This window comes from Collinsella tanakaei (assembly GCF_016900375.1).
GTDB lineage: Bacteria > Actinomycetota > Coriobacteriia > Coriobacteriales > Coriobacteriaceae > Collinsella.
In genome coordinates this window covers 1-115,343 of the sequence record NZ_JACJKB010000004.1, presented here as the reverse complement: position 1 = coordinate 115,343, position 115,343 = coordinate 1, and the positions used below count along the sequence as shown (strand labels likewise).

The 115,343-nt window shown below is 64.7% G+C and carries 92 protein-coding genes, 4 tRNA genes, 1 other RNA gene and 1 pseudogene (1 of these 98 running past the window's edge); 69 read left to right on the top strand and 29 right to left on the bottom strand.

Going from position 1 to position 115,343, the window contains the following annotated elements; genetic code table 11:
• A protein-coding gene (locus H6A16_RS04070; protein ID WP_204616366.1) for a TIGR00730 family Rossman fold protein crosses the window boundary here: on the top strand, positions 1-334 show its 3' portion. 479 nt of this gene lie to the left of the window's left edge; the window shows 334 of its 813 coding nt (coding positions 480-813); its start codon lies beyond the left edge, outside the window; it ends in the stop codon at positions 332-334.
• Between the two features lie 548 nt (positions 335-882).
• Here H6A16_RS04070 and H6A16_RS04065 read toward each other — a convergent pair.
• Positions 883-958: transfer RNA gene (locus H6A16_RS04065), tRNA-Ala, on the bottom strand.
• Between the two features lie 282 nt (positions 959-1,240).
• Here H6A16_RS04065 and H6A16_RS10980 point away from each other — a divergent pair.
• From H6A16_RS10980 to proB, 5 genes and pseudogenes are all read left to right on the top strand, one after another.
• Positions 1,241-1,774, top strand: a pseudogene (locus H6A16_RS10980) (N-acetyltransferase family protein); the annotation flags it as partial.
• Between the two features lie 123 nt (positions 1,775-1,897).
• Positions 1,898-2,872, top strand: coding sequence for a radical SAM protein (locus H6A16_RS10745; protein ID WP_239458200.1), 975 nt, complete (start codon positions 1,898-1,900; stop codon positions 2,870-2,872).
• 105 nt (positions 2,873-2,977) lie between these two features.
• Positions 2,978-3,379 (top strand): hypothetical protein, encoded by a 402-nt coding sequence (locus H6A16_RS04055; RefSeq protein WP_204616362.1) that lies wholly within the window; start codon positions 2,978-2,980, stop codon positions 3,377-3,379.
• Positions 3,380-3,451: 72 nt separating this feature from the next.
• Positions 3,452-4,963 carry a nicotinate phosphoribosyltransferase gene (locus H6A16_RS04050; protein WP_204616361.1) on the top strand — a complete coding sequence of 504 codons (1,512 nt, stop codon included), beginning with the start codon at positions 3,452-3,454 and terminating at the stop codon, positions 4,961-4,963.
• Positions 4,964-5,638: 675 nt separating this feature from the next.
• Complete coding sequence (proB, locus tag H6A16_RS04045) at positions 5,639-6,763, top strand: glutamate 5-kinase (protein ID WP_204616360.1); 1,125 nt, start codon at positions 5,639-5,641, stop codon at positions 6,761-6,763.
• An 18-nt stretch (positions 6,764-6,781) separates the two neighbouring features.
• Here the strand turns inward: proB and H6A16_RS04040 are convergent, their stop codons facing one another.
• Positions 6,782-8,191 carry an alpha/beta fold hydrolase gene (locus H6A16_RS04040; RefSeq protein WP_204616359.1) on the bottom strand — a complete coding sequence of 470 codons (1,410 nt, stop codon included), beginning with the start codon at positions 8,189-8,191 and terminating at the stop codon, positions 6,782-6,784.
• 188 nt (positions 8,192-8,379) lie between these two features.
• On the opposite strand from H6A16_RS04040, the gene H6A16_RS04035 reads away from it, so the two are divergent.
• Positions 8,380-9,666 (top strand): glutamate-5-semialdehyde dehydrogenase, encoded by a 1,287-nt coding sequence (locus H6A16_RS04035; protein ID WP_204616358.1) that lies wholly within the window; start codon positions 8,380-8,382, stop codon positions 9,664-9,666.
• Positions 9,667-9,926: 260 nt separating this feature from the next.
• Entirely contained in the window at positions 9,927-10,880 is a 954-nt protein-coding gene (locus H6A16_RS04030; RefSeq protein ID WP_204616357.1) for a carbohydrate kinase family protein, read from the top strand.
• A gap of 102 nt (positions 10,881-10,982) precedes the next feature.
• Here the strand turns inward: H6A16_RS04030 and H6A16_RS04025 are convergent, their stop codons facing one another.
• Together H6A16_RS04025 and H6A16_RS04020 are read right to left on the bottom strand one after the other, a co-directional pair.
• Positions 10,983-11,585, bottom strand: coding sequence for an HD domain-containing protein (locus H6A16_RS04025; RefSeq protein ID WP_204616356.1), 603 nt, complete (start codon positions 11,583-11,585; stop codon positions 10,983-10,985).
• Between the two features lie 215 nt (positions 11,586-11,800).
• On the bottom strand, positions 11,801-12,304 hold the full coding sequence (locus H6A16_RS04020; RefSeq protein WP_204616355.1) for a CarD family transcriptional regulator: 504 nt from the start codon (positions 12,302-12,304) through the stop codon (positions 11,801-11,803).
• Positions 12,305-12,727: 423 nt separating this feature from the next.
• On the opposite strand from H6A16_RS04020, the gene argS reads away from it, so the two are divergent.
• The 6 genes from argS to rho all read left to right on the top strand — a co-directional run bounded on the left by argS (position 12,728) and on the right by rho (position 19,938).
• Positions 12,728-14,572, top strand: coding sequence for an arginine--tRNA ligase (gene argS / locus H6A16_RS04015; protein WP_204616348.1), 1,845 nt, complete (start codon positions 12,728-12,730; stop codon positions 14,570-14,572).
• Positions 14,573-14,845: 273 nt separating this feature from the next.
• Positions 14,846-15,043: a hypothetical protein gene (locus tag H6A16_RS04010; RefSeq protein WP_204616346.1), complete on the top strand. Its 198-nt coding sequence runs from the start codon at positions 14,846-14,848 to the stop codon at positions 15,041-15,043.
• Positions 15,044-15,055: 12 nt separating this feature from the next.
• Positions 15,056-16,132 (top strand): SpaA isopeptide-forming pilin-related protein, encoded by a 1,077-nt coding sequence (locus H6A16_RS10975; protein WP_204616344.1) that lies wholly within the window; start codon positions 15,056-15,058, stop codon positions 16,130-16,132.
• Complete coding sequence (locus H6A16_RS04000) at positions 16,129-16,575, top strand: hypothetical protein (protein ID WP_204616341.1); 447 nt, start codon at positions 16,129-16,131, stop codon at positions 16,573-16,575. Before H6A16_RS10975 ends, H6A16_RS04000 begins: the two co-directional genes overlap by 4 nt.
• Positions 16,576-16,909: 334 nt before the next feature.
• On the top strand, positions 16,910-17,593 hold the full coding sequence (locus tag H6A16_RS03995; RefSeq protein WP_204616340.1) for a transaldolase family protein: 684 nt from the start codon (positions 16,910-16,912) through the stop codon (positions 17,591-17,593).
• Complete coding sequence (gene rho, locus H6A16_RS03990; protein WP_342589711.1) at positions 17,593-19,938, top strand: transcription termination factor Rho; 2,346 nt, start codon at positions 17,593-17,595, stop codon at positions 19,936-19,938. Before H6A16_RS03995 ends, rho begins: the two co-directional genes overlap by 1 nt.
• A 93-nt stretch (positions 19,939-20,031) precedes the next feature.
• On the opposite strand, the gene H6A16_RS03985 is transcribed toward rho, so the two are convergent.
• Complete coding sequence (locus H6A16_RS03985; RefSeq protein ID WP_204616339.1) at positions 20,032-20,808, bottom strand: SDR family NAD(P)-dependent oxidoreductase; 777 nt, start codon at positions 20,806-20,808, stop codon at positions 20,032-20,034.
• Positions 20,809-21,147: 339 nt separating this feature from the next.
• Between H6A16_RS03985 and H6A16_RS03980 the strand changes: the two genes are divergently transcribed.
• The 5 genes from H6A16_RS03980 to H6A16_RS03960 all read left to right on the top strand — a co-directional run bounded on the left by H6A16_RS03980 (position 21,148) and on the right by H6A16_RS03960 (position 23,471).
• The gene (locus tag H6A16_RS03980) at positions 21,148-22,596 is read left to right on the top strand and encodes a hypothetical protein (RefSeq protein ID WP_204616338.1); all 1,449 of its coding nucleotides are present in this window, start codon (positions 21,148-21,150) and stop codon (positions 22,594-22,596) included.
• A gap of 6 nt (positions 22,597-22,602) precedes the next feature.
• Complete coding sequence (locus tag H6A16_RS03975) at positions 22,603-23,085, top strand: VanZ family protein (protein ID WP_239458183.1); 483 nt, start codon at positions 22,603-22,605, stop codon at positions 23,083-23,085.
• A 100-nt stretch (positions 23,086-23,185) separates the two neighbouring features.
• A tRNA-His gene (locus H6A16_RS03970) sits at positions 23,186-23,262 on the top strand.
• Positions 23,263-23,289: 27 nt separating this feature from the next.
• A tRNA-Lys gene (locus tag H6A16_RS03965) sits at positions 23,290-23,366 on the top strand.
• Between the two features lie 31 nt (positions 23,367-23,397).
• Positions 23,398-23,471, top strand: a tRNA-Lys gene (locus H6A16_RS03960).
• Positions 23,472-23,770: 299 nt separating this feature from the next.
• Here the strand turns inward: H6A16_RS03960 and H6A16_RS03955 are convergent.
• A complete protein-coding gene (locus tag H6A16_RS03955) occupies positions 23,771-25,327 on the bottom strand; it encodes an FAD-dependent oxidoreductase (protein WP_204616337.1) in 1,557 nt (518 codons plus the stop codon).
• 322 nt (positions 25,328-25,649) lie between these two features.
• On the opposite strand from H6A16_RS03955, the gene H6A16_RS03950 reads away from it, so the two are divergent.
• The 4 genes from H6A16_RS03950 to H6A16_RS03935 all read left to right on the top strand — a co-directional run bounded on the left by H6A16_RS03950 (position 25,650) and on the right by H6A16_RS03935 (position 29,603).
• Complete coding sequence (locus H6A16_RS03950; protein ID WP_204616335.1) at positions 25,650-26,384, top strand: iron-sulfur cluster assembly scaffold protein; 735 nt, start codon at positions 25,650-25,652, stop codon at positions 26,382-26,384.
• Between the two features lie 18 nt (positions 26,385-26,402).
• Positions 26,403-27,407, top strand: a complete 1,005-nt coding sequence (locus H6A16_RS03945; protein WP_204616333.1) for a GGGtGRT protein — start codon at positions 26,403-26,405, stop codon at positions 27,405-27,407.
• Positions 27,408-27,703: 296 nt separating this feature from the next.
• A complete protein-coding gene (locus tag H6A16_RS03940) occupies positions 27,704-28,465 on the top strand; it encodes an REP-associated tyrosine transposase (RefSeq protein ID WP_204616330.1) in 762 nt (253 codons plus the stop codon).
• 97 nt (positions 28,466-28,562) lie between these two features.
• Complete coding sequence (locus H6A16_RS03935) at positions 28,563-29,603, top strand: helix-turn-helix domain-containing protein (protein ID WP_204616329.1); 1,041 nt, start codon at positions 28,563-28,565, stop codon at positions 29,601-29,603.
• 85 nt (positions 29,604-29,688) lie between these two features.
• On the opposite strand, the gene sufU is transcribed toward H6A16_RS03935, so the two are convergent.
• The 5 genes from sufU to sufC are packed head-to-tail and all read right to left on the bottom strand — an operon-like array spanning position 29,689 to position 34,883.
• Complete coding sequence (gene sufU, locus H6A16_RS03930) at positions 29,689-30,105, bottom strand: Fe-S cluster assembly sulfur transfer protein SufU (RefSeq protein ID WP_204616328.1); 417 nt, start codon at positions 30,103-30,105, stop codon at positions 29,689-29,691.
• A 51-nt stretch (positions 30,106-30,156) separates the two neighbouring features.
• The gene (locus tag H6A16_RS03925; RefSeq protein ID WP_204616327.1) at positions 30,157-31,407 is read right to left on the bottom strand and encodes an aminotransferase class V-fold PLP-dependent enzyme; all 1,251 of its coding nucleotides are present in this window, start codon (positions 31,405-31,407) and stop codon (positions 30,157-30,159) included.
• Positions 31,404-32,678 (bottom strand): SufB/SufD family protein, encoded by a 1,275-nt coding sequence (locus H6A16_RS03920; protein WP_204616326.1) that lies wholly within the window; start codon positions 32,676-32,678, stop codon positions 31,404-31,406. The genes H6A16_RS03925 and H6A16_RS03920 overlap by 4 nt, the downstream gene beginning before the upstream one ends.
• Positions 32,679-34,091, bottom strand: a complete 1,413-nt coding sequence (gene sufB / locus H6A16_RS03915) for a Fe-S cluster assembly protein SufB (protein WP_204616324.1) — start codon at positions 34,089-34,091, stop codon at positions 32,679-32,681. It lies immediately after the preceding gene.
• 12 nt (positions 34,092-34,103) lie between these two features.
• On the bottom strand, positions 34,104-34,883 hold the full coding sequence (gene sufC, locus H6A16_RS03910; RefSeq protein WP_204616322.1) for a Fe-S cluster assembly ATPase SufC: 780 nt from the start codon (positions 34,881-34,883) through the stop codon (positions 34,104-34,106).
• A 255-nt stretch (positions 34,884-35,138) separates the two neighbouring features.
• Here sufC and H6A16_RS03905 point away from each other — a divergent pair, with 255 nt between their 5' ends.
• Both H6A16_RS03905 and H6A16_RS03900 read left to right on the top strand, forming a co-directional pair.
• Positions 35,139-35,612, top strand: coding sequence for an RrF2 family transcriptional regulator (locus H6A16_RS03905; RefSeq protein WP_204616319.1), 474 nt, complete (start codon positions 35,139-35,141; stop codon positions 35,610-35,612).
• A 76-nt stretch (positions 35,613-35,688) separates the two neighbouring features.
• Positions 35,689-36,576, top strand: a complete 888-nt coding sequence (locus H6A16_RS03900; protein WP_204616317.1) for a DegV family protein — start codon at positions 35,689-35,691, stop codon at positions 36,574-36,576.
• Positions 36,577-36,822: 246 nt separating this feature from the next.
• Here the strand turns inward: H6A16_RS03900 and H6A16_RS03895 are convergent, their stop codons facing one another.
• A complete protein-coding gene (locus tag H6A16_RS03895; protein ID WP_239458182.1) occupies positions 36,823-37,869 on the bottom strand; it encodes a hypothetical protein in 1,047 nt (348 codons plus the stop codon).
• 340 nt (positions 37,870-38,209) lie between these two features.
• Between H6A16_RS03895 and H6A16_RS03890 the strand changes: the two genes are divergently transcribed.
• Complete coding sequence (locus H6A16_RS03890; protein WP_204616315.1) at positions 38,210-38,386, top strand: hypothetical protein; 177 nt, start codon at positions 38,210-38,212, stop codon at positions 38,384-38,386.
• Positions 38,387-38,493: 107 nt separating this feature from the next.
• Here H6A16_RS03890 and H6A16_RS03885 read toward each other — a convergent pair whose 3' ends face one another.
• From H6A16_RS03885 to H6A16_RS03865, 5 genes are all read right to left on the bottom strand, one after another.
• Positions 38,494-39,435, bottom strand: coding sequence for an RsmB/NOP family class I SAM-dependent RNA methyltransferase (locus H6A16_RS03885; protein ID WP_204616312.1), 942 nt, complete (start codon positions 39,433-39,435; stop codon positions 38,494-38,496).
• 115 nt (positions 39,436-39,550) lie between these two features.
• The gene (locus H6A16_RS03880; RefSeq protein WP_204616310.1) at positions 39,551-40,297 is read right to left on the bottom strand and encodes a CbiQ family ECF transporter T component; all 747 of its coding nucleotides are present in this window, start codon (positions 40,295-40,297) and stop codon (positions 39,551-39,553) included.
• Positions 40,290-42,047, bottom strand: coding sequence for an ABC transporter ATP-binding protein (locus H6A16_RS03875; RefSeq protein ID WP_204616308.1), 1,758 nt, complete (start codon positions 42,045-42,047; stop codon positions 40,290-40,292). The genes H6A16_RS03880 and H6A16_RS03875 overlap by 8 nt, the downstream gene beginning before the upstream one ends.
• Positions 42,048-42,182: 135 nt before the next feature.
• Positions 42,183-42,755, bottom strand: coding sequence for a hypothetical protein (locus H6A16_RS03870; RefSeq protein WP_204616306.1), 573 nt, complete (start codon positions 42,753-42,755; stop codon positions 42,183-42,185).
• A gap of 529 nt (positions 42,756-43,284) precedes the next feature.
• A complete protein-coding gene (locus H6A16_RS03865) occupies positions 43,285-44,202 on the bottom strand; it encodes a diacylglycerol/lipid kinase family protein (protein ID WP_204616304.1) in 918 nt (305 codons plus the stop codon).
• Positions 44,203-44,291: 89 nt separating this feature from the next.
• On the opposite strand from H6A16_RS03865, the gene rnd reads away from it, so the two are divergent.
• The 9 genes from rnd to malQ all read left to right on the top strand — a co-directional run bounded on the left by rnd (position 44,292) and on the right by malQ (position 52,751).
• Positions 44,292-45,428, top strand: a complete 1,137-nt coding sequence (gene rnd / locus H6A16_RS03860; protein WP_204616301.1) for a ribonuclease D — start codon at positions 44,292-44,294, stop codon at positions 45,426-45,428.
• Positions 45,429-45,605: 177 nt separating this feature from the next.
• Complete coding sequence (locus tag H6A16_RS03855; protein WP_204616299.1) at positions 45,606-46,313, top strand: zinc metallopeptidase; 708 nt, start codon at positions 45,606-45,608, stop codon at positions 46,311-46,313.
• A 207-nt stretch (positions 46,314-46,520) separates the two neighbouring features.
• A complete protein-coding gene (gene xseA, locus H6A16_RS03850; RefSeq protein ID WP_204616297.1) occupies positions 46,521-47,990 on the top strand; it encodes an exodeoxyribonuclease VII large subunit in 1,470 nt (489 codons plus the stop codon).
• Positions 47,991-48,002: 12 nt separating this feature from the next.
• The gene (gene xseB, locus H6A16_RS03845; protein ID WP_204616294.1) at positions 48,003-48,269 is read left to right on the top strand and encodes an exodeoxyribonuclease VII small subunit; all 267 of its coding nucleotides are present in this window, start codon (positions 48,003-48,005) and stop codon (positions 48,267-48,269) included.
• Between the two features lie 434 nt (positions 48,270-48,703).
• Positions 48,704-49,039 (top strand): histidine triad nucleotide-binding protein, encoded by a 336-nt coding sequence (locus H6A16_RS03840; RefSeq protein WP_204616292.1) that lies wholly within the window; start codon positions 48,704-48,706, stop codon positions 49,037-49,039.
• Between the two features lie 189 nt (positions 49,040-49,228).
• The gene (locus H6A16_RS03835; RefSeq protein WP_204616290.1) at positions 49,229-50,398 is read left to right on the top strand and encodes an acetate/propionate family kinase; all 1,170 of its coding nucleotides are present in this window, start codon (positions 49,229-49,231) and stop codon (positions 50,396-50,398) included.
• 187 nt (positions 50,399-50,585) lie between these two features.
• Positions 50,586-50,849: a type II toxin-antitoxin system prevent-host-death family antitoxin gene (locus tag H6A16_RS03830; protein ID WP_204616288.1), complete on the top strand. Its 264-nt coding sequence runs from the start codon at positions 50,586-50,588 to the stop codon at positions 50,847-50,849.
• Positions 50,846-51,163 (top strand): type II toxin-antitoxin system RelE/ParE family toxin, encoded by a 318-nt coding sequence (locus tag H6A16_RS03825; RefSeq protein ID WP_204616287.1) that lies wholly within the window; start codon positions 50,846-50,848, stop codon positions 51,161-51,163. The genes H6A16_RS03830 and H6A16_RS03825 overlap by 4 nt, the downstream gene beginning before the upstream one ends.
• Positions 51,164-51,257: 94 nt before the next feature.
• Positions 51,258-52,751: a 4-alpha-glucanotransferase gene (gene malQ, locus H6A16_RS03820; RefSeq protein WP_204616286.1), complete on the top strand. Its 1,494-nt coding sequence runs from the start codon at positions 51,258-51,260 to the stop codon at positions 52,749-52,751.
• Positions 52,752-53,005: 254 nt separating this feature from the next.
• Here the strand turns inward: malQ and pta are convergent, their stop codons facing one another.
• Positions 53,006-53,992, bottom strand: coding sequence for a phosphate acetyltransferase (gene pta / locus H6A16_RS03815; protein WP_204616285.1), 987 nt, complete (start codon positions 53,990-53,992; stop codon positions 53,006-53,008).
• 158 nt (positions 53,993-54,150) lie between these two features.
• On the opposite strand from pta, the gene glf reads away from it, so the two are divergent.
• From glf to H6A16_RS03795, 4 genes are all read left to right on the top strand, one after another.
• Positions 54,151-55,353 (top strand): UDP-galactopyranose mutase, encoded by a 1,203-nt coding sequence (glf, locus tag H6A16_RS03810; RefSeq protein ID WP_204616284.1) that lies wholly within the window; start codon positions 54,151-54,153, stop codon positions 55,351-55,353.
• Entirely contained in the window at positions 55,346-56,392 is a 1,047-nt protein-coding gene (locus tag H6A16_RS03805) for a glycosyltransferase family 2 protein (protein ID WP_204616283.1), read from the top strand. Before glf ends, H6A16_RS03805 begins: the two co-directional genes overlap by 8 nt.
• Before the next feature lie 466 nt (positions 56,393-56,858).
• Positions 56,859-59,042, top strand: coding sequence for a circularly permuted type 2 ATP-grasp protein (locus tag H6A16_RS03800; protein ID WP_204616281.1), 2,184 nt, complete (start codon positions 56,859-56,861; stop codon positions 59,040-59,042).
• A gap of 63 nt (positions 59,043-59,105) precedes the next feature.
• Positions 59,106-59,903, top strand: coding sequence for a transglutaminase domain-containing protein (locus H6A16_RS03795; protein ID WP_204616279.1), 798 nt, complete (start codon positions 59,106-59,108; stop codon positions 59,901-59,903).
• Between the two features lie 270 nt (positions 59,904-60,173).
• Here H6A16_RS03795 and H6A16_RS03790 read toward each other — a convergent pair whose 3' ends face one another.
• The 7 genes from H6A16_RS03790 to ppk1 form a co-directional block, all read right to left on the bottom strand.
• Positions 60,174-61,562, bottom strand: a complete 1,389-nt coding sequence (locus tag H6A16_RS03790; RefSeq protein WP_204616277.1) for a serpin family protein — start codon at positions 61,560-61,562, stop codon at positions 60,174-60,176.
• 91 nt (positions 61,563-61,653) lie between these two features.
• Complete coding sequence (locus H6A16_RS03785) at positions 61,654-63,117, bottom strand: basic amino acid/polyamine antiporter (protein WP_204616275.1); 1,464 nt, start codon at positions 63,115-63,117, stop codon at positions 61,654-61,656.
• Between the two features lie 93 nt (positions 63,118-63,210).
• A complete protein-coding gene (locus H6A16_RS03780; protein ID WP_204616273.1) occupies positions 63,211-64,206 on the bottom strand; it encodes a P1 family peptidase in 996 nt (331 codons plus the stop codon).
• Between the two features lie 80 nt (positions 64,207-64,286).
• Complete coding sequence (locus H6A16_RS03775) at positions 64,287-64,877, bottom strand: Maf family protein (protein ID WP_204616272.1); 591 nt, start codon at positions 64,875-64,877, stop codon at positions 64,287-64,289.
• A gap of 10 nt (positions 64,878-64,887) precedes the next feature.
• A complete protein-coding gene (locus tag H6A16_RS03770; RefSeq protein WP_204616271.1) occupies positions 64,888-65,433 on the bottom strand; it encodes a DJ-1 family glyoxalase III in 546 nt (181 codons plus the stop codon).
• A gap of 103 nt (positions 65,434-65,536) precedes the next feature.
• Positions 65,537-66,850: a 23S rRNA (uracil(1939)-C(5))-methyltransferase RlmD gene (gene rlmD / locus H6A16_RS03765; RefSeq protein ID WP_204616270.1), complete on the bottom strand. Its 1,314-nt coding sequence runs from the start codon at positions 66,848-66,850 to the stop codon at positions 65,537-65,539.
• Between the two features lie 186 nt (positions 66,851-67,036).
• On the bottom strand, positions 67,037-69,538 hold the full coding sequence (gene ppk1 / locus H6A16_RS03760; RefSeq protein WP_204616269.1) for a polyphosphate kinase 1: 2,502 nt from the start codon (positions 69,536-69,538) through the stop codon (positions 67,037-67,039).
• Between the two features lie 585 nt (positions 69,539-70,123).
• Here ppk1 and arcA point away from each other — a divergent pair.
• The 6 genes from arcA to H6A16_RS03730 all read left to right on the top strand — a co-directional run bounded on the left by arcA (position 70,124) and on the right by H6A16_RS03730 (position 80,376).
• The gene (arcA, locus tag H6A16_RS03755) at positions 70,124-71,365 is read left to right on the top strand and encodes an arginine deiminase (RefSeq protein WP_204616268.1); all 1,242 of its coding nucleotides are present in this window, start codon (positions 70,124-70,126) and stop codon (positions 71,363-71,365) included.
• Positions 71,366-71,470: 105 nt separating this feature from the next.
• A complete protein-coding gene (gene argF, locus H6A16_RS03750; RefSeq protein WP_204616267.1) occupies positions 71,471-72,466 on the top strand; it encodes an ornithine carbamoyltransferase in 996 nt (331 codons plus the stop codon).
• A gap of 166 nt (positions 72,467-72,632) precedes the next feature.
• Positions 72,633-74,210, top strand: coding sequence for a YfcC family protein (locus H6A16_RS03745; RefSeq protein WP_204616265.1), 1,578 nt, complete (start codon positions 72,633-72,635; stop codon positions 74,208-74,210).
• 316 nt (positions 74,211-74,526) lie between these two features.
• Positions 74,527-75,651, top strand: coding sequence for an aminotransferase (locus H6A16_RS03740; protein WP_204616262.1), 1,125 nt, complete (start codon positions 74,527-74,529; stop codon positions 75,649-75,651).
• 468 nt (positions 75,652-76,119) lie between these two features.
• Positions 76,120-77,601: a DUF1846 domain-containing protein gene (locus tag H6A16_RS03735; protein WP_204616260.1), complete on the top strand. Its 1,482-nt coding sequence runs from the start codon at positions 76,120-76,122 to the stop codon at positions 77,599-77,601.
• Between the two features lie 252 nt (positions 77,602-77,853).
• Entirely contained in the window at positions 77,854-80,376 is a 2,523-nt protein-coding gene (locus tag H6A16_RS03730) for an S-layer homology domain-containing protein (RefSeq protein WP_204616258.1), read from the top strand.
• A 236-nt stretch (positions 80,377-80,612) separates the two neighbouring features.
• On the opposite strand, the gene H6A16_RS03725 is transcribed toward H6A16_RS03730, so the two are convergent.
• Entirely contained in the window at positions 80,613-80,900 is a 288-nt protein-coding gene (locus H6A16_RS03725) for a hypothetical protein (RefSeq protein WP_204616256.1), read from the bottom strand.
• A gap of 681 nt (positions 80,901-81,581) precedes the next feature.
• Here H6A16_RS03725 and H6A16_RS03720 point away from each other — a divergent pair.
• Entirely contained in the window at positions 81,582-84,665 is a 3,084-nt protein-coding gene (locus H6A16_RS03720; protein ID WP_342589713.1) for an S-layer homology domain-containing protein, read from the top strand.
• A 133-nt stretch (positions 84,666-84,798) separates the two neighbouring features.
• On the opposite strand, the gene H6A16_RS03715 is transcribed toward H6A16_RS03720, so the two are convergent.
• Both H6A16_RS03715 and H6A16_RS03710 read right to left on the bottom strand, forming a co-directional pair.
• Positions 84,799-86,859 carry a protein kinase domain-containing protein gene (locus tag H6A16_RS03715; protein ID WP_204616251.1) on the bottom strand — a complete coding sequence of 687 codons (2,061 nt, stop codon included), beginning with the start codon at positions 86,857-86,859 and terminating at the stop codon, positions 84,799-84,801.
• A 93-nt stretch (positions 86,860-86,952) separates the two neighbouring features.
• A complete protein-coding gene (locus H6A16_RS03710) occupies positions 86,953-87,861 on the bottom strand; it encodes an FHA domain-containing protein (RefSeq protein ID WP_204616249.1) in 909 nt (302 codons plus the stop codon).
• A 544-nt stretch (positions 87,862-88,405) separates the two neighbouring features.
• Between H6A16_RS03710 and H6A16_RS03705 the strand changes: the two genes are divergently transcribed.
• From H6A16_RS03705 to H6A16_RS03605, 21 genes are all read left to right on the top strand, one after another.
• Positions 88,406-90,067, top strand: a complete 1,662-nt coding sequence (locus H6A16_RS03705; protein WP_204616246.1) for a CTP synthase — start codon at positions 88,406-88,408, stop codon at positions 90,065-90,067.
• Positions 90,068-90,080: 13 nt separating this feature from the next.
• Positions 90,081-90,983, top strand: a complete 903-nt coding sequence (xerD, locus tag H6A16_RS03700) for a site-specific tyrosine recombinase XerD (protein WP_204616480.1) — start codon at positions 90,081-90,083, stop codon at positions 90,981-90,983.
• 600 nt (positions 90,984-91,583) lie between these two features.
• Entirely contained in the window at positions 91,584-92,018 is a 435-nt protein-coding gene (locus H6A16_RS03695) for a division/cell wall cluster transcriptional repressor MraZ (RefSeq protein WP_204616244.1), read from the top strand.
• A 9-nt stretch (positions 92,019-92,027) separates the two neighbouring features.
• Positions 92,028-93,008, top strand: a complete 981-nt coding sequence (gene rsmH, locus H6A16_RS03690; protein WP_204616242.1) for a 16S rRNA (cytosine(1402)-N(4))-methyltransferase RsmH — start codon at positions 92,028-92,030, stop codon at positions 93,006-93,008.
• A gap of 138 nt (positions 93,009-93,146) precedes the next feature.
• On the top strand, positions 93,147-93,587 hold the full coding sequence (locus tag H6A16_RS03685; RefSeq protein ID WP_239458180.1) for a hypothetical protein: 441 nt from the start codon (positions 93,147-93,149) through the stop codon (positions 93,585-93,587).
• 14 nt (positions 93,588-93,601) lie between these two features.
• Entirely contained in the window at positions 93,602-95,410 is a 1,809-nt protein-coding gene (locus tag H6A16_RS03680; RefSeq protein WP_239458179.1) for a peptidoglycan D,D-transpeptidase FtsI family protein, read from the top strand.
• A gap of 112 nt (positions 95,411-95,522) precedes the next feature.
• Positions 95,523-96,962 (top strand): UDP-N-acetylmuramoyl-tripeptide--D-alanyl-D-alanine ligase, encoded by a 1,440-nt coding sequence (locus H6A16_RS03675; protein WP_204616238.1) that lies wholly within the window; start codon positions 95,523-95,525, stop codon positions 96,960-96,962.
• A 3-nt stretch (positions 96,963-96,965) separates the two neighbouring features.
• A complete protein-coding gene (mraY, locus tag H6A16_RS03670; protein ID WP_204616236.1) occupies positions 96,966-97,997 on the top strand; it encodes a phospho-N-acetylmuramoyl-pentapeptide-transferase in 1,032 nt (343 codons plus the stop codon).
• Positions 97,998-98,006: 9 nt separating this feature from the next.
• Positions 98,007-99,407: a UDP-N-acetylmuramoyl-L-alanine--D-glutamate ligase gene (gene murD, locus H6A16_RS03665; RefSeq protein WP_204616234.1), complete on the top strand. Its 1,401-nt coding sequence runs from the start codon at positions 98,007-98,009 to the stop codon at positions 99,405-99,407.
• An 18-nt stretch (positions 99,408-99,425) separates the two neighbouring features.
• A complete protein-coding gene (gene ftsW, locus H6A16_RS03660) occupies positions 99,426-100,973 on the top strand; it encodes a putative lipid II flippase FtsW (RefSeq protein WP_204616231.1) in 1,548 nt (515 codons plus the stop codon).
• Positions 100,963-102,090, top strand: a complete 1,128-nt coding sequence (murG, locus tag H6A16_RS03655; protein WP_204616229.1) for an undecaprenyldiphospho-muramoylpentapeptide beta-N-acetylglucosaminyltransferase — start codon at positions 100,963-100,965, stop codon at positions 102,088-102,090. Before ftsW ends, murG begins: the two co-directional genes overlap by 11 nt.
• A 252-nt stretch (positions 102,091-102,342) precedes the next feature.
• A complete protein-coding gene (gene murC / locus H6A16_RS03650) occupies positions 102,343-103,770 on the top strand; it encodes a UDP-N-acetylmuramate--L-alanine ligase (RefSeq protein WP_204616227.1) in 1,428 nt (475 codons plus the stop codon).
• A 3-nt stretch (positions 103,771-103,773) separates the two neighbouring features.
• A complete protein-coding gene (gene murB, locus H6A16_RS03645) occupies positions 103,774-104,685 on the top strand; it encodes a UDP-N-acetylmuramate dehydrogenase (protein ID WP_204616225.1) in 912 nt (303 codons plus the stop codon).
• Positions 104,642-106,162: an FtsQ-type POTRA domain-containing protein gene (locus H6A16_RS03640; RefSeq protein WP_204616223.1), complete on the top strand. Its 1,521-nt coding sequence runs from the start codon at positions 104,642-104,644 to the stop codon at positions 106,160-106,162. The genes murB and H6A16_RS03640 overlap by 44 nt, the downstream gene beginning before the upstream one ends.
• 212 nt (positions 106,163-106,374) lie before the next feature.
• The gene (gene ftsZ, locus H6A16_RS03635; protein WP_204616221.1) at positions 106,375-107,514 is read left to right on the top strand and encodes a cell division protein FtsZ; all 1,140 of its coding nucleotides are present in this window, start codon (positions 106,375-106,377) and stop codon (positions 107,512-107,514) included.
• A 166-nt stretch (positions 107,515-107,680) separates the two neighbouring features.
• Complete coding sequence (locus H6A16_RS03630; RefSeq protein ID WP_204616220.1) at positions 107,681-108,463, top strand: polyphenol oxidase family protein; 783 nt, start codon at positions 107,681-107,683, stop codon at positions 108,461-108,463.
• 544 nt (positions 108,464-109,007) lie between these two features.
• Complete coding sequence (locus tag H6A16_RS03625; RefSeq protein WP_204616219.1) at positions 109,008-109,865, top strand: phosphate signaling complex PhoU family protein; 858 nt, start codon at positions 109,008-109,010, stop codon at positions 109,863-109,865.
• Between the two features lie 145 nt (positions 109,866-110,010).
• Positions 110,011-110,745 (top strand): YggS family pyridoxal phosphate-dependent enzyme, encoded by a 735-nt coding sequence (locus H6A16_RS03620; protein ID WP_428830076.1) that lies wholly within the window; start codon positions 110,011-110,013, stop codon positions 110,743-110,745.
• Positions 110,746-110,816: 71 nt separating this feature from the next.
• Positions 110,817-111,542 (top strand): cell division protein SepF, encoded by a 726-nt coding sequence (gene sepF, locus H6A16_RS03615; protein ID WP_204616217.1) that lies wholly within the window; start codon positions 110,817-110,819, stop codon positions 111,540-111,542.
• Between the two features lie 51 nt (positions 111,543-111,593).
• The gene (locus tag H6A16_RS03610) at positions 111,594-111,824 is read left to right on the top strand and encodes a YggT family protein (RefSeq protein WP_342589710.1); all 231 of its coding nucleotides are present in this window, start codon (positions 111,594-111,596) and stop codon (positions 111,822-111,824) included.
• 64 nt (positions 111,825-111,888) lie between these two features.
• Complete coding sequence (locus H6A16_RS03605) at positions 111,889-112,545, top strand: DivIVA domain-containing protein (protein WP_204616216.1); 657 nt, start codon at positions 111,889-111,891, stop codon at positions 112,543-112,545.
• A gap of 136 nt (positions 112,546-112,681) precedes the next feature.
• Here the strand turns inward: H6A16_RS03605 and rnpB are convergent.
• Positions 112,682-113,040, bottom strand: an RNA gene (rnpB, locus tag H6A16_RS03600) — RNase P RNA component class A.
• A gap of 376 nt (positions 113,041-113,416) precedes the next feature.
• Here rnpB and H6A16_RS03595 point away from each other — a divergent pair.
• Together H6A16_RS03595 and H6A16_RS03590 are read left to right on the top strand one after the other, a co-directional pair.
• Positions 113,417-114,454 (top strand): inorganic phosphate transporter, encoded by a 1,038-nt coding sequence (locus tag H6A16_RS03595; protein ID WP_239458178.1) that lies wholly within the window; start codon positions 113,417-113,419, stop codon positions 114,452-114,454.
• A gap of 87 nt (positions 114,455-114,541) precedes the next feature.
• On the top strand, positions 114,542-115,165 hold the full coding sequence (locus tag H6A16_RS03590) for a DUF47 family protein (RefSeq protein ID WP_204616211.1): 624 nt from the start codon (positions 114,542-114,544) through the stop codon (positions 115,163-115,165).
• The last annotated feature ends 178 nt before the right edge of the window (positions 115,166-115,343 follow it).

Here is a 115,343-nt window from a genome sequence, read left to right as displayed (position 1 = left end):
GAATGCTTGGGTCAATTTGGGCATGACGTTCAGGTACTTCTTCGTGCGCAAGACGATGTTCGTCAAGTACTCATCGGGTGCCATCGTGTTCCCCGGCGGCTTCGGGACGCTCGACGAGCTGTTCGAGCTGCTGACGCTCGTCCAGACGCATAAGGTCAAGCGCATGCCCGTGGCGCTTATGGGGAGCGACTACTGGCAGGGGCTGTTCGACTGGGTGGGGAGCACGGTTCTCGACAGCGGCAACATCTCGCCACTCGATCCGGCGCTCGTGCAGATTACCGACGACGTAGAGGAAGCCGTCGCCGTGGCGCTTTCGGGTATTGTGCGCCGGTAGGTCGATCTGCGCTGACGCGCTCAGAATTGTGTCCGTGGGTTTGGTCCGCTTGCAGACCGCCAAGCGTGCCAAACCCACGGACACAATGGGGGAGTTCGACGAGTTCGATTCCCCGCGCTTATAACGAAAAAGGGTATCTACCGAGGTAGATACCCTTATCAGTTCCTGTGGTGGAGACGAAGGGAATCCGCAGGAGGCTGGCGCCTCCTGCGTGGGCTGCGGGCGGCTGCGCCGCCCTTGCCCGCTCGCTGGGAAACGCTTGGCGCGTTTCCGCAGCCTCGCGCCCCGAACGGGGTTCGATTCCCCGCATGGTTAACAAAAAGGGTATCTACCGAGGTAGATACCCTTATCAAATCCTGTGGTGGAGACGAAGGGAAGTCCCCGGCCGCCTGCGGCGTCCGGGGTCGCTTCGGAGGCCTGCGGCCTCCTCGCGCGCTTCGCTGGGAAATGCTCAACGCATTTCCTCAGCTTCGCGCCCTGCGGGTTCGATTCCCCGCACTGATAACAAAAAGGGTATCTACCGAGGTAGATACCCTTATCAAATCCTGTGGTGGAGACGAAGGGAATCGAACCCTCGGCCTCTGCCATGCGACGGCAGCGCTCTCCCAGCTGAGCTACGTCCCCAGGACAAGTGATTATGATAGCAAGCTTACGCGTGCTGTCAACGAAAAACTTGTCAAAAATGGGCCGCCCCACGCTTCACGAAAATGAACCCACCTCAACAAGGTGGGTGCCCTCATCGTCCTCTCCAGCGTCCTTAACAACGAAGGATACCTGTACCAGGATCGACTGTGTGGGCTCCCTAAATAAACGCGACGGTTCACCCAGTTGCTCCGCGTGGGGCGGAACACCTTCATCATACGGCACGCCGTTTGCATTACCAGTCTTGACTTGTGCAAAAGTGTGATGGAAGATGGAGGCACACGCCTGTCGTTTGTAAGGTTTTTGAGCGCCCTACCGGCGCTTTTTTCATATGAAGAGGGTGTCCGCATGATTGTCCGTCCCGCCTTGGAGGCAGATTTCGAACGGATCGTAACCCTATACGAACACGTCGTCGATGCCATGCAGGGCTCGCCCTACGATGCGCACTGGGACATGGGCTACCACCCGACCGAGCAAGCGCTTCGCGCGTCGCTCGCATCGGGCGATCTGTTCGCCGTGTTCGACCATGCGGACAGCGCTCAACCTCTGGGTGCGTTCGTGCTCGATGCCGAGCAATGTGCCGGGTACGAACAGGCCGCATGGCGCGTCGACGCTGCCGCCAGCGAGATAGCCGTCGTCCACCTTCTCGCGGTGGATCCCGAAGCGCGGGGGAGGGGCGTGGGCGACGCACTCGTCGCGGGCGCGGTAGCCGCTGCGCGGTCGCGCGGCGTGCGCTCCCTCAGACTTGACGTGCTGGCGGAAAACGCTCCTGCAATCGCCCTGTACCGCCGGGGCGGCTTCACCGATTTCGGCACCTTTCCCTTGATCTACGACGGGGATTTCGCCGTTACGGCACATCTGATGGAGTACGACCTTGCCGGTTCGGAAGAGCCTGCAGCTCCCGCGGAACAGCCTGCCGCGTTGGAAATCCCGCATCTCCACCCCTTGCTCGACCCGGCATCGCTTGACGCCTGCGAGCTCTGTCCTCGCCGCTGTCGCGCCGCGCGCGCCAAGGGCGAGGCGGGCGTGTGCGGGGCTGCCGATGAGCTTAAGCTCGCGCGCGCGGCGCTCCACATGTGGGAGGAGCCTCCCATCTCGGGCGACGCGGGGTCGGGGACGATCTTCTTCAGCGGATGCCCGCTCAAATGCGTCTACTGCCAGAACCACGAGATCTCGACCGGTAACTTCGGTATCGAGGTTCCGCCTGAGCGCCTGGTCGAGATCATGCTCGAGCTGCAGGACCAGGGCGCTCTGAACATCAATCTCGTCACCGCGACGCACTATGCGTACCTGCTTCCGCACGCGGTTGCCGAGGCGCGCCGCCTGGGCCTGAAGATCCCCATCGTGTACAACACGAGCGGCTACGAGCGCGTGAGCGCCGTGCGCGAGCTCGATGGTATCGTCGATATCTGGCTTACGGACTTCAAGTATGCCGATGCGGGTCTTGCGCGCGGGTTATCGCACGTGCCGGATTATCCCGAGCGTGCCGCACGCGCCCTGGCGCAGATGGTGCGCCAGGTCGACGCACGCGGAGGCATCGAATGCGACGATGGGGGCATCATGCAACAGGGCCTGATCGTGCGGCATCTGGTGCTGCCCGGCCACGCGGACGACTCGTGTCGCGTGCTCGATGCCATCTGGCAGGTGGCGGGAGACGTGCCTATCTCGGTCATGAACCAGTACACGCCCAACGACGCCATGCGCGCCGCGGGCGGCGAGCTTTCGCGCCCGGTGACCGACGAGGAGTACGAGCTCGTGCTCGACCATGCCGACGAGCTCGGTTTTTCGCAGATGTTCTGGCAGGAGGGCGGCGCCGTCAGCGAGAGCTTCACGCCGGCGTTCGACACGTCGGGCGTGCTGCGCGCCGCCGAGGGCCCCATCGCGCCTCGCAAGTAACGAAACGGTTCCGTGCCCGTATCCCGCGGTTAAACGGGTATACTGCTGCACATATGAAATCGACACCCGCCGGGTTCACCCGGCGCGATAGATCGGAGGTCCGCGATGGCCGATCAGGAGGCCACGCCGCTCACGGATGAGGAGCGTGCCGAGCTCGAGGCCCTGCGTGCCGAGAAGGCCGCTCGCGAGGAGGCCGAGCGTGCGCGCAAGGAGCGCGCCGAGCTCGAGGCCCTGCGCGCTGAGTCCAAGGCGGCACAGGAGCCGAAGAAGGCCTCCGCGTCGCCGGCGCAGGCCCCCGCTGCCCGCCGTCGCGTCGACGACCGCCCGCCGGTTGTCGACCCGGACAACCTCACGTTCGGCCAGCGCATGGTCATGACGCCCGAGACGGACGACCCCGATGACATCCCCGGGATGCCCCCGGCGCAGAAGATCATCATCGCCGTCCTGCTGGTGGTCGTGATCGCGGGCGGCGCGTGGATCGCCCTCTCAAATGCCGGAATCGTATAGTTCCGGTCTATCAATAGGAAGTGCGGCGCCGGCATCATGCCCGGCGCCTTGTTCATTCGGTAAGGAGCAACCATGGCTTTGACAGATGTCTCGCGCCCGACCGATATCGCCATGCTCACGGACCTGTACGAGCTGACGATGGCCCAGGGCCTGTGGGAGAACGGCAAGCAGGACGATCAGGCGTGCTTCACGGCGTTCTACCGCGATCACCCCTTCGGAAGCGAGTACGCCGTCATGTGCGGCAGCGCCGAGCTTCCCGAACTGGTGGAGAACCTTCGCTTTACCGACGAGGACATCGACTACCTGGCGAGCCTGTCTGCGCCTGCCGGCGGCAAGATGTTTAACCCCGACTTCCTCGAGTACCTGCGCGAGTTCCGCCCGCATGTGGATATCGACGCCGTGCCCGAGGGCGAGCTTGTGTTCCCGCGCGAGCCCATGGTGCGCGTGACGGGCTCCATCCTCGAGTGCCAGCTGCTCGAGACGGCCCTGCTCAACGCTATCGGCTTCGAGACGCTTGTGGCTACCAAGACGGCACGTGTCGTGGCGGCCGCCAAGGGGCGTCCGGTGGCGGAGTTCGGCCTGCGCCGTGCGCAGGGTCCCGACGGCGGTATGGCGGTGGCGCGCGCGAGCTACGTTGCGGGCTGCGCCTCGACGTCCAATGTGCTCGCCGGTCGCAAGTACGGCATTCCCGTGTCGGGTACGCACGCCCACAGCTGGGTCATGTCGTTCGACTCCGAGCTTGAGGCCTTCCGCGCCTTTGCCCAGAGCAGCCCCAAGAACTGCGTGCTGCTCATCGATACGTACGACGTGCGCGAGGGCGTCGAGAACGCCATCATCGTGGCGAAGGAGATGGAGGAGCGCGGTGAGCGCCTGGCGGGCATCCGCATCGACTCCGGCGACCTTGCCAAGCTGTCGACCTACGTGCGCGGTCGCTTCGATGAGGAGGGGCTCGACTACGTGAAGATCGTCGTGTCGAACGATCTCGACGAGTACACCATCCAGTCGCTGCTCAACCAGGGGGCTCCCGTCGACAGCTTCGGCGTCGGCACGAAGCTCGCTACCTGCTACGACCAGCCGGCGCTCGGCTGCGTGTACAAGCTTGCTGCGCATCGCGCGTCGGCCGACGAGGCCTGGACTCCCGTGCTCAAGCTGTCCGAGCAGCCCTACAAGCGCACGATTCCGGGCATCCAGAAGGTGCGTCGCTACATGAACGAGGCCGGCAGCCCGGTGTGCGACATGATCTACGACGAGACCTATCTCGAGGGCGAGGGCGCAAGCCGCGGTACGACGCTCGTTGCCGTGAACGATGCGGCGCTCGTTGCCAGCGTTGCCGGTCTTGAGTACCGAGAGCTGCTCGCGCCCGTCGTGCGCGACGGCAAGGCCTGTGCGCCGCGCGAGACGATCGAGGCCGCGCGCGATCGCTGCTCGGCGGCGCTTGCGGCGCTCGATTCCGCCTACAAGCGCTTCCTGTACCCGCAGACCTATATGGTCGGCATGGAGATCGGCCTTTCCCGCGTGCGCGACGAGCTCGTGCGCGAGCGCATGGCGCAGGCAAGCTCCGCTATCCCCTGGAAGCGGATCTAAAGCTTCGGTTCGAAGCGCAGTTTGATCATTTGCGGGGCGTCCGTATGCCACGGAGTAGATTCCGAGGCGTGCGGGCGCCTTATCGCACCTAGCGCACTCCATTTCGGAGGGCTCTCCAAGTTATGAAGGCCGTTTTCAGCGAATCTCGTTGCATGCCCCGAGTAGACCGCATGCGTGCGAGCCGCTCAACTGGGCTTTTGTCGGCGGCAGAACGCTTTTCGGATGCATCTACTCAGGGAGCCGCGAAAGATTCGCTGAAAACGGCCTTCATAACTTGAGGGCGGGTAGTGTTTCGGCGTTGCAACCCCTGGCCTGCCTTGATTGCCGGCCGTATGAAGTCGGTTTTCGGTGTATCTCGACGAGGGGCCTCGGTATGCCGAATCGATGACCGTCTCCTAACTGGGCTTTTGTTGTGGGCGAAGGGCCGTTTTCGTGCTTCTACTCGACGGGTCGGAAAAGATACACCGAAAACCGACTTCATAATCTGCCAGCTTGACTGAAAAAGGCCGGAGCGCGGTGCCCAGCAGCCGAAAACAGCTCATCGCGCAGGAATATGCTCGGGCGCGGACGCGCTTTTGCTGCCTCGACGGCGCGGTAGCGATTTGCGTGCTACGATATGCGGGCTGTGACGTGCTCGACGCAGCTGCTCATGGATACCAGCAAGAAAGGCAAACGATGGCCACCGCGTACAAAACCATGGTCGTGAAGATCGGCTCCTCGACGCTCGTGGGACCCGATCGCGCGCTGAGGCGCGACTTCATCGCCGGCCTCGCCGACCAGGCCGCCCGTTTGCGCGAGCTGGGCTGGCGTCTCGTGGTCGTGAGCTCGGGCGCCATCGCGTGCGGCGCGCCGGTGCTCGGGTTCGACGCGCGCCCGACCGACATGCCAAGCCTTCAGGCCTGCGCATCGGTGGGACAGTGCGTGCTCTCGGCCGCCTACGACGAGGAGTTTCGCGCTCGCGACCTGCTGACCTCGCTCGTCCTGCTCACGCGTCACGACACGGCGCGCCGGAATTCCTATCTGCACGCGCGCGATACGCTCACGCGCCTCGTCGAGCTCGGCGTGGTCCCCATCGTCAACGAGAACGACACGGTTACCGTCGACGAGATCCGCTTCGGCGATAACGACACGCTCGCCGCGCTGGTGAGCTGCCTTGTTGCGGCCGACCTGTGCGTCACGCTGTCGGATATCGACGGCCTGTACACGGCAAACCCCATGGAGGACCCGAGCGCGCAGTTCATCCCGCGCGTCGAGAAGATCGATGCCACCATCATCGCCTCGGCGGGCGATTCGTCGTCGTCGGTTGGCACGGGCGGCATGATCACCAAGATCCGGGCGAGCCGCATCCTCATGACGGCGGGCATCGCGAGCGTGATCTGCAGCGGCGCTGAGGGCGATGCGCTCGTGCGCTTGGCGAAGGGCGAGCCGGTGGGCACGCTGTTCGTTCCTCCGACGGGCCGTTGCGAGATCGCGCCGCGAAAGCTCTGGATCGCGCTGGGCGATTCGGCCCATGGCGCGGTGACGGTGGACGCAGGCGCGGCCGACGCGCTCGTGCGCCGCGGATCGTCGCTGCTGCCGGTCGGCATCACGCAGGTCGAGGGGGATTTTGACGCCGGCGCCACGCTCGATGTGCGCAACCAGGACGGCCTGACCATTGCCCGCGGCCTCGCGCAGGCGGGCTCCGACGAGCTCAAGCTCGCCGCCGGTCGCCATCAGGATGAGATCGCGGCGAACCGCCTGCTTGCCGCCCTTGCCGGCAAGCCCGCGATCCACCGCGACGAGCTCATCGTTTTTGCCTGATCTTTCCCAGGCGAGCCGCTACGCGTTGCCCAGCGAGCGTGCCTCTTCAAACAGATGGCGGAACACGGTGCCGCCGTGGACGCCGTCGTGCTCGAACTCGTTCGTGATCCAGGGGTGCGCGTTGCCCACGTGTGAGAGCGTGTCGAGCTGCAGGCCGGAGTCGACATACATATCGTCGAAATACACCGCCGCGTAGAGCGGAACCTCGTTTGCCGCCAGGCGGACCGGGTCGTACACGCGGTCGAAATCCGTGTCCTCCATGAGGAGGGAGACGGCGTCGGCGAAGGGCACAAGCTCGGGCATCTGCTCGAACATCCAGGGGAAGCACGCCTCGCCGGTGAGCATGAGCGGCCGCGCAAGGCTGTCGAATTCGGGTCGATGCGCCTTCTCGTTCGCTGCGGCCCAGCCGATGGGGGTGCAATGGCCATCGGCGTAGATGAATTCCTGAAGCGTCCAGTACAGCGGGTTCGCGCGCGTGGTCGTGCGCTCGAGGACGCCCATGAGGAAGGCATCGCTCAGGATCGGCTCGTCGCCGGCAAGCGCGCCGTTGCCGTCCTCGAAGGCGGTGTCGAGCAGCCAGTGCATGCGCTCGAAGCTCGGCTTCATGCCGAAGTCGCTGCCCAGCAGCTGCAGGCGCTCGACGGTGAGCGGGCTGCCGTCGGGCAGGACGATGCCGCCCGCATCGGCAAGATCGGCGATGGCGGCGACGCGCTCGACGTCGCCCGGGTAGCGCTCGTAGAACTGGCGGGTCTTGCGCTCCATGCGCGGGAAGGTGTGCGCGTAGACCTCCGAGGCGCTTGCGGGAACATGGGGGATGCCGCCGCAGGTAAAGCTCGTGCTGATCGCCTCGGGGAACAGCGAGAGGTAGGCGAGGGTGATGAAGCCGCCGTAGCTTTGCCCGAGTGTGGTCCAGGGCTTACCTTCGAATTGCGTGAGGCGCAGGTACTCGAAGTCGCGCACGATCGAGGGGGCGAGCAGGCGCTTGAGGAAGTCCGCTTGCGCCCGAACAGGATCGGCTCCCGCTGCCTGGGCGCGGACTCCAAGTTCGGAGATGGTGCGACCGCTCACGCGCGAGCTGCGGCCGACGCCGCGCTGGTCGGGCAGGATGACGCGGTAGTGCTTCACGGCCTCGGCGATCCAGCCATCGCTTGTCGGCGAGAGCGGGCGCGGGCAGGCGCCGCCGGGGCCACCCTGGTAATAGACGAGCAACGGCAGGTCGTCATCTGCATGCTCGGGCGCGCAGACCACGCGGTAGAACAGCTTGATCGACTCGGGTGCCCCGGCGATGGGGTCGGGAAACGCCCCGGCGCGCATGGTGAGGCCCATGGCGAGCAGCGCGGGCTCGAGGCCGCGCCAGTCGAGCGGAACGTCGATGCTGTGGTCCTCGACGTACAGTCCGGGGACATGGTAGCTTGCGAGCTTGGTCATGGCTGCTCCTTTGCGATCTTTGCGCTGCGCGGCTTTCGTATGACAACAGAGTAGCGACAAGTTTGCCAGGTACAAACTTGTCGCTGCCGGAAGATTGCCGAACGGCAACGTCGCGCAGCGCGGGACATGCGGCGGACATTATCGGGTAGCATGGGATAACGAACGCAATTCCCGCAAGGAGGTGCCCGATGGCGCAGGATATCAAGACATACGTGGAGCAGCTGGCGATTGCCGCTAAGGAGGCGTCGCGCCCTCTCGGTTTCGCTGACGATGCGACCAGGCAGGCTGCCGTGCGCGCCATGGCGGCTGCCCTGCGCGACCGCACGGAGGATATCCTCGCCGCCAACGGGCAGGACATGGACGCCGCGCGCGCGGCGGGGACGAATGCCGGCCTGCTCGATCGCCTGCTGCTTACCCCGGAGCGCATCGAGGGCATGGCCGCCGGTCTGGAAAAGCTCGCCGACCTGCCCGATCCGGTCGGGCGCGTGCTGGAGCATCGCACCATCGACCAGGGCCTCGACCTCAAGAAGGTCAGCGTGCCGCTCGGCCTTGTGGCCATGGTCTACGAGGCGCGCCCGAACGTGACCGCCGACGCCGCGGGCATCTGCATCCGCACCGGCAACGCCTGCATCCTGCGCGGCGGCTCGCTTGCCCAGCGCTCCTGCGTGGCCATCGCGCATGCGCTCGCCGACGCGGTGGAGGCCTCCGGCTTCCCGCGCGAGGCGGTGACCATCATCGAGACGACCGACCGCGAGGCCACGGGCGCCCTCATGAGCCTACGCGGCATCGTGGATGTTCTCATCCCGCGCGGCGGTGCCGGCCTCATCCAGCGCTGCGTGCGCGAGTCGCTCGTGCCGGTGATCGAGACGGGCACGGGCAACTGCCATATCTACGTGCACGAGAGCGCGGACTTTGCCAAGGCGCGCCCCATCATCATGAACGCCAAGACCCAGCGCGTGGGCGTGTGCAACGCCTGCGAGTCGCTGCTCGTCGACAGTGCCGTCGCCGCGGCTTTCCTGCCCGATATGCTGCGCGAGCTCGCGGACGCCGGCGTGCTCATCCATGGCGACGAGACGTCCTGCGGCATCTGCCGCGAGCTCGGTCTGGCGGAGGGCGATGCCTTCGTGCCCGCGACGGATGAGGACTGGGGCCGCGAGTATTTGGCCATGGAGATCTCCGTGAAGTGCGTGAGCGGCCTCGACGAGGCGATCGCGCACATCAACCGCTACGGCACCATGCATTCCGAGGCGATCGTCGCCGAGGACGAGCGGGCGTGCGAGCGCTTCCTGCGCGAGGTCGACGCGAGCTCGGTCTACGCCAATGCGAGCACGCGCTTTACCGATGGCGGTGAGTTCGGCTTGGGCGCCGAGATCGGCATCTCCACCCAAAAGCTGCACGCGCGCGGACCGTTTGCCGCCGAGGCGCTCACCACCTACAAGTACGAGATCCGCGGCACCGGCCAGGTGCGTCCGTAGGGTACAGCACGATAGGGCGCGGCGCGGCTTCTGCTGTCGCGCCGCCTTCATGCGTCCATCCAGTACCAGATGACCGGAATGCGCCCTCTTTCGGGGGCACAGGCGGCCATTCGGTACTGGATGGACGCTTTTCGTACGCTCGCGGGCGCGCGCTCGCCGTGTTCAACCTGAGAGATGTCGCATCCTCGCATATCTGTTTCCTATCCGGAAGGCTAAGATAGTGGTATCGATACCACATCACCGTTTCGGGAGGCGGCGCCATGTTTGACGTGACGGCATTGGGAGAGGTTCTTATCGATTTCACCGAGGCCGGTACCTCGGCAAACGGCATGTCGCTGTTCGAGCGCAACCCCGGTGGCGCTCCGGCGAACGTGCTGGTCGCCCTTGAGCACCTGGGGCATCCGACGGCGTTTCTGGGCAAGGTCGGCACCGACATGCACGGCGATTTCCTGCGCGGCGTGCTCGAGGCGGAGGGCATCGACTGCACCGGTCTCATCAGCGACCCGAACTTCTTCACCACGCTGGCCTTCGTGGCGCTGGCTCCCACGGGCGAGCGCGCGTTCTCGTTTGCCCGCAAACCCGGTGCCGATACCCAGCTTGCACCTGCGGACCTTGCGGGCGATGTGATCGCGAACTCCAAGGTGTTCCATGTGGGATCGCTGTCTCTGACGGACGAGCCCGCGCGCTCGGCGACCCTTGCTGCCCTCGAAGCCGCGCGTGCAGCGGGCTGCGCCCTGTCGTATGACCCCAACTACCGCGCGAACCTCTGGGCGTCTGCCGAGGTTGCCTCCGAGCACATGCGCTCCATCGTGGGGAGTATGGACCTCATGAAGATCTCCGACGAGGAGTGCGAGCTCATGACCGGCCATGCGGATCCGGCCGAGGCCGCCGCTGCGCTGCTCGCCCAGGGGCCGAAGGTCGTCGCCGTGACCCTGGGAGGTTCGGGCGCGCTCGTGGCCTGCGCCGACGGCATGCAGGAGGTTCCCGGGTTCCCGGCGGACGTCGTGGACACCACGGGCGCTGGCGACTCGTTCTGGGGCGGCTTCCTCGCGGCGTTCGTGGAGAGCGGTCTTGCGCCCGATGCCGTGACGGCTGCGGATGCCGCCGGCTTTGCCCGCATGGGCAACGCTGTGGCGTCGCTGTGCGTGCGCGGTCGCGGTGGCATCCCGTCGATGCCCACGCGCGAGGCGGTCATGGAGCTGCTCGGGGCGTAGCGTCCGGCTACACAAGTCTGCTGAATAGACGAGGGCCCGCGACAACCGGATGCTGTCGCGGGCCCTCGATGATTGCACGGACGCAGGCGTATGCGCCCCTCGTTACTCCTTGCCGAAGGTGTCGCGGTCGGGGGCGAAGCTCTGCATGGCCTCGATGGTGCGGGCGAACAGCTCGTCGAGCTCCCAGCCGAGCATCTCGGCGCCGGAGCGGATCACGTCGCGGCTCACGCCGGCGGCGAAGCGCTTATCTTTGAATTTCTTTTTGAGCGACTTCACGTTGAAGTCCATGACGCTCTTGGAGGGGCGCATGACGATGGCTGCGCCGATGAGGCCCGTGAGCTCCTCGGTGGCAAAGAGGATCTTCTCCATCATGAGCTCGGGGCGGGGAAGAGCGGTGTTGAAGTCGCTCGTGTGGCTCTGGATGGCGCGGATGAGCTCGGGCGTGCCGCCCGCGGCCTCGATGTCCTTGGCGGCGTAGATGGTGTGGTTCATCGGGTCGTCGTCGTGCTCCTCCCAGTCGAGGTCGTGCAGCAGGCCGACGATGCCCCAGAACTCCTCGTTGTCGGGGTCGTACTCGCGCGCGAAGTAGCGCATGGTCTGCTCGACGGTCTCGCCATGCTCGATATGGAAGGGGTCCTTGTTGTGCTCGCAGAGCAGCGCATAGGCCTGCTCGCGGGTGAGTCCTGCCGAAAGCGTCTGTGCCATGGTTCCTCCAAACCGTTGCTGAACACCGGCCCGCACACGAGCCGAGTATGCAAAAAGGTGCCCGTGATCCCTCCCTTATAGCGCATGCGCGCCGTACCTACGGTTGGGACCGGGCACCTTTGATCCCCCATCCGGTGAAGGGGGAGGCTTAACACCTCGTACTGTACCACAAGGCGGGTTGCAAGACGGCCCACGCAGGGCCGCCCGAAGACGCGTCAGTTTTCCGAGAGTTCGCCGGCGGCAACGGCCGCTGCGTGCAGGCGCGCGTCGACGTCTTCCTCGCTCACATCGAGTGCGACGGCGATCTCCTCGATGGAGCGGCGCTTCGCCTCCTTGAGGATGCGCAGGTAGTAGCTGCTCGGCTTCTTGGAGCGCGACTCCGCGTCGTTGATGCGGCGGCGCATGGTTTTGGCTACGCGCAGCGTCTCGGGTGCGCCGAGCTTGATCTGCGCCTTGAAGTAGCTCTCCTCAAGCGAGCTGTTGCGCTCGGTGAAGGGATCGCACTCAAGGGTGTCGTAGCGCTCGATAAGCGCCTCGGCTTCCTCTTTGGAGATGATGGTGTGCAGGCGATCGGCCTGCGCGACGGGATAGAGAAGACGGGTCTTGGCGTGCCCCGATTTGGCTTCCAAGACGATCATCGGCGCGGGGGCATCCTCATAGTCGACGACGGTGCAGACGCCCTGGCCGGGGTGGACTACGTGCTCTCCGATACGAAACATGCTTCCTCCAACTCATAAGCTACAGCTCGTATAAGAATAGCACGTCTACGTGCGGTTTTGCTGCACCTCAACACAATATGAGCACAATTGAGCTGGTTATTGTCCACCCTGTCAGCTTCAGTGTTGGATTCGGTTGGAAAACGGGTATCAATTATAATTTTTCCCGACGGCGGCCACCGTTTTGCGACGTTACGGGCGGCATCGCACTCAGAGCGTGCATCCGGGGTGCCGCGCCATATCGCACGCGCGACATATCGATCTTACGCCAAAGCGGACAGTACGGCCGCTCCCAGCAGCACAATCTGCGCAGATTGACGTGCAGATTGCGGGGACTCCAATGCGGTGTGCTAGAGTATTGGGCACGTTTAAGCCTATAGCTCGCTGCGATACGAGCGCGGCGAGGCCCTACATGGAGGAGGACCCATGCCTGAGAAGATCGAAGAGCTGGTGCGCGCCGCCCTCGCTGCGGCGATCGAGGCGGGCGACGTTCCCGCGTTCGAGCTGGACGATTGCGGCATCGAGCGACCGGCGGACACTTCTCACGGTGAGTGGACGTCCACCATGGCGCTGAAGTCTGCCAAGCTTGCCCACTGCGCGCCGCGCAAGATCGCCGACGCCGTGGCGGCTCACCTGCCCGCCGATCCCGTGATCGAGAAGGTCGAGATCGCCGGCCCCGGCTTCATCAACTTCTATCTGTCCGTCGCCGCCAAGAACGCCGTGTTCGCCGAGGCGCGCGAGCAGGGCATGGACTTCGCCAAGTCCAACGTCGGCAAGGGCATCAAGACCCAGGTCGAGTTCGTGTCCGCGAACCCCGTCGGCCCCATGCACGTGGGCCATGGCCGCTGGGCCGCGCTCGGCGACTCCATGTGCCGCGTGATGGAGCATGCCGGCTACAACATCGAGCGTGAGTTCTGGATCAACGACTACGGCAACCAGATGAACACCTTCGGCAACTCCATCTCTAAGCGCTATATGCAGCTTGCCGACATCATGGAGAAGCAGGGCTGCGACATCGACGCCGCTCGCGACTTTTTGGCTCAGGACCGCGACAACTACGTGCAGGACGAGGCCGACGAGCACCTCGACAGCCATCCCTATATGGATGAGTTCACTGCCGATCTGGGCAAGGACTCCTACGGCGGAACCTACATCATCGACGAGGCCGCTGCCTTCTGGAAGAGCGATGGCGACAAGTGGGTGAACGCCGATCCGCAGGAGCGCATGCTCAGCTTCCGTGAGCGCGGCTACCAGAAGATGCTCAAGGACATGAAGGAGACCTGCCACGACGTGCGCTGCGACTTCGACGTGTGGATGAGCGAGCGCACCATGTATCAGAAGGACTGGACGGGCACCAGCCCGGTCGAGCGCGCCTACGCCAAGCTCGACGAGATGGGCTACCTCTACACCACCGATGACGGTGCGCTGTGGTTCAAGTCCACCGCCTTCGGCGACGACAAGGACCGCGTCATCAAGAAGTCCAACGGCGACTACACTTACTTCTCGTCCGACATCGCCTACCACTGGAACAAGTTCCAGCGCGTCGACCTGGTCCTCGACATCTGGGGTGCCGACCATCACGGCTACATCGCCCGCGTCAAGGCCGTCTGCGACGCTCTGGGCTACCCCAACCAGTTCGAGGTGCCGCTGGGCCAGTTCGTGAACCTGCTGCGCTCCGGCAAGCCGGTCCGTATGTCCAAGCGCAAGGGCACGATGATCACCTTCCGCGAGCTCATCGACGAGGTCGGCGCCGACGCCGCCCGCTACACGCTCGTGTCCCGTTCCTCCAACCAGACCATCGACTTCGACATCGATGCCGTCAAGGAGAAGAGCCAGTCCAACCCCGTGTACTACGTGCAGTACGCGCACGCCCGCATCTGCTCCATCCTGCGCAAGGCCGCCGGTGTCACGCCGGAGCAGGCTGACCTCATGGGTATGGAGAACGTGGCCGTCAAGGCCATCTACGGCGACGTCAACTACGCGTTGCTCTCCGACCCGACCGAGCTCGCACTGTCCCGCAAGCTCTCCGAGCTGCAGGACCTCATCGCCGGCGCTGCCCGAGATCGTGCTCCGTTCCGCATCACGCACTACGTCGAGGAGCTCGCCTCTGCGTTCCACAGCTTCTACGCTGCCTGCCAGGTGCTGCCGAGCGAGGGCCATCCGGTCGATCCCGAGCTCGTCCGCGCGCGTCTTGCCGCGTGCGACGCCGTGCGCTCGGTCATCGCGCTGTGCCTGTCGCTGATCGGTGTTTCCGCTCCGACGCGCATGTAGTTCTGAGCGACATAGCGAATGTTTTGGGGACCCCGCGGTTTGCGGGGTCCTTTTTTCTTGAAAAGTACCTGTGCGGCGATGGCATATCAGGGTGTCAAACGATGTATGTAATTACCGTGTTTGCGCAGGTAGTGGTATCAATCAGTGTCTGAATCCATTGTGGGCGTCTTCGTTGGATGCTACGGTAATTTGGAATGCCGCTGTCCGTTATGGCGGCTGTTCTATGCGTAGTCAAACTGATGGGGCGCAAGCCCGATATCGGGGGAAATAGCTATGGGATGGATTCAGGACGAGAACCGTGGCCGCACGCTGCGCGATGCGCTTGCGGAGTCGGTCGAGACGGCGAAAAGCGGCGTTGCCGCGCACTGGCGCCGCGCGGTCAGCGTGGTGCTGACGGCGACGCTCTGCAGCCAGGCGCTGCTGGGTAGCGGCGTGAGCGTCGCGTTCGCGCAGACGGTGGAGGAGACGTAGCCGAAGGCGATCGTGACCCCGCTTGTCGAGGGCGATGCGGCTACTTCGACGCTGCCTTCGACCGATGGCGATGACCAGAATACCGAGGAGAGCGGCTCGGGGGAAGGTGCGGAGGATTCCACGCTTCCGTACGACTGGACGGGCGATGTCGAGAGCCTGGTGCTGACGAGCCATGGGCTCGAGATCGATATGGATGCGCTTGCGGTTCTTGTTGCCGAGCATGATGGTGCTACGGGCGAAGAGGCAGAGCCGGGTGCCGACGCTGAGGTCGATGCGTTTGCAGCTTCTGACTCCGATACCGAGGCGGGGGAGAGCGAGAGCGCGGCGGAGCGTCTTGCTGGCATGCTGCCCGAGGCGGTTGATGGCGAGCTTGAGCTTGAGTTCACGCTCGATCCTGCTGCCGGTGACGAGGGCGATGACCGTTTGGCCATCGAGCCGGGTGATTACTTTACCGTCGACATGCCGGAGGGCGTTGCGCTTGCAGAGGGCGAGGCGCTCGACGTGTTCCAGGCGGATGGCGAAACCGGCAAGGTCGCTATCGTCCCGAGCATCCTCATTGCCGGTAATACGTACGAGTTGACCGAACACGCCGCGCCCGCCGGCTACGAGCTGGCTGGAACGGTGAAGTTCAAGATCGAAATGGATGGCTCCATCAGCATCGTTGACGCTCCCGAAGACGGCTCCGCTACTCTGGGCGAGGGCGGAAGCGGCTCGTATCTGGTGGTTGATGACAATCCGGGCGTCATCTCGATCGTTGTGACCGATACTCCTATCGAGCTCTCTCTTGATAAGGTGAACCTGCGCGGCGAGAAGCTGGCTGGTGCGACGTTCGAGATCACGGGCGTATTCGCTGATGGCTCGACTGAGTCGACCAAGACCGTCGAGGTCGGAGACGACGGCACGATCAGCCTGCCGCGCATGAAGGCGGGGGAGACCTACGAAATCTCCGAGCTCGAGGCGCCCAGTGGCTACAAGCTCATTCAGGGAAGCTTCACGTTTACGGTGAATGCCGATGGAACGATTTCTGCGTCGATAACACGACGACCCAGAATGCGAGCGGCACGTGGCTCTCTGCAGGATATGCCGTGATCGGTGATGGCGACGAACTTGTTGCGGTGGACGCGCCGGTGCCGTCGCCTACTCCGGGCGGCGATCCGGATGACCCCGACATGCCTGAGGATCCTGACGATCCCGACACGCCGGATACTCCCGAAGAGCCGGAGGATCCCGAGGACCCGGACACTCCGGATCCCGACGAGCCTGATACGTCGGAGAATCCTGACACACCTGAGGGTCCGGACACTCCGGACACGCCTGGCACGCCGGATGACTCCGTCACTCCCGATGCCGGCGCCGACGCCGACCGTCCCGGCGCTGCGGGCGATTCCTCGGCCGGCAGCACCAACCGCAACGACCTGCCCCAGTCCGGAGACCAGTCCTGGCAGGTAGCCTGCATCGCGGCGTGCGGCACGGCGGTTCTCGCGGCTAGCCTCGCTGTCGGGGCCAAGCGCAAGCGCTCGAACATGCGCTAGCCTTTGCCCAGGGCGGTCAGCCAGCCTGGTAAGCCCGGCGTGGCCTCACATCTATAAGCCAAGCGGCGGCGGTTCCCCAAGTGGAATCGCCGCCGCTTTCCGTTTGAGCGGTTCGCCCTGCGCGCTGAGTGATATCTACCAACTCGCAATTCGCACAAAAGATTGTCTGTGGTATAGTGGCCTTGCTGCTACCGAGCACATCCAGTTTTCAAAATGCACGTTTCCTTAGTCGCCGATGTCTTCAGGCGACGTGCGTCGGGTATAGATTGCCTGACGTTATCTCTCCAATCATGGGTACATGCCGCATTGCGGCAACATATAAGGAGGTTTGGGAATGAAGTTCTTCATCGACACCGCTGACCTAGACGAGATCGCCGAGGCCAAGAGTTGGGGCTGCCTCGCCGGCGTGACCACCAACCCGTCGCTGTACGCCCGCACGGGTGGCAAGCTCGCCGACTTCGAGCCGCATATGCTCAAGATCGCCGAGCTCTGCGAGGGTCTGCCCGTCTCCGCCGAGTCCACCGCGACCACGGCTGAGGGCATGATCGAGGAGGGCCGCCGCCTTGCTGGCCTCGCTCCCAACATCGTCGTGAAGCTCCCCGTGTGCGAGGCCGGCCTCGCCGCCTGCCGCGCGCTGGCCGACGAGGGCGTCCGCATCAACATGACGCTCGTCTTCTCCGCCCCGCAGGCGCTGCTGGCCGCTAACGCCGGTGCCCGCTACATCTCCCCGTTCGTCGGCCGCTTCGACGACATCGGAGACGACGGCATCTCGCAGCTCGCCAATGTCGTCGCTTGCATCCAGAACTACGACTGGCACGGCAAGAACGTCGACAACAAGGTCGAGATCATCACCGCCTCGGTGCGTACCCCCAACCACGTGACCCAGGCCGCGCTGCTGGGCGCCGACATCGCCACGGTGCCGTTCGCGGCCCTCAAGAAGTGCGTCAAGCACCCTCTGACCGATCAGGGTCTCGCCAGCTTCGAGGCCGACTGGAAGAAAGTAGTTGAGCAGGCATAGTGGCAGACGATCACAACGAGACGATTTCGAACGAGACGGTTTCCCAGGCTCCTGCGACAGAGCCTGCGGAAACCGAGGTGAAGCGCCGGAAGACCGCTGAGGCCCCGGCGCCTGCCGAAGCGTCCGCAGAGGCGGAAAAGCCCCGCCGTCGCGGTCGCAAGCCGAAGGCGGAGGCGGATGATGCCGCCTCCGCTTCGGCGGACCCTGCGGCCGAAAAGCCGCGCCGCACCCGCACGCGCCGCACGACGAAGAGCGATGCGGCAAAGGAGGCGGCAGCCGAGGAGGTATCCGCCGAGGTCGCCCAGGCCCGCGCCCTGGCCCAGGTGTCGCAGGCCAAGCTGGTGCGCCAGCAGCGCCGCGAGGCAGAAGCCGCGGCAGAGCTGCTCGGGGCGGCGCCGTCTGCCGAGCAGGATGCGGAAGCCAAGCCCGAAAAGCCCAAGCGCGGGCGTCCCCGCAAGAAGCGCGATGCCGAGGAGGCTCCCGCCACGGAAGCCGCGGCTACCGCACCGGCTGGTATGCCCGAGGGCGTGACGCCCGAGATGATGGCTGCGATCCAGGTCGACCCGGCCCTTCGCCCGCACCGCCGTGGGCGCAAGCCGAAGGCCTATGTGGAGGCCGAGCGCGCCGCTGCCGCCGCTGCGGCGGCGCTGCTTGCCCAGCAGCAGGCTGCATCTGCCGGAGAAGGCAATGCCCCGCAGGCGAGTGCTCCCGAAGCCGGTACCGCTCAGGCTCAGGACCAGGCAGCTCCGGCCGCCGAGGCTACGGACGTCCGTCCCGGCCGCGGCCGTCGCAAGAAGCAGCAGGATGCTTCCGGCGAGGCTCAGGCCGCGCCTTCTAAGGCGGAGGGCGAGCGCGCTGAGGCTGCAGACCAGCAGCAGGCGCCGCAGGCGGAGGGCACTCAGCACGAGCGCCGCAGCCATACGCAGCGCCGCGAGGGCGAACACGCCGACCGCTCCGACCGCAACGGCCGCAAGGACCGCGGCGATCGCAACGACCGTCGCAACAACCGTGCCGACCGCAACGAGCGCCGCAACAACAAGCGCAAGGACCGCTACAACGCTCCGACCGAGCCGAGCCTTTCGCGCGACGAGCTCTCTGCCATGAAGGTGGCCGAGCTTCGCGACAAGGCGCGCTCGCTCGACATCGACGTGACCGGCAAGAAGAAGGCCGAGCTCGTCGAGGAGGTCTACACCGTCGCCGCCCGCGCCGAGGGCTTCCGCGATATCGAGGGCATCCTCGACATCACCAACGAGGGCTTCGGCTACATCCGCGCCCATGGGTACATGCCCAGCCGCGACGACGCCTTCGTTCCCGCGAACCTCATCCGTGCCGCGCGCCTGCGCGCGGGCGACCTCATCGCGGGCACCTTGCGTCCCAGCCGCGCCAACGACAAGTTCCCCGGTCTGGCGAAGATTCACACCGTCAACGGCGTGGATCCCGAGCAGATGCGCACCCGACCCAAGTTCGCCGAGCTCACGCCGATCTATCCCAACGAGCGCCTCAAGATGGAGCATGGCCGCGACTCGATCACCGGTCGCGCCATCGACATCGTCTCGCCGATCGGCAAGGGTCAGCGCGGCCTTATCGTCTCGCCGCCCAAGGCGGGCAAGACGACGGTCCTGAAGCATATCTGCCAGTCCATCGCCGTCAACAACCCCGAGGTACATCTGATCTGCCTGCTGGTGGACGAGCGCCCCGAGGAGGTTACCGACATGGAGCGCTCCATCAAGGGCGACGTCGTGGCGTCGACCTTCGATATGCCGGCGGACAACCACACGCGCGTCTCCGAGCTCGTGATCGAGCGCGCCAAGCGCATCGTCGAGATGGGTGGGGACGTCGTGGTCGTGCTCGATTCGATCACGCGCCTGGCGCGCGCCTACAACCTGGCCGCGCCCGCCTCGGGCCGCATCCTGTCGGGTGGCGTCGACTCCGCTGCGCTCTATCCGCCCAAGCGCTTCCTGGGCGCCGCGCGCAATATCGAGAACGGTGGCTCGCTCACCATCCTCGCGTCCGCGCTCATCGACACCGGCTCCAAGATGGACGAGGTGATCTTCGAGGAGTTCAAGGGCACCGGCAACATGGAGCTCAAGCTCGACCGCGATCTTGCCGACCGCCGTATCTTCCCGGCTATCGACCCGGTCGCCTCGGGCACGCGCAACGAGGACCTGCTCATCCCCGAGAACATGCGTCCCTTCGTGTGGGGCATCCGCCGCGTGCTCGCCGGCATGAACAATACCGAGCGCGCCGCCGCGTCGTTCATCAAGGGCCTCAAGGGCACGAACTCCAACGAGGAGTTCCTGATTCGCACGGCCAAGAAGGCTGCGGACTACCCGGAGGCCATGTAGGCGCCCTTGCGCTTTTCATCACGCCAAAAAGGGGCCGGCACCTCGCATTCGCTGTGAGGTGCCGGCCCCTTTGCGTTGCGTGCGGTATCCGCGCTACAGGATGCCGATCGCGCGCTCGATGGCGAGCGCGGTGCGATAGGGCACGACGCGGGTGAGGGCGTAGAGCGCCTTCATATCCGCCGAGGGGATGCACAGGCTGCGGCCCGCCTTCGCGGCGCGCAGGGCAGCCTGGGCCACCTGCTCCACGCTCTCGAATCCGATGCGCGTCATGCGCTGCGCGGCGCCGGCATCGCCCGGTGCGTCGAGGAATTCGGTTTTCATGAACTTGGGGCACACGGCCGTCACATGGATGTCGATATCGCCGAGCTCGGCGTCGAGCGAGCGCGAGAGGTCGAGTATGAAGCGCTTGGCAGCTGAGTACACGGCCAGGCGCGGCTGGGGGAGGAACGCGGCGACGCTCGCGATGTTGATGATGCGCGACCCGGGCCGCATGAAGGGCAGCGTGCGGTAGATGAGCTCGACCGGTGCGCGCATGAGCAGGGAGATCATGTTCTCCGTCTCCTCGCGCGGGATGCCCGCGAAGTCGCCGAACGATCCTGCGCCCGCGTTGTTGACGAGCAGCGCCACGCGCGCAGCCGGAGTCTCGAGCAGGGCGGACTCCAGCATGGCGTAGGAATCGGGATCGGTGAGGTCGAGGCAGAAGGGGCGCACGGTCTTCGAGCAGGTGCGCACGAGGGCGTCGAGCCGCTCGGGACGGCGCGCCACCACCCAGATCTCGTCGATCGCACCCGCATCGCCATGGTCGATGCGGCGGACGAGTTCCCTGCCGAGGCCCGAGGAGGCGCCGGTGACGATGGCGATAGTGGGCATGCTGGTTCCTTTGGTCGAAGGGTGCGCTTCGCGCGCTCGTTTTATCATCGCACACCTTGCGCGCGCGGCCTTTCGGCAACCGGTATGTGGCAACCTTTCGACGCCGATTGAAACAGCAGTACGTCCGCCGTTGTTATATTGCATATGCGCAGGTGTTATCGCATAATAGCCCTAACGGTCGCGACGGAAAACGCAGATGAATCGAACCACATCCGTTGCTTGGAGCGCAGGCTTCCTAAGCTACACAATCCACGTTTCCCGCGAACGCGCGCATGCGCGCCCCGGCTTGCCGGCGGCGTGCCGCTTGATGGTAGGGATTTGAGACGGAGGAAGCGCCCCATGGAATCTTCGACGCACACGCATCGCGCTTTGACTGCTGGGCTTTCGATCGGCGCCGGCATCGCAGTTTCTGCGGCCGCATTCGCCGCGACGATTCCATTTGATGACATTCACGCTACGGTCACGACGGCGCTCGTGCCGTTTGCCGTCGGCTCCCTTGCGGGCGTGGGCATCCATGCCATCGCGACGGCGATCGACGACCACGTTGCCGCATCCGACCGGCGCGGCGCCAAGCAGGCGCGCGCGGAGAAGCGCCGCATGTCCGATAACCGCGTTGCCGACGGTCTGTTCAGCACCGCCCGCCAGGCGACGCCCAAGGGCGTTCCCGTGATCGCGCGCGCTCAGGATGCGCTGTCCGAGGCCGAGGCGTGGGCCGAGATCGACTCGTTGCTCTCGTCCGACTCCCCGGTGAGCTGCGATCCCCTGAAGTCGAAGGACATCTACGAGATCGCGCTCGAGGAGATGGCGCGCGGCACCGCGCAGACCGCTCAGGCCCAGGCGACGCCGAGCGCCGACCAGACCGCGCAGACGCAGGCGGTGCAAAGCGAGCCTGCTGCCCGCACGGCCCAGGTTGCCCAGGCGGCCCCTGCGTGGGGCGGCGTTACCGTCGGTCCCGAGGAGACGGCGACCTACATGCGCATCCAGGCTGTTGCCCGTGCGCAGGCTCAGCCGCCCGTCGCGCCGGGCGTTCCCGCCGCATCGGCGGTGCCCGTGGTCCCCGTGGTCCCCGTGACGCCGGCTGCTCAGGTTGCGACCGCGGCGCCTGCTGCGACACCGCAGCCCGCGTCCGCCGTTCCCGCCTCGCAGGTTCCCGCCATCACGGTCGATGCGCAGCAGCCCGCTCCTGCGTCCCCGGCCTTCCGTATGGCCGGTATCGATGACACCAACGTGCTGGTTGCCCTTGCCGCGGCGTCCGCAGCGGCCCGTGCGGCGACCGATACCCTCATGTCCGCGCAGGCGGCGGAGGCCAAGGTGGCGAGCGCCCCTGCGACCGATTCCGCAGCCGAGCCCAAGCCCGAGGTCGAAGTTCCCATGGTCGATTACAGCGGCCACGAGGACATGTGGGCCAAGGCCCTCGCGATTCTCGCCGAGGAGGACAGCGCGCATGAGGCGGCCTCCCCGGTCCAGCCGGCGGTTGCTCCCCAGGAGTCCCAGCTGCTCGACGAGGACGACGGTCCAATCGCCAAGATCTTCGACGGCCTCGATAAGATCCCCTGGTCCGATGATTACGACACGGTGCTCGAGGACACCGATGCCGTCGGCCGCGCCCGCATGAGCGCGATTGCCGAGGGCGCACGCGACACGGGCGTCCACATGCGCGTCAACGAGATCATCGACGAGGAGTTCAACCGCGTCCCGTCGCAGAGCGTGCGCACCACGAGCCGCGAGTACCTGCGCGTCATCCAGGGCGGCACGGTGGCCATGCCGCGCTATACCGCCGAGGCGTAATCCGTTTTGCCTCGCTTTCGTTCGATTGAAGAGCGCGGCGTCTCGCTACCGTTCTGCATCGCTTCCTGCGCCATGATCGCGCTCATCTGGGGCGCATCGACCGTACCGGGCATGGGGAGCAGCCATGCGAGCCTATCGGTAGTCGAGGCGCTGCGCTTCGTGCTTGATTCTTTGGGCCTGGTGAGCGGTTGGGTCACGAACCTGCTCGTGCGCAAGGTCGCGCACTTTACGGAGTACGCGGTGCTGGGCGTGCTCGCGTCGTCGGCGCTCGATCCCGGTGCCAGGCGCACGAGGAGCCGCATCCTGCTGATTGGTGCCGTCTTGGCGCTGGTCGCCTCGCTGGATGAGAGCATCCAGCTGTTCGTGCCGGGGCGTTCCGGTATGGTGACCGACGTTCTGCTGGATTGCTGCGGAGCCGCTGCGGGTGTTGCGCTACGGACGCTTGTGGTGCGCCGACGGGGGAGAGATCGGCGCAAAATAGCGGACTAGCTGGGTATTCATCATGCCGACACTTTTTTCCAAAAAGTGCTTGCATAGACCCGGGCATCCGTGCATAATAATCAACGCTTTGCAAGAGGAGCAGCACATGGTGGGTGTAGCTCAGTTGGCTAGAGCGACGGGTTGTGGTCCCGTAGGTCGAGGGTTCGAGTCCCTTTACCCACCCCATCCGCTCTCTTGCATGCAGCATGTCATGGACCGTTAGCTCAGCTGGCTAGAGCAGGGGACTCTTAATCCCAAGGTCCAGGGTTCGAATCCCTGACGGTCCACCATCCATGCTTTTCCTCACATCGAGGCACATACGGACCGTTAGCTCAGCTGGCTAGAGCAGGGGACTCTTAATCCCAAGGTCCAGGGTTCGAATCCCTGACGGTCCACCCCATCTGATTGATCGCCCCAGCAATGGGGCTTTTTCATATTCGGCCCCGTGCAGGGGATTCGAACCCGCAGGGCCCCATGCTGCGCCAAATGCGCGAGCATTTGCCAGCATGGGTCGCAAGGAGGCCGCAGGCCTCCGCAGCGGGAGGTCGCCGCAAAGCGGCGGCCGACATCCCTGACGGTCCACCCCATCTAATTGATCGCCCCAGCAAATGGGGCTTTTTTCATGACAGTTAGGACGGTTCCCAGCGTCATGTTTTGCCGCACACGGCACAAAAGCATGACGCTGGGAACCGTCCTAACTGTCATCATCGACGCGGTAGTGGGAGCCTAGGCTTTTGCGGCGGGCTTTCATGGCGCTCGCCATCGCCTCGGCGAGCGCGAGCTGCGACTCGAGCCTGCGGGCGCGTGCCCAGCTGGCGTCGGAGCCGGTCGCGTTCTCCGATGCCTCCAGAAGCTCGCTGCGGATCGCTGCGATATCGTCCAGTGCGCACGTCAGCCCGGTATCCGTCCGGTTGATCATGCAGTGCGCGCTCATCGTGGAGCGCAGGCGCGCGGTGAGGTCGTGCGCCGTCTGCTCAGCTATACCGTCTGAGATGATCGCGGCCGCATCGATGCCCTGAGCCTCCGCGCTCCTTGCCGGTTCCTGCTGCGCCCATTCCGCGGCGCTGCGTCCCGCGCGCCTGCCGAACACCAGCCCGTTTGCGCTCGACAAGCCGCCGATGCGGTCGGCGCCGTGCATGCCGCCCGTGGCCTCGCCTGCGGCGAACAGGCCCGCAACCCCGGTCGCCCCGTCCTGGTCGATGCGGATGCCGCCGTTTGCCGCATGGGCGTACATGGCCACGCGCAGCTCGTCGGTCGGAGCGATTCCTTGTTCCCGCTCGAGCCAGTCGCAAAACGTCTGCACGAACTCGGGCACATCGTGCTCGGGGAAGCGGTATCGAATCGCAAGGCCGTCTGCTCCCGCGCGGTCGATGGCAAGGTCGATCGCATAGGAGGGGAGCCTGCAGGTAAACGGGCCATAGGCCGAGCGCATCTCGAGCAGGTCGCGCGGCAGCTCGGGCTCCATATGGGCAAAGCGGAAGCTCTTCTCGTTGAACACGATGCCCGTCTTGGGCCAGACGAGACCGGGCATCATCTGCATGAACTCGATATTCACGAGGTCGCAGCCGTGCGCCCCGGCGATGCCGTGAGAGGAGCTCAGAACGTCGCGCGAGGTGAGGCTCCGCTCGAACAGGCCGCCTGTTCCGCCGGCGGCTATCACCACGGCGCGCGCATCGATGCGGAGTGCGCGCTGGGCGCGGTGGTCGAACACCACCGCGCCCACGATGCGCCGGGTCCCGGATTCATCACACTCGGTAAGGTCCATAAGCTCGCAACGCTCAAGTACCGTCACGTCGAGCCGCTCGAGCTCGCGCGCGAAGGCCTGCTCGGTGCTGCGGCGCGTGAGGCCGCGCCACAGCCGGTTCTTGTGGTCGAAGCAGGGGATGAACGCCTGCTCGCGTGCAGACTCGCTGTTCGCGGGGCGCGCAAGCTCCACGCCGAGCTCTTCCAGCCAGGCCATCCCGGGGCGGATGCCCTCGACAAGCGTCTCGACGAGCGCGCGGTCCGCGACGCCGCAGCCCACGCGGCAGATGGTGTCGGCAAGGTCGGCGGCGTCCGTGTCGTCTTCGGGTCCGATGAGGCCGAGGCCCCATGTGCCAGGGAAGAAGCTCGAGCCTGAGAACCTTCGCCCCATGCAGGCGACCGCCACGCGCGCTCCAGCTCGGGCGGCCTCGATCGCGGCGCAGCACCCCGCTATGCCCGAACCGATGACGAGCACGTCGGTGTCGAAGAGAGCGTCGATTCCGTGCATATGAGGAGCCTCCTTGGGAGAGCGAAGCGGCGTTGCCACCCCATTGTCCCCGAAGCGCGCAGACGATTGCACTCGATATCGGGGACCACGGGAATCCCAAGGCTTGCCGGCCGCGGCGCCCCGGGCATCTCGCGCTCGGCGCCGCCGGCATCCGGGACGTTTATCAATGCGCTTGCCGATTCGGCCCTTTCCCTCAGAAATCATCTACGTTCGCCGAATTCCCTGTGCCCCTTTCGCGTTAAAATGATTCTGCATGTCAGTGCCCCGTCCGCTTCAGGCTGCCTTGAGCAGGCGGGGATTGAACACGAAAGAGAGGAGAGGCATGCAGTACACAGCAGAAGTGGAGAACATGTGCCCCGTCGCCAAGGGCGCATACCACGGTCCCGCGCCCATCCCCGAGGAGGGCAAGTGGGTGCAGGCTAAGGAGATCAAGGACATCTCCGGCCTCACGCACGGTGTGGGTTGGTGCGCTCCCCAGCAGGGCGCCTGCAAGCTCACGCTGAACGTCAAGGAGGGCATCATCGAGGAGTGCCTCGTCGAGACCCTCGGTTGCTCGGGCATGACCCACTCCGCGGCCATGGCTTCCGAGATCCTTCCGGGCAAGACCATCCTCGAGGCCCTGAACACCGACCTCGTCTGCGACGCCATCAACGTGGCCATGCGCGAGATCTTCCTGCAGATCGTGTACGGCCGCAGCCAGACTGCGTTCTCCGAGGGCGGCCTGCCCGTCGGCGCCTCCCTTGACGACCTCGGCAAGGGCCTGCGCTCCCAGGTCGGCACCATGTTCGGCACCAAGGCCAAGGGCGCTCGTTACCTCGAGCTCTCCCAGGGCTACGTCACCCGCATGGCCCTCAACGACGCGAACGAGATCATCGCGTTCGAGTTCCTGAACCTCGGTAAGTTCACCGACGCCCTCAAGAAGGGTGCCACCCCCGAGGACGCCATCGCTGGCGCCATGGGTCACTATGGTCAGTGGGAGGCCGCTGCCAAGTACATCGATCCTCGTACCGACGAGGAGACCCACACCGTCGAGTCCGTGTTCCCGGTTCACGAGTAGAAAGGGAGGGAAAGAACAATGGCTGTTAGCTTCGAAGGTTACGAGCGCCGCATCGAGAAGATCAACGCGTGCCTCGCCGAGAACGGCATCTCCTCCCTCGAGGAGGCCCTGCAGATCTGCCAGGACAAGGGCATCGATCCGCGCGCGATCACTGAGGACGTCCAGTCCATCGCGTTCGAGAACGCCAAGTGGGCCTACACCCTCGGCTGCGCTCTCGCCATCAAGAAGGGCGCCAAGAGCGCTTCCGAGGCCGCCGCTATCATCGGCGAGGGCCTGCAGGCCTTCTGCGTGCCCGGCTCCGTCGCCGAGGACCGCAAGGTCGGTCTGGGTCACGGCAACCTGGGCGCCATGCTGCTCGGCGACGACACCGAGTGCTTCGCGTTCCTGGCCGGTCACGAGTCCTTCGCGGCCGCTGAGGGCGCCATCGGCATCGCTATGAACGCCAACAAGGCCCGCAAGAAGCCGCTGCGCGTTATCCTGAACGGCCTCGGCAAGGACGCCGCCCAGATCATCGCCCGCATCAACGGCTTCACCTATGTGAAGACCGAGTTCGACTACTTCACCAGCGAGCTGAAGATCGTCGAGAAGATTCCGTACTCCGATGGTCCGCGCGCCGAGGTCAACTGCTACGGCGCCGACGACGTCCGCGAGGGCGTTGCCATCATGTGGCACGAGAACGTCGACATCTCGATCACCGGTAACTCCACCAACCCCACGCGCTTCCAGCACCCCGTTGCGGGCACCTACTTCAAGGAGCGCGTCCTGGCTGGCAAGAAGTACTTCTCCGTCGCTTCCGGCGGCGGCACCGGCCGTACGCTGCACCCTGACAACATGGCTGCCGGCCCCGCCTCCTACGGCATGACCGACACCATGGGCCGCATGCACTCCAGCGCCCAGTTCGCCGGCTCCTCCTCGGTGCCTGCGCACGTCGACATGATGGGCCTCATCGGCATGGGCAACAACCCTATGGTCGGCTGCACCGTTGCGTGCGCCGTCGCCGTCAACGCCGCTCTCAACGAGTAGCGTGAAATAAGGCCTGAGGTTTTTTCACCTCTATGCACCGCCGTCCGGTTTCGTGCCGGGCGGCGGCTTTTTCTTGCGTGAAATAAGGCCTGAGGTTTTTTCTCACGCCCGCTGCCCTCTGTTCGCTGCCTGTCAGTTATTTGTTTGATATGAATAAGACCAGAGAAGAAAAAATAAATAAATTGTGACTACATCTCGATGTATTGGGTACCTTCCGTCTCAACAACGTCGACCTGTCGCGTGAAAAAACCTCTAGCGTTATTTCACATGGTGGGGAGGAGCGAAAGGGGTTCGATATGACGAGTCATCCGCGCCAGCTATCAGAGACCGGTTTGTACCATGTTGTCGCGCGTGGAAACGGAAGGCAGATAATCTTCGAGGATGATCACGACCGACAAAGGTTCTGCTCTATGCTTCGAAACGTCATGATGGAGCATGGAGTTTCGATTTTGGCTTGGTGCTTGATGGACAATCATGTTCATTTGCTCTTGCAGGATGATCACGGACGTTTGAGCGAAGCCATGCACCGTCTTCTTACCGGATATGCGTGCTATTTCAATGCTCGCACCAGCCATGTCGGACACGTGTTTCAGCAACGGTTCTTTAGCGAGCCAGTCGAGAGCGACGAGCATTTACTCGCTACGGTGCGCTATATCCATCTCAATCCCGTTAAAGCGGGCATGGCGCGCGTCGACGAGTACGCATGGAGCAGTTATCGGGAGTATCTAGGGGCAGCCGGTATGTGCGACACGGATTTGGTCCTGTCGATGTTGGGCGGTGCGACCGGATTGATGGAGCTGTGCTGCGGGGGTTGTGAGTATGAGACGGGTTTCGAGGGGCCGGTACGGCTACAAGATTCCGAAGCCCTCAAGATTGCCAATGCTGTTGCGAGAGATTTGGGAGTTGAGAGCCCCGATTCTCTTAAAAGAGCTGCTTCCCCTGTGCGCAACCAGGGTATTGCATGGATGCGGGGCGCTGGCATGAGTATCAAGCAGATTGAGCGCATGACCGGCATCGGTCGTGGTGTCATCGCCCGCGTGAAAAAACCTCTAGGGTAATTTCACATGCAACCAAACGCAACCGGAAGGTGGTGGCGCAACCGCTGACGCGCACGCAGGATGGGGATAAGGAAAGCGACGTCGAAAGGAGCGGACCATGAGCTTTTCCGACAATCTTCATCACTTGCGATCGATACGCAATATGACGCAGGAGCAGTTGGCGATGCTTATGGGGGTGAGCCGACAGGCGATCTCGAAATGGGAGTCGGGGCGGGCGTATCCCGAGATGGATAAGCTGGTGCGGCTGAGCGACATCTTCGAGTGCGATCTCGATGAGCTGGTGCGCGGCGACCTGACGGGCGTTCCCGTCCGGCGAGAGCTCACCGTTCCCATGGCGTCGAGGGCGGCTGATGTGTGCGGCTACGATCGGCACGTGCACGTCCATGCGTTTATGGTTGCCACGGCTGTCGCCATTCCCGCCCTATCGCTCGCAGTATTGTTCGGTACATCGCCGATGTCGCACTTCATCGGCGTCGAGCGGGCTTCCCTGTCGTTTTCAAGTCGGCTGCTTGAATGTTGCCCGTTTGGCCTGCCCGCGCTCGTTGCGGGTGCTCTTGCCGGAATCGCCTTGATGGCAGTTGCCCTGTATCGGGATATGGGATTCCGAGGGCGTTTTCCCTACATCGAGGATTTCTACACGGACGAGCAGCGTTCTGGCGCGCAGAGGCTCATGCACCGCGCCCGCGTGTTCGCTGCCGGCGCGGCCGTCATCGGTATCATCGCATGTGCGATCAAATCGACACTGCTCTGCCATGTAAATGGCGGTCTGTGTTCCCTCTGCGCGTGGGGTGCGGCGGCGCTGTGGCCGCTCATCTACTCGGAGCTCATGGTGAGAGGGATGGATATCGGTCGGTATAACGAGCGCAATAGGGAGAAGTCCGAACAGCGCGCAGCGGTGAGAGCCGTAACGGAGTTGCCGGCAACCTATGCGGTGATTGCGGCGAATCCCGAGATGCCCCAGCTTGCTCAGACGTGGATAAGAAAGCGCACGCTTGTCCTCTCTGGCGCGATCCTTGTCGGATTTGCGCTGGTGGGAGCCGTATTCGCCGCGCTCGGCTGGTGCATCTTCTTCATACCCCTGATGGTTGGCGCCGTGCTTGCCTGTCTCGTGTGGCTGATGCGCCCGTGCGTTCAGTAGCAAAAAACCGGCCTCATCTTGGGCGCAAGGCTCGAGATGAGGCCGGTTCGGCGCAAAAGCATGACGCTGGGAACCGTCCTAACTGTCACAGCATGCCGTCGAGGGTGCGCCAGGCGAGTTCGGCGCACTTCACGCGGGCGGGCATGTGCGAGATGTCCTTCAGCTGCGCGGCCTCGTCGAGGTCTTCGTAGTCCTCCTCGGTGAGCTCGTCGCCGCGGATCATGGCCAAAAACAGCCCCGAGAGGCGCTTGGCCTCCTCGACGGTCTCGCCGGTGATGAGCTCGGCCATGATGTCGGCGCTCGCCTGACTGATGGCGCAGCCGTGGCCGGTGAAGCTCGCCTCCTCGATCACGCCGTCCTCTACGCGCAGCTGGAGGGTCAGCTCGTCACCGCAGCTGGGGTTGATGCCGTCGTGCTCGTGGGTGGGGGAGTCCATCTCGTACTTGTAGTCGGGGTGCGAGTTGTGTTCCATGAAGGTGGTAGAGGTGTAAAGGTTGCCCATGAGTGCTCCTCGGATTGGTGACAAGTTTGCACCTGGCACCAACTTGTCGGTTTACGCGTTGAAGGTGGACCAGACGGTGGCGAGGCCGTCGACAAAGCGGTCGACGTCGCTCTTGTCGTTGTAGAAGGCAAGGCTCGCGCGGCAGCAGGCGAGGTTCTCGACGCCAAGCCAGGTGAGCAGCGGCTGGGCGCAGTGATGCCCCGCGCGGATGCACACGCCGCTCATGTCGAGGATGCTCGCTACGTCGTGCGGATGGATGCCGCGGACGTTGAAGCTGATGACGCCGTGATGGCGCGCCGCCTCAGCGGGTCCGATGATGTCGACATAAGGCAGCTCGGCCATGCGCTCCATAGCGTAGGCGATCAGCGCCGCCTCGCGCTCGGCCACGGCCTCGTAGCCGACGGTCTCGGTCAGGTAGGTGAGCGCGACGCCGGTGGCGTAGATGCCGGCAGCGTCCTGCGTGCCGGCCTCGAACTTCTCGGGCACGGGCGCCCAGACGGCATCCTGCTCGGTCACCGAGTCGATCATCTCGCCGCCGGTGAGCATGGGCGGCATCTGCTCGAGCAGCTCATGGCGACCCCACAGCACGCCGATGCCCATGGGGCCGAGCGCCTTGTGGGCGGAGAACACGTAGAAGTCGGCGCCGAGCGCGCGCACGTCGACGGCCATATGGGGTACCGATTGCGCACCGTCGACAACCAGGTAGCCGCCCTGCGCATGCACGGCTTCGGCCAGCTTGGCGATGGGGTTCTCGACACCCATCACGTTCGACACATGGCCGGCAGCCACGATCTTGGTGCGCGGGCCCACCTTGGCGGCGATCTCCTTGTCGGTGATCGCGCCGTCCTGCTCGGGATAGAGGTACACGAGCGTGGCGCCCGCGGCACGGCAGGCCTGCTGCCAGGGGATGAGATTGGAGTGGTGCTCCATGATGGTGATGGCAACCTCGTCGCCCGGCTCGAGCACGCATGGCGCGAACGACTTGGCCACGAGGTTCAGCGATTCGCTCGCGTTGCGCGTGAACACGATGTCGCGCGCAGTCGCGCGGCCGCGCTCGTCCACCGCGCCCAGCAGGCGGGCGATCTGCTCGCGCACCTGCGCGATGGCCTCGGTGGCCTCGACGGACAGCGAGTACAGGCCGCGCAGCGGGTTGGCGTTCATGGTCTCGTAGAAGCGGCGCTGCGCGTCGAGGGCGCAGGCGGGGCGCTGCGCGGTGGCGCCGCTGTCCAGAAACGCGATCTCGGGCTTGCCGGCAAGCAGTGGGAAGTCGGCCTTATAGGGATTCGACGCGATGTCGATCATGCGATCTCCTCTTCGAAATCTGCGAAATCATCGATGAGGGCGGAGCCCAGGCGCACCACGTTGGCGCGGATCTGCTCGTCCGGGGCGGAAAGCGCGGCGTCCTCGAGTTTGGCGGCGACGAACAGCGCCTCGGCTGCCTCCTGCGAAAGGCCGCGGCAGCCCAGGTAGAACAGCTGCTCGGGGCGCACGTGACCGATGGTGGCGCCGTGGTTGCCGGCGACGTCGTCCTCGTCGCACAGGATGACGGGCACGGTCTTGTTGTCCACGCCCTGGTTGGCCAGAAGCACGGTCTCGCGCTCGGAGCCCTCGGAGCCCTTGCAGCCGTGGATGAGGTCGATCGTGCCGCGCAGCACCTTCTTGGAGGTGCCGGTGAGCACGCCGTTGGCATCCATGTTCGAGATGGTCTTGCGCCCGCGATGGCGGATGACGTAGTTGAAGTCGCGCTGCTCGGTGCCGGAGGCAAGGTAGCGCGTGCCGATCTCCATGCGCGCGGTGTCGCCGCGCAGGTCGGAGGCGAGGCCGGTGTAGGTGCGGCCGCCCCCGAGCACGATGTGGCGCACGTCCACGCGGGCGCCCTCGTCGAGCACGTAGCCGGCGTCGTCGATGACGGTGAAGCCGGCGTCGGCGGTGATGTAGACGGTGACGCTCACCCGGGCGCGGGCACCGGCGAACACGCGGAGCTCGGAGCCGATGAGGCCCGCGGCATCGCTGCCGGCAGCGTTGCCGTCGAGCGAGATGGTGAGGTCGATGCTGGAGTCGGCCGCGGCGACGACGTCGACGCTCGCGCCGGCAGCGCCGCCGGCCTCGCCGGCAACGCGCACGACAGCGGCCTCATCGTCGCCCGACTCGGTGGCGAGCACGACGGTCGAGCCCGCGAGGAAGTTCAGGTAGGAGCGCGCATCGACATGCACGCCGGTCTCGAAGGCGGCGGCGACGTCGTTTGCGATCTCGTCGCGCGTGGCGCGCAGCTGGTAGGCGGACAGCGCCGGGGTGTCCAGGTCGTCGAGGCTCTCCGTCTCGCGCTGGGCGGCGCGCACGCAGGCGCGGGTGTCCTCGGCGTCGCCGCGGGCGGCGTCCACGCGCTTCTGGAGATCGGCCACCGCGCCCTCGAAGCTCGCGTGGGTCTCGGTGAGGTCCTCGTCGGCCTCCACGGTCACGGCGCGGATGCGCTCGAGGTCGACCGGGATCTCGATCTTCGTATCGTTCATGCGCAGCCAGCCCCAGGTGGGTGCGGGCATGGCGCTCGCGTTGCGTATCGTCAGGGCATCCATCTAACCGATCGCCCCTTCCATCTCGAGCTTGATCAGGTTGTTCATCTCGACGGCGTACTCGAGCGGCAGCTCCTTGGAAACTGGGTTCGCAAAGCCGTTCACGATCATGGTGCGGGCCTCCTCCTCGGAGATGCCGCGGCTCATGAGGTAGAAGATCTTGTCGTCGCCGATGCGGCCGATCGTGGCCTCGTGGCCGATGTCGACGTTCTTGGCGCGGATATCCATCGAGGGGATGGTGTCCGAGCGGCTCTCGTCGTCGAGCATGAGCGACTGGCAGGACACCGTGGCGGCAGAGCCTTCAGCCGCAGGCGTGGCCACGATAGAGCTGCGGAACGTCTGGATGCCGCCGCCCTTGGAGATGCCCTTCGTCTCGACGGTCGCCGTGGTGTCGGGCGCGCCGAGCACGACCTTGCAGCCGGTGTCGAGGTTCTGGCCCGCGCCGGCAAAGGTGATGCCGGTGAAGCTCGACTTGGACTTCCTGCCCGCGAGCACGCTCATGGGGTAGAGGTAGCCCACGTGGCTGCCGAAAGAGCCCGAGATCCACTCGATCTCGCCCTCCTCGTCGCAGCGGGCGCGCTTCGTGTTCAGGTTGTACATGTTCTTGGACCAGTTCTCGATCGTGGAGTAGCGCAGGTGCGCGCGCTTGCCCACGAAGAGCTCCACCGCGCCGGCGTGGAGGTTGGCCACGTTGTACTTGGGCGCCGAGCAGCCCTCGATGAAGTGCAGGTCGGCGTCGTCCTCGACGATGATGAGCGTGTGCTCGAACTGGCCTGCGCCGGCGGCGTTCAGACGGAAGTAGCTCTGGAGCGGGAAGTCGAGCTTCACACCCTTGGGCACGTACACGAACGAGCCGCCCGACCACACGGCGCCGTGCAGGGCCGCGAACTTGTGGTCGGTGGGCGGGATGAGCGTCATGAACTTCTCGCGGATGATCGCCTCCCACTTGGGCTCGTGGAGCGCCTCCTCGATGCCGGAGTAGACGATGCCCATCTTGGAGGCCGTGTCCTGCATGTTGTGGTACACGAGCTCGGAGTCGTACTGGGCGCCCACGCCGGCAAGATAACTGCGCTCGGCCTCGGGGATACCCAGACGCTCGAAGGTGTTCTTGATGTCGTCGGGCACGGAATCCCAATCGGCCTTCTGGTCGGTGTTGGGCTTCACGTAGGTGACGATATGGTCCATGTCCAGCCCAGCGATGGAGGGCCCCCAGGTGGGGTTGGGCATGCGGTTGTAGATCTCGAGCGACTTCAGGCGGAAGTCGAGCATCCACTGGGGCTCGTCCTTGCGCTGCGAGATCTCGGTCACGATCTCGGGCGTGAGGCCGGCGTCCAGGCGCTCGAAGCCCTCCTCGTCATAGCGGAAGTCGTAGAGGCTGCGGTCGATGTCCGCGACCTCGGTGCGCTGCTTTGCCACGTTCGGGCCTCCTTAGCGCTCGTCGTCGGCGACGCTGCCTGCGGCCTCGCGCTCGAACGACTCGAAGCCGTGCTCATCGATCCAGGGGATGAGGCTCGCGTCGTCCTCGCGCACGATGCGGCCGCCCACCATGACATGGACGCGGTCGACGGAAAGGTGCTCCAGGATGCGCGTGTTGTGCGTGATGATGATGAGCGAGCCGTCGCAGCTGGCGCGGTAGGCGTCCATGCCGCGGGACACGACGGACAGGGCGTCGACGTCGAGGCCGGAGTCGGTCTCGTCGAGGATGGCGAGCTTGGGCTGGAGCAGCAGGAGCTGCAGCATCTCGACCTTCTTCTTCTCGCCGCCGGAGAAGCCCACGCCGAGCTCGCGGTTGAGGTAGGCGGTGTCCATATCGAGCTGGGCGGCGAGCTCCTTCACGCGACGGCGGAACTCCTTGCCCTTCATCTCGAGGCCGGGGCGGCCGGCAATGCTCGCGCGCAGGAAGCTCGACAGCGGCACGCCGGGGATCTCGACCGGGGCCTGGAACGACAGGAACAGGCCGGCGCGGCTGCGCTTGTCGCAGGAGAGCTCGGTGATGTCGGCGCCATCGAAGGTGATGGAGCCCTCGTTCACGGTATAGACGGGGTCGCCCATGATGACGTGACCCATGGTGGACTTGCCCGCGCCGTTGGGGCCCATGAGCACGTGGGTCTCGCCGGCGGCGACGGACAGGTTCACGCCGTGGAGGATGGTTTTCTCGTCGACCGAGGCGGTCAGGTCGGCCACGCTGAGGAGTGCGTCTGTTGACATCGGATGTCCTTCCTCGAACAGTTCGGGTAAACCCTAGGAATTCTCTCGGGATAAGGATAAGATGAACCGGAAAAGAGTCAAGCTTATTCCGAGTACTTCACTAAGATTAGGCTTGTGACAGGTAGGACGGGGCCCACTGTCACGTTTTTCAAGTACAGATGCCCGGCTGTCCGCGCCGTCGGCGCCAGGGACGCGCCCGGGGCAAATCATGACAGCTGGCCCCGTCCTACCTGTCATGTCGTGAGGAAGGTTGCGATGCTGATATCGTCCAAAGGCCGCTACGCGCTGCGTCTCATGATCTACATCGCCGCCTTCGGTGATGAGGAGGGCAAGATCGCCCTGCGCGAGGTCGCCGAGCGCGAGAGCATCTCGCTTAAGTACCTCGAGCAGCTCGTGCGCCCCCTGATGTCGGCGGGCCTGCTCAAGAGCGTGCGCGGCAAGGGCGGCGGCTACATGCTGGCGCGCCCCGCCGACGAGGTGCGTGCCGGCGACATCCTGCGCGCCGCCGAGGGCGCGACGGCGCCGGTCGCCTGCGAGGGGCTCGAGGGTTCCTGCGTGCGCTCCGATCTGTGCTCGACGGTCCGCTTCTGGCAGGGCCTCGAGGCAGCCATCGACGACTACGTGGACGGTGTGACGCTCGCGGAGCTCGCCCGCGTGCCCGAGCTCAAGCTCGATGTCGACCTTTCTGGAATTGATTCCGCCGCGCAAGCTGAGGCGCCCACGGAATAGGTCGTCGTGAGATAATGCCGAGTTGGCAGGGAAGACCCCTCTGCGGGGTTTGATGCAATATCACGAAGGAGTGCGTATGGGCAATTACCTGATTTCCTGCGAATCGACGGCGGATATGCCGCTGGAGTTCTTCCGCGATCGCAACATCGGATACGTGTGCTTCCACTACGAGATGAACGGCGCCACCTACACCGACGACCTGTACCAGTCCACCTCGCCGCAAGAGTTCTTCGGCAAGCTCAAGGCGGGCACCCAGGCCAAGACCTCCCAGGTCGGCACGGGCGAGTACGTCGACTTTTGGGAGCCTTACCTCGAGCAGGGCATGGACATCCTGCATGTCTGCCTGTCCTCGGGCATCTCGGGCACCTACAACTCCGCGTGCCTTGCCGCCGAGACGCTGGCGCCCAAGTACCCGGAGCGCAAGATCCGCGTGATCGATTCGCTCGCCGCGTCGGCGGGCTTCGGCCTGCTCGTCGAGTACATGGCCGACAAGCGCGACGCCGGCATGCCCTTCGACGAGCTCGTCGAGTGGACCGAGGAGCACAAGCTCAACCTCAACCACTGGTTCTTCGTGACCGATCTCGACTGTCTGAAGCGCGGCGGCCGCGTGTCCGCCACCAGCGCGCTCATCGCCACGGCGCTCAAGATCTGCCCGGTCATGAACGTGGACTACCAGGGCAAGCTCATCCCGCGCGAGAAGATCCGCACCAAGAAGAAGGCTATCGCGCGCGTTGTCGACAACATGCTGGAGCATGTCGAGAACGGCGCCGCCTACACCGGCCGCTGCGCCATCTCTCACTCCGACTGCCTCGAGGATGCCCAGGAGGTCGCGCGCCTCATCGGCGAGCGCATCCCCGCGCTCAAGGGCAAGGTCGAGATCAGCAACATCGGCACCGTCATCGGCGCCCACACCGGTCCGGGTACCGTCGCGCTCTTCTTTATGGGAGATAAACGCGTCGACTAGCCTTTGCGGGCCGGCGTTCGGAGAACGCCGGCCCTGTCGACGCTGCGCGGCTGTCTGGCGGGCGATCTGGCCTTCACTCGTCGGGCATGGCCTTAAGGCCTATGCCCTCCTCGTTCAGGCCACCTCGCCTCGCCAGCCAGCCGCTCGCTGACTGAGTACTCGACCTATGAGGGTTTTTATAACAGTTAGGACGGGGCCCGGTGTCATGTTTATGACACTGGGCCCCGTCCTAACTGTCATGGTTTTCTATTTGCGCTTGCGGAAGAAGAAGCGGAAGCCGGGTTTGGGTTCGGGCTCCACGGCGACGTTGTCGATGATGTCGTCGGGGAAGGGGATGTCCGGACGCGCCTCGAGCGGGTTCACCTCGCCTGCGGAGACCGGGTCGATGGAGGGCATGGGGTGCTCGCCTTCACCCTCGAGCTTGCGGTAGCGCTGCATCATGTCGGCCTGGAGCATCTGCGCCGAGGGCGGGGTCCAGATGATGGCGTTCGCGCCGGCGCGGATCGTCTCCAGCACGCTCTCGTGCGACTTGCCGCCCGTGGCGATCAGCGGCAGCGTGGGATAGGCCTCGCGCAGCGCGCGCAGGACGGCAGGCGTATCGCGCCCGGCGGCGACGTTGATGATCTTGGCGCCCGCGCGCACCTTGGCGTGCGCGTCGTCCGGCCGAACGACGGTGGCGATGACGGGGATGTCCACGATGCCGACGATCTGCGAGACCATCTCGGCGGAGGCGGGGGAGTTCACGATGACGCCCGCGGCGCCCTGCATCTCCGACACGGCGGCGAGCTGGACGGACCGCTTGCCCTGCGTGGTGCCGCCGCCCACGCCCACGAAGACCGGGCACTCGGCGGCAGTGAGCAGCGCCTGGGTGATCGCCGGTTGCGCCGTGAAGGGGTAGACGGCGAACACGGCGTCGGCGTTGGCGTTGCGGATGACGGCGACGTCGGTGGAGTAGAGCATCGACTTGATTCGGCGGCCGAACAGCGAGAAGCCGCTCGCCTCATCGATCTCGTCGGGAACGCGCAGGGCGGCCTTGCGCAGGGTTCCCTCGATGGGCGAGGGCTCGAGCGGCAGGACGCCGACGGGCGTCACCACATGCGGCGACTCGGTGAGCTCGGGCGCAAGCTCGATCTCGGAGAAGTCGACGGCGGCGACGATGTCCTCGGAGAGCTCGGCGGGTACGCGCAGGGGAGGTTCAACGGGCTCTGCGCTCGCGGCGGTATCGGCGGCGGCGCCGCCGAAGGTCGGCTCGGCGTCGGTGGCGTCGGTGCGGTTCATATCATCAAGGTTCATGATGACCTCGTATTCTCGATGGCAGTGCAAAGGGGTCTCGGTCGGGCCCGGAGTGCGGGCCAGCTCGATTTGTACCCCCGGAAGCGTTGCATGATACGGCAAACATCGGGTCCTTGCAAAGCCCTTGCAAGGAGCACGAAAGGGCTTTGCGTGGGGTGCTGAAAAGCGCACTCAACAAGTCTCGTTCGGAGGCCATGTCTCGAGCGGTGCCGTGATGTCCTCCTGTTGATTTGCCGCCGCGGTAGCGTGCCGCGAACCCGCATGCGTGTTTTTGGTAAGCTAGCGAACACCATATGCGCCCGACGCATGGGCGCATGCGTAATGATTGGCGGTGGGATGCATGGGCATCATGGACATTCTGTTTCCGGTCGCCCTCTGCATCGGGGCGATCGTCGCGGCGGCTGTGGCGTACAGCATCTACTCGGCGTTGAAAGGGCGCAGCGAGCGCCGTCGCGAAGAGCGCGCGATGCGCAACGTGCGCGCCCATGCGCCGCGTCGCTCGAATCACAGCAGGTAGATCCTTCGGCTACGTCAGCCCGCCTTTAAAGCTGCGTGAACAATCCCATCCTTTAGCACCGGAAAGAGCGCATGGCGAAGCGCGGCATCATGCCGGCGCGTTTGCCCCTAGCGCTTGCGCGCGGCCTTCTTCACCTTGGCGATGAAGAACCCCTCATAGGCGCGCGTCGGGCAGATGGTGAGGGTGCCCTCAAGCTCGCCGGGAAGCGCGAGCAGCTCCTGCGCGCTGTCGGATGCGGGCAGGTCCACGGGTACGATCTCGCAATCGCGATGGCGCTTCAGCGCCGCGGCGACCTGCTGCCCGTTCTCCTCGGGAAGCACCGAGCAGGTCGAGTACACGAGCGTCCCGCCCGGCTTGAGCACGGTGAGCGCACGGTCGAGCAACGCCTTCTGCGAGCGCGTCACCTTGGCAAGCAGCTGAGCGGTGATGCGCTTGGCTGCGCGCTCGTCGCCTGCGCAGATGGTGCCCGAACCCGTGCAGGGGGCATCGAGCAGAATCTGGTCGAAGGAGAAGAACTCGTCGAGGCGACGCGCGTCGACGCGCATGACCTGGACGTTTCTGCAGCCGAGCTTCTCGAGGTTGTACTGGAGCTTCTCGGCGCGCGGACCGTTCATCTCGCAGGCGGTCACGCGCGCCTCGCCGCCGGTGAGCGCCACGATCTGGCTCGTCTTGCCGCCCGGCGCGGCGCACATGTCGAGGATGTCGGTGCCCGCCTTCGGATCGAGCACGAGCGGCGGCATCATGGACGAGAGGCTCTGCAGGTAAACGCAGCCCTCACGGTAGATATCGAGGTCCCAGACGGCGCGCTCGCGCGTGCCGGCAAGCACGAAGGCGTCGCCATACCAGGGGACGTGGGAGTAAGCGATACCAGCCTCGTCAAGCGCGGCGGCGACATCGTCGGCAGTCGCCTTGAGGGTGTTGGCGCGCAGGGTCACCGGCCTGTCGGCGGCGGCACGAAGCCCGTCGACGATGCGCACGGCGTCATCGCTGTCGTAGCTGTCGGCGATGCGCTGGGCGAGAAACTCGGGGATGTCGGTGAAGTCTGCCATGATGCTCCTTGCGCGCTCTGCGATTCGGTCTGCTCCATTGTGAAGCAAAGCCCGGGCGGATGGAAAGCTGTCTGAAGCTTACCATCCGCCCGGGCTTGTGCTGCAAACGCGTTTCCTACAGCAGGATGCCGCCGACGATCAGGACGATGCAGACCGCGAAGACTACCATATCGCGCGCGGCGAAGGGATAGCGCCGGTAGGAGCTCTCGCGCGTGCGCAGGTAGAAGCCGCGCTGCTCGGCGGCAAGGGCGGTCGCGTCGGTCTTGCTCACGCTCGAGATGAGCAGCGGCACGCACAGCGGCAGCATGAGCTGCATCTTCTTGAAGGGGTTTTTGGTGTCGTACTGGACGCCGCGGGCGGTCTGCGCCTCCATGATGGCGTTCATCTCCTGCGAGAACACGGGCACGAAGCGCAGGGCGGTCGTGAACGTGAACGCGTACTTGTAGGGGATGTGCAGCTTCTCGACGCAGGCGTTGGCAAGGTCGGTGAGCTTGGTGACCATGAGCATGAGCACGAGCGGCAGCGCCACGCCGAGCAGGCGCAGGCATGCCTTGCCGCCGGTGATGAGGCCCTCGTCGGTCACGAAGGCGAACAGCGGCTCGCCGCTGCGCACGAAGGCGAGCTGCAGCACGAGCATGATGAGGGCGATGGGCACGAGCAGCTTGAGCAGGCGCGCCAGGCGGTCGAACACGTCGGCGTAGGCGGCGAGCAGCAGCGTGAACAGCAGCAGGCCCACGAGGGCGGCATAGGTGTTCGCCAAAAACGTCGCGGCGATGATGGACGCGGCGAGCGCGAGCTTCGCCACGGGGTTCAGGCGATGCAGCAGGGTGTTGCCGGGAACGTAGTCGATGACGTTAAGCACGGCCCATCAGCTCCTTCACGGTGCGAACGACGTCGCTGACTTCGGTGATGCGGGCGAACGCCGGCGAGACGCCGCGCGCAAGGCGCGCCGACAGGTCGATGACCTGCGGGGGCGTCACGCTCGCCTTGTCCATGAGGGCGGCGTCGGCAAAGAGCTCGGACGCGGGGCCGCGGCCGAGGATGCGGCCGTCCGCCATGACGACGATGCGCTCCGCGAAGTCGCTCACGACCTCCATGTCGTGGCAGACCATGATGACGGCGCTGCCCTGATCGGCCATGTCGCGCACCGTCTCCATGACGGTCATGCACTCGCGGTAGTCCAGGCCGCTCGTGGGCTCGTCGAGCACCACGATGTCCGGCTCCATCACGACGACGCCGGCGAGCGCCACCATCTGGCGCTGGCCGCGCGAGAGCGAGAACGGCGCCTCGGTGGCAGGCAGGCCGAACCGCTTGATGACCCGGCGTGCCCGCTCGCGCGCGGCGGACGGATCGATACCGGTGAGCTCGAGGCCGAAGGCGACCTCGTCGAGCACGGTGTTCTTGCAGATCTGGCGATCGGGATTCTGGAAGAGCGTGGCCACATGCGCGGCGACGGTGGAGACGGGCGTGGTGCGCGTATCGAGCCCGGCGACGCGGACCTCGCCGCGCGTGGGCTTGAGCAGGCCGTTCAGCAGCTTGGTGAGCGTGGTCTTGCCGGCGCCGTTTTGGCCGACGATGCCCACGAGCTCGCCCGGGTAGACGGTCATGTCGAGGTCGTTCACGCTCGCGCCGCCGCCGGGGTAGGTGAAGCCGACCTTCGTGAACGTGAGGACGGGATCGGCGCCCTCGGCGCGCGGGCGCACGGAAACATGGGGGGAGGGCTCGGGCTCGTCTGCCGCCACGTCGGCGATGCCGGGGACGCCCGCGAGCACCTCGCGGATGAGCGCTTCGGCCTCGGTGACGTTCAGGCAGGGCTCGGTGCGCGCGGTCAGCCCGTCGCGCAAGAGGCTGTTGGAGATGCGCGCCGTGCGCGGGCTGTCGACGCCGATGGCACGCAGGTGGTCGCTTTGGCCGAAGACCTCATGCGGGGTGCCCGCGAGCGCGATGTGCCCGTGATCCATGACCATGATGTGGCTGCAGTAGCTCGAAAGCAGCGCGACCTTCTGCTCGATCACGATCACCGTCACGCCCAGGCGCCGGTTGATGTCGGCAAGGGTGTCGAAGACCACGCGCGAGCTCACCGGGTCGAGCGCTGCCGTGGGCTCATCGAGCACGAGCACACGCGGTTCCAGGGCGAGGATGGCTGCGATGGCGACCTTCTGCTTCTGGCCGCCCGACAGCGTGGCGATCTCGCGGTCGCGCAAATCGGCGATGCCCACCGTGGCGAGCGTGCGCGCGATGCGACCCTCGATCTGGTCGTGGGGGATTCCGAAGTTCTCGAGACCGAACAGAAGCTCGTCTTCCACCACGGACGCGACCATCTGCGCGTCGATGTCCTGGGCAACCGACCCGACGATACGGGAGATGTCGGTGAGTGTGACGTCGCAGGTGTCCTGGCCCGCGATGCGGGTGCTGCCGAACAGCTCGCCCGTGAAGTGATGGGGGATGGCGCCGGACAGGCAGGCGGCAAGCGTCGACTTGCCTGCGCCCGAGGGGCCGATGATGCCGACGAAGTCGCCCTCGTCCACGCGGAGCGAGACGTCGTCCAGCGCGTGCTCGGCCTCCGAGCCATAGCTGAACGAGACGTTGTCCATCTCGATGATCGTTGCCATAACAGCCTTTCCGTATCGATGGCCGCCTGCGGGCGGTTTCGTTGCAGAAGAAAGCGGGCCGTCGCGCAGGCGGCCCGCTTCAATGATATCGCGTGCGCTGCTGCCGATGGGCGCAGCGTGCAGGGGTTCGGACCGCTAGTCGTTGAGCTTCAGGGCCTTCTTGATCGGCAGGTACAGGGCGCCGACGAGCACGGCGTTGAAGACGGCCGTGATGGCGACGACCGGCAGCATGGCGGCGGCGATGCTCATGTCGAACTGCATGAGGGCCATGCGGATGAACATGAAGATGAAGCCAGAGACGAAGGTGGTCACGAAGGCGCCGACCGTGGGCACGATGGCGCGGGCACCGGTCTTCATGCCGGCGTTGACGATGAGGGCCATGAGGACGGCGGCGACGCCCTCGGCGACGAAGTCGGCGCCGGGCAGGCTCGTGGTGAGCTGGATGACGGCGGCGGAGATGAGGCCGATGATGAGCGCCTGCACGATGCTCGGGCGCACGACGAGGATGGTGATGCAGAAGGCGGAGATGATGAACTCGGGCTGGATCATGCCGGCGGACATGGCGCCGATGGCCTTGCCGAGGGTCATGTTGAGGATGAAGCCGGCTGCGAGCAGGACGGCGAGCAGAACGAGGGCCTTGATGTCGAGCTTGCCGCGATCGACGCTGGAGACGGTGCGGGCCTGGGCGGTGTTGGTGGTCTGGGTCATGGTGATCATCCTTTTCTTTGAATGGAGGGGTGTTCTCGTAGGCAATGGGTGCGTGACGCGAGGGGCGATGAAAAAAGGCCCCCGGTCAAACCGGAGGCCTTCTGCGCGCTATGTGTTAGAGACGCATGAGGGACTCACCGTTGACCGGCCGAAATCGCATCACGCCACCACCAGTTGTTGAGAGCGGAATTCATGCGCTTCATGCTGGTGGCTCCTTTCAGGTAATCGATGGGGTAAACCCTGGTTCGTATTGCGCTGCACTATAGCACAGCGAAGTGCAGGCAGGGAAGAGCCCGCCGGGAATTGTTTCCCACCTGTTTCGGTGCCTGGCCTCTCTGGGGACGTAGCCGGAAGGCGCCAAGGGCGCGCGCCCTTGGCGCCTTCCGGCTACGTCCCCAGAGAGGCCAGGCACCGCGGGCGGCCGAGTGACATTTAGGGGACAGGTCCCAAACTTGCAGGCGGACGGGGAGCTTGAAAGCTCCCCGTCCGCCTGCAAGTTTGGGACCTGTCCCCTAAATGTCACCAGTCGCTAGTCGTTCAGCTTCGAGAAGTCGTCGATGATGATCTCGAGGCATTTCGGCAGGACGCGCGCGCCGAAGACGCCCGCGTTGTTGGGGATGACCTCGCCGTCGAACTGCATGCCGAGCGAGGGTTTCGCCGTGATCTTGGCCTCCTTCGCCTGGAACATCTTGAACTGCGGCCTGCCGAGTCCCTTGCCTGTCGGGTCGAGCACGCCGGCGAGCAGGGTGGGGAGGAGCTCGACCGTCTTCGCGGGCTCGATGACCGTGATGTCGATGAAGCCGTCGTCCATGCGGCAATCGGGGAACAGGTTGATGTCGTTTTGGATGACCGCCGTGTTGCCCACCATGCAGCCGATGCCGTCGAGCTCATCGACCTGGCCGTCGTGTTCGATGGTGAAATGGGCGACCTGCGGCTCGGGGGTGGACAGCGCTGCGAGCGCATAGGCGATCTCGCCGATCTCGTTCTTGCTCGGCGCGGCCTTCTGCATGATGGCGGCGTCGAAGCCCGAGCCCGCGATGATGATGAAGCCGTGGCGCTGGATATCGCCCGCCTCGTCGGTCCAGTACAGCTCGCCCATGTCGACGCTCTTCGTGCGCCCGCGTCGGCAGGCGGCGGCGAGTGCCGCAGCCTCGGGGGCGTTGCCGATGTTGTTGAAGAACAGGTTGGCCGTGCCGGAGGGGAACACGAGGATGGGTACGCCCGTGTCGCGCAGGCAGTCGAGCACGTTGGACACCGTGCCGTCGCCGCCGGAGACCACGATGCGGTCGAAGCTGCGCGCGTCGGCGGTGGCATCCGTGGCTTCCATGCCGGCGCCGATGAAGCGCATGCAGATCTCGTCGCCCGCGACGCTGAGGGCGTGGGCGAAGGCGAATATCTCGTCGGAGCTGGGGCCCGATGCTGGGTTATGGATGATGAGACAGCGCATGAGTTTCCCGATCAAACGAAGCCGAGTATAGTGTGAATGTCGTTATCCTACCCTCCGTTCGGAGGTTGAGCCAAAACTACGGGTGAGGTATGTACATCTCCACATACGAGGAGTTGGAATCGTTTTGCGCGCGTGCAGCCGCCTTCGATGCGGTCGCATTCGATACCGAGTTTCTGCGCGAGAAGACGTTCCATCCGCGGCTGTGCCTGGTTCAGGCGGCAACTCCCGACGAATGCGTGGTCATCGACCCCATCGTTCTCGAGGATCTCACGCCGCTTGCGGACCTCATGACCAACGAGTCCGTCCTCAAGGTCTTCCACGCCTGCTCGCAGGATATGGAGGTCATCTATCGTGCGCTCGGGGTTCTTCCCACCCCGATTTTCGATACGCAGGTCGCCGCGGCGTTTCTGGGCGAGCGCGTCCAGATTTCCTATAACGGGCTCGTGCATGCGTTCTGCGGCGTCACGCTGCCCAAAAGCGAGTCGCTGACCGATTGGTCGCGGCGCCCGCTCACGCCCCAGCAGATCGACTACGCGGTCGACGACGTCCGCTATCTCATCGACGCCTACGCCGAGATCAAGCGGCGCCTCGAGGAACTCGGGCGCACCTGGTGGGTCGCCGACGAGATGCGGCCGCTCTCGAAGCTCTCGCATTACGTGGTCGAGCCGCGTCAGGCGTACCGGCGCGTCAAGCGCATCAACTCCTGCACGCGCCGTCAGCTCGCGATCGCGCGCGAGCTCGCCGCGTGGCGCGAGCGACGTGCCGACCGCATGGACGTGCCGCGCAAGTGGATCATGTCCGACGAGGTCCTGCTCGCGCTCATCAAGCACGTGCCGCGCGATGCGGGTGACTTCCGTCGCATCCGGGGGACCGAGCACCTGTCCGACCTCGATATCGAGGCGGCGCTGACCGCCATCGGAAACGGCGTTCGCTGCCCGGCAGACAACATGCCGAGCCCCACCGCGGCTCGCCGGCATGCCCCGAGCCCCGAGGCGGAGAGCGTCTGCGACCTCATGTATGCGCTCTTGCGTCTGGTGTCTGAGCGCTCCGGCGTGGCGACGTCGGTCATCGCGTCGCGCGACGACCTGTACGACTACATCGACCATCCCGAGCGCAGCCCCCTGCGCGAGGGCTGGCGTTTCGAGCTCGTGGGCTCGCTGCTCGACGACCTGCTTTCGGGCAACATGGGCCTCACCGTCAAGGACGGCCGCGTCGAGACCCTCTAGCGGGGTGTGACAGTTAGGGCGGGGCCCAGTGTCATAAAAACCAGAAGTACCTAGGAGTAGGTACTACGCCTCAGTTTTTATGACACTGGGCCCCGCCCTAACTGTCACACCGGTTTGTGGGTACAAGGGCGTGAGATGAGCGCCCGATGGAGGGGCGCTCCCAGTTAAGGAGAGAACATGCTTCCGTATTACGGTTTTGGATACGGCTTCGGAATCGACCCGGCCTATCTGGTTCTCGTGGTGGTCTCGCTCGTGCTCGGCCTTGCCACACAGGCCTATATCAACAAGACGTACAACACGTGGTCCCGCGTCCCCAGCGATGGGGCCTCGGGCGCGCAGGTTGCCCGCCGCATGCTCGATGCCAACGGCTGCGATGTCGTGGGCATCAAGCGCGTCGCCGGCAAGCTCACCGACCACTACGATCCGCGCGACAACAACCTCTACCTGTCGAACGACAACCTGTCGGGCGGTTCGGTGGCGAGTGTGGCTGTTGCCTGTCACGAGGCGGGCCACGCCGCGCAGCGCGCGCAGGGCTATTTCATGATGCGCGTGCGCACCGCGCTCGTGCCGGTGGTCAACCTGTCGCAGAGCATGTGGATGATCGTGTTCATCCTCGGCGTGGCCATGAATCTCGCTGGCCTGACGACGCTCGCCATCGCGCTGTTCGCGTTCTCGGTCCTGTTCCAGATCGTGACCCTTCCGGTCGAGATCGACGCGAGCCGTCGCGCCGTGGCCTACATCCAGGCGTCCGGCATGAGCGAGATCAACGTGCGCGGTGCCAAGAAGGTGCTCACGGCGGCGGCGCTCACCTACGTCGCGGCGGCGCTGACCTCGATCCTGCAGCTCGTGTACCTGCTCAGCCGCACGAACAACAACCGCGATTAGACCGCCTGCCGCATGGCGGCTGCCGTCCGATTGCGGCAGCAGCCGATGCCATTGCGCGCCCGTCGCCCCAGGAGGCTGCGGGCGCGCGGTTTTATGCGGTGCCGCCGCGCACCCGGCGTGAGGCACGCAGCGGTGCGACTTCGTGTCTGGGCGATGCGCTAGACTGGGTAGCGGCCGATAACGATGCGGATATCGGAAAGGAGTGTCATGCCAGGCTGGAATCTGACGGGAGTTTCCGCTGCCGGGAAGGATGGGTCTTCCCCCGACGCCCTGTCGGTGTCGCAGGCGGTCGATATGGCAGCCGGTGCGCTCGACGCGTTGCCGCAGCTCACCGTGCTCGGCGAGGTCACGGGTTTCCGTGGGCCCAATGCGCGCAGCGGCCACTGCTACTTCCAGATAAAAGATGACGCCTGCGCCGTGGATTGCATCATCTGGCGCGGGAGCTACGCCAAGCGCACCTTCGAACTGCGCGATGGCATGCAGGTCCAGTTCACGGGCAATTTCAACCTCTACAAGGCGACGGGCCGCATGAGCTTCGTGGCGCGCTCGTTCACCCTGGCGGGGGAGGGCATGCTGCGCCAGCAGGTGGCGGCACTTGCCGAGAAGCTGCGCCGCGAGGGTCTCATGGACGATGCGCGCAAGCGCCGCATCCCCGTGTTCTGCACGCGCGTGGCGGTGGTCACCTCGCTTTCGGGCGCGGTGATCGACGACGTCAAGCGCACGCTGCGCCGGCGCAACCCGCTGGTCGAGCTCATCTGCGTGGGCTCGAAGGTGCAGGGCGAGGGCGCTCCCGAGGAGCTGATCGAGGCTCTGGGCCGTGCTGCGGCGATAACGCCCGCCCCCGACTGCATCCTGCTCGTGCGCGGCGGTGGCTCGTTCGAGGACCTCATGACCTTCAACGACGAGGCACTTGCGCGCGCCGTGGCGGCGTGCCCCGTCCCCGTGGTCACGGGTATCGGACACGAGCCCGATACCTCGATCTGCGATATGGTGAGCGACAGGCGCTGCTCCACGCCGACGGCGGCGGCGGAGTCGGTGGCGCCGGCGATGTCCGACCTGGTCGATGTCCTCGAGGCACGTCAGCGCCGCCTTGCGGTGTCCATGACCGCGCGCGTGAATGCCGCGGAGAACGAGGCCGCGTCGCTGCGCACGCGAATCGAGCGTGCGACCACGTCGTATCTCGAGCGCCTCTCGCTCGCGCTCGACGCCGCCGCCCGCCGTCCATGCCTGTCGAGCCCGACCGGCATGCTCGAGCGCCGCTCCGCCGACCTCATGCAGACCGCCGACCGTCTGACTTCTGCGATCTCGCGGTCCCAGGAGCGCTTCCGCGCGGGCCTGGTCGGTTCGGCGCCGCGGCTTGCCGCCACCACCTCGAGCTTCGCTGCACGCAGCCATGCGCTCGAGCTCGCGGCTTCGCGACTTGCGCACGAGGGACGCGCGGCGGTTTCCACGCGCGCATCCGAGCTCGCGGCGGCAGCGGCGTCGCTCGACGCGCTCTCTCCGCTCAAGGTGCTGGCACGCGGCTACTCCATCACCTACGGCCCCTCGGGCGTGGTGACGCATGCCGACCAGGTGACTTCGGGCGATGAGGTCCGCATCGGGCTGGTCGATGGAAACGTGTATGCAACGGTTGGGACGGTCGAGCGCCACGAGGGCGCCGACGGTTCCGTGCAATAAAGGAGAATCATCATGGCAGAGATGAAAAAGGTCGACGAGCTCACCTACAAGGAGGCCTCCACGGAGCTGGAGCTCATCATCCGCAACCTGGAGTCGGGCGATCTGGAGCTCGAGGACTCCCTTGCGAGCTACACGCGCGGCGTGGAGCTGCTGCGCAGCCTTCGCGCGCGCCTGGAGGACGCCGAGCAGAAGGTGAGCATCCTGCTCAAGGACGTCGACGGCGGCGACATGCTCGTGGCCGGTGAGGCGGCAGACACCTCGGATGAGCTGAAGTTTTAGCGAAAGGGCCCTGCGGGGCCCTTTTTCATGTGCGGGATCGCGGCGCGGGCGGTCTCCGGGAGATTCCCGGAGGCCGCCTGGCAGAAAATGCAGGTTGAGCATTTTTCGAGGTCCTGTTTTTGGCGATGCGGCGCATCTGGTCGGACGAATCGGGGCAAAACTCTTCCGAATCGGTGCCTGAAAGGGTCATCGACGGAGCTTTCCCTGCTCTGAAAAATGCTCAACCTGCATTTTCTGCCAGGGGACGTCAATGCGCTCCCGCACCGCTCCGCATCCCTTGGGTCCGGCCCGATCGAATGCGATCGAGACGCCGTTTCCGCGCATTGCGCGCGCGGATACGCGTCGGCGCTGCGCTGCGCCGGCTGCTCGCAGCCGAGCAACTGCCCGCGATTCGATACAATGGGAGAACCGAACCCGTAACGAAAGGACGCATCATGGACGATTGCATCTTCTGCAAGATCGCGGCGCACGAGATTCCCTCCACCGTCGTGTACGAGGACGACCTGGTTCTGGCGTTTGACGACCTGAATCCGCAGGCCCCTGTCCACACGCTCGTCATCCCCAAGCAGCACTACGAGAACATCGTCGACAGCGTGCCGGGCGATGTGCTGGCGGCTATGACGCATGCGATCAGCGAGGTCGTCCGCGCCAAGGGTCTCGACAACGGCTTCCGCGTGATCGCCAACACGGGCGCCGCGGCAGGTCAGACGGTCATGCACTTCCATATGCACGTGCTGGGCGGCACCGATCTGGGCGAGAACCTGCTGTAGCCCCGCCGCGCAAGGGCGGCGCTCGAGGGCGGCGGGCTTCGCGAAGCGTTGCGGCAGCATGTGCTCGCGCACCGAAGTGTCCTCAAGTTGCTTCTTTTGACCACCTGCCCGCCATTTGGGCGTATCATAAAAATGTTGTGAGTCCGTCGAAGCGCTTCGGCGGAACGGTTTGATTGAGATGGGAGATCCATGAACGTTCTCGTTGTCAACGCAGGCAGCTCCAGCCTTAAGTATCAGCTGCTCAACACCGATACCCGCGAGGTCTTCGCCAAGGGCAACTGCGAGCGCATCGGCATCGACGGCTCCTTCATCGGCCATGAGGAGAACGGCGTCAAGGACAAGCTCGAGGTCGCGCTGCCCGATCACCGCACGGCCATCAAGCACGTGTTCGACATCCTGAAGACCGTTGACGCTCCCATCGAGGGCATCGGCCACCGCGTCGTTCAGGGCGGTTGGTACTTCCCCGAGTCCGCCGTCGTGACCGACGAGACCCTCGGCTGGGTCCGTGAGGTCGCCCCGCTGGCTCCGCTGCACAACTACGCCGAGGCCGACGTCATCGAGATCTGCCGCGACATGTTCCCCGAGCTGGGTAACGTCATCGTTCCCGACACCGCCTTCCACTACAACATGCCCGAGCAGGCTTGGCGCTACGCCATTCCGCGCGACGTCGTCGACACCTATCACGTGCGCAAGTACGGCGCTCACGGCACGAGCCACCGCTACATCTGGCGCACCGTCAACGAGTTCATGGAGGGCAAGACCCACAAGCTCGTCTCCTGCCACCTGGGCTCCGGCGCCTCCCTGTGCGCCATCGAGGACGGCCGCTGCATGGACACCACCATGGGCCTGACCCCGCTCGACGGCCTGATCATGGGCACCCGCTGCGGTACCGTCGACCCGGCCACCGTCTTCTATCTCAACCGCGTTGCCGGCATGAGCATCGACGACATCGACACCATGATGAACAAGAAGTCCGGCCTGCTGGCCGTCTCCGGCGTGTCCTCCGACTCCCGTGACATCGAGGAGGGCGCCAACAACGGTGACGCCAACTGCCAGATGGCCATGGACATGTTCTACTATCGCACCTCCCAGCTGTTCTGCGAGATGGCTGCTTCCATGGAGGGCGTCGACACCATGGCGTTCACCGCTGGCATCGGCGAGAACTCCGTCACCATGCGCGCCGGCGTGGCCAAGCGCCTCGAGTGGATGGGCGTCGAGATCGACCCCGAGCTCAACAAGATCCGCTCCGACGACCCGCGCGTCATCTCCACGCCGGACTCCAAGATCACCGTCCTCGTGGTCCCCACCAACGAGGAGCTCATGATCGCCCTCGACGTCGAGGAGCTGCTCGGCAAGTAAGTGCGATCAGCGTAGATTGCCTGTTTGGACCCTGCGGTTATTCCGCAGGGTCTTTTTTGATGCTGCGGATTGTCCGTCGACATCCTCTCCGCCGCTGACTTCGGCTTCCACTGGCGGTACACCTTGATAGACGGTAAAGAAATTCGTACCATATATCTATAGAATTCCAACAAGATGGGAGCCTTCAATGCCGAAGATCATCTCCAGCTCCGCACTTCGAAACGGGTACAACGAGGTTTCTGATTGGTGTCGTGAACATCAGGAACCGGTCTTTGTGACCAAGAACGGCGCCGGGGACCTTGCGGTGATGGATATCAGGACATACGAGCAGCTTGTGGCACGACTCGACCTTCTTAAAGAACTTGCCGAAGGGCATCGCGATGTCCTGGAGGGTCGTACCCATGATGCGCGTGAGGGCGTCGGCCTGTTGCGTGAGGAGTTTGGGCTATGAGGTTTCACGTTCAGGGGACCGAAGCCGCTCTTGAAGACCTTCGGGAAGCGCTTGCATACCTGAACTACAGCATGGGCGGCAAGAGCGCGCCGACGCGTGTACTCGAGGCGTACGAAAAAGCGATAAGCGCCCTCGAAACGATGCCTGACGGGTTTCCTCTTGCGGTTGATTCCTTGGTTTCGTCGCTTGGATATCGGTGGATTGCCGTGGCGAGTTATATCGCTGTCTACACCGTTGATCGCGAGCATGGAATTGTCTTTATTGAGCGCATCTTCCACCGATCACGCAACTGGCGCGCTCTTCTGGGTGCGTAGCCGTGGGCTTCTATTGCGTAGCGTGAGGATGCGCGGATAAGATTCTGAGTGTTACCACATGGTTTGAGCTGTACGGATCGTCAAGGGAGCAACGATGAGAAGCGCCGGAGTTCTGATGCCCATCACCTCGCTGCCGTCGCCGTGGGGCGTGGGCGCGCTGGGCGCTGCGGCCCGGCATTTCGTGGACTTTCTCGCCGCGGCGGGCGTTTCAGTCTGGCAGGTGCTGCCGGTCGTGCCGACGAGTTTCGGCGATTCTCCGTATCAGAGCTTCTCGACGTTCGCGGGCAACCCCTATCTGATCGATTTGGACGACCTGGCAGAAGAGGGCCTGCTCGCGTCCGACGAGTACGCAAACAGACCGTGGGGCGGAGATCCGCAGCGCGTGGATTACGGGGCGCTCTACCGCGAACGCTTCTGCGTGCTCCGGCTGGCGGTAAGGTGCCTTCTGGCGGGGGAGCGCGGCGAATTCGACGCGTTCTGTAGCCAAGAGCGGGCGTGGCTCGACGATTACGCGCTGTTCATGGCGCTGAAGGACGCGCACGGCGGCGCGCCGTGGGATAGGTGGGAAGACGGGTTACGCCTGCGCATGCCCGACGCGCTCGCCGAGGCACGGGCGGCGCACGCGGAGGATGTCCTGTTCTGGAAGGCCGTCCAGTACCTGTTCTTCCGCCAATGGGACCGCCTGCATGCATACGCGTGCACCGCAGGCGTGCGGATCATGGGCGATCTTCCGTTTTACGTAGCCGGTGACAGTGCTGACGTATGGTCGCATCCCGAGCAGTTCGAGCTCGACGGGAACCTGCGGCCCCGCGAGATCGCCGGCGTTCCGCCCGATGCGTTTTCCGCCATCGGCCAGGTGTGGGGCAACCCGCTGTTCGATTGGGAGCGCATGCGCGCAGAGGGCTACCGCTGGTGGTTCGAGCGCGTGCGCGCCCAGTTCAAGCTCTACGATATCGTGCGCATCGACCACTTCCGGGGCTTCGACTCGTATTTCGCCATCCCAGCGGGGTCCGAGACCGCCGCGGGAGGCCGGTGGCGTCCAGGTCCGGGCATCGAGTTCTTCCGCATGATGAAAGAGGCCCTCGGCACCTGCGATATCGTGGCCGAGGACCTGGGATACCTGACCGACTCCGTTCGCCAGCTGCTTGCCGACACGGGATTTCCGGGCATGAAGATTCTGGAGTTCGCCTTCGACTCGCGCGACGGCGGCGGAGCGGCGTACCTACCGTTCTCGTATCCGACGAACTGCGTGGCCTACGTGGGTACCCACGACAACGATACCGCTCTCGGTTGGCTCGAGACCGCGCTTCCCGATGACGTGGCGACCGCCCGCGAGTACCTGCACCTCGACCCCGTCGAAGGCGAGGGCTGGGGCTTCATGCGAGCCATCTGGGCCAGCCCAGCAGATCTCGCTGTGGTGCAGATGCAGGACCTGCTGGAACTCGGCTGCGAGGCGCGCATCAACATCCCATCGACGCTGGGCGGAAACTGGGTCTGGCGCGCCCAGCCCGGCTTCGACAGCGACGAGCTCGCATCGCGCATTCGCCACAACCTCGAGCTCTACCACCGCCTGCCGCCATCGCCCTGACAAGGTTGTACCCGGCCCCAACTTGTCACCGAGCCCTGCGTCAGCCTGTCACCGCCTCAACCAAGCTCCCAGCAAGCTCGCTGCGCCATCGCCGCACCCTCGCAGCTGGCCGAGCAGCCCCCGCGCTCCAACCGAGTAAACGCAGGAAGCCCCCGGAACGGAATCCTAAGCGCGCAATCCCGCAGCCCGTAGGGCGAGGACGCGCGCGTGGATCCGTTCCGGGGGCTTCCGGTCAGGTCAGCGGAGCGCGGAGGCTACTCGGCCATCTGCGCCTGGACGGCGGTGATGGCCACGACACCCACGATGTCGTCGGCGGAGCAGCCGCGGGACAGGTCGTTCACCGGCTTGGCGATGCCCTGCAGGATGGGGCCGTAGGCCTCGGCGCGGCCGAAGCGCTGGACCAGCTTGTAGCCGATGTTGCCGCACTCGAGGTTCGGGAACACGAGCACGTTGGCGTGGCCGGCGACCTTGGACTCGGGGGCCTTCAGCGAAGCGACGCTCGGCACGATGGCGGCATCGAGCTGCAGATCGCCGTCGACGGCGAGCTCAGGCGCCTTCTCCTTGGCGAACGCGGTGGCCTCCTGGACCTTCTTGGCGGTGTCGCCGCCGGCGGAGCCCATGGTGGAGTAGGAGAGCATGGCGACCTTGGGCTCGACATCGCCCATGAAGGTCTTGAAGGAGTTGGCCGAGGCGATGGCGATCTCGGACAGCTCGTCGGAGGTCGGGTCGATGTTCAGGCCGCAGTCGGCGAACACGAGGGTGCCGTCGGCGCCGAACTCGGGCGTCTGGGTGCACATGACCATGAAGGCGGACACGAGCTTGGTGCCGGGGGCGGTCTTCAGGATCTGGAGCGCCGGGCGCAGGGTGTTGGCGGTGGAGTGGCAGGCGCCGGAGACGAGGCCGTCGGCGTCGCCCATCTTGACCATCATGGTGCCGTAGTAGGTGGCGTCCATGACCTGGGCGCGGGCCTGCTCGATGGTCACGCCCTTCTTGGCGCGGAGCTCGGCGAACTTCTGCGCGTACTCCTCGTGCTTGGGGGCATCGGGGCTCGTCGGGTCGATGACGGTGACGCCCTCGATGTCGATCTCCTCGGGCTTGCCCAGGATGACGAGGTTGGCGAGGCCCTCCTCGACGATCTTCTTGGCAGCCTCGATGGTGCGGGGATCCTCGCCCTCAGGCAGCACGATGGTCTTGAGGTCGGCCTTGGCGGCCGCCTTCATACGGTTCAGGAAATCGCTCATGATTCTCCTTGCATCTTGGCCCAGCACAGCACGGGTGTTGAGCTTTCCTTGTGTGGCAAGCTTAATTATAGGATTTGAGCGCTATAATCCTGAAAACATTTTGCGTGCGCGTGCGCCGCTGGTGTTTTTTGTTATTGGGAATAGTACAAGGAGCTGTGATGCAGGTCACGTCTGGACTTCCGCAAGACTTCAATCCCGATGCGTACGACATGATCGTTGTCGGCGCGGGCTACGCTGGCGCCGTGTGCGCCCGTCGCCTTGCGGAGACCTCGGGGTTCCGTGTCGCCGTGCTCGAGCGCAGGAATCACATCGCCGGTAACGCCTACGATTGCCTGGATGAGGCCGGCATTCTCATTCACCTGTATGGACCGCACATCTACCACACCTTCAACGAGCGCGTCCATAACTTCCTCTCGCGCTTCACGGAGTGGACGGACTACCAGCACAAGGTGCTTGCCAACATCCACGGCACGCTCATGCCCGTTCCGTTCAACCACCAGAGCATGAAGCTCGCCTTCGGCGAGGAGCGCGGCGAGCAGCTGTACCGCAAGCTCGTCGACACCTTCGGTGAGGACAAGAAGGTCCCTATCATGGAGCTGCGCTCCAAGAACGACCCCGAGCTCGTCGAGATCGCCGACTACGTGTACGAGAACGTCTTCCTCCACTACACGATGAAGCAGTGGGGCCAGACCCCCGATCAGATCGATCCCTCGGTCACCGGCCGCGTGCCCGTGTTCATCGGCGATGACGACCGTTACTTCCCGCAGGCCCCCTTCCAGGGCATGCCCGCCCAGGGCTATACGCACCTGTTCGAGAACATGCTCGATCACGACCTGATCGACGTGTTCGTGAACGTGGACGCCCGCGACATCTTCGAGATCGGCGAGACGAGCGTCAGCGTGTGCGGCAAGGTGTACGGCGGCGAGATCGTCTACACCGGCCCGCTCGATGAGCTGTTCGGCCTCGATCTGGGCGCGCTTCCGTACCGCACCCTCGACATGAAGTTCGAGACCCTCGACGTCGACCAGTACCAGCCGGTCGGCACCGTGAACTACACGGTGAGCGAGGACTTCACGCGCATCACTGAGTTCAAGAACATGACCGGTCAGGTGGTGCCCGGCAAGACCACCATCATGAAGGAGTACAGCCACGCCTACGAGCCCGGCAGCGGCCAGACGCCGTACTATGCGATCCTCGACCCCGAGAACCGCGCCCTGTACGAGCGCTACCTCGACCGCGTGGTCAACCTCACCAACTTCCACCCGGTGGGCCGTCTGGCCGAGTACCGCTACTACGACATGGACGCCGTGACGGATTCCGCCCTCACGCTGTCGGATGAGATCATCGCCTGCCATGCCTAGTTCCGCTACGCACAAGGTAGTTACGTTCGGCATCCCGTCGTACAACGCGGCTGCCGATATGGACCGCTGCATCACGTCGATTCTCGAGGGCTCGAGCTACGCCTCGGACATCGAGATCATCATCGTGGACGACGGCAGCGTCGACGAGACGCCCGCCAAGGCCGACGAGTGGGAGGCCCGCTATCCGGGCATCATTCGCGCGGTGCACCAGGAGAACGGCGGTCACGGCATCGCCGTCCTCTCCGGCCTGCGCGAGGCCACCGGTACCTACTACAAGGTCGTGGACTCCGACGACTGGCTCGACGCCTCGGCGCTCTCTACGATGCTGACGATCCTGCGCGGCTTCGAGGAGCGCGGCACCCGCGTGGACCTGTTCATCTCGAACTACGTGTACGAGAAGGTCCACGAGGGCACGCACCAGACGATCGGCTACCGCACGGCTCTTCCGCGCAAGAAGATCTTCACCTGGAACGAGGTCGGGCGTTTCCGTCCCGACCAGAACCTGCTGATGCACAGCCTGTGCTACCGCACAGATGTGCTGCGCGAGGCCGACCTGCCGCTGCCGGCGCACACGTTCTACGTGGACAATATCTACGCTTACGTGCCGCTGCCGCGCTGCAAGACGCTCTACTACGCCGATATCGACCTTTATCGCTACTTTATCGGCCGCGAGGGCCAGAGCGTGAACGAGGCCACGATGGTCAAGCGCCTGGACCAGCAGTTCCGCATCACGCGCATCATGATGAACGCGTATCACCTCTACGACGAGGTGGAGCCCCCGCGCCTGCGCTCGTACATGATGCACTACTTCACGATGATGATGTCCATCTGCTCGGTGTTCTCCAAGCTCTCGGACAACCCGGAGGCCAAGACATGGCTGCGCGACCTGTGGCACGACCTCAAGGCCTACGATGAGCGCATGTACCGCCACGCGCGCTACGGCCTCATGGGCGTGGGCACGAACCTGCCCAGCCGCGCGGGCGAGAAGACCACGATCGGCTTGTACCATCTGGCGAGCAAGATCTTCAAGTTCAACTAGACGAAATCCGGCGTCCTTGCGGGCGCCGGATTTGCTTTGCGCCGCTTTTCGCTCCGCTGCGACAAGGGGATGGGCTTTCCACGCGGGTTCACGGCGGCACCTGGCAGAAAATGTAACTTGAGCATTCCTGTGGGGAGCTATAAAGACGCTTGGACGCCGAATAGGGCAGTAGAGAGCGGAAAATCGATCCGATTCGAGTCCCGGAAGGCGTCTGCAGGGGGTCTCTAAAATGCTCAAGTTGCAGTTTTAGCCAGCGGGTCTCGCTGAGGGTCAGCCGCGGGTCCTTTGTCGCTGCGAGCGCGTTGTGCACCTACGGTTCAGCCGCGATTTCGAGGCGATTGCGAAATCTTGTATTCAGCAGGCAACGTTCTTTTTCGATTTCGGATACCCCCTCGACGCAAGCCGGAAACACAGCACCGATATCGTGTGGCCATCGTGACCGACCCCGTATCGGAAGGCTATGGCTATGGGAATCGAAACCGCTGCCCGCGAGCTTGCCACCAGCTTGGCATCGCATCGATCATCCATCAACCGCGAGCTTGCGCGCAACGGCGTGCGCTTCGGTATCTACAAGCAGGGCATCTATCACGACCAGCTCTTCCCATACGATTCTGTGCCGCGCATCATTCCCGCAAAGGAGTACGATCGGCTCGAGGCGGGGCTGAAGCAGCGCGTGCGCGCTCTGAACGCGTTTCTGCTCGACGTCTATGGGGATAAGCGCATCGTGCGCGACGGTATCGTGCCGGAGGAGTACATCTACACCTCGCCAGCCTATCTTCCGCAGGTGAACGGCGTCACGCCGCCCGGTGGGGTCTACGCGCACATCGCGGGCGAGGACCTTGTCCAGGGTGACGATGGCACCTGGTGGGTGCTCGAGGACAACCTGCGCATTCCATCCGGAGCGAGCTACCCGCTGTTCGTGCGCGAGATCGAACGCCGGATCTGCCCGAGGCAGTTTCGCCGGGTTCCCCTGCGCGACAACCGCGACTACCCGCGCCTCCTGCGCCGCTCGATGGATTTCGTGTCCTGCGGCGGTATCGCGGTGGTCCTCTCGCCCGGGCGCTACAACTCGGCCTTCTTCGAGCATGCGTATCTGGCGGAGATGACCGGTGCCGAGCTTGCCTTCCCCGAGGATCTCGAGGTCGTGGGCAATAAGCTCTACCTGCGCGACTATGCGGGCGAGCGGCATCGGGTCGGCGTAGTGTACCGGCGCCTGTCCGACGAGTACCTCGACCCCTTTGCCTTCAATCCGGACTCGGTCATCGGCGTGCCCGGCCTGCTTGCGGCATATCGTGCGGGCAACGTCGCCATCGTGAACGCGCCGGGCAACGGCGTGGCGGACGACAAGGCGATGTACTACTTCGTGCCCCGCATGATCCGCTATTACCTGGACGAGGAGCCGATTCTGCAAAACGCCCCCACCTATCTTCCCCAGTTCGATGAGGACCGCAAGCTGGTGCTGTCGCGCCTGGACGAGCTTGTCATCAAGGATGTCGCCGAGGCGGGCGGCTACGGCGTGGTCTTCGGCGCCTCCCTCACCAAGGATCAGCTCGTCGACCTTGCCAGCCGCATCGAGGCGGAGCCGCGCCGCTTCATCGCCCAGGAGGTCATCAACTTCCGCGATCTCGACGTGATCGACCAGAAGACAGGCGAGCGCGTGCCGCGCAAGTGCGACCTGCGCGCCTTCGTGCTGACCGGCAAGCATACGCACGTATGGTATTCAGGCCTGACCAGGTACTCGTCTGTCCCTGGGGAGATGATCGTCAACTCCTCGCAGGGCGGCGGGTTCAAAGACACCTGGGTGCTCGCCTCGGAGGATGCGGCGTCGTCGGAGAACGGGGTTCGCGAGCGGGTTCGCAGCGCGCTCGACCATGCGCGCCATCGGACGATCGCCCTGGTGACCGCCAGCAAGGCGGACAACCTCTTCTGGCTCGGCCGCTATACCGAGCGCGTGTACACGACGCTCAACGTCTTCTTCCCGTTCTACGATCGTGTTGCCGATTCGGATGTCGAGGCGTTCCGCCCCTTTGCCCGCGCGCTCGATCTGCCCGAGGATTTCGATGACTTCGACGCGTTCATCCATGCGTTTCTCTACGATCAGGACAACCCCGATTCCGTGAGGAGCGCCATGGCGGCGGCGTTCAACAATGCGGTTATCCTGCGGCCGGAGCTGAGCACGCGCCTGCTGCAATACATCGAGCTCGCACTGGCGAAGATCGATGATGCCGCGGCTTGCCCGTCGGATGAGGAGAGCCTGTTCAGCCAGCGCGACGTCGCCGATAACCTCCATGCGTTCTGGGGCGGGGTCGAGAACTCCGCGGCCGACCCGTCGTTCAAGGCGCTCGTGTTTATCGGCAAGTACCTTGAGCGCCTGGATCTGTACAGCCGTTTCAACCTGTCGACGGACATGATGCTCGCGCCGATGAGGAAACTGTGTGGCTACGTGCTTCAGTTGGGCGACCGTCCGCTGCCCCAGTGCTATGCCGACGGCTTGGACGAGATCGTTCCGACGTTGATGGTCCGTGGGTACATCGAGGTCGCCGACCGTCTCGCATCGGTTTGGGGGCGCCGTGGCGATCTTGCCGAGGGCATGGCGTGGGACGGTCACCTCGACGCGGGCAAGCTCGAGCGGGAACCTGTCTTTTCGTAAGATCGCGAGGGTGTGTCGAGCCGAGTCTGAGGTGCGGCTTATCAGGTTGGCAAGGGAGCCGGAGTGAAGAAACTACGATTCGATTACGAGATGAAGCTTACGTTCAGCGAGCCGGTGACCTCCCATCGGTTCCAGCTGCGCTGCATCCCCGTTACCGGTCCGCGGCAGCAGGTCGTGGACGTGGATTTGCATCTGGAGCCGGATGTGCCGCTGGAGACGCTCGTCGACTCCTTCGATTCGCTTGTCGTCACGGGGTTCATCCCCGAGGCGCATGATGAGTTTCGCTATCGGGTGACGGGTACGGCGTTTGTGGACAATGAGCACACGAAATCGGAGCCCGAAAAGCCGCTCTACCGATTTGAATCGCAGCTCACCGGATGGGGACCGCATCTCGATGCGCTCGCGGCGCGTATCGCCCCGCAGCTCGAGGAGCTGGAGGATGCATGCCCCCTCGACCGCGCACACGTCGTCATGCACGAGGTGTACCGGTCGTTTGTCTACACTCCGGGTGCGACGACGGTGCGAACGACGGCGGAGGAGGCGCTCGGTCTGGGTGCGGGTGTCTGCCAAGACTACGCTCACGTCATGCTCGCGATCTGCCGCCATATCGGCCTGGAGGCGCGCTATATCGCCGGCATGCTGGGCGGCGAGGGCGCGACGCATGCGTGGGTCGAGGTCTACCAGGAGGGCCGTTGGATCGGGCTCGACCCCACGCACGACAGGCTTGTGGGCGATGACTACATCTCCATCGCGCACGGCCGCGATTACCGCGACTGCATGCTGGACATAGGCGTCTTCTCGGGCGGCAGGGTGGAGCAGACCCAGTGGGTTTCCGCTTCGGTCGTCGAGGCCGATCGGTAGAAGGCCCCCTGTTGCCCCGTTGCGGCAGGTTGCCGGGTTCTTCGCGCGGGTCTGCGGCGGCGCCTGGCAGAAAATGTAACTTGAGCATTGCCGCGGGGCGCTTTTAGGGTGGCAGGGTGCCCAATTTGGCGCTCGATTACGGGAAATCGACCTCTCTCGAGCTCCGAAGAGGCTCCGACAGGGGGTTCCTAAAATGCTCAAGCTGCAATTCTGACCAGCGGCCTCCGCCGAAGGGCGGCATCGCCATTATCGGACGCCCCGTATGGTGCGTCAGGGCTGCATGAGGGCGCCGACGAACAGCGGGGTATTCGTGCGGGTGTCGACGATCAGGTAGATGAAGGGGCGGTCGAGGCGCACCACCTTGGGCGGGATCTCTTCACCGGGCGCGGATGATCCCGCTTCCAGCTCCACGATCGTCGCCGCGGCGGCGCTGGTGCCTTCCTGGTCGACCTCGATATGCGTCTTGTGGAGGACGCGAGAGATGTTGAGCGGCAGGCCGGCTCCCATGCCAGAGAAGTCCGCGGCATTCGGGTTGAAGGCGTCGACCATGCCGAGTGCCTTCAGGGTATCGTCCAACTGGGTGCTATAGTCGTAGGCGAAGGCAGGCAGGTACGCCTCGACCGGGGCGTACCAGCTGCTTTCGAGCAGCGCGCCGAGCGTATCGCCCGAAAGCTGGGCAACCGTCTCGGAGACCGTCGTGCCTTCGGGCGGCAGAAGGGCGACGAAGGCGTAGGTGCCACCCTGATAGGGCTTGGCGAAGCCCACAAGGCGCTCTCCATCGGCTATGGCGGCGGATTCCTCCTCGCTTTCGGCAACCGCTCCGCTTGCGAGGTCCATCTCGAAATAGCGATTCTCGAAGCTGTACATGAGCTCGACGTCCTGCTCGGATCCGTCCTCGCAGGTGAAGGAGGCCGTCTCGACGAAGCCGTCGTCGATGGGGTCCTCCCAGGCGGCCTCGAAGGCGAGCGCGTTCACCAGGAACATGATCGCCTCCTCGGATATCGGGGAGCTCTCGTCCAGGATGCCGTCGATCATGCCGTCCGTGCCTGCGCGCACCCAGGCGTTGATGTCGCGCACGGTGGAATCGTCGAAGGGCGCGCTGAAGACCGATGCGCCGTACCAGCTGACGGCGTCCTGCAGGAACGCCTCGCTCGCCTCGAACTCAGGCGTATCGCGAATCCAGATGGAGTTGGAGAGCGTGACGGCGGGATTGCCCTTGCCGTCGTGCGCATCGGATCCGGTGCGGGTTCGCTGCGTGTTGAGGTACGCATTGAGCGAGCCGACGTCCATGCCAAGTACCGTTTCCATCTGCTGCAACGTTTCACCCTCGGCGCCGTTTGCGGCAAGGCCGAGCGCGCTTGCGATGGACAGCGGGGACACGAGGGCGTTTGCCCCCTTGTCGACGGACGCATCGTTTTGCAGCAGCGAGAGGGCGAGCTCCGCGAGCGCCCGTGCGCCCTCGGCGTCATGGGACTCGTCAGCCTGCTGGGCAGGGGCGGACACCGTATCCGTGAGCTCGGTTGCAGCGAGATCGGCAGCGTCGGATTCCGTGCGGCGGACGAGCACGCGGTCTTTGATGGACAGCAGGCCGCCGACAAGCAGGATGAGCAGGATGGCGATCAGCAGGATAAAGGGGAAGGGGCGACGCAGCTTCATCATGCCTCCTCGACGCATTGCGGTTGCTTACCTGGGTAATACCCAAATGCCACATGCGCGATGCGCTGCCATCCGAGCAGCGGGTGGCTGCACGCTAGATGGTGATGGCCCCGGTGGCGAGCATGGCGATGGCGGCCACAGCAGCCACGACGATGACGGCGGCGATGATCTTCTCGCGGCCGGTGATGATGGTCGTCGCGCCGTACTCGCGTCGCGCGTTGACGTAGAACAGGATGCCCGGTACGTACGCGATGCAGCAGAGCATGAGCTGATGGAGGCCCGACAGCGTGATGGCAGCGGCGAGGAAGATGGTGGCGAAGGCGCCGAGCACGAAGTCCTTCACCATGCCCTCTGCTCGGTGCGACCACGCATAGCGCGCCATGTAAGCGGAGGCCAGGCCCCACGAGATGACGATCGACGCTGTGCACAGGGAGTAGGCGAACTGGTAGGCGGCCTCGGAGAACAGCATGACGATCGAGAGGACTTGGATCATGGCGCCTGTGGTGATGAGACATGCGGTCGGGGCGCCGTGCCTGTTGAGCTTCGCGAACAGGCGCGGCAGCAGCTCCATCTGCGCCATCTCGTTCATGGCCTCCGACGCGAGGATGGTGTAGGACAGCCAAGCGCCGAAGATCGAGATGATGAGACCGCCGGAGATGAACGCGCCGCCCCAAGGGCCGACGACATGCTGGAAGATATAGGGCATGGACGGCGAGCCGAGCGCCATGAGCTCCTCGCGCGTGAGGTAGCCGTAGGGGAGGACCGACGCCGCGACGTAGATTACGACGAGCGCGGTGCAGCCGAGCATCGTCGCGCGGCTGACGTCGCGCTTGTTGCGCGCGCGGTGGCCGAGGACGCTCGCGCCCTCCATGCCGACGAACACCCACATCATGACCATGAAGCAGTTGACGATCTGCGTGCCCACGCTGCCCGGGGCGCTCTCACTCCCGAGGTTGTTGGCGAGGTTGCCCCAGAAGTCGGCGGTGAATACGCCGAAGTCGAACACGAGGATCATCGTGACGATGAACACGAAGATCGGCACGAGCTTGCACGTCATGACGATGGCGTTCAGGACGGATGCCTCCTCGACGCCGCGGTTGACAACGAAGACGATGATCCAGTTGAGCACCGAGATGAACGCGACGGCGCCGATCGTGAGGCCGTCGGAGAAGGGCGGGAAGAAGTATCCGATAGCGGTGGCGAGCATGACGCCGAAGGCCACGTTGCCGATCCAGATGGACAGCCAGTAGCCCCAGCCCGACACGAAGCCCGTGAACGGCCCGAAGCCCTCCTTGGCGTAGGCGACGATGCCGTTGAGGTTGGGGCGCAGGATCGAGAGCCTGCCGAATGAGGTGGCGAGCGCCATGAAGCCGATGCCGCTGATGACCCAGGCGATGAGCGCGGGGCCGGGCGCCGCGGCAGCCGAGATGTCGGTCGAGAGCGCAAAGACGCCCGAGCCGATCGATGAGCTGATGACGAGCGCGATGAGGCCGAACAGGCCGATGCCGCGCTTGGCGGGTGCCGAAGGGGTCTCAGACGTGGTCGGAACGGGATCCATGGGAGCTCCTTGCGGTGTGCAGAATGAATAGAAAACCCACCGGCACGCATATCGCGAAACCGGTGGGCCCTGCGTACAACCGTTAATCCTACGCTACCGCGCAAGATCTTTGCATGAAGGCGTTCCAAGTATTCCGTCTGCGGTACGACATCCCTCGCAGATGGCCGCCTCGAGCGCGCGAGTGGCAAGAAGGCCCAGAAGGTCGAGCGGGCAGTCCTGCATATCGGCCGTTCCCGACGCCATGACGTAGATCGTGTCGCCGTCGTTGGTGGTGTGGGTCGGACGGATGGTATGGGCATAGGCGTCGGCTGCGATCTGGGCGACCTTCGTGCACTGCGCCTTCGTGAGCCGCGCGTTGGTGACGATGCACGAGATGGTCGTGTTCGTGCGGTCGAGCGGCATCGCCATCTGGTCGGCCGCGGCGATCATGGCCTCCTCCATGCTGACGATCTCGTCGGAATCGGCCGCGGCGCGCATGCCGGCGATCGTGCGCCCGGTTGCGGGGTCGACCACGTTGCCGCAGGCGTTGACAGCGCTCAAGGCTCCCACCTTGATGCTGCCGAGCTGGAGCGCCTGGGCGCCCAGGCCGCCCTTCATGGCGCAGCCGGGACCGTTCAGCTTGCCCACCGTGGCGCCGGTTCCAGCGCCCACCGTGCCCTGCTCGAGCGCGTCGGCACCCCCGTCGAGGGCCGCGCAGGTGGCGAATATGCCCGCTTCTACACCGGGGCGCACGTGGGCATCGCCGAAGGCGAGGTCGAACAGGCAGCTCGAGCACACGATGGGCACGACCGTCGGTCCCACATCGAGGCCGATGCCGCGACCCTCGAGCTCACGCGCCACGCCCGATGCCGCCTCGAGGCCGAAGGCCGAGCCGCCCGAGAGGCAGACGGCGTGGATGGCGTCCACGGTGTTCTCGGGGCGCAGCAGGTCGGTCTCGCGCGAGGCGGGCGCGCCGCCGCGGACATCGACGCCGGCAGCTGCGCCCTGGGGCGCCACGATGACGGTGCAGCCGGTTCCCGCCGTGCGGTCGGTCCAGTGGCCGATATGGAAGTCGGTCAGCTCACTCAAAGGAATGGATGTCAGCTCCATGTGCAAGAGCTCCTTTCGCTTGCCGCGCGGGTTATGGGTTCGGTATGCGCCTGACCTCGGATACAGGCGCCGCGGTGCTGCTAGCAGATGATGCCCGCCTGCGTCTCGAGCCGTGCGATGGCGCGCACCGTGCGGGCGATGGGAAGGCCCACGACGTTGTAGAAGTCGCCATCGATCTTCTTCACGAGCATGCGGCCGCCCACGCCCTGGATTCCGTAGGCGCCCGCCTTGTCCATCGGCTCGCCGCCCTTCACGTAGCCATCGATCTCGTCGTCGGTAAGGTCGAAGAACGTAACGTCGGTTACCTCGACCAACGATACGGGTTCGACTCTTTTGGCGTGCGCGACGATAAGGGCGACGCCGGTTGCGACCTGGTGCGTCCTGCCAGAGAGCTCGCGCAGCATGCGGCGAGCATCGGCCTCGTCTTCGGGCTTGCCGAGCACCTCGCCGTCGATGGCAACGATGGTGTCGGCCGCCACGACGAGCTCGCCGGGGTAGGCGGATGTGGAGGCGGAAAACGCCGCCTTGTCGAGCGAGAGGCGCGCGACAAGCTCCAAGGGCCCCTCGTGCACCTGGGGCGTCTCGTCGATGTCAGCGGGAATCACGCGGAAGTCGTAGCCCGCCTCGCGCATGAGCTCGATGCGGCGGGGAGATTGCGATGCTAAGATCATGCGCCTGCCCCTACAGCTGGATTCCCTCACGGACCTTCTCGACCGCGACGTCGCCGGCGATGTCGCCCAGGACGGCGAGCGCGAACGGAAGCGCTTGGCCCATGGCCGAGGCGGTGATGATGTTGCCGTCGACCACGACGGACTTGGGGCCGGCGAACACGCCTGCGGGGAAGGTGTCCTCGAAGCCCGGGAAGCAGGTGGCGCGATGGCCCTCGAGCACGCCGAGCTCGCCTAAGATGGACGGGGCGGCGCAGATGGCGGCGACATGCTTGGTGGCGGCGAAATCGCGCACGATGTCGCAGACGCGCTCATCGGCGCGCAGGTGCTTCGTGCCGGGCATGCCTCCCGGGAGCACGACGTAATCGAAGTCATCCATATCGATCTCGTCGAGGGTGCAGTCGCACGTGACGGCGATCTGCTGGGCGCTCACGACGTCACGGGTGGACATCACGGACACGAGCGACACGCGCACGCCGCCCCTGCGCAGGACATCGACGATGGTCAGGCACTCGATGGTCTCGAATCCATCGGCGGCAAGCACGGCTACGGCGGACATGGCGGATCCTTTCGTTGAGGGGGCGTTTTCGCTGTTATACCCCGGGCCGCCCGCGCGCATGCCGTCGGGGTTGGATATCGGCTTCAGCGGCCGGCAGCGCGGGCTAGGCGCGGGTGAGGTGCGCGACGGTCTCGCAGTGGAACGTCTGGGGGAAGAGGTCGACCGGGGTGGCCGACACGACGCGGAACGTGCCCTCGTCGGTAAAGCGGCGCAGGTCGCGGGCGAGGGTCGCCGGGTCGCACGACACGTAGGCGACATCGCGGGCGGAGGTGCCGGCGATGAGCCCGATAGCCTGCTCGTCGAGGCCCGCGCGCGGCGGGTCGACCACGAGCACATCGGCATCGTCGTCGGGGAACTCGCGCACGGCGTCGCCGCCGATGGCGTCGACGTTGGTGATGTTCGCGCTCTCGAGGTTGCGGCGCAGGTCGCGGACGGCCGGTCCGTACGCCTCCACGGCGTAGACGAAGTCCATGCGGCGGGCGAGCGGCAGGGTGAAGGTGCCGGCGCCGGAATACAGGTCGATGCCGACCTCGTCCTCGGCGGGCTTGAGGGCATCGAGCACAAGCTCGATGAGGATTTCGGCGGCAGCGGTGTTCACCTGGAAGAACGAGGGCGCCGACAGGCGCATGAGCTCGCCTGCGATCTGCTCGGTCCACGAGCCCTCGCCGGCGAGCGCCTCGACGCCCGCCACGCGGCGGGCGCGGCGGTCGCCCTTCGACATGACGCGCACCACGCTCGTGGGCTTGACGGCGTCGGTGAGCACGCGGGCCACCTGCGCGCGGGGGAAGCCGCCGGTGGGGGTCCAGAGGGCCACCTCGAGCGCCTTGGTGCGGCGGCTCGCGCGGATGCCCACGCGCTCGAGTTCGAGGTCGCGGGAGTTGCCCAGGTACGACAGAGCGCCCACGACGGACTTCACGGCCTTGGGGTACTTCTTCTCGAACAGCGGGCAGGCATCCACGCGCACGATGGTATCGGGGTCGGTGCCGTGCATGCCGAGGCGGAACTTGCCGCCGTCGAGCACGGGCGCGAGCTCGATCTTGTTGCGGTAGCCCCAGGCGTCCTTGGCGTATCGGATGGGGCGCACGATGGCGGCGATGGCATCGTCGTCAAAGCGGCCGATGCGCTTGAGGGTCGAGCGAAGGTTCTCCTCCTTGGCGGCATGCTGCGCCGCTTGGGCAAGTGAGCCCCAGGGGCATCCGCCGCAGATGCCCACGAAGGGGCAGGGCGGCTGGACGCGGTCGGGGGAGGGCTCGACGACCTCGCGCACGACGGCGCGGTCGAAGGAGGCGCCCGTGCTTACGATGTCGGCCTCGACCGTGTCGCCCGTGACGCCTCCGGAAACGAAGACGGCCTTGCCGTCGTCGGTGCGTGCGAATCCGTCCGGTCCGTAGGTCATGCTGTCGATCGTGAGCTTCATGGTGTCCTTTCCGCTGGCTTTTCAGCCCACAAGTGTAGCGTCTTGCAGGCCGTCGGCGCCTGCGCAATCGGGACGTGCACCAAGTGTGCAAGGGCGTAACGCGCGTTTGCCGCCAAAAGCAAGAAGGGCTGCGACCGGGATCGCAGCCCTTCCGGGCAGGCTTATAGGTGAGATGTCGATGCGCTCCTACCTGCGCTTCTTGGTGTCCTTGGAGCCGAACAGGAGCGTCTTCAGTCCGAGGCCCACGAGGGCGAAACCGGTGCCGACGCGGCCGCGCTTGCGCACGGTGACGGCATTCTGGCTGCTCGGGGCGGCTGCGGGCTGCTCGGGCTCGATGAGTGTGGCCTTCACGGCGGTCGGCTGGGGCTCGGGCTTGGCTTCAGCCGGCGCCGCAGGCGCCGCGGGCTCCTCGGCGGCAGCGGGCGCGGCATGCGGCTCGAGCACGTTCTCGTCGTCAGCCTCGACAGCGGTCGCGGGCGGCGTTCCCATGGGTACCGACGGGCGGGCGACGGCGCGCTTGGACTCCGCCTTCTCCGCCGAGCTCGCGCGCTTGGTCGCGAACTCCATGAGGTGCTCCTGCGCGATGAACGGCTCGGTGCCCTCGGACACCTCGACGGGCGCCCACGTGCCCTTGCTCGTGAGCTCGCGCGCCTTCACGTTGTCCTTGAGCTGGATGTCCATGTACTCGATGACCTGGGCGCGGATGTCGGCGTCGAGTACGGGGAAGGCGATCTCCACGCGGTGCTCGGTGTTGCGCGTCATCATGTCGGCGGACGAGAGGTACACGGTGTCGGCATCCTCGCCGAAGGCGTAGACGCGCGCGTGCTCGAGGAAGCGGCCCACGATGGAGCGGATGTGCACGTTCTCGGTCTTGCCGGGGATGCCCGGAAGCAGGCAGGAGATGCCGCGGATGATCATCTCGACCTGAACGCCGGCGCAGCTCGCCTCGGAGATCTTGTCGATGACCTCGCGGTCGGTAAGCGAGTTCATCTTCAGGAAGACGCGAGCGGGCAGGCCCGCCTGGGCGCGGTCGATCTCGCGGTTGAGGCCCGTCATGATGAGCGGCTTCAGGCCGGCGGGCGCCACGCCGAGGTAGCGGTAGTCGCCGCGCAGGTTGCCGAGCGACAGGTTGCGGAAGAACGAGTTGGCGTCCTCGCCGATGCCCGGATGCGCCGTCATGAGCATGAAGTCCGAGTACAGCTTGGCGGTCTTCTCGTTGAAGTTGCCGGTGCCGAGCAGCGTCAGGCGCGTGACCGCCATGCCCTCGCGGTAGGTGAGCTGGCAGATCTTGGAGTGGCACTTGAAGCCCTCGGAGCCGTAGATGACCGTGCAGCCGGCCTCCTCCAGACGCTCGGCCCACTCGATGTTGTTCTCCTCGTCGAAGCGCGCGCGGAGCTCCATGAGCACCGTGACCTCCTTGCCGTTCTCGGCGGCGGAGATCAGCGACTCGCACAGGCGCGACTGCTTGGCCACGCGGTAGAGCGTGATGCGAATCGAGATGCAGCTGTCGTCGAAGGCCGCCTCGTGCACGAGGTTCAAAAACGGGGTCATGGCCTCGTAGGGGTAGAACAGCAGCTTATCGCCCTCGATGACCTGTTCGCGCATGGGGCGGGAGAGGTCGAATGTCGGGTTGGCCTGCGGCTGGAAGGGGTCGAACAGAAGCTCCTTCTTGGCGGCCTCGGGGATATGCGACTCGAGCGAGTAGACGTAACCCAGGTCGAGGGGGATGTCGGTCACGGCCATGGAGCGGCCCGACAGCTCGAGGGCGCGGCGGATGGGCTTGATGGTCGTGCGCTGGAGCTGGCCGCGCACGTAGAGGTAGACGGGCTGCAGGCGCAGGCGCTTCTTGAGGATGCGCTTCATGTGCTGGCGGTAGTCCTCGTCCTCCTCGACGCCCTCGCCGTCGGGGTCGATATCGGCGTTGCGGATGACGCGGATGATGGCGCGATCCTGGGGCACGTACGTTCCGAAGCAGCGGTCGACGCAGGCCATGATGATGTCCTCGACGAGGATGTAGTGGTACTCGCCGGCGGTGCTGGGAATCTCGATCACACGCGGCAGCGACGGCGGGATCTCGATGAGGCCGAGCAGGCCGGACTCATCGGATTCCGCGGAGACCTCGAGGCCGCACACGAGGTACAGCCCGCCGTTGCGCAGGTTGGGGAAGGGGTGGCGCGGGTCGATGACGAGCGGCGAGATGATGGGGGAGATGTAGGACTTGAAGAAGCCCTCCACGAAGGTGCGCTCGTCGCCTACGAGGGTGTCGGGCTCCAGGCGGATCATGCCGCGCTTGGCGAGCTCGTCCTCGAGCTCGTGGAACATGGCCTCCTGGCGCGCGTACAGGGGCGGCAGAGCATCGAAGACGCGGTCGATCTGCTCGGCCGGCGTGAGGTTGCTCTTGTTGTCGCGCGGCTGGTGCTTGAGGGTCGCCAGGTCCGAGAGGCCGCCGATACGGATCATGAAGAACTCGTCGAGGTTGCTCTCGAAGATCGAGACGAACTTGAGCCGCTCGAACAGCGGGACGGTCGTGTCGTAGGCCTCGGCGAGCACGCGGTCGTCGAAGCGCAGCCACGACAGCTCGCGGTTCTGCGTGTAGCTGTAGTCGTGGCGATCGGCCTTGACGGGCGCGGTGGCGTCGCCGTCCCTGCGCTTGTCGTTCTTCTTGCGGTCTTTATCCTTGACTGCCATGTTCCATCCTTCGGGGTTCTCGGGGTCGCACGCGACACGCATGCGCAAACACCAATATATGCTTAATCGAACCCCGCCGGGGCCGGATTCGAAAAAGCTTGGCCGTATGCTTACATGGCCCGTTTGGCGGTATGTGGGCGGTCCCGTGAGTACCGCGCCGCCGTTTCGCGCGGGCAAGCGGTACCAAAACGTCCGTAAACGGTCGGGCAGAGAATAATCCTGAATATTTCTTTGGACTTAGTGAATGTTGCAAGGCTGTGGGAATCGCCTGCGAATCTACTAAGGAATATACGAAACTCACTTGAAAATATGCAGTTCTAAGAGTAACCGGAATGGAAGTTTACAGAGGTTACTACCACGGTCAACAGGCCATTCAGTGTGTCAATCTGCTTTATCCCGTGACAGTACATCATGCAGATATGTTGGAAATATACCGTCTACGCCCCCTTTGATACCGCTCGGGGGAGCCGTGCAACGTCTGTCGGAAATTGGATAAAAACATGACTGTCAGTGGTCGGCGCCAAGGCACGAGAGGCGCCGAGAAAAGGCGGGCCGGTTCGGCCCCCGATAGAAAGGTAGGAGGCTATGACGAAAGGACTGCATGTCACGAGCGAGATTGGGCAGCTGAAGAAGGTTTGCCTGCATCGCCCGGGCGAGGAGCTCCTCAATCTGCCGCCTGACGAGCTCGAGCGTCTTCTGTTCGACGACGTTCCCTTCCTCGAGGTGGCTCAGCAGGAGCACGATCGCTTCGCCGAGATCCTGCGTGAGCAGGGCGTCGAGGTCCTGTATCTCGAGAAGCTCGTAGCCGAGGCGTTCGACGCCGTGCCGGAGGCCCGCGAGGAGTTCCTCGATCAGTGGCTCGCCGAGGCCGGCATCAAGGGCAGGATCGCCCCGCCCGCCATCCGCGAGAAGCTGAACTCCATCACCGACAATCTCGAGTTCGTCAAGAAGACGATGGCCGGAATCACCAAGGCCGAGGTCGAGCTTCCTCTCGTGAGCTCCGTTACCCTCGACTCTCTGGTAAACACCGAGTCCGAGAGCGACCTGCTCGTCGACCCGATGCCCAACCTGTACTTCACCCGCGACCCGTTCGCGGTCGTCGGCACGGGCGTGAACCTGAACCGCATGTACTCCGTCACGCGTAACCGCGAAACCATCTACGGCAAGTACATCTTCAAGTATCACCCCGACTACAAGGACGTGTCGCTGTACTACCGTCGCGACAGCACCTTCCACACCGAGGGCGGCGACGTCCTGAACATCAACGAGCACACCATCGCCGTGGGCATCTCGCAGCGCACCCAGGCTGCCGCCATCGACGTGATGGCCCAGAACATGTTCTGGAACTCCGATTCCAAGATCGACACCATCCTGGCGTTCGACATCCCCGTGTCCCGTGCCTTCATGCACCTCGACACCGTGTTCACCCAGATCGATGTCGACAAGTTCACCATCCATCCCGCCATCATGGGCACGCTGAAGGTCTACAAGCTCACCCCGGGCAAGAATTCCGGTGAGGTCAACATCACCGAGACGACCGACACGCTCGAGCACGTGCTCGCCAGCGCCCTGGGCATCGACGCCGTCAAGCTCATCCCGTGCGGCGGCGGCGACCCGATCGCGGCTGCCCGCGAGCAGTGGAACGACGGCTCCAACACCTTGGCCGTCGCCCCGGGCAAGATCTGCGTCTACCAGCGCAACAACGTCACCAACGACGTTCTGTACAAGGAAGGCTTGGAGCTGCTCGTCGTGCCCTCGGCTGAGCTCTCCCGTGGCCGTGGCGGCCCGCGCTGCATGAGCATGCCGTTCTGGCGCGAGGATCTTTAAATCTTGCGATGACGGCGCGTCCGAAATCGACGCGCCGTCATACTTGTCCGCTGAGGCCGTTTTGGTCTCGGTATCGAAAGCTTTTCTACCGAAAGGAACCAATCAATGGGCGTTAACCTCTCCGGCCGTAGCTTCCTGCGTCTGCTCGATTTCACCACCGAGGAGATCGAGTACATGCTCAAGCTCTCCAAGAACTTCAAGGACCTGAAGCGCACCGGCACCCCTCACAGGTACCTCGAGGGCAAGAACATCGTCCTGCTGTTCCAGAAGACCTCCACGCGCACCCGCTGCGCCTTCGAGGTCGGCGCCATGGACCTCGGCATGGGCGTGACCTACCTCGATCCGGGCAGCTCCCAGATGGGCAAGAAGGAGTCCATCGAGGACACCGCCCGCGTGCTCGGCCGCATGTATGACGGCATCGAGTTCCGCGGCTTCGCCCAGTCCGACGTCGAGGAGCTCGCCGCCAAGTCCGGCGTGCCCGTGTGGAACGGCCTGACCGACATGTGGCATCCCACCCAGATGCTCGCCGACATCCTGACCGTCCAGGAGAACTTCAACTACGATATCAAGGGCAAGACCCTCGTCTTCATGGGCGACGCCAAGAACAACGTGGCCCGCTCCCTCATGGTCGTCTGCGCCAAGCTCGGCATGAACTTCGTGGCCTGCGGCCCCGAGGAGTGCATGCCCGCCGATGACGTCATCGAGGCCTGCAAGCCCATCGCCGAGGCGAACGGCTGCACCATCACCCTCACGACCGACGCCAAGGCCGCCTGCACCGGTGCCCACGTCATCTACACCGACGTGTGGGTCTCCATGGGCGAGCCCGATGAGGTCTGGACCGAGCGCATCAAGCAGCTCGAGCCCTACCGCGTCACCAAGGAGCTCATGGCGATGGCCGATCCGTCCGCCATCTTCCTGCACTGCCTGCCCAGCTTCCACGACACCAACACCACCACCGGCGCCGAGATCGCCGCTAAGTTCGGTGTCACCGAGATGGAGGTCGAGGACGAGGTCTTCGAGAGCCCGCAGTCCAAGGTCTTCGACGAGGCCGAGAACCGCATGCACACCATCAAGGCCGTGATGTACGCGACCCTGAAGTAGCGACTCCCTTCGATTTGCTGCCCAGCGAAGCGGGCGCCGCGCACGTGGCGCCCGGCTTCGCCGGGGCTGTTCGGCTGCCATCCGCATCCCCGTCCGAAAACAGAGCACGGCACGGCGGGCGGATTTGCGGAGCTGAATCTTCGTTTATGAAAGGGGGATGAGCACAATGGCTGAGACCACCAAGAAAAAGCGCGGTATGCTCTCGTCATTTACCATTCTTCTGCTATTGCTGGCTATCGTTGCCATCATCACGGTCATCGTGGGCAACATGGCTCCCGACCAGGTGACCCCTGCGAACGCGAGCGACTTCTTCACCGCTCCCGTCAAGGGCTTCGCCGACGCTTTGCCCGTCTGCCTGTTCGTTATGATCCTGGGCGGCTTCCTCGGCATGATGACCGAGACCGGCGCGCTGGATAACGGCATCGCCGCGCTCGTCCAAAAGCTCAAGGGCAACGAGCTCATGATCATCCCCGTCCTGATGATCATCTTCTCCCTCGGCGGAACCACGTACGGCATGTGCGAGGAGACCGTCCCGTTCTATGCGCTGCTCGCCGCCACCATGATGGCCGCCGGCTTCGACCCGATGGTCGGCGCCGCCACCGTCCTTCTGGGCGCTGGCTGCGGCTGCCTCGGCTCCACGGTCAACCCGTTTGCCGTCGGCGCCGCCGTCGACTCCCTGCGCGGCGTGGGCATCGAGGTCAACCAGACGATCATCATCGGCCTGGGCGCCGTGCTGTGGATCGTCACGACCGCGATCTCCATCGTCTTCGTGATGGGCTACGCCAAGAAGGTAAAGGCCGACAAGGGCTCGACCATCCTGTCGATGCAGGAGCTCAAGAACGCCGAGGAGGCCCACGGCGCAGCTGCCGCCGAGGCCGCCAAGGAGGTTACCCTCACCGGCCGTCAGAAGGCCTGCCTGGGTATCTTCGCCTTCACGTTCGTCGTCATGATCGCCGGCTTCATTCCCATCGCCGACCTCAACGAGGGCGTTGCCAACTTCTTCGACGCGGGCGCCCAGTATGAGGTCGTCGAGACCCCTGTTACCACCGACGATCTCGTTGCCGCATACGATGACGCCAACGGCACCGCGACCACCGTCGAGGGTTCCGTCGAGGGCGTCGCCGAGGGCGAGGTCCAGACCGCTCAAGGTTGGTCCGCCTTCATCACCGGCCTGCCCATCGGTCAGTGGTACTTCGATGAGGCCTCCACGTGGTTCTTCGTGATGGCCATCATCATCGGCATCGTGGGCGGCCTGTCCGAGAAGCAGATCGTCAACACGTTCATCGCCGGCGCCGCCGACATGATGAGCGTCGTGCTGATCATCGCGCTCTCCCGTGGCATCTCCGTCCTCATGGCCTCCACCGGCCTCGACCAGTACGTGCTGAACGCGGCCGCCAACGCCCTGGCCGGCGTGTCCGGCGTCCTGTTCGCGCCGCTTGCCTGGCTGCTCTACTTCGGCCTGTCCTTCCTCATCCCGTCGACCTCCGGTATGGCCACCGTGTCCATGCCGATCATGGGCCCGCTGGCCGCACAGCTCGGCTTCTCGCCTGAGGTTATGGTCATGATCTTCTCGAGCGCCATCGGTGTCGTGAACCTGTTCACCCCGACCTCCGGCGCCATCATGGGCGGCCTGGCCCTGGCACGTATCGAGTGGACCACCTGGCTCAAGTTCGCCATGAAGCTCATCGTGGTGCTCTCGGTCGTGTCTGCGGTCATCGTGACGATCGCGCTGGTCATCCTGTAGACCTCAAGGATCCTTGGCGCCTCAACAGACGTCTAGCCGGCTTCGATCGAGCCGGTGAGGACCCTACCTTTCTGCCCCCTTCCGTTCCGTGCGCGGAGGGGGGCGCTTTCGTTTCGGTCTGTGGTGCTGCGGATGCCGGTTTTCGCTGTGTCCGTAGCACTGGCCGTTTGGTACCAGGCGGCCGTTTTGGGCCCCGTGCGGGGAGCGATGCCGACTATCTGGTACCAAAAGGCCGTTTTGGTCGGAGGCGGGTAACCCGCAGTGGTGATACGCTGGCGCTGGATGCGTTTGCGAGCACGTAGAGAGGACGGGCGACATGGACATCGCAACCATCGGAGTCGAGGAGTGGCTGAATGTCCACGAGCGCGATGCGATCTGGGATATCGCGCAGTCGACGATCGCCTCCCTGACCATGGACGAGCTGCTCGGCCTCGACGGTAAGTGCGGCACGACGCTGCGCGAGCAGCTTGCCTCCGAGAAGATGAACTACGGCTGGATCGAGGGGTCGCCCGCCTTCAAATCCGAGGTGCAGAAGCTTTACGCGACCGAGATCGATCCGGGTCGCATCCTTCAGACCAACGGCTGCACGGGCGCGAACCTCAACGCGCTCATGGCCGTCGTGCGCCCGGGCGACCACGTGATCGCCGAGTGGCCCACGTATGCGCCGCTCTACGAGATTCCGCGCACGCTCGGGGCCCGAGTGGAGCACTGGGAGCTGCGCGAGGAGCTGGGGTGGATGCCCGATATCACCGAGCTGGAGCGTATGGTGAGGCCCGACACGCGGATCATCTGCATCAACAACGCCGCGAACCCCACGGGCACCGTGCTCGACGAGCAGATGCTTCGCCGGATCGCCGAGATCGCGGCATCCGTCGGCGCCTACGTGTTGAGCGATGAAGTCTACCTGCCGCTCGAGGACGGAGTTTCCTTCACCTCGATGGTCGATGTATACGACCGTGCGATCGTGACGAACTCGGTGTCCAAGACCTACTCGCTGCCTGCGGCGCGCATCGGTTGGGTTATCGCCGATGCGAAGGTGTCGGATGCCATCCGAACCTATCGCGACTACACGATGATCTCGGGAGGCGTGATAAACGACCTGCTCGCCACCTATGTGCTGTCGCACCGAGAGCAGGTGCTCGCGCGCAACCGCGCTATCGTGACCGGCAACCGCGAGATCGTTCGCGCATGGATTGCCGATCAGCCGCGTGCCAGCTGGGTGGAACCGCGAGGCGTGTCGACGTCGTATGTGCGCTTCGATATCCCCGAGGATGACGAGGCCTTCTGCCTGCGTCTTCTTGACGAGCGCGGTGTGCTGCTGGTGCCCGGCAGCCGCTTCGGGCTGCCCTGCGGCGCGCGCCTCGGCTACTGCGCTCAGCCAGAGGTGCTGCGTGAGGGTCTGAGGTTGCTTGGCGAGGCGCTGCACGAGTTCGATCGATAGGGGAGAGCGGACTAACCACGCCGGAGCGGGCGCTTTCTGCGGCATTGCGGAGCTGTAGAGGCGCGCTGTGGCAGAAATTGCAGCCTGAGCACTTGATGGACCCCCTGTTGAGCTGGCAATGCGCCCTCAGAGGGCGCGGAATGCCCTCTTTTGGTGGTCGCAGAGCGCCCTGAGCCGGAGAACAGGGGGTCTCTAAAATGCTCAGGCTGCAATTTCTGCCAAGGTCCCCTTGATTGTCGGCTTGAGGCCACCTGCACCTCATGGCGAGCGCGCATGTTCAGCGGCACGACCCATGCCCCATGGCGTGAGGAGGGTACCCGCCCGGCGCCCGGCGCCGTCTTCCGCCGATATGCCGGAAAACCTATGGGCGCCATCTGCTTCGTCCCGCCCGCGGCGCGGCGCTCGACTATACTTGTCGGGTCGATAGGCGATCTGCGGCCGCGAGCCGCACGGGAGGAGCTTTGCCCCATGCGCAAGGGATTCGATAACGATAAGTACATCAGCCTGCAAGCCGAGCACATCAAGGAGCGCATCGCCCAGTTCGGCGGCAAGCTCTACCTCGAGTTCGGCGGCAAGCTGTTCGACGACTACCATGCGAGCCGCGTGCTTCCCGGCTTCGAGCCCGACAGCAAGTTCCGCATGCTGAAGAGCCTCTCCGACGACGTCGAGATCGTTATCGCCATCAATGCGGGCGACATCGAGAAAAACCGTGCCCGCAGCGACCTCGGCATCACCTACGACGAGGACGTGCTACGCCTGACCGATATCTTCCGCAGCTACGGGTTCCTCGTGAGCTCCGTGGTGCTCACCCAGTACGCGGGCCAGGGCGCAGCCGATGCGTTCCGCCGCCGCCTCGAGTCGCTGGGCATCACGTGCTACCTGCACTATCCTATCGAGGGCTATCCGCACGACATCGACCTCGTGGTGTCCGATGAGGGTTATGGCAAGAACGACTACATCGAGACTTCCCGTCCGCTGGTGGTCGTGACCGCCCCCGGCCCCGGTTCGGGCAAGCTCGCCACCTGCCTGTCGCAGCTCTATCACGAGCACAAGCGCGGCGTCGACGCCGGCTACGCCAAGTTCGAGACGTTCCCCATCTGGAACCTCCCGCTTTCGCATCCGGTGAACATCGCCTACGAGGCCGCCACGGTCGATCTGGACGACTCCAACATCATCGACCCCTTCCACCTGGAGGCCTACGGCAAGACGACCGTCAACTACAACCGTGACGTCGAGGCGTTCCCTGTGGTCAAGTCGCTCATGGAGAAGATCATGGGCGAGAGCCCCTACCAGAGCCCCACGGATATGGGCGTCAATATGGCGGGCTATGCCATCGTGGACGACGAGGCCTGCCGCGAGGCGGCCAAGATGGAGATCGTTCGCCGCTACTTCACGGCTGCCGAGCAGGTTAAGCGCACCGGCGCCGGCGCCGAGCAGGTCGCGCGCCTGAAGAGCATCATGAAGAAGGCGGGGGTGGACAAGGACTTCTCGCCCGCCCGCTCCGCTGCGTTGCTGAAGGAGCAGACCACCGGCTCCCCTGCGGGCGCCATGGTGATGCCCGACGGCTCCGTCGTGACGGGCAAGACTTCCGCGCGCCTGGGCGCGGCCAGCTCGCTGCTCATGAACGCCCTCAAGGCCGTGACGGGCGTGGACATGGAGCTCGAGGTCATCTCCGATGACGCCATCGAGCCCATCCAGCGCCTCAAGACCCGCCGTCTGGGCAGCGTGAACCCGCGTCTGCATTCCGACGAGACGCTCATCGCGCTGTCCATCACCTCGGCTACGAGCGAGGTGGCCGCGCGCGTGCTCGAGGGGCTGAAGAAGCTGCGCGGCTGCGACGCGTTCTTCTCGGTGATCATCTCCGCCACCGACGAGGAGCTCTACCGCAAGCTCGGCATCAACGTGTGCTGCGAGCCCAAATACGAGCGCGCCGGGATGTATCACCGCTAAGGGCGCTCTGTTCTATGGTGACATGACGCTCCGGCGCGCTTGCGTGCCGGAGCGTTTTTTTGGGATGTTTGGGGACGGGTTCGTTTCAACCCATCCTTGGTCGCGCTGCCGCATCGCCGTGTCCGACGCGCCGTTCGGAGCGGATATGCGACCGACAGGCTCGCTTTTCATTCCGATGACAACCGTTTGCTAAGATGGGAAGATCGTGTTTCCATCTGGGCTGCTGCTTGGTTGAGAGGAAGGATTGCCAGCATGATGCATCCGGTCAGCTATTGGAAGGAACATACCCGTTCTGTGATCCTGCGTGGTGCGCTTGCGCTGGGCGTCGCCACGGCGGCGCTCGGCGTGACGGCCCAGCCCGCGCTGGGGCTCGACGTGGACCGCGAGCTTGCGGCAAGGACGAACGAGGCCTACAGCTTCAGCGCGAACGCCGATACCATCCGCCTGCAGACGGCCAAAGACGCTCTGCCCTCCAGGTACGACCTGCGCGACCTCGGCGTGGTGACGCCCGTCAAGTTCCAGAATCCCTGGGGGACGTGCTGGGGCTTCGGGGCGATCGCGGCATCCGAGACGAGCATCCTGTCCGAGGCCGGCCAGACGTACGCCGATACCGGGTTTGACCTCTCCGAGCGCCATCTGGCCTACTTCACGTCCAACCATATTCCCGTGGGCGACGACAACTACGACAACCAGGGCGGCGAGGGCGGCTACAACGCGCTGACCGAGGCGGACGCGCTCTATGACCCCACCCTGGCGGAGGACCTCTTGGGGTACCCGCTGGAAAACGCCACATACAACAGGAGCGGATACTCGACGTATGCGACGTCTCTGTTCTCGAGCGGCATCGGTCCGGTGCTCGAATCGGACGCGCCGTACCAAAACGACGAGGGGATTGTGGACCCGAGCGGCGTGTTCTGGTCCGATCAGGGCACCTGGTCGCTTGCCGAGAGCCTGAGGGGCACATCCGTCGCCGCGCTCGAGGAGTCGTTCATCCTGCCCTCGCCCGCGACGCTGAGCAGCGATGGCACCTCCTATACGTATACGTACAACGAGCTGGCCACGACCGCGATGAAGGAGCAGATTCTCGCGGGGCGCGCCCTGGCCGTCAGCTTCCATGGCGATCAGTCCATGCCCGGCCAGGCATCGGAGAACACCTACATCAACACCGATACCTGGGCGCATTACACCTATGAGCCGGCTTCGCTTAACCACATGGTGACCATCGTGGGCTGGGATGACTCCTATTCCAAGGAGAACTTCAACGCGGGGCACCAGCCTCCCGCCGATGGCGCATGGATCGTCAAGAACAGCTGGGGCTCTGCGGACGGGGAGTTCCCCAACAAGTTCGCATGGGGTGACAACGGCTATTTCTACCTGTCGTATTACGACCAGTCCATCGTGACGGTCGAGGCCTTCGACTTCGACTTGACCGGGCGCGAGACGGACCAAAACGGTCAGTATATCGTCAACCAGTACGATTACCTGCCGACGGAGCAGGCGAACGCCCTGCCCTATGACGACAAGGCGAGCGCGGCAAACGTGTTCACCGCCGCCGAGCCGCAGGACCTGACGAGCCTTTCGTGCGAGACCTCCACGCCGCAGACCAAGGTGACCTACGAGGTGTACCGCCTTGCCGACGATGCCGCCGACCCCACCGATGGCGAACTGGCGCTGACGCTCGAGGAGACCTATGAGTTCGGTGGATACCATCTGGCCACGATTCCCGAAGCCGACCGAGCCAAGCTGCACTTCGATGAGGGCGAGCGCTTCTCGGTGGTCGTGACCATGCAGGGCCCCGACGGCTATTACATCCTCGCGCAGGCCGCATTCAACGACGCCTACCGGGACCTGGCCATCAGCCAGCTGGAGCAGCAGGAGGAGTCCACGCATGCCCTGAGGAGCCAGCTCGTCAATCAGCTGGTGACGGAGTACCGCGCGGAGCATCCTGACGCTTCTGACGAGGAGGTCGACGCCTACCTCGCCACGAAGGAAGAGTGGCTCGCCACGGCGACCCACGATGCCATCCAGCTGCAGGTGCCGGGATATTTCAAGGGCGTCGTGAACGACGGCGAGAGCTTCATGATGGCCAAGGGTGATTGGGTGGACTGGTCCGACGCGGCCGAGGAGACGTCGGGGGCGCTGGGCGGCGTCATCGATATCGACAACCCCTCCATCAAGGCGTACGCCGTGCCGGTCGATGAGCCGTATACCGACGTGCCGGCAGACGCTTGGTACCACGACGAAGTCATCCGCGTGACCGGGCTCGGCTTCATGGGCGGCTACGGCGACGGCACGTTCGGCCCCGAGCACAAGCTCTTGCGCGAGCAGGCCGCCATGGTCATGTGGAACGCGCTGGGCGAGGGCGCCACGGACGCGCCGGCTGTCGACCGCTCCGATGTCGTCCAGGACGAGTGGTACTCCAACGCGGTCAACTGGGTCGTTGCGAGCGAGCTCATCAACGGGTACGACGGCTCCGACAAGTTCGGCGTGGGCGATCCGCTCACGCGCGAGCAGTTCGCCTGCATCATCGCCAACGCGGCCGGAGCCGACCTCTCCGAACAGGACACCTCGGTGCTCGATGGCTATGTGGACGGCGACGGCGTGTCCGATTGGGCGCGCCCGGCCGTCGCCTGGGCGGTCGAGGCCGGCGTGATCAACGGCGTCGAGGGCGAGGACGGCACGCGCACGCTCGATGCCGTACGCGACATCACGCGTGCCGAGATGGCGGCCATGATGCTGAACGCCGTCGATGCCGGCGCGCTGGCCGAGGGATAATCACGAGCGCTCCTGTCGGTACGGGGGCGTCTGTCGCCCCGCGAGACGACGGCGCCCTATGAGTTCGGCGGCCTCCCGTCCAAGCAGGACGGGAGGCCGCGTGCGTATTCCGAATATGGAGCGCTCATTCGTATTCGTTGAGAAGCGATTTTGCCGCCTGAGGGCTGCAGAGGGTATGCAACAGGTATTCGACCGTGCCTTCGAGCTGCTTGTTGAACCGCGCGGTGTGATGGATGCTATAGGCCGTGCTTTTCCCTCAGCGCCGCAAGGGATTCGAATGCATCGGCGGTTCGTCCCGCAGCGATGTCTTCAAAACCGGCCTCTATATCAGAAACAGGCTCATCGAAGTAACGTTGCCTGTCTAGTTCGCGCTGCGCCGCCTGCTTCAGGGCGCGGTCGTACTTCTCGAACGTCTTGGAAGTCATCACCACCAAGCAGTCATAGCCGTTCTTGGTGATGTGGATGGGCTCGTTTTCTTCCTCGCACCGCCGGGTGATGCCGGCGGTGTCCTTCAGTTCTTTCATCGGAAGTATGGTTATAGAGAATTCTCCTTCATGGGACAGTTATTCCATTTCATACCCATAGTTGGGAGATAGGCCAGCCAGCACCATGTATTTCAAATTCAAATTCAGCATCCGGGAGGGGCGGGGGAGAGGCCGATGACACAAAATGGGCAGTTTGGCACGCTAAGAGCCTTTATAAGGCTGACTTTCGTTAAGCAGCCTACCTGCGGCGTTGCTGTAAACGGGAGAACTCCTGAATACTAGGCACACATCCCGCTGAACGATTTCGCGAATGTTCAGAGGGGTTTGTCAAAGCGAACATCGGCCGGCCGTGCTATCGAGTTGTAATCTGATTGAATTGGTGACAGAAGCAGCGTGGTATGCCTGATGATCTGCGGAAACACCAAAGTGGCATCAGATCGGCCCAGTGACAACACCGAGTGTGGCTTGTTGCGTTTGATGGGTTGCCGGGAACGCCCAACCGGCAAGGTTTTGCGACGTCGTCTGTAAAGAAATAATGTATACCACAGAATCCGCTTAACGCAATCTAAACACAGTAAAAACTCATAAATCATTGACGAGGAGGGAGCAACTCCTTATAATTCGATATTACGATGTCAAAAGGCATCGACTCCGGGTCGGATATAAGGAGTTGAACAGAATATGAGTAGATTCGAGTTGGGCGGAGCGTCCCGCTTGGCCGTGACCGCCGGTCTCGGCCTGGCTCTAACGCTCGGCGTTGCACCCGCTGTTGCTTTGGCAGAGCCGGTGGAGACGCCAGCCGAGGCCACTGCCGGGCAGACACCCGAGGCTACAAATGTCGCGAAAATAGGCGAAAAGACCTATGCGACATTGAAAGAAGCCATTAAAGATGTTAAGGATCACGAAACGATTGAGCTCACTGCTGACGTTCCTAATGCCGAAGGCATTTCAGTCCCAAGTGGTAAAAACTTCGTGATTGATTTCGGAGGCCATACATACACGCTTTCGGGGCCGGGTGCTGGCTCGGCAGGAACGGAAACGCAGGGCTTTCAGCTACTTAAAGACTCTAACATAGTTTTTAAAAACGGTACGATAAACATTGCTCCTAATGCTGATAATATCAAGCGCATCATCAACTCTTACTGCGATGTGACGTTTGAGAACATGACGTTCGACGCAACGCATCAAGTTGGTGGACAAGATTATGCTTTGAGCTTCAATAACGGAGAAGCGGTATTCAAAGGCAACACGAACATCGTGATGTCAGAGCCTAACGCTATCGCTTTTGATGTTTGCCATGGATGGGCGTCGGCCTATCCCAATGTATCTGTGTCGTTCGACGGTGACTTCTATGGAGACATTCAAGGATCGATTGTTTACGACACGAATAGTCTGGAAAACGCAGAGATTAACGTGCTCGGCAACGGCAGCTTTAAGTCCATCGTGCTGAGCGATCAGACCAAGAAGACTATCGCGTCCAGCTCGAATGCTGAGCCAACAATTGTGGTTTCAGGCGGCACTTTTGAAGAGCAACCTCAAAAGGATTGGCTTGCTGAATCCGTTACTGCAGTTAAGAATGAGACTGGTGAATGGACAATTTCCAAAGCGCCGGAAGCTATAGCTTCTGTCGGAAACCAGAGCTACGCAACTCTCGAGAAGGCAGTTGCTGAGGCGAGCAACGGAGATACCGTAACTCTTCTAGCTGATGCGACGTGCGTCTCTCGCATAACAATTGACAATGGCAAGTCGATCGAAGTTGATCTTGCAGGTCATGACGTCACGTTCGACTACGATTCCTATTTCTATGTAAAGCACGGAAAGCTTGAAATCAAAGGTGATGGAACCGTTGCGGAGGGACATCCCTACTACGGTCCCATTATGATTGAGGGCGCCAAAACGAATGTTGCAGACTACAGCGTTGTCACAATCGGCAAGAATGTAACGCTTGAAGGCTGGAGCGGGATTTTTGTTGACTACAACGAGGACAAAGTTGCCTACGGCGTTGTGGTGACACTCAATGGCCATATCAATTCCGTGGAGGACACTTCAGGTGCCGGTGGTCACGGAATCTATCTTCAGGGAACTATTAAGCCAACGGAGGGCTACGTTCCCAAGTTCACGCTTGGAGAAACTGCCACGATTACCTCTGTTGGCAACGGCATTTATGCCGCAGGTTACGGTGAGTGGATTATCAATGGCGCAAGCGTGTCTGGCAGCACCGGCATGGAAATCCGTGCCGGAAAGCTGACCATGTCTGCTGGTTCCATTGTGGGCACCAGTATTCCTACGCAAGTTTTGCCTAACGGAAATGGCAGCACCACTTCAGGTGCTGGTCTTGCTGTTGCCCAGCATACGACCAAGTTGCCGCTCGATGTGACCATTACGGGCGGAAACGTTTCTGGCTACACGGCGTTTTATGAGAGTACGCCCGAAAACAATCCTAAGCTTGATGTGATTAACTTGGCAATCAAGGGGGGAGAGTTCGTCGCCATAAACGGTGGCACGAACGCTGCTTATAGTGGGACGTATGAGGACGATGTAAAGAATGGCGCAGGGTTCATTTCTGGCGGCTCGTTTAGTTCGTCTGTTAAGAACTATGTTGTTGACAGCTTGAATGCTGAGCTGCATAGCTCTGATGGTATGTACAGCTACTACGAAACGGTTGAGCAGGCTCTCGCAGCCGCAAAGCCTGGCGATGTCGTAAAGGACCTGAGCGCAGAGGACGCCGGGGAAACCACTCAGGTTAAGGTAACGCTCGACTACGCCTATGACAGCAAAAAGCACGAGCTGAACCTCGACAGCAAATCGACGCTTAAGCTCCCCGCTCCTACGCGCCCCGGCTATACCTTCAACGGCTGGAAAGCCCCTGACGGCACTGTGTACGATGCCGGCGCAGCTTACACGGTTACCGCCGACGTTGCCCTTACCGCGCAGTGGACGAAGAACTACGTGCCGCCTACTCCCAAACCCGAACCCGAGGGATCCGAAGTCACCATCACCGAGGTCGACGGCGGCAAGATCAAGGTTGATCCCGAGCGTGCTGAGAAGGGCGACACCGTTACCGTGACGGCGACGGCAGACGAGGGCAAGCTCGCTTGGTCCGTCTCGGTTACCGATGAGGACGGTAAGGCCATCGAGGTCAAGCCGGGCGAGAAGGATGGCACTTGGACCTTCGAGATGCCGGACGGTCCCGTGACCGTCGAGGCTGAGTTCGTGTGCGACGGCGGCGAAGCCTGCCCGAGCCACAGTCTCTCCGACGTTAAGGTCGGTGCGTGGTATCACGACGTCGTCGACTGGGCTGTTGAGAACGGCATCATGACCGGCTATGAGGGCGCCGGCAAGTTCGGTCCCGACGACGCGCTCACTCGCGCACAGCTTGCCTCCACGCTCTACAAGGCCGCGGGCTGCCCCGAGGTCTCTGACGCCGACCTTGCTGCTATCGCTGCTTACACCGATGTCGACTCTACCGCTTGGTATGCCGACGCGATTGCATGGGCCAAGGCTGAGGGAATCATGACGGGCTACTCCGACTGTGCCGCCTTCGGCCCAGATGACATCCTTACCCGCGAGCAGCTGGCAGTGGTGTTCTGGCGCACCGCGGGCGAGCCGGCGGCAGAGGGCGACGCGCCCGAGTTCCCCGATGCTTCCGATACGTCCGACTGGGCCGATTCTGCGGTCGACTGGGCGGTGTCCACGGGCCTGCTTCAGGGCTACTCCGACACCGGCAAGCTCGATCCGCTGGGCGACCTCACCCGAGCCCAGATGGCTGCGGTAATGTATCGCCAGGCAGAGGATGCCGAGTAACGACTAAGCCCCTTTCGTTTACGAAGGGAGAGACGGCGCGAGTCGTCTCTCCCTTCGTCAAGCGCTGAAGAACAGGGCCGGCGCCCAGAGAGATGATCTCTGGGCGCCGGCCCTTGCTTTCGAACTCCCGCCGCTAGATGCAGAACCCGGGCAGGATGCCGGAGGTGTCGGTGCAGGCGGTGGCGAAGTGGAAGGGGTCGCCGTTCGGGCCCACGCGGTTGAACGTCACGATGCCGTCTGCCAGCGAGACATCGGGGCTCGCGCTGCGTAGCCACCAGTAGTCGGGCTCGTCCTCGTTGTTCCTCACGAGGGGTTCGGCGGCGGACTGCGGCATGACGCCGAGCTGCTCGAAGTAGTCGTACTGGCTTCCCTCGGCGTTCAGGATGTCGGCCAGGAACCGGTAGCCCTCGTTGAAGGTCAGGCGCGCCCGCTCGCCGGCGAGCTCGCAGTAGCTGAACAGCCACACCCGCTCCTCGGTGGGGGTGACGGCGGAGGGGTCCTCGGTGCCGCCCGTGTTGTTCGTGTACTTCGTGACCGGCACGATGAGCTCGGCGAGGTCGGCGGGGAGCTTCTCGATGAAGTTGCTGTTGAGGTAGGCGCGCATGTCGCTCGCCTCCCATCCGCCGTCGGCATAGGCCTTGTCGCTCATGGGTTTGGTGCTCACGATCTCGGTGAACATGAACGTGAGGCCGGCGTATCCGGAGCCGTCGGCGAGCTCGTCGTGGTTGATGCCCACGAGCTGCACGTGGTGGGGGATGCCGTCGAACTGGAGGTCCTTGCACATGCTGCCGTCGATGGTGCCGTCAGCTCCCACGAGGCCGTAGCCGTTCGCGATGGCGATGGCGTCGGTGGGGGTCTCGGCCGCCGAGATCTCGGCCGAGATGTCGGCGAGCTCGCGCCAGGTGTAGCTGTTCAGCGTGCGCGGGGCGAGAAGCCCGAAGCCCTTCGTGTACACGGCGGCGGCACCCGCGCCGAGAAGCCCCGCGCCGCACAGGGCGCCCGCGATGAAGCTGCGCCGCGAGATGGAGGGCACGGGCCGCGCCGGCGGTTCCGCCGCGGGCTCGGGCTCCGCATCCGCGGCGGCGCGCGCCGCCCTGTCGCCCGCGACGGCAGCCGCGGGTGCCTGCGACCTGTCGGCGCCCACAGGGCCGTCTTCGTTCCCGTCGGATACGGGGGCGCTCCCGTCGAGCCAGGAGGCGAGGCGCGCGTCGAGCTCCTCCGCCGAGATGCGCTCCTGCTGCTCGCGGGCGAGGCCCGCCATGATCGCGTCGGTCAGGCCGCGGTCGGCGTCGCTGCGCGGCGCGAGCGGCAGGGGGTCGTTGTCCATCTTCACGCGGTAGGGGGAGGCGGCCAGCGACATGCCGCGCCCGTAGGGGGTCGTCTGGGCGTAGAGCTCGTACAGGATGCCGCACAGGGCGTAGACGTCGATGGCCGACGACGAGCGCAGCTCCACCAGCGCCGGCTCGTCGCTCGTGAGCATCTCGGGCGGGGCGTAGTCGGGGGTGCCCGCGCGCCAGATGTTGGTCAGCATGGTGAGGGAGGAGTCCGCCGCCACGGCGGTGGCGCTGCCCATGTCGACGAGGCAGATGTCGAAGCGGTTCGTGGCCACCTGCTCCTCGAGCGGGGTGCGGTCGCAGCGCAGCATGATGTTTTTGGGCGAGAGGTCGCGGTGGATGAAGCGCTCGTCGAGCGTGCGTGCCGCGATGAGGGGCGTGAGCACGGCGCGCCCGATGCCCGCGATGGCGCGCGCGTCGATGCGCCCGTAGATGTCGGCGGGGAGCTGCGGGGTCGCCTCGTTCAGGGTGAAGCCCTCGATCCACTCCATGAGGATGGCGGGGACGTCGTCGATCATGCCGTAGCCGTAGAGCTTGGGGAAGCCCGCGAGATGCGACACGACGGTCTGCGCACGGTATTCCTCCAGAAACGTGCGGGTGCGCACGGGCAGCACGCGCTCGCGCTCCTCGGTCTCGAGGTCGTCGGTCTTGAGCACTTTCAGGGCGAACGCGGCGCACTCGGTGTTGCTCACGCGGTAGACGGTGCTCGAGGCGCCGCGGCGCGGAGCGACCTGCCCATCGACCAGCAGCGTCATATAGCGGCGGCGCGTCTGGTCCTCGTCGCTCGGGGCCACGGCGAAAGCGGTGTCGAACGTCGAGAACTCGATGAGCTGCTGGGGCCGGATGGAATGCTGTGCCATGGTCGTGTCTGCCTTTTCGGGTGGGGTCCACAGGTCGTTGGGCCGATTGTACGGTGCGGAGGGTGTCACTCTGTTGCGCAACAGGGCAGCAGATCAGCCGCTCAGACGCATGACGAGGAAGCGCGTGGTGGCGCCGAGGCAGAGGATGTCGCTGTTGCGGATCTCGAAGGGCTCTGCGTGCTCGTCGCCATCCACGTGGCGAGACGTCCTATCGGCTCCCGAGATGACGCACGTCCCGTTGGTCGAGGCGAGGTCGCGCACGAACCAGCGGTCGCCCTCTCGCCAGACGCGCGCATGCCGGCGGGACACATCGGCGTCGACGTCGGCGATGCAGTCGGCCCCATCGGGCAGGCAACCGATAACGGTGCCCTCGGGTTTGCACGACAGCTCGCGGATAGGCGGTCGGAACGCGCCGTCGACGATGCGCACCAGGCCGAGGCGGTGCTCGGCGGGGCGGCCGGCGGGCGCGCCGTGCGCGGCCTCGTCGGCAACCAGGGTATCGAGCGAAGCGGACAGCTCGCTTTCGGCGAAGGCCCCGACGGTCTCGATGGCCCGGGCGGGATCGGCAAGGCAGCCGGTCACGAGGAAGAGCATGACGAGAAGGAGCGCACGGTCGGATTCGCGCTCAAGGTGGAGCGACATCACCTTGCGCACCGCGTTGCCGTAGGGCATGGGGTCGATGCCGCAGGCGTCGAGCGCATCGCGCATGATGGTGGCGGCGGTGCCGCGATAGTGCGCGATCACCTCAGAGCAGCCCGCCTGCCTGCCGCCGCGTGCCGCGATGAGGCGGGCGGCCATCGTCTTGGCGCTGACGGTGAAGTCGGAGAAGAGCTTGGAGGGGATGGAGGAGGGGCGGGCATGGACGACCTCGCGCGACAGAAACGTGCGGTCGCCGATGCGCTCCTCGATGGTTTTCCCGCCGATGGAAATCTTGCCGTCGAGCAGAACCAGGGCGGCATCGCGATGGGCGATACCCCCGAAGCCTCGAAAATCGGCATACATAACTGAACTCGGTGTTTCTGCCGCCAATTTCCGACCCCCTTATGTGCAATTGAAACGATATCAACATAGCACGGTTCGACGGCATCTGCCATTTTTCGGGCCATCGCCTTCGGTCAAGCGCGCTGTGCCGCTCGGGGAAGGCAAGCGCGGCAACGTGATTCATGGGGCGGCGAAAAATGAGAGCTTTTATACACAGTTTTATACGTCATTCCAGTTATGAAGCCCGTTTTCAGCGAATCTTGGAGTGTCCGTCGAGTAGCTGCCGTCTTTTGGGCGCTCCTGCCAGACGTTTTTGCCGTTCGCGGTCGGCTTCGAGGCGTGATGTGCCGGCGAAACCGAATGGAAACGCTGAAAACGGCATGTATACCTCTCGACGCGGGCGCGCGAGCGCGTATAGATCGCACCTCTCGCGTCGAGCGCGCAAACGGCAAGCGTTTCGAGAATTGTTACGAGAATATGAAACGGCGGGGCGCCGAAGCGCGAGTTGTACAATGAAGACCCGTGAAGACTAGGAACTTCGACGGGAAAGCTCAGGTACAACACAATGACCAAACATGTTTTCGTTACCGGTGGCGTCGTATCCTCACTCGGCAAGGGCATCACGGCCGCGTCGCTCGGCCGCCTGCTCAAAAGCCGTGGATACAAGGTCACCATGCAGAAGGCGGATCCGTACCTGAACGTGGATCCGGGCACGATGAGCCCGTTCCAGCACGGCGAGGTGTTCGTCACCGAGGACGGTTACGAGTCCGATCTGGACCTCGGCCACTATGAGCGCTTCATCGACGAGAACCTCACGCGCAACTCCAATTTCACCACGGGCGCCATCTACCAGGGCCTGATCGCCCGCGAGCGCCACGGCGACTTCCTCGGCGGCACCGTGCAGGTGATTCCGCACGTCACGAACGCCATCAAGGACAAGTTCCGCAAACTCGAGGAACAGACGGGCGCCGACGTGGTCATCACCGAGCTCGGCGGCACGATCGGCGACATCGAGAGCCAGCCCTTCGTCGAGGCCATCCGCCAGTACCGCAAGGACGCCGGCCCGGAGAACGTCTGCTACATCCACGTGAGCCTCGTTCCCTATATCGCCGCGGCCCACGAGGTCAAGACCAAGCCCACGCAGCACTCCGTAAAGGAGCTGCGCAGCTTCGGCATCCAGCCCGATATCATCGTCCTGCGCAGCGACCACAAGATCGACGATGCGATCCGTGCCAAGATCGCGAGCTTCACCGACGTGGACGTGGACTGCGTATTCACCAACGAGGACTGCGCCTCGATCTACGACGTGCCGCGCCTGCTCGCCGAGCAGGACTTCGACCTGCGCGTCTGCGAGCGCCTGGGCCTCGAGCCGCGCGAGCGCCATATGGAGGACTGGTACGCCTTCCTGGACAAGCAGGATCACGCCAACCGCCATACCGACCGGGTGAAGGTTGCCGTGGTGGGCAAGTACACCCAGCTGCCCGATGCCTACCTGTCGGTCATCGAGGCCCTGCACCACTCGGGCATCTTCTTCGACCGCCATATGGACGTGCAGCTCGTCGACGGCGAGAGCCTCGACGAGAGCAATGTCGACGAGATGCTGGCAGACGCCTCGGGCATCTTGGTACCCGGCGGTTTCGGCAAACGCGCCTTCGACGGCAAGATCTGCGCCGCCCGTTATGCGCGCGAGCACAACATCCCGTATCTGGGCCTGTGCCTGGGCATGCAGGTGGCGGTCTGCGAGTTCGCCCGCGATGTCGCGGGGCTTGAGGGCGCGAGCTCCTCGGAGTTCGATCCCGAGGGCCCGCATTCGGTGATTGACCTCATGGACTCGCAGGAAAACGTGACCGAGAAGGGCGGCACCATGCGCCTGGGCGCCTATCCGTGCAAGCTGGCGGAGGGCTCGCTCGCGCGCGAGGCGTACGGCGAGGACCTCGTCTTCGAGCGCCACCGCCACCGCTACGAGTTCAACAACGCCTATCGCGATGAGCTCGAGCGCGCGGGCCTGGTCGTTTCGGGCACGAGCCCCGATGGGGGACTGGTCGAGATGGTCGAGCTGCCGCGTGAGACCCATCCGTGGTTTGTCGCCACACAGGCGCATCCCGAGTTCAAGAGCCGTCCCACCAAGCCCCAGCCTCTGTTCCGCGAGTTCGTGCGTGCGGCGATCGCCCAGAACGAGGGCGTCGCGCGCACCGAGGTGAACCCCACCAATCCCGTGGATTGCTAGTGCCATGGCGGCGATGACGGCGCTCGAGCGCGCGTGCGAAGAGTATATGAGCTACCTTGCGGTCGAGCGGGGCTACTCCCGCAACACGCTCGAGGCCTACCGCCGCGACCTTTCCGCCTACCGGGCGTTTCTCTCCGGGTGCGGCGTGGAGGACCTCGATGGCGTGACGCGCGCCGACGTGGAGGACTTCATCGCCGCCCGGCGCGAGGAGGGCTATGCGTCGTCGTCGATCAACCGCTCGCTTTCGGCCGTGAAGGGCCTCCACCGCTTCTTGGTGCGCGAGGGCGTGAGCGAGGAGCATCCGACCGCATCGGTGCGTTTCAGCCGCCAGGAGGAGCGCCTGCCCGACTGCCTGTCCATCGACCAGGTGGGAGCTCTGCTCGACCAGCCGTTCCCGCCGACGGACGCCGGCGCGCGCGATCGCGCCATGCTCGAGGTCCTGTACGGCTGCGGCCTGCGCGCGAGCGAGCTTACGGGCCTCGACACGGGCGACCTCTATCTCGACGACGGCTACCTGCGGGTGTTCGGCAAGGGGTCCAAGGAGCGGCTCGTCCCCATCATGGGGACGGCGCTCGATGCGCTCGCGTCGTATCTGGAGGGCGCCCGCATGGGCCTGGCGTCGCACGCGCGCTCCGGCATGTCGCCGGCGGTGTTCCTGAACGCCCACGGCACGCGGATCAGCCGCCAGTCGCTCCATGCGATCGTCGAGCGCTACGGCAGGACGGTGGGCATCGAGGGCCTGCATCCCCACACGCTGCGCCACTCTTTTGCCACGCACATGCTCGCCGGCGGGGCCGACCTGCGCGTGCTGCAGGAGATCTTGGGCCATGCGAGCATCGCCACCACGCAGATCTACACGCATATCGACCGCACCCAGCTGCGCGAGGTCTATCTCGCGGCGCATCCCCGCGCGTAAGGGGAGAAACGTGACACTGGGACCCGTCCTAGCTGTCATGTACCGCGCGTAGGGGGAGGAGCATGACACTGGGACCCGTCCTAACTGTCACGCTCCCCACCGCACCGTTGTGCGCGTCTCCCACCGCGCCCCACCGCGCTGCAGTGACCGTAGATTGAAGTGGTCAGAGCGCAATCCGAGGCGTTTTGACCCCATATATAGATATCGCGCCGCCATCGTATTCGCTCGCGGTGCAACAGATGCCCAGCTCAGTGGTCTCCCATTTTCTCCCACCGCATCTACCTGCGCATTCTTTAATCCGACACAAAGCGGTTCGGTCCATCAAAAAACGGTTCAATCTCAACTTGAAGGTTATAGTTCGCCCCATCGACAACGATAGGTGGTGAATTCCCGCCGCCCAAACACAACATCTTGTGTTTGGGCGGCAGTGCGTTTGTCGGGCGGTCAGGTACGTCGGTGGGTCGGTGGGAACCGGTGGGGGAGAAAGTGGGAAAAAATGTTGCGAGAGGGGGCTTCAGGCCATTAAGATAGAGCCGTCGACAAGCGGGGTGGCTCCCCGCGCACAAAGCCCACCGAGTAGCCGAGAGGAGGGGCGCAGCAGTGATACTGACCGGATCGTTCGAGCGCAATCTCGATGCAAAAGGCCGTCTATCCCTGCCCGCTGCCCTCCGCGACGACCTCCCGAGCCGCGTGCGCATCCTGCCAGCCCCCGATGTCGAGGCCGTGTACGTGTTCCCTGAGGACCGCTACGAGGCATGGGTCATGAGCCTGTTCGAGAAGCAGGAGCGTGGCTTCGATCGCCGCAACCTGGACGATCAGAAGCTCATGCGCGTGCTCAACTCGATGGCCACGCCGGCGGAGATCGACTCCGCCAACCGCATCGCCTTGCCCGAGAGCTATCGCTCCAAGAAGCATCTCGACCGCGAGGTGACGGTGATCGGTAACACCGACCATCTGGAGATCTGGGATCGCGAGACCTGGAACCAGACGCAGGCGGAGACCGAGGCAGAGCTCATGGATCTGTTCTTCAGCTAAGGGGTGCTCATGGTGGATACGCAGACGGCCGCGGGAACGTTGAAAACCGAGTTTCGGCATGAACCTGTCATGCTCGCAGAAGTGCTCGAGCAGCTCGATCTGAGCGAGGGTTCCGTTGTGTGCGATTGCACCCTCGGCGGCGCCGGCCATTCCGTGAAGATGGCCGCGGCGGTGGGGAAGACGGGCCTTCTGATCGGCATCGACCAGGATGACATGGCCCTCGAGGCTGCCGGCAGGCGCCTGGACGCGGAAGCGCCCGGCACGCCGCGCAAGCTCCTCAAGGGCAACTTCGGAGACCTCGACGAGCTTTTGTGCTCGGCGCAGGTTCCCGGGGTGGATGGCTTCCTGTTCGACCTGGGCGTCTCGAGCCCGCAGCTCGATATCCCTGGAAGGGGCTTCTCGTACCACGAGGACGCCCCGCTTGATATGCGGATGGATCCGGGTAACAACACCCTAAACGCAGCAGAGGTCGTAAACACCTATAACGAAGCTGACCTCGCCCGGATTCTACGCGTGTACGGGGAGGAGCGCTATGCCGCGCAGATCGCACGCCAGATCGTGCGCCGCCGCGCGACGGAGCCGCTCCGCACGACGGGTGACCTGGTGGAGGCGGTCAAAGCGGGCATACCCGCCGCGGCGCGCCGCCATGGAGGGCATCCCGCCCGCAAGAGCTTCCAAGCCATCCGCATCGAGGTCAACCACGAGCTCGATGTGCTGGAGCGGGGCCTTGAGGCGGCGGTTCGCTGGGTGAATCCGGGAGGGCGCATCTGCGTCATCTCGTACCACTCGCTCGAGGATCGCATCGTGAAGCACATCTTCCACGAGCAGAGCCAGGGCTGCATATGCCCGCCGGATATCCCGGTGTGCGTGTGCGGGCACGTGCCGCATCTCAAGGTTCTCACTCGAAAACCGCTGGTCGCGCGCGCCGATGAGGTGCAACGCAACCCCCGGGCCCGATCTGCCAAGATCCGCGTGGCCGAACGGCTCTGAGCCGCAACGTCGCGCTGATTTTGACCTGTCGTCCCGAAACGCCGCCTAAACGAACTTTAAACGCACTACTCATACACACGAGGGGACGGGTCTCATATCATGGGTTATCGTCATTCAAACGCAGCAGTCGCCTATGATATGCAGTCCGCCGCAGTCCCCGCCGGATACGGCCAGGCCGCGCCGCGCCCGCTTGAGCGCCCGCAGCTCCATGTCGTATCCGGTGAGGGCAGGCAGGCTGACCAGGGCGTGAGCCCTGCCTTCATGACCGTCATGAAGGTCTTCTGCGCGCTCGTGATGCTCTTCTGCATCGTGGGCTTCGCACGCGTCGCCATCGCCGGCGCCACCGCGCAGATCATGAACGCGAACGCCACCCTCACCGAGACGCTCGACGAGGGTCGCGACCAGAGCTCCAGTCTCGAGGTCATGCACTCCGTGTACAGCTCGCCCTCGCGCGTTCGCGATCTCGCGGCCGGCACCCTCGGCATGGTCGAGGCGGACCGCTCCGTGACGGTCGACCTCTCGGCTTCCTCCTCTCCCGCGGCCGATGCCGATGCCCCGACCGATGCGCAATCTGAGTAGGATACCTATCGCACATGCCCTACGACCGCTATAGCAACCGTTCCGGCGATCCCGAGCGACGCCGCCACGCCGCCTACGACGCCGACGCCCCGCGCGGCTCCGGTCGCGGCCGTCGTCCCAAAACCGATCTGCTCCACGCCGATATGGCTCATGAGCCCGTTTCGCGCCGTGGCCTCGTAAAGCTGGTGCTTGGCCTCGGCGCTGCGGGCTGCGTCTGGGGCCTGGCCGGCCACCAGATCTTCTACCACGGCATCAACGAGGAGCGTCTGGAGGATCGTATCACCTCCAACCCGACGCTTTACGCCAAGCGCGGCACGATGTACGACCGCAACGGCAACGTGATCGCGGCGAGCGAGGAGTGCTTCAACATCGCGTTGAACACGACGCTCATCACCAAGAAGAACAAGAAGAAGGTCGTGAACGCTCTGGTCAAGCACCTGGGCGTCGACCGCGCCGAGGCTCAGGACATGGTCGACGAGGAGTCGACCTGGACCTACGTGGCGCGCAAGGTGGATAGCGACGTGACCGAGGCGCTGCTCGAGGAGGGCCTCGCGGGCATCGAGACCGAGCAGACCACGCGCCGCGTCTACCCCTACGGCAACCTCGCGTCGCAGGTCATCGGCGTTGTGGATATCGACAACAACGGCATCTCCGGCCTCGAGCTGCAGTACAACGATGACCTGCAGGGCGAGAACGGCTGGATCAAGCGCGAGCGCGCGGCAGACGGCACCTATATCGCCGGCGGCGCGTACGAGCGCCAGGACCCGCGAGACGGCGACGACCTCGTGCTCACGCTCGACGTCAACATCCAGCGCGCCGCGGAGGACGCCCTCGCGGACGCGGTGGCCGATAGCGGCGCCCACTACGGATCGGTCATCGTGACCGACCCGCGCTCGGGTGAAATCCTCGCCGCCTGCTCGTATCCCACCTACGACCAGGCCGATCTTTCCAACGCGCGCACGGAGGACATGAACCTGCGTGTGGTGACCGACGCCTACGAGCCCGGCAGCGTCTTCAAGGCGCTCGTCTGCGGCGCGGCGATCGACCTCGGCCTCGTGGACACCGACACGACGTTCAACGTGCCGCCGGTCGTGCTCGCGGGAAGCGACGAGGTCACCGACGTCGACCAGCGCGACTACCAGATGGTCATGACCGTGCGCGAGATCATGCGCCGCTCGTCGAACACCGGCATGATCCTCGTGGGCGAGAAGATCGGCGCCGACTCGTTCGCCGAGTACCTCGACCGCTACGGCATCGGGCACGCCTCGGGCGTGGACTTCCCGGGCGAGAACACGGGTATCGTGCGCCCGCGCGACGAGTACGACGGCGCGAGCGTGGCCGCCATGTCGTTCGGCCAGTCGGTGTCGGCCCCGCCCATCGAGATCACCCGCGCCATCTCGGCGATCTCGAACAAGGGCGTCATGACGACGCCGCACTTCCTCATGGCCAAGCACGGCGAGGAGATCGATTGGTCCGACACCGAGCAGCGCGCCATCTCGGAAGAGGCTGCCGCGAAGGTCGCCGACATGATGCTCACCGTCGTCGACGAGGGCACCGGCGAGCTCGGCCAGGTGCCGGGCTACGAGGTGTCGGGCAAGACGGGAACGGCGCAGCGCGCAAGCGAGAGCGGCGGCTACATGGAGGGCAGCTACATGGCGTCGTTCATGGGCTTCGCCCCCACGAAGGACCCGCAGGTCCAGGTCTACGTGACGCTCGACGGCACCGGCTACACCTCCGTCGCGGCGGCGCCGCCCTTCGCGCAGATCATGGAGACCTGCCTGAAGACGCTCGGCGTGAAGCCCACGCGCTCGACGGAGGAGTAGGGCGCGGGTGCCTTCGCGGGCGTCGGGCATGTTCACAGGGCCTGCACGAACGGGTGGGGAAACCGCGCTAAAATAAACGGTCGGCATAATCCGGCTCGTTAAGGAGCGATACATGATAGAGATCGCAGTCAAGTACCTTGAGGGGGTTACCGGCGCCCGCCCCTGGACGGGTAACGCCGACCGCGTGTGCAAAGGGGTCGTCATCGACTCCCGCGCCGTGCAGGAAGACTCCCTGTTCGTGGCGTTCCCGGGGGAGCGCGTCGACGGCAACGACTACGCCCGCGCGGCCATCGAGGCCGGCGCCGCCTGCGTGGTGCTCACGCGTGATCCCAGCCGCGAGCTGATCCGCATCGCCGACGACCATGAGTGCGCGGTGTTCACCTGCGAGGACCCCACGGAGTTCCTCCTGCTTCTGGCCCAGGGCTACCGCGCCCGCATGCGCTGCACCGTCATCGGCGTCACGGGCTCCATCGGCAAGACCACCACGAAGGACACGCTCGCCGCGCTGCTTTCGACCCGCTACCGCGTGCATGTGACGCAGGGCAACTACAACAACCTCATCGGCATGCCGCTGACCATCCTGTCGGCCCCGCGCGACACCGAGATCATGGTGCTCGAGATGGGCATGGACGGCTTCGGCCAGATCGAGCGCCTGTCGCGCTGCGCGCAGCCCACCTATGCGGTCATCACCAAGATCGGCACCTCGCATATCGGCCTTCTGGGTAGCCGCGAGAACATCGCGCGCGCCAAGGCCGAGATCATGGCGGGCATGCCGCCCACATCCGAGAACTTCGAGGGGCACCACTCCGCGCTCGTTCTCAACGGCGAGGACGACTTCACGCCCTTCATCATCGAGAACTTCGCCAAGCCCGCCGGCATCGAGGTCATCCTCTGCGGCACGACCGATGACGACGACGTGAGCGCCCGCAACATCGAGGTGGGGGAGGACGGCTGCCCTGTCTTCGACATCACGTTCGAGGACGGCGCCCAGTTCAAGACCCGCCTGGCGATCACCGGCGCCCAGTCCGTGGTGAACGCGCTGTACGCCGCGGCGCTCGCGCATCGCCTGGGCATCGCGCAGTACGTGATCGATGAGGTCTTCGGCAAGCTCGAGATCACCGGCCGTCGCGCCGATGTGCGCCGTGCGACCTGCGGTGCGCGCATCATCGACGACTCCTACAACGCCGCCCCCGAGTCGATGGCAGCCGCCCTCGACCTGCTTGCCAAGCTGCCCTGCGAGGGCGATCGCATCGCCGTGCTCGGCGAGATGGGCGAGCTGGGCGACGACGAGGGCCCGCGCCTGCACGAGCTTACCGGCGCCTACGCTGCGGCCAAGAAGCCCGACGTGCTCGTGTGCGTGGGCGGCGAGAACGCCCGCCACATGGCCGAGGCTGCGCGCCTCATGGGCATGCCCGACGACGCCGTGCGCCTCGTGCCCGACACCGACACCGCCATCGCGCGCCTGTCGCACGCGCTGTCCGCTGACGACCTGGTGCTCGTCAAGGGCTCTCGTTTCGTGGGTCTCGACCGCTTCGTGGAAGAGGTGTGCTAGCAGATGTTCGGCAACCCCCTGTACCCCACCTACCAGACCTTCCTGTCCATCGGCATCGCGGCCATCATCTCCGCCGCGCTCATGCCGCTGTGGATCCGCATCCTGCGCTTCGAGGGCATCGGCCAGCAGGTTCGCGCTGACGGCCCCAAGCGCCATCTCGTCAAGCAGGGCACGCCCACGATGGGCGGCGTGGTCATCCTGATCGCCGTCGTGCTCACCTGCATCCTCATGGCCCATCCCTCGATGGAGATCGTCGCCGTGATCGGGGCGACGGTCGCCACCGGCCTGCTCGGCCTCATCGACGACGTCACGAGCGTCACGCACGGCCGCTCGCTCGGCCTGACGCCCCACGCCAAGATGATCGGCCTCACGATCATCTGCTGCGCCTTCTGCATCGTCGCGGTCAACTTCTGCGGTGTGCTGCCCCAGGTGCGCTTCCCGGGCGGCCTCACCATCAACCTGACGGTGTTCATGACGGTGTTCGAGGTCGGCGACCGCGCCTACTACATCCCCTGGCTGTACATGCTGTTCACCTGGCTGCTCATCGCCGGCTTCTCCAACGCGGTGAACCTCACCGACGGCCTGGACGGCCTCGCGGGCGGCACCTCGATGATCGCCATGCTCATCATGGCGGCCATCGCCTTCGTGCACGGCGACTCCAACCTCGCCATCTTCGGCGCGGCCTGCGCCGGCGCCTGCATCGGCTTCCTCTGGTTCAACTGCTATCCGGCGAGCATCTTCATGGGCGACACCGGCTCCCTTGCGCTGGGCTCCGCCTTCGCCTGCATGGGCATCGTGACGAACACCGAGATCGCATCGCTCATCATCGGCGGCCTGTTCATCGTCGAGGCCGTCTCGGTCATGATCCAGGTGGTAAGCTTCAAGCTCACGGGCAAGCGCGTGTTCCTCATGGCGCCCATCCACCATCACTTCGAGAAGATGGGCTGGGCCGAGACGAAGGTCGTCACCCGCTTCTGGATCATCGCCGCCGCCTTCGGCGCCCTCGGACTCGCCATCTTCTTCCAGTTGGGATAGTGATACTCCATGCCTCTTCCGAAAACGTTCTCGCTGCTCGTGCTCGGGCAGGGATCGACCGGACTCGACGTGGTCGAGTGGGCGCTCGCGCACGGTCCTGAGCACGTGAGCTCCGTGACCGTGTACGGCGGCGCCACCTCCGAGGCGACGGAGCGCACGCGTGCCCTCGAGGCCCGCGGCGCCCGGTTCGTGTACGGCACGGAGGCCGTCGGGGGTGACTACGACATCTGCGTGGCGAGTCCCGGCATCTCCGAGTTCTCGGACTTCTTTGCCGCGGCGCGCGCCCATGCGGGCGAGGTCATGGGCGAGCCCGAGTTCGCCTGGCGCCTGTCGCGCTCGTCGTGGTGCGCCATCACGGGCACGAACGGCAAGACGACCACCACGACGCTCACGCACCATCTGCTCGATGCCGCGGGCATCGAGAACGCCGCGGTGGGAAACATCGGCACGCCGACGATCGACGCCGTCGATGCGCACGGCGAGGACGCCTGGCTGGTTGCCGAGCTCTCGAGCTACCAGATCGCCACGACCTCAGAGCTTCACCCGCGCGTAGCGGTGCTGCTGAACATCACGCCCGACCATCTCGCCTGGCACCGCACGCACGAGAACTACGCGCTCGCCAAGATCCGCCTGTTCGCGAACATGGACGAGGGCGACCTGGCGATTGTCGACGTCGAGGACGAGGGCGTCATGGCGTTTGCCGACCGTATCTTCGTTCCCGGCCGTCGCGTGCTGTCGCTGGGCATTGCCGATGCGGGCACCCCGGACGCCGCCTTCGTGCGCGAGGGCGTGCTCACGGTGCGCCTTGCCGGCACCGAGTGCGCGCTCGTGGACGCAGGCGACCTTGCGATCGCCGGCAACCACAACGTGACGAACGCGCTCGCCGCCTCCGCCGCCGCGCTGTTCTGCGGGGCACCCGTCGAGGCGGTCCGCTCCGGTCTTCTGAGCTTCAGGCCGCTCGAGCATCGCGTCGAGCCCTGCGGCGAGATCGACGGCGTGCGCTTCTTCAACGATTCCAAGGCGACGAACACCGATGCCGTCGAGAAGGCCCTCACCGCCTTTCCGGACGACGACGTGATCGTGCTGCTGGGCGGCCACGACAAGGGCACGCCGCTCGAGGAGTTCGCCGCCTTCGTGTGCGAGCACGTGCGCGCGGCGGTGTGCTTCGGCGAGGCGCGCGAGCGCTTCCGCCATGCCATCGAGGAGGCCGACGGCAGCGAGCGCGTGGATATCGCCGAGGCGGATGACCTGTGCGACGCCGTCGATGTCGCCCGGTCGCTCGCGAACCGCGGCGACGTGGTGCTGCTGTCGCCCGCATGCTCGTCGTTCGATGAGTTCTCGGGTTTCGAGGAGCGCGGACGCCGCTTCAAGGAGTACGTAGAGCAGCTGCGCGCGGACGGACGCGCCTAAGCGATGCAAGGGAGTCATATGGACCGAACCGGTGCCGAGGGACACGGACGGACACCCGCCCGCAGGACGCGCCCCGCACGCGAGCGGGCGCGCAGCTCCGCCGGTGCCGCCGAGAAGCTCATAGCGGGCGTGCCCGCGCGCATCATGCGCCCGCGCATCGTCTTTATCGCCTGCCTCGCTGCGCTCGTCGTCTTCGGCCTCGTGATGGTGTACTCGGCCTCGTCGGTGGTTGCGCTCAAGGAGGAGGGCGACGCGACGTACTACCTCTTCCGCCAGGCGATCTTCGCCGTCATCGGCCTCGGGCTCATCGCGGTCATGACGAGCAAGATGCTCTCGTGGTCGTGGATCTTGGACAACCTCATCTGGCCCGTCTGGGCGATCATGATCCTCGTGCTGGTCGCGGTGAAGGTCATGGGCCTTGCCGGCGGCGGCGCCGTGCGCTGGATCGCCATCGGCCCCTTCACGCTGCAGCCCTCGGAGTTCATGAAGCCCGTCATCATCGTGCTCGCGGCCAATATCATGAGCGATTACTACGAGCGCGAGAGCATCAGCACCTCGCAGTTCCTGCTCAGGCTCGCCATCGCGGTGGTGGCGCCGCTGTTTTTGATCTTCATCCAGCCCGATATGGGCACGACCCTGATCATTGCCGTCACGGTGTTCGCCATGGCGTTTTTCGCGGGCATCTCGTATCGCATCGTGTTCGGCGCCGTGCTGCTCGCCGTGCTGCTCGTCGCAGCGGCGATCGTCGTTGCGCCCTACCGTATGGAGCGCCTGCTTGCCATGAGCGATCCCTGGGCCGACCCCTTCGACACCGGCTACCAGGCGACGCTCGCCATCATGGCCTTCGCCTCGGGCGGGCTGTTCGGCCGGGGCATCGGCAACTCCACGATGAAGTACGACTATCTGCCCGAGTCCCATAACGACTACATCTTCGCCATCATCGGCGAGGAGCTCGGCTTCGTGGGCTCGGTCATCTTCGTGCTCGTGTTCGTCGCCATGACGTGGGCGGCGTTCTCCATCGCCAAGCAGGCGCGCTGTCTGCGCGACCGGCTCATCGCGGAGGGCTGCGCCGTGATCATCATGGTGCAGTTCCTCATCAACGCCCTCGGCATCCTGAACGTCATCCCCATGACGGGCAAGACCATGCCCTTCATCAGCTACGGCGGCTCGTCGCTCATCGCCTCGCTCATCCTGGCGGGTCTCGTGGTCCGCGTGTCGTTCGAGAGCGGCACCGAGACCGTCTACCGCAGCCGTCGCGCCGACTTCGCCGTGATGGACGATACTGATGAGGTGTCGAGTCACCTGGGTCGATCGACGGCGGGGGAGCCGCAGGTCCGCCAGGCCGCCTCCGAGCGCCGATCCGGCTTCTCGGTGGTGGACGGATGGCGCTCCTCGTCCTCGCAGGGCGGCGCCCAGCGGGGCGCCCGTACGCGCCGTTCGCCCGAGAGCGGCCCGTACGACCGTGTCGACCTGCATGGCGGGGCCGCCGACCGCCTGCGCGAGCGCGACGGCTCGCCGCGGGGCGGAAGAAGGGGATCTTCGAGAAGGGATCGCTATGACCGATAAGCTCTCCGTTGCCATCGCCGCCGGCGGTACGGCCGGACACGTGAACCCTGCCCTCGCGCTTGCCGAGGAGCTCGATGCCCGCGGGCACAAGGTGCGTTTCTTCGGCGAGACGCGACGCCTCGAGGGCAAGCTCGTGCCGCAGGCGGGTTTCGATTTCTTTCCCGTGAACGTGACGGGTTTCGACCGCGCGCGCCCCTGGACGCTCGCGACCGCCCTTGCGCACCTGGTGCACGAGGAGCGCAGGCTCGCCCGCGCCTTCCGCGCCGATGCCGACCTCATGCCCGATGTCGCCGTGGGTTTCGGCGCCTATGTCGAGCTTCCCCTCATGCGCGCCGCCGCGCGCCTGGGCGTTCCCGTGGTGCTGCACGAGCAGAACTCCGTGCCGGGCCTCGCTAACAAGCAGACGGCCCGTTCCGCCTCGCTGATAGCCATCGCCCAGCCGAGCGTCCGCGCGACCTTCGAGCAGCGTGCCGGCTCATCCACAAGGATCGAGATGACCGGCAACCCCGTGCGCCGCTCGGTGCTCGCCGGCGACCGCGCCCGCGGGCGAAAGGCCCTCGGCGTGCCCGAGGATGCGACGCTCCTGCTCGTGTTCGGCGGCTCGCTCGGTGCGCACCACCTGAACCAGCGCATGGTCGAGCTCAAGGATCGTCTGCTCGGCATGGAGGGCGTGCACGTCGTGCACTCGACGGGCGCCGACGACTTCGAGTGGACGCGCGACCAGCTTGCGCTCACGGAGCCGGAGCAGAAGCGCTATCGGGTGCAGGCCTATATCGACGGCATGGGCGATATGCTCGCCGCCGCCGACCTCGTGCTGTCTCGCTCCGGCGCATCGTCGGTCGCGGAGATCGCTGCGCTCGCCGCGCCCTCCGTGCTCGTGCCGTATCCGCTCGCGACGGCGGACCATCAGACCACCAACGCCCGCTTCCTCGTGGATGCCGGCGCGGCGGTGATGTTCGCCGATGCGGATATCGATGGCGACGCCTTCGCAGATGAGGTTTGCGGTCTGATCGCCTCGCCCGAGCGCCGTGCCGCCATGCGCGCCGCCGCGCGCGATCTTGCCCAGGACCAGGCTGCCGCCCGTCTTGCCGACGCGATCGAGTCGCTCAAGCGCTAGGTTTCCAAACGTTGCCGAAGGGCCCCAAGGCGCGATGCCTTGGGGCCCTTTCGTATATAGCTGCAGGGTTCGGTTCCTGTTGTCTGGGCAGGGGGGGATCGTCGCTCGCACATCGCCATGCCAATGTGCCGGCTATTGCGCAGTTTTCACACGAACGCGTCATCCGCCGGTTGTCCCCTCGACGCACGGTGGGCGTTTGCGCTAGAGTTAAGGGCTGCTGCATAACGTTGCCATCTCAAGAGAGAAGCTGACATGGCCCAGATTTCCACCGCACCCGAGGCGCCTGCGTTCAAGAGCGCCCACTTCATCGGTATCGGCGGCGCCGGCATGAGCGCGATCGCGCTCATCATGCACGAGCGCGGCTACGACATCACCGGCTCCGACCTCAAGACCTCGCGCTACATCCGCCAGCTCATCCGAGCCGGCATCGACGTGCGCGTGGGCCACGAGGCGAAGACCGTCGACGAGCTCAACCCCGATGTCGTCGTGGTGTCCACCGCCATCCCCGATACGAATCCCGAGGTCGTTCGCGCGCGCGAGCTGGGCATTCCCGTGTGGCCGCGCGCCCGCATGCTCTCGGTGCTCTCGAGCGGTCATGTGACCGTGGGCATCGCCGGCACGCACGGAAAGACGACCACCTCGTCCATGTGCGCCACGATGCTCGACCGCATGGGCCTCGACCCGAGCTTCCTGATCGGCGGCATCGTCGAGGGCTACGACACCAACGGGCGCAACGGCGGCAGCGAGTACTTCGTCTCCGAGGCCGACGAGTCCGACCGCTCCTTCCTCTATCTCGATCCCAACATCGTCGTGGTGACGAACGTCGAGGCCGATCACCTCGACCACTATTCGGGTCTCGAGGAGATCGAGCAGACCTTCGTCAAGTTCATGAGCCTCGTGGGCGAGGAGGGCACCATCATCGTCTGCGGCGAGACGGCGCGCCTCGTCGAGCTCGCGCGCTCGACGGGCCTGCGTGTCGTGACCTACGGCTTTGATGCCGAAAACGACGTCGTGTGCACGCCGGTTGCCGGCGGCCATGCGCTGGCGACGAACTTCACGGTGAAGCTTCCCGACGGCTCCGTGCACGACGTGACCATCAAGAGCAACCCCGGTCGCCACAACATGCTGAACGCCAGCGCCGCCCTCACGGTCGCCTGGGCGCTCGGCCAAGATACCGATGCCGCCGCCCGTGCGCTCTCCACGTTCGAGGGCGTTCGCCGTCGCTTCACGCATATCGGCGACACGCGCGGCGTCACGATCGTCGACGACTACGGCCACCATCCCACCGAGATCTCCGCGACGCTTGCCGCCGCGAAGAGCCTTGATTTCAACAAGGTCGTTGTCGTGTTCCAGCCGCACCGCTACAGCCGCCTGCAGGCGCTCGCCGACGATTTCGCCGACGCCTTCGCCCAGGCCGATGTCCTCGTGCTCATCGATGTGTTCTCTGCCGGCGAGATGCCCATCCCGGGCGTCACGAGCAAGATGCTCGCCGACCTCGTTGCCGAGCGCCATCCGGGCAAGCGCGTCTTCTACGCCTCCGACCGCGCCTCCCTTATGGAGACGCTCGACGCCGAGGCAGCTTCCGGCGATCTGCTCATCACCATGGGCGCCGGCGACATCACCCAGGTCGGTCCCGAGTACCTGGAGCACGTTGCCGACCAGCAGAAGGGTGCCCGATAGCAGATGGGGCTGTTCAACGCGGTCCTTTCCCTTTCGGGGGCAATCGATACCGACGTCATAGAGGACGAGCGGCTCGCGCGCCACACGAGCTACCGCATCGGTGGCCGCGCCTCGCTGTTCATCACCTGCCATAGCTACCATGCGCTGCGCCGCGCTGTCGAGGTGCTCGCGCGCGAGCAGGTTCCCTGGGTCATCATCGGCAAGGGGTCGAACCTGCTCGTTGCGGACTCCGGGTACGACGGCGCCGTCATCACGCTGGGGCGCGAGTTCCAGCGCTCGGTGCTTGCCGAGGACGGCGTGACCCTCACGGTCGGGGCGGGCGCCATGCTCGCGCGCCTCGTGAACGACGCGCTGTCGCGCAGCCTCGCCGGCCTGGAGTTCGCTGTGGGCATCCCGGGCACGGTCGGCGGCGCCGTGTCGATGAACGCGGGCACGCGCGACGAGTGGATCGGATCGCTCGTGCAGGACGTCGTGACCTACCGCCCGGGCGTCGGCCTGTGCCATTACGCGCACGATGACGTCTTCTGGGGCTATCGCGAGACGGGCATCCCGCGCGACGAGATCATCCTCGAGGTCACGCTCAAGCTGCATCCCGGCGAGAAGGCCGATATCCGCTCCAAGATGGAGCGCTCCCTTCAGCGCCGCCGCAAGACGCAGCCCATCGGCTCCGCTTCCTGCGGATCGGTCTTCCGCAACCCGGCGGGAAGAAGTGTGGGAGCTATGGTCGAGGAATGCGGATTGAAGGGTTTTTCGGTCGGCGGGGCCGAGGTCTCCGATCTTCACGCTAACTTTATTGTGAACAACGGGACGGCAACCGCGAGCGATGTGGTCGCGGTCATCCAGCACGTGTACGAGAAGGTAAAGGAAACGTATGGCGTCGAGCTCAAGCCGGAAGTCAAATTCCTCGGCTTCTAAGCAGAAGCCCACCTTCCGCCGCTCGACCGGCGCCGCTTCCGCACGCACTTCCACCGCGAAGAGCCGTCCTGTCGCGGCAAGCCCGAAACCGAAAAAGGTCGCTCCCGCCCGCACGTACGTGGCGCCCACGAAGAAGGCCGCCTCGGAGCTCGTATCGTCCTCTAAATCCGTGCGCAAGAAGGTCGCGACGCCCAGACGCCGCCAGGTGTCCGCCGCGCCCACGCCCACGCGCCGCCCCGCATCGGCGAAGACCGCGCCCAAGGCGGCTTCGAAAACGGTGGCGAAGCCGACGCTGAAGGCCACGGCGAAGCCGACCGTGAAGGCGCAGACCAAGGCCCTCGCCAAGGCGGCGCCGCAAAAGCGCAGCGCGGCGGCCAAGCAGGCAAAGCCCGCCAAGCCGGCGAAGCGCCGAGCGACGGCATCCATCCAGACGGCGGCCAAGCGCCAGGCGAAAAGCGCCAGCCGCTCCTTCCCCATGCCGAAGGTGCCCAGCGTCCTCGGCCTGAAGCTCGGCAAAGACGATGCCGCACGCCCCGAGCGCCCGCGCGCGGGGCTTGGCACCTCCGTCTCGTTTCTGCATATTGCCGTGGCGGTCGTGCTCGCGGCCGTCGTGGTGATCGGTCTCGGTGCGGCCGTCGTGGTCAACTCCGGCTTCTTCGAGGTGACAAGTGTTGTGGTCAACGGCTCCGAGCACGTTCCCCAGCAGACGGCGGCTAAGCTCGTGAGCGTTCCCGTCGGCTCCACCCTGTTCAATCTCGACGAGGACGATGCGGTCGAGAACCTCAAGGAGAACCCCTGGGTCGACGACGTGCGCGTTGAGCGGCAGTTCCCGCACACGCTCGTGATCACGCCGCAGGAGAAGACGGTCGCCGCCATCGCCTATATCGTGTCTGACGGCGTCGCCTGGGCCATCAGCGACGAGAACACCTGGATCGCGCCGATATCGCTCGCGGTGACGACGCAGCCCGCGCCTGCGGAAGATGCGCCTGCCGAGGGTTCCGGCGATGACGGATCGGCCGAGACGGGGGAGGGCGAGGCCGTCGACGAGGGGGCCGAGACCGATGAGACCGTCGACGAGGGCACCGACGCGGGGGCGCAGGGCGGCGAGCAGCTGACCGGCGTCGACGCGGCGATGGAGCTCGCGCGCGAGGCGAACGCCGTGCTGCTCACCGATGTCGGCACCGATGCCGACCCCTCGAGCGGCAAGGAGGTCACCAACGAGGTGGTCCTTGCGGGCCTTGCGTACGCGACTGGCTTCAGCCCTGAGTTCAGGGCCCAGATCAAGGACATCTCGATTCCCTCGATCGAGGCGATCTCGGCGAACCTGGACTCCGGCGTGGAGGTATCGCTCGGAAAGCCGGAAGATATCCAACAGAAAGAGCAGGTCATCCGCAAGCTTCTTGAGCAGGAGCAGGGGGTCACCTATATCAACGTGCGCGTGGCGGACGCCTACTCATTCCGCAGCGCCCCGGTGTGATAATCCGTTGACCCCACCCGGTCATTCCGCTCGCCTACGGCGAACGGTTGAGGGGTCTACCTGCGAATTTCATAAAGCTTGCGTGCCAAAGTTGACTTTGACCTCGCTATTGTGCAAGGATATAGCGGTTTACCTCGACATTTAATCTGTACTTGAGGGTTATAGTCGAAAGACCGCCAAGCGCTTACACCTGATGTTCGGAGGACCGTAACATGCACGAGAACGAGATCAACAACTACCTTGCCGTCATCAAGGTTGTCGGCGTTGGCGGCGGCGGTACGAACGCCGTCAACCGCATGATCGAGGAGGGCATCCGCGGCGTCGAGTTCGTGGCCATCAACACCGATGCCCAGGCTCTCGCCATCTCCGATGCAGATATCAAGGTGCATATCGGTACCGACCTCACGCGCGGCCTGGGCGCCGGCGCCAACCCCGAGGTCGGCCGCAAGGCAGCCGATGAGTCCCGCGACGACATCGCCGAGGCGCTTGCCGGCGCCGACATGGTCTTCATCACCGCGGGCGAGGGCGGCGGCACCGGCACCGGTGCGGCTCCCATCGTTGCCGACATCGCCATGAACGACGTGGGCGCGCTCACCGTCGCCGTCGTCACCAAGCCCTTCACCTTCGAGGGCCGCAAGCGCAAGGCCAGCGCCGAGGAGGGCATCCAGACCCTTTCCGAGTGCGTCGACACCATGATCGTCATCCCCAACGACAAGCTGCTCGACATTGCCGAGAAGAAGACCACGATGCTCGAGGCCTTCGCCATGGCCGATGCCGTGCTGTCGCAGGGCACCCAGGGCATCACGGACCTCATCACCGTTCCCGGCATCATCAACCTGGACTTCGCTGACGTGAAGACCATCATGAAGCAGGCCGGTACGGCCATGATGGGCATCGGCACCGCCTCCGGCGACACCCGCGCGGTCGACGCCGCCCAGCAGGCCATCTCCAGCCCGCTGCTCGAGAGCTCCATCGATGGCGCCACCCGCGTCCTGCTCTCCATCGCTGGCTCCAAGGACCTCGGCATCCAGGAGATCAACGACGCCGCCGACCTCGTCGCGAACGCCGTCGATCCCGAGGCCAACATCATTTTCGGTACCGTCGTCGACGAGTCTCTGGGCGACCAGGTGCGCATCACCGTCATCGCGACCGGCTTCTCCGACTCCAACGTCAACCGTCAGGACCAGCTCTTCGGTCAGTCCCAGGCGAGCTCGCGCGCTCCTGAGCCGCAGCGCACCGCTCCGTCGGCTGCCCAGAGCGCCCCGACCCGCAACATCGGCGGCACCGAGCTCCCGAACTTCGGCAACGATCAGTTTGAGCTGCCCGACTTCCTCAAGCGCGGTAACTTCTAAGCGCTGATTCGCACGGATGAGATGCGGCCCGGGGTTTCCCTCGGGCCGTTTTTTTGTTTCGGGATGTTCGTGGGCTGCGGTCGCGGTTACGCGGGTGGGTCTTGCGGGTAAGTACTCAGAACAGGATGAATGAACGCTCCCTCGGGAGCAGGCGATAGGAGGCTTCATGCTCGAGCGTGTGACTCATGGGACGGTGACCTTGGTCGAGGGGGCGCGCGGCTCCATCCGATTCGGTTTCACGGAGCGCACCGGCGGCGTTTCGCGCGAGCCGTACGCGTCGCTCAACTTGGGCACCCATGTGGGCGACGATCCCGATGCGGTCGCGGAGAACCGTCGCCGTGTGCTTGCGGCGCTGGATGCCGAAAGGCTGGCCGATCGTTTGCTCATGCCCAACCAGGTCCATGGCGATGAGGTGACCGTGGTCTCGACGGGCGATGCCGACGAGCTTGCGCGCGTGCGCGACGAGATCGCCCGCGGCGCCGACGCCATCGTCTGCACGGCACGCGACGTCCCCGTGATGCTCTGTTACGCCGACTGCGTCCCGGTGGTGCTCGTGGGCGAGGGCGGCTTCGCGGTGATCCATTCCGGCTGGAAAGGCACCTACGCGGGCATCGCCGGCAAGGCGGCGCGAATTCTGGCGCGCGAGATGGGTATCGATGCTTCCGAGATCGACGCCTATATCGGCCCCCATATCCTGGGCGACGAGTATGAGGTGTCCTGCGAGCTTATGGAGCGCTTCGCCGAGCGCTTCCCGGGCATCGATGCGTCTGCCGGCCGTCTGCTCGATCTGTCGCGCGCCATACGCTCGTCGCTCGAGGACGCCGGTGTGCTCAAGGACCGCATCGTCGATACGCAGCTTTCGACCATGCGCGACAACGGCCGCTTCTTCTCGTATCGTGCCGAGAACGGCACCTGCGGACGCCATGCCGCCGTGGCCGTGATGGCGTAGGGTTTTCCGATCGACAATCGCTGCCCCTGATGGGGTTGTACGGGTCCCGGTGGCGTACGGGGCCCCGTTTTTCATGTCATCCCACGCCTTGTCGGCACCGTCCTGGCAGAAATGGTAACTTGAGCATTTTTCGAACCCACTTTCTGGAATGGGTTTCGCCCGAATGGATGCTTCAGGAGGGCGACAATGCTGCCAAAACGCTTAAAACGGTTACCTTGTGGAGTTGGCCAGCCGCCCAGATGTCCCAAAACCGGTTCCGATCGGCTCCTGAAAAATGCTTAACCTGCAAAAGTTGCCACGGGGCCTGCCGTCTTGCCGAGGCGCTGCCGGAAGGCCTCCGTATACCGGTGTCCTTGCAGGTCGGCGGTGCGGTCGCGCGGCGCCACCCATGTAATCAGATTCCTGCGCAGCCTTTACAAGCGCCTGACATAGCGTCGCTACACTGAATGAGGTTGTACGGGGGTATGCTGCCGCGCGCAAAGGCGGCATCCGACCGGTATGCGCAAAGGAACCCGGCGCCCCACCGACTGATTGGAGATACGTAATGCGCAAGATGTTCTCGCGCCAGCTTGTCGAGGCGCGCCATGAGATGCTGTCGATCTACGAGGCGGTCGACCTCACGCTGCACGACGCCGTGCGCGCGTTCGTGACCGACGACAAGAAGCTCGCCGCCAAGGCGCAGAGCAAGACCCTGCAGATCGATGCCCGCTGCGCGAACCTCGAGGCCGTCTGCTACAACCTCATCGCCACGCAGAGCCCGGTGGCCTCCGACTTCCGCCTGCTGCAGACCGTCATCAACATCGAGTTCAACCTACAACGCATGTGCGACAAGGTCCGCCGCATCGCCCGTGCCGCCAAGCACAAGGTCAACTCCGATATCGAGCTGCCCGCCGAGCTCGTCGAGATCATCGAGCAGGAGGCCGCCTACGTCTACCGCATCGTGGGCACCTGCATCTCGGTGCTCGTGTGCAACGACCTGACCGTCATGCGCGACCTGCTCGTGCAGGACGACAGCGTGCACGAGCTGTACGAGGAGTTCTTCCGTGCGTACAACCGCATGGCAAGCGTCGAGCTTTCCGACGACAGCTCCTATGACGACCTGCGCCGCGCCATCATGGTCTCGCGCTACCTGGATCGCATCGCGTCCATCTCCATCGATGCCACGAGCTCGCTTTCGTTCCTGCTGACCGGCCAGCGCCTCTCCATCGCCGACATCGCCGAGATCGACGACGACGAGCTCGAGGCCATGCGCGTGCCGTCCGGCGAGGGCGTCATCCTGCAGCCGGTGAGCGACGCCCGCTATGTCTCCGCGCTGCCCGCCGACGAGATCAGCGATGCGCTCAAGGCGCTGATCGAGCGCGCCAAGCAGGGCGACGACGAGATTGATGAGATCGAGGCCTAAGGAATTCTCGGCATGACTCGGGCGGGCTCCAGCCGTCCGTGAATTTGTGAATAGACGAGCGCAAAGCGCGGTCCCGCAGCGGCGGGGCCGCGCTTTCGCGTTACCATGAAGGCGTACCGCTCTACGCATAAGAGGACCGATGGATATGGAAAGCTACGCTGATCTTGTCGCTCGCCGCCGCGAGGCCATTCTCGCCCGCATGGACGAGGCGCTCGCGCGGGCGGGACGTTCCCGTGGGGACGTGACGCTCATCGCGGTCTCTAAGACCGTGGGTATCGAGGAGGTCTGCGCCGCTATCGCAGCCGGTTACCGCGTGTTCGGCGAGAACCGCCCGCAAGAGCTCGTTCGCAAGCTCGGGGGGCTGGCAGCCCTGCCGGATGTGCCCGCTGTGCGCTTCGATATGATCGGCAACCTGCAGACCAACAAGGTGAACGCCGTGCTCGGTCGTGCTGCCCTCATCCATTCTATCGGGTCCGAGCACCTGGCGCAGGCGGTGTCCGCCCGCGCCGAGCGGCGCATCGGCGCCGGTGAGCTCGACGGCCCCGCGCGCGTGCTGCTCGAGGTTAACGTGAGCGGCGAGGCCTCCAAGTCGGGCTTTTCCCCCGAAGAGGTGCGCGCCTGCATGCCGCGTCTCATGGAGCTTTCCGGTATTCACATCGAGGGCCTCATGACCATGGCGCCCCGCGGGGATAAGGACGCTGCGCGTCGCACCTTCTGCGGCCTGCGTGAACTGCGCGATGAACTCGAGGAGCGCGAAGGGGCCGAGCTTCCTGAGCTCTCGTGCGGCATGAGCGAGGATTTCGAGATCGCATGCGAGGAGGGTTCGACCATCGTTCGCTTGGGCAGGGTGGTGTTCGACCCCTCGTTTGCTCTACAATAAACAGTGTCTGAGCATATGCTCGACCTGCACCATCCAGACGAAAGACGCACCACGGGCAGAGAGGAGCCATCGTGAGCTTCCTAGACGACATCAAGAACAAGATAGCCGCGCATACGGGCCAGCTGGGCTATGGAGCCGGTTCCTACGGGGACGAGGAGGGCTACGGCGACGGCTATTACGACGAGGATGACGCCGCCTACGACGACGCGGCCTACGATTCGGCCGACTACGGCTACGAGCCGCAGGAGACGAGCCACGGTGTGCTCGGCCAGACGCATCGCGGCGAGGCCGAGTCCGTTGCCGTCTACACCCGCAGCGGCCAGCCCGTGGGCGATGCCGAGCGCCATGCTACGACCTTCAATCCGCCGGCCCGCAGCGCCGATGCCGCCGCCGCGTACCGTCCCGGTGCCTACGACACGCCGTCGAGCTATGCCGAGGCGCGCCGCGTCTCTCCCGCCCATGCGGCGCCGTCCACCACGTCTGCCACCGCGGCGCACATCAACTCCGTGGTGAACGGCACGGCGCAGCTTCCCGCGTACGTCCTGCGTCCCGAGAGCTACGACGACGTCGAGACGGTCGTCCGCCGCGTCCGCACCCGTCAGCCCGTCGTCCTCGTGTTCGTGGGCGTGCGCACCGAGGTCGCGAAGCGCGTGCTCGACTTCAGCTACGGCTTCGCCTGCGGCCTGGGTGCCACCGTGCGCGAGCTCGGCGACCGCGTGTTCATCGTGCTGCCGCAGGGCTGCGAGGTCAAGGATTCCGATGTCGCCAAGCTTCGCGCCGACGGCTATATCAAGTAACCGAGGAGTTCGATTCCCATTTACACGATTGCACAGGCCATCACGACGCTGGTGGGCTTCTACGAGCTGTTGATTGTCATCTACTGCCTGCTGACGTGGTTCCCCATGCGCCAGGGTGGCATCCTGTACGACTTCGCAGCCGTGCTCGACAGCATTTGCGGTCCGTACCTCAATCTTTTCCGACGCATCATTCCCCCGATGGGAGGAATCGACTTCTCGCCCGTTGTTGCGCTTCTTGCGTTGAGCCTCGGGGAGCGTCTACTGATTAACATTTTGCTGTAAGATGGCACGAGGCGACCCCGCAAGGCAGCGGGGGAGCGCCGAAGTGATGAAAAGGAGTACCCACATGGCTATCACACCTGCTGACATCCAGGCCCAGACCTTCTCCGAGGCCAAGCGCGGCTACGATCCCGGCGAGGTCGATGTCTTCCTCGAGCAGGTTTCCGCCGAGGTTGACGCCATGCTCAACAAGATCGTCGATCTGAAGAACCGCCTGACCGCGACCGAGCAGCAGCTGGCCGACGCCCAGGCCGCCCTTGCGGCTCAGCCCGAGCCGGCTCCGGCGCCCGCGCCCGCTCCGCAGCCCGAGTACAGCGCCAGCGAGCGTCAGATCTCCGCTGCCCTCATTGCCGCCCAGCAGACGGCCGACAACATCATCGCCGAGGCCCGCGAGAACGCCGAGCGCATCCGCAACGAGGCCGATAACAAGGCGCGCGAGGTCATCCGCCAGGCGCTGGCCGAGAAGCAGACCGAGATCGAGGAGATCGACCGTCTGAAGGCCTCCCGCGAGGAGTTCAAGAGCGAGTACATCAAGCTCATCCAGCACTTCATGGACGACGCTCAGAACTCGTTCCCCAACGACCTGCTGAGCTCCACCCCTAGCGGCTCCGCTGCCGCTCCGGTGGCTGCCGACGTGACCCCGGCTCCCGCCGCCGCTCCGACCCCGGCCGCCGACCCCTTCATCGCCCCGGTCGACGACTTCGGCATGGACGACCTGGACTAAGCGCCAACGCTTCAAGTGTCTGAACAACGCGCCGGTACCGCCTGCGGTACCGGCGCGTTTTGCTGTGAAACAAGAAGGGGCGGGTCGCCGTCAGCTGACTGCAGCCGATGGCGACCCGCCCCTTTGTGCTCGGAGAATGCGAAGCGGACCGATAAGCCGGGTTCTGTCGTGAGCGATCATTTATCTTGGCGCACGCGTTGCCGCGCGGCTCTTCGCACGCTACCCGAGCGCGGACCGGGCCGGCCCATGGCGCTCCTATTCGCGCTTGCTCCGGATGGGGTTTACCAAGCCGCCGCGTTGCCGCGACGCTGGTGGTCTCTTACACCACCGTTTCAGCTTTTCCCTTTACGCTTGCGCGCAGGTGGGAGTCTTCTTTTCTGCGGCACTTTCCGTCGGGTCGCCCCGCCTGGCCGTTAGCCAGCATCCTGCCCTGTGGAGCCCGGACTTTCCTCACGCCGGGACGAATCCCGGTCGCGCGATCGCCTGGCCCGCTTCGCAGTGTGGAATTGTAGCATGAGCAGATGCGCTCGATGCGCGGGTTTGAGGTGCCGTGGAATCTGCGCATGCAGTCTTCAAGGACGTCGGTGATTTTCGATGCGCAACGGTCCGCTTTGGCTAGAATTGGTAAGCCGGGTCTTACACGGGCTTACAGAACCCTTACAAACTGAATGCAATGTAACATGTTGGCTAAGATTCGGTAAAGTGATACCCTTGACACGCGCATACGCGCAGGTTTTCGGGCTGTTCGACAATCGACGCCCGCCACACGTTGCGCCCTCGGCGCGCCGCCTTTCCCGTACCATCCCGCGGCGCGTGACTTGAGGTTCGCACACGTCACGACGGAGGAGTGGGCGTCTTGGAAGTCTCCCTAATGCAATTTCTCGAGCAGGTCACGACTAACCCGATCATGGCGATCTCGGTCCTGCTCACCCTTGGTGTCATTTTCGTCAACGGCTGGACCGACGCGCCGAACGCGATCGCGACCTGCATCTCAACGCGCTGCATGAACGTGCGTCCCGCCATCATCATGAGCGCTATCTTCAACTTCCTCGGCGTCCTCATCATGACCCAGCTCAACGCATCGGTTGCCTCGACCATCTCGAACATGGTCGATTTCGGCGGCGATACCCACGAGGCGCTCATCGCCCTGTGCGCGGCGCTGTTCTCCATCGTGGTGTACAGCGTGGGCGCCTCGATATTCGGTATCCCCACCAGCGAGAGCCATAGCCTGATCGCCGGCCTTACCGGCGCTGCGCTCGCCATCCAGAATGGCCTTGACGGCGTCAACGGCGAGGAGTGGATCAAGGTGCTCTACGGCCTCGTGCTGAGCCTTGCCCTCGGCTTTGCCATCGGCTGGGCGATCTGCAAGGGGCTCTCGATACTATGTGCCAGCGTAGACCGACGAAAAGCCAACGGTGTCTTCAAGTATGCGCAGATCTTCGCCGCTGCTGCGATGAGCTTCATGCACGGCGCGCAGGATGGCCAGAAGTTCATCGGCGTGCTGCTGCTCGGCGTAGCCTTCTGCAACGGCCAGCCCGATGTCTCGGGTGCGGTCATCCCGGTGTGGCTCATGCTGCTGTGCTCGGTGGTCATGGGCGTCGGCACGAGCGTGGGCGGCGAGAAGATCATCAAGTCCGTCGGCATGGATATGGTGAAGCTCGAGAAGTACCAAGGCTTCTCCGCCGACCTCGCCGGTGCCTTCTGCATCCTGCTCTCGACCGTCTTCGGCATCCCCGTGTCCACGACGCACACCAAGACGAGCGCCATCATGGGCGTCGGCGCCGTCAAGCGCATCTCCGCCATCAACTTCTCCGTGGTGAAGGACATGATGCTCACCTGGGTGTTCACCTTCCCGGGATGCGGTGCCATCAGCTTCGTGATGGCCAAGATCTTCATGATGCTCTTCTAGCGCGAACGCGCCTTCTCGGTGCTGCGGCTCCAGCCGCGGCGCCGTTTTTTGTACCGCCACCAACCAAATGTATGGAGGGATCATCCAGTGGCCAGGAAAAACGACGCTTTCTATTTCGATTCGTTCAGCGCATGCGGCGAGCTGTCCAGCAAGGCTGCCCGTCTGCTGGCCGACACCATGCGCGCCTACGATCCTGACAAGATCGGCGACGCGATGGACCAGATGCACGCGATCGAGCAGGCTGCCGATAAACACAAGCACGAGGTGCTCGACGCGCTCGTGACCGCGTTCGTGACGCCCATCGAGCGCGAGGACATCGCCTTGCTTTCCGATTGCCTCGACACCGTCGTCGACCGTATCGAGGGCGTGCTGCTGCGCCTCTACTTCAACAACATCCGCGAGATGCGCCCCGATGCGCTGAAGCTCGTCGAGATGATCGAGCGCGCCTGCGGCGAGATGGGCACGCTGCTGGCCGAGCTGCCGCAGTTCAAGCGTTCCAAGACTCTGCGCAGCAACGTGGTGAATATCAACTCCATCGAGGAGGAGGCCGATTCGGTCTACATCGCGGCCATGCGCGAGCTGCACACCTCTGGCACCGATCCCATGCTCGTCTTCACCTGGCATGAGGTTTACACCTTCCTGGAGTACTGCGTCGATTCCGTCGAGCACGTGGCCGACACGGTCGATAGCATCGTCATGAAAAACAGCTAAGCGCAGCTGAACACAAGCGCGTGGGGGCAATCCGACCCCCTCGGAAAGGGGCGTCCCCCTGTGCGGTCCTCGGCTTTGCCTGCGGGATTCGCACAGGGGGACGCCCCTTTCCGAGGGGGTCGGATTGCCCTGGCGGTTTCGTTCAGGGGGCTGCGGGGCGGGAGGACTTGGTTGGGAG

Bases quoted from the DNA above. Each gene is read 5' to 3' on its own strand.
- H6A16_RS03865 (WP_204616304.1), bottom strand. From the start codon at position 44,202: ATGCGCTGTCTCATCATCCATAACCCAGCATCGGGCCCCAGCTCCGAC.
- H6A16_RS03705 (WP_204616246.1), top strand. From the start codon at position 88,406: ATGACCAAACATGTTTTCGTTACCGGTGGCGTCGTATCCTCACTCGGC.
- H6A16_RS03890 (WP_204616315.1), top strand. From the start codon at position 38,210: ATGGGCATCATGGACATTCTGTTTCCGGTCGCCCTCTGCATCGGGGCG.
- H6A16_RS03840 (WP_204616292.1), top strand. From the start codon at position 48,704: ATGGACGATTGCATCTTCTGCAAGATCGCGGCGCACGAGATTCCCTCC.
- H6A16_RS03775 (WP_204616272.1), bottom strand. From the start codon at position 64,877: ATGATCTTAGCATCGCAATCTCCCCGCCGCATCGAGCTCATGCGCGAG.
- malQ (WP_204616286.1), top strand. From the start codon at position 51,258: ATGAGAAGCGCCGGAGTTCTGATGCCCATCACCTCGCTGCCGTCGCCG.
- H6A16_RS03800 (WP_204616281.1), top strand. From the start codon at position 56,859: ATGGGAATCGAAACCGCTGCCCGCGAGCTTGCCACCAGCTTGGCATCG.
- H6A16_RS04025 (WP_204616356.1), bottom strand. From the start codon at position 11,585: ATGGCACAGACGCTTTCGGCAGGACTCACCCGCGAGCAGGCCTATGCG.
- H6A16_RS03945 (WP_204616333.1), top strand. From the start codon at position 26,403: ATGGCTGTTAGCTTCGAAGGTTACGAGCGCCGCATCGAGAAGATCAAC.
- H6A16_RS03785 (WP_204616275.1), bottom strand. From the start codon at position 63,117: ATGGATCCCGTTCCGACCACGTCTGAGACCCCTTCGGCACCCGCCAAG.
- xerD (WP_204616480.1), top strand. From the start codon at position 90,081: ATGACGGCGCTCGAGCGCGCGTGCGAAGAGTATATGAGCTACCTTGCG.
- H6A16_RS04035 (WP_204616358.1), top strand. From the start codon at position 8,380: ATGGCGCAGGATATCAAGACATACGTGGAGCAGCTGGCGATTGCCGCT.
- H6A16_RS04050 (WP_204616361.1), top strand. From the start codon at position 3,452: ATGGCTTTGACAGATGTCTCGCGCCCGACCGATATCGCCATGCTCACG.
- H6A16_RS03685 (WP_239458180.1), top strand. From the start codon at position 93,147: ATGCAGTCCGCCGCAGTCCCCGCCGGATACGGCCAGGCCGCGCCGCGC.
- H6A16_RS04055 (WP_204616362.1), top strand. From the start codon at position 2,978: ATGGCCGATCAGGAGGCCACGCCGCTCACGGATGAGGAGCGTGCCGAG.
- H6A16_RS03630 (WP_204616220.1), top strand. From the start codon at position 107,681: ATGCTCGAGCGTGTGACTCATGGGACGGTGACCTTGGTCGAGGGGGCG.
- rlmD (WP_204616270.1), bottom strand. From the start codon at position 66,850: ATGAAGCTCACGATCGACAGCATGACCTACGGACCGGACGGATTCGCA.
- mraY (WP_204616236.1), top strand. From the start codon at position 96,966: ATGTTCGGCAACCCCCTGTACCCCACCTACCAGACCTTCCTGTCCATC.
- murB (WP_204616225.1), top strand. From the start codon at position 103,774: ATGGGGCTGTTCAACGCGGTCCTTTCCCTTTCGGGGGCAATCGATACC.
- xseB (WP_204616294.1), top strand. From the start codon at position 48,003: ATGGCAGAGATGAAAAAGGTCGACGAGCTCACCTACAAGGAGGCCTCC.
- H6A16_RS03855 (WP_204616299.1), top strand. From the start codon at position 45,606: ATGCTTCCGTATTACGGTTTTGGATACGGCTTCGGAATCGACCCGGCC.
- H6A16_RS03885 (WP_204616312.1), bottom strand. From the start codon at position 39,435: ATGGCAGACTTCACCGACATCCCCGAGTTTCTCGCCCAGCGCATCGCC.
- H6A16_RS03725 (WP_204616256.1), bottom strand. From the start codon at position 80,900: ATGAAAGAACTGAAGGACACCGCCGGCATCACCCGGCGGTGCGAGGAA.
- H6A16_RS03620 (WP_428830076.1), top strand. From the start codon at position 110,011: ATGGAAAGCTACGCTGATCTTGTCGCTCGCCGCCGCGAGGCCATTCTC.
- H6A16_RS03710 (WP_204616249.1), bottom strand. From the start codon at position 87,861: ATGTATGCCGATTTTCGAGGCTTCGGGGGTATCGCCCATCGCGATGCC.
- ftsZ (WP_204616221.1), top strand. From the start codon at position 106,375: ATGCACGAGAACGAGATCAACAACTACCTTGCCGTCATCAAGGTTGTC.
- H6A16_RS03735 (WP_204616260.1), top strand. From the start codon at position 76,120: ATGCGCAAGGGATTCGATAACGATAAGTACATCAGCCTGCAAGCCGAG.
- glf (WP_204616284.1), top strand. From the start codon at position 54,151: ATGCAGGTCACGTCTGGACTTCCGCAAGACTTCAATCCCGATGCGTAC.
- sufU (WP_204616328.1), bottom strand. From the start codon at position 30,105: ATGGGCAACCTTTACACCTCTACCACCTTCATGGAACACAACTCGCAC.
- H6A16_RS03925 (WP_204616327.1), bottom strand. From the start codon at position 31,407: ATGATCGACATCGCGTCGAATCCCTATAAGGCCGACTTCCCACTGCTT.
- H6A16_RS03745 (WP_204616265.1), top strand. From the start codon at position 72,633: ATGGCTGAGACCACCAAGAAAAAGCGCGGTATGCTCTCGTCATTTACC.
- H6A16_RS03605 (WP_204616216.1), top strand. From the start codon at position 111,889: ATGGCTATCACACCTGCTGACATCCAGGCCCAGACCTTCTCCGAGGCC.
- arcA (WP_204616268.1), top strand. From the start codon at position 70,124: ATGACGAAAGGACTGCATGTCACGAGCGAGATTGGGCAGCTGAAGAAG.
- murG (WP_204616229.1), top strand. From the start codon at position 100,963: ATGACCGATAAGCTCTCCGTTGCCATCGCCGCCGGCGGTACGGCCGGA.
- H6A16_RS03770 (WP_204616271.1), bottom strand. From the start codon at position 65,433: ATGTCCGCCGTAGCCGTGCTTGCCGCCGATGGATTCGAGACCATCGAG.
- argS (WP_204616348.1), top strand. From the start codon at position 12,728: ATGCCTGAGAAGATCGAAGAGCTGGTGCGCGCCGCCCTCGCTGCGGCG.
- H6A16_RS03640 (WP_204616223.1), top strand. From the start codon at position 104,642: ATGGCGTCGAGCTCAAGCCGGAAGTCAAATTCCTCGGCTTCTAAGCAG.
- H6A16_RS03985 (WP_204616339.1), bottom strand. From the start codon at position 20,808: ATGCCCACTATCGCCATCGTCACCGGCGCCTCCTCGGGCCTCGGCAGG.
- H6A16_RS03790 (WP_204616277.1), bottom strand. From the start codon at position 61,562: ATGATGAAGCTGCGTCGCCCCTTCCCCTTTATCCTGCTGATCGCCATC.
- H6A16_RS03895 (WP_239458182.1), bottom strand. From the start codon at position 37,869: ATGAACCTTGATGATATGAACCGCACCGACGCCACCGACGCCGAGCCG.
- H6A16_RS04020 (WP_204616355.1), bottom strand. From the start codon at position 12,304: ATGTTTCGTATCGGAGAGCACGTAGTCCACCCCGGCCAGGGCGTCTGC.
- H6A16_RS03825 (WP_204616287.1), top strand. From the start codon at position 50,846: ATGAGGTTTCACGTTCAGGGGACCGAAGCCGCTCTTGAAGACCTTCGG.
- H6A16_RS03715 (WP_204616251.1), bottom strand. From the start codon at position 86,859: ATGGCACAGCATTCCATCCGGCCCCAGCAGCTCATCGAGTTCTCGACG.
- proB (WP_204616360.1), top strand. From the start codon at position 5,639: ATGGCCACCGCGTACAAAACCATGGTCGTGAAGATCGGCTCCTCGACG.
- H6A16_RS03920 (WP_204616326.1), bottom strand. From the start codon at position 32,678: ATGGATGCCCTGACGATACGCAACGCGAGCGCCATGCCCGCACCCACC.
- xseA (WP_204616297.1), top strand. From the start codon at position 46,521: ATGCCAGGCTGGAATCTGACGGGAGTTTCCGCTGCCGGGAAGGATGGG.
- H6A16_RS04010 (WP_204616346.1), top strand. From the start codon at position 14,846: ATGGGATGGATTCAGGACGAGAACCGTGGCCGCACGCTGCGCGATGCG.
- H6A16_RS04030 (WP_204616357.1), top strand. From the start codon at position 9,927: ATGTTTGACGTGACGGCATTGGGAGAGGTTCTTATCGATTTCACCGAG.
- rsmH (WP_204616242.1), top strand. From the start codon at position 92,028: ATGGTGGATACGCAGACGGCCGCGGGAACGTTGAAAACCGAGTTTCGG.
- argF (WP_204616267.1), top strand. From the start codon at position 71,471: ATGGGCGTTAACCTCTCCGGCCGTAGCTTCCTGCGTCTGCTCGATTTC.
- rnd (WP_204616301.1), top strand. From the start codon at position 44,292: ATGTACATCTCCACATACGAGGAGTTGGAATCGTTTTGCGCGCGTGCA.
- H6A16_RS03625 (WP_204616219.1), top strand. From the start codon at position 109,008: ATGCGCAAGATGTTCTCGCGCCAGCTTGTCGAGGCGCGCCATGAGATG.
- H6A16_RS03955 (WP_204616337.1), bottom strand. From the start codon at position 25,327: ATGCACGGAATCGACGCTCTCTTCGACACCGACGTGCTCGTCATCGGT.
- H6A16_RS03675 (WP_204616238.1), top strand. From the start codon at position 95,523: ATGATAGAGATCGCAGTCAAGTACCTTGAGGGGGTTACCGGCGCCCGC.
- H6A16_RS03595 (WP_239458178.1), top strand. From the start codon at position 113,417: ATGCAATTTCTCGAGCAGGTCACGACTAACCCGATCATGGCGATCTCG.
- H6A16_RS03875 (WP_204616308.1), bottom strand. From the start codon at position 42,047: ATGGCAACGATCATCGAGATGGACAACGTCTCGTTCAGCTATGGCTCG.
- H6A16_RS03730 (WP_204616258.1), top strand. From the start codon at position 77,854: ATGATGCATCCGGTCAGCTATTGGAAGGAACATACCCGTTCTGTGATC.
- H6A16_RS03935 (WP_204616329.1), top strand. From the start codon at position 28,563: ATGAGCTTTTCCGACAATCTTCATCACTTGCGATCGATACGCAATATG.
- H6A16_RS03830 (WP_204616288.1), top strand. From the start codon at position 50,586: ATGCCGAAGATCATCTCCAGCTCCGCACTTCGAAACGGGTACAACGAG.
- H6A16_RS03940 (WP_204616330.1), top strand. From the start codon at position 27,704: ATGACGAGTCATCCGCGCCAGCTATCAGAGACCGGTTTGTACCATGTT.
- H6A16_RS03950 (WP_204616335.1), top strand. From the start codon at position 25,650: ATGCAGTACACAGCAGAAGTGGAGAACATGTGCCCCGTCGCCAAGGGC.
- pta (WP_204616285.1), bottom strand. From the start codon at position 53,992: ATGAGCGATTTCCTGAACCGTATGAAGGCGGCCGCCAAGGCCGACCTC.
- ppk1 (WP_204616269.1), bottom strand. From the start codon at position 69,538: ATGGCAGTCAAGGATAAAGACCGCAAGAAGAACGACAAGCGCAGGGAC.
- H6A16_RS03905 (WP_204616319.1), top strand. From the start codon at position 35,139: ATGCTGATATCGTCCAAAGGCCGCTACGCGCTGCGTCTCATGATCTAC.
- H6A16_RS04040 (WP_204616359.1), bottom strand. From the start codon at position 8,191: ATGACCAAGCTCGCAAGCTACCATGTCCCCGGACTGTACGTCGAGGAC.
- H6A16_RS03870 (WP_204616306.1), bottom strand. From the start codon at position 42,755: ATGACCCAGACCACCAACACCGCCCAGGCCCGCACCGTCTCCAGCGTC.
- H6A16_RS03900 (WP_204616317.1), top strand. From the start codon at position 35,689: ATGGGCAATTACCTGATTTCCTGCGAATCGACGGCGGATATGCCGCTG.
- H6A16_RS03980 (WP_204616338.1), top strand. From the start codon at position 21,148: ATGGAATCTTCGACGCACACGCATCGCGCTTTGACTGCTGGGCTTTCG.
- H6A16_RS03995 (WP_204616340.1), top strand. From the start codon at position 16,910: ATGAAGTTCTTCATCGACACCGCTGACCTAGACGAGATCGCCGAGGCC.
- ftsW (WP_204616231.1), top strand. From the start codon at position 99,426: ATGGACCGAACCGGTGCCGAGGGACACGGACGGACACCCGCCCGCAGG.
- sufC (WP_204616322.1), bottom strand. From the start codon at position 34,883: ATGTCAACAGACGCACTCCTCAGCGTGGCCGACCTGACCGCCTCGGTC.
- murC (WP_204616227.1), top strand. From the start codon at position 102,343: ATGGCCCAGATTTCCACCGCACCCGAGGCGCCTGCGTTCAAGAGCGCC.
- H6A16_RS03680 (WP_239458179.1), top strand. From the start codon at position 93,602: ATGCCCTACGACCGCTATAGCAACCGTTCCGGCGATCCCGAGCGACGC.
- H6A16_RS03780 (WP_204616273.1), bottom strand. From the start codon at position 64,206: ATGGAGCTGACATCCATTCCTTTGAGTGAGCTGACCGACTTCCATATC.
- murD (WP_204616234.1), top strand. From the start codon at position 98,007: ATGCCTCTTCCGAAAACGTTCTCGCTGCTCGTGCTCGGGCAGGGATCG.
- H6A16_RS03805 (WP_204616283.1), top strand. From the start codon at position 55,346: ATGCCTAGTTCCGCTACGCACAAGGTAGTTACGTTCGGCATCCCGTCG.
- H6A16_RS03835 (WP_204616290.1), top strand. From the start codon at position 49,229: ATGAACGTTCTCGTTGTCAACGCAGGCAGCTCCAGCCTTAAGTATCAG.
- H6A16_RS03740 (WP_204616262.1), top strand. From the start codon at position 74,527: ATGGACATCGCAACCATCGGAGTCGAGGAGTGGCTGAATGTCCACGAG.